This is a genomic window from Lysinibacillus sp. GJ-1, assembly GCF_021166035.1.
GTDB lineage: Bacteria > Bacillota > Bacilli > Bacillales_A > Planococcaceae > Lysinibacillus > Lysinibacillus sphaericus.
In genome coordinates this window covers 461371-576713 of the sequence record NZ_CP088912.1, presented here as the reverse complement: position 1 = coordinate 576713, position 115343 = coordinate 461371, and the positions used below count along the sequence as shown (strand labels likewise).

The following is a 115343-nucleotide window of genomic DNA, read 5'->3' as shown; positions in this document are numbered from 1 at the left end:
ATCTAAAGCTGGTATTCCTGTGACATTCTTCATCCCAGGTTCTGCTAATGGCGTGAAATCTCCAGTAACAGTTGAAGCTGTAACAGATGAAAACGGTATTGCTTCTTACACTTACACTCGTTACGTCGCAACAAACGACACTGTAACTGTATACGCAACTGGTGATCGTTCTAAATTCTCAACTGGTTATGTATTCTGGGCAGTTGATCAAACATTAACGATTACTGAAGTAACAACTGGTAATACAATCAACAACGGCGCTAACAAAACTTATAAAGTCACTTACAAACACCCAGAAACTGGTAGACCAGTATCAGGTAAAGTATTAAACGTTTCTGTACTTGAAAACATTGATGTAACAGTTGATAAATTACAAAACGTTACGGTGAATGGTGTTGCGGTAGTTCAAACGAGTGAAAATAACATGAGAGCTGCACAAATCACAACTGATACTAAAGGTGAAGCTACATTCACAATTTCAGGTTCTAACGCTACAGTTACTCCTGTAGTATTTGAAGCTGCTTCAACTAATGTTGCAAACACTTACTCTCCAAAATATACAGCAGATACACTACAAGCTGTTGCGGCTAAAGTAACATTTGGTGCTATTCAAGCTGCTTACACAATTGAAGTAACTCGTGATGGTGGAGAAACTGCTGCTACTGGAGTTTTAAACGGACGTAAATACAATGTAGTTGTTAAAGATAAAGATGGTAAAGTAGCTGCTAACGAAATTGTTAACGTGGCATTTAACGAAGATATTGATGGCGTAATTTCTACAGTGACTTCTGCTCAATTCGTAAAAATCGAAAACGGTAGACAGGTTGGATACGAAGGTAAAAAAATCACTGTTAGAACAAACGCTAAAGGTGAAGCAAGCTTCGTCATCGGCAGTGATACTATAAATTCTTACGCTACACCAATCGTTTGGATCGATATTAACAACCAAAGCGGTAAAGATGCAAACTTAGACAAAGGTGAGCCTTCAGCAGTTGCACCAATTTCATACTTCCAAGCTCCATATTTAGATGGTTCTAAATTAGTATCTTACAAAGGTACAACTGAAACTGACAAATTTGTTAGTGGAGAAACTGCAACATTTAAAGTACAACTTACGAACCAAAGTGGTAAAGTCGTACCAAATTCTGGTTATACAACAAAGGATGTTACGTACACTGTTTACAACACTGGTGCAAATAATGTAAAAGTAGGCGAAGTTGAAATTGCTCCAAACCGTGTGCATACATTAGTTTCTCAAAGCGGTGAAATCAATGTAACTGCTGTAGATGGGAAATCTTCTTCCGTAAAAGTGCTTGCTACTGGTGTAGCTAAAGACGGTAATAAAGAATTTGCATTTACTTCAAAAGAAGCAACTGCAACATTCACTTCTACTTCAGAAATACCTAACCTATTTACTGGTGATATTCATTCATTCGATACAGACAAAGAAACTGTCGTATTTACTGATGGTTCCGTTCTAAAAAATGCAGTGAAATATGCTGGTGAAACGGGCAAAACATATGTATATAGAAATGTAAATGGTGCACCACTTTCTAAAGACCAGTTCGTAAATATTCTTAAAGGTGCCACTTCAGGGGTAAAAGTAACATATGAAGTTAAAGATAATACTGTTACATTCTATGTTGTTTCTGTTAACGCTGGGGGAACTAAGCCTGTTGATATTATTGGAGATAAAGCATCTGACGCTACTGCTGTTACAACTGCAAAAGCTAAAGTTACAGTAACACCTAATATTGGACTACTTTCAACTGATACGGCAGAAAATAAACGTTTAGCTGTACAATCAAATGTTGTAACTGAAATTAACGATTCTTCAGTAACTGTAAGTGTAGTAGAAACTTCGACAGCAGGAACTTATACTGTTACGTTAACTAAAGGTGCAAGCACTGCTACAGTAAACGTTACACCAAAATTCGGTCAAAAAGTAACTGCTGAATCTATTACTTCTTCACTTGCAGTGAATGCAAATGGAAAAGATTTAACCCTTAATATTGGCTCTGCTCTTGCAGGTTTTACAATCGCGAATGTAAATCCAGATGCTGATAATGCATTAGACATTATGACTTCTGTTAATAATAATGTGATTACTATATCTAAAGCACCTTCTGCTTCTACTGAAGCTGTACAATTAATCGAGAAGACTTTAAAAATTTATTTCGACGCTCAAGCTACTGGTTATGTTAAAGAAAGCTTTGTAGCAACTATTACAATTGATGATGTAACGAACCGTACTTTAGCTATTACAGTAAAGCCTACTCCATAACACAAAACATTACTTTTATAAGCATATAAATTTAGTAAAAATAAGTAGAAATGAAAACCCATGTCTTGTTTATCGCAATACATTGGGTTTTCTTTCTAACTAACATTACCAAATAGAGGATATAAATCCTTTTATTGAAATTATCCAATATAGTGCAATTTGAATTAGTGACCAACTCATCTTCTGTTCCTTCGCAATATATTGCATAGTTCCAACATTAATTTTACTAGTCCTTTTATAAAGAATGCACTAATGGAAGATAGTTTAGAAAGGGGCGTGAGAAAATGAAGAACAAAGATGGACAAGCCATTGCTTTAGGAAATCGACTAAAAATGCTACGCCACAAACATCATCTAACGCTTGCTGCATTGGCAGATTTATTAGGTATTTCGCACAGTTATGTAGGCTTTATAGAAAAAGGGACGAGGAAAGCATCTGAAAAAGTATTGCAAAAGTATGCAGATTTTTTTGATGTGTCTTTTGCAGAATTAGTTGACTTACAGTTGCAAACTATTCCTACCATTCATAGTCCATCTAGCGAAACGCCTCCCCCTTTAACAAATGAAATAATGGAGTTAAACAATTTATTACTGAAATTAAATGAAGATATACGTTGTTCAATAATTGAAGACTTTAAGGAGCAAATTCAACAAACGCTTTATCATTTGTTGACACCCTATGAGCTTTCAGATATAAAACGAAGTATTACGAAAATAAAAAATGCTTGGTTTTCAGAAAGTGAAGAAGTTGATCAAGATAAAAGCTACAAGGGCTATATCAACCTATCAAATGAGCCAATCTATTTTCAATTACAAGTAGAGCATCATATATTGCATCTTCAGTTACTTCATGCTGATAGAAGACAACGCACACTTTTTGAAAGTTGGCTAGGGGATTGTTCCCTTTATTATCAAACGGAGGAATATTTACAGCATATTCGTGAACCACAGAAAATCGTTAATATTTTATGGTTAAGTCCTAATATGTCCTATCGCCAACAACATGACTACCTCGTACAAAAAGCGTTACTTTCATTGGCGTTAAACTATTGTGATACGAAATTAAGTTGGTTTGTTCATAATTACGAGCAGCACAATACAATGCAAGATATTCAAGAACACATTAGCTAACGAGAAGGAGCTGATATCTCTTTGCTTATCCATTCTGACTTTGATTTGCCTAAGTACTCTAAAAAATTTCTTCAACATTTAAAAAGAAAGTACTATTCACAAGAAACCATTATTGGCTATGAAAATGATATAAAAAAGTTCTCGTCCTTTATTTATCAATTATACGATGGTCATATTTTAACAGAGGAAATATCGAAGGATGATATTCTAGAATATCTAGATTTTTTAGGCAATCAGGATTATAAACCAAATTCGATTAGTAGATATTTTTACGGTGTGAAGGCATTTTTCAAATATCTTGTGATAGAGTTGAACTTTAAAGTCGATCCAACGATTGGTATATCTACTCGAAATGTGTATGTACCGTTACCCGAAATTCTGGATATGGAAGAAATGGCATTAGTGTTGGCTACGGCGAAAAAGTTCTCCGAATTTTACTATGTATTAATTAGCTTGCTCTATTATACGGGTTCCAGAATTACAGCTGCTCGAACGTTATTAAAGGAAAATGTTGATATAAAAAATAATAAAATATACTTTCCACGGATTAAAGGTGGCAGAGATCTTCATTTACCCCTACATCCAAAACTACAAAAAATATTAGCGGAATATTTACAGAAAACAAAAGACAACGGATCAGATTATTTATTTCCCTCTCCCGTAAGCCGTAATATGCCCATTAGCGGCGTAGAAATCCGAATCAAATTAAAAAAAATTGGCGCCCAATGCAATATTACAAAACGATTAACCCCCCATGTGATTCGTCACTGTACCGCAACACACTTAACACTACTCGGTGTAGACCAACATTATATTGCAACTCTATTAGGTCATACCGATTCCCGTTCCACTGCACGCTACCAACATTTGAAAGTAGATGATTTAAGGTCGGCAATGAAGAAATTGAAATGAGAATAGAATACCTTTTAATTAAAACGAACGAATATTTATTCAAATATAATAATAAATATTACCAATTTAAAAGCTCATCATTAAAAACCCACCAGTAAAACTGGTGGGTTTCTCTACGCGTGAAACGCTAGCTTACTCCTCATGTCTTACGACATTGAATGGGTCCGCCAACCGTACTCTTTTTTCTACAAACCGCCAAAGCGGATGACTTTTTTCTTCTTCCAGTTAATTTATTCACAATTTAAAGGGTCAATGATTTCATTTATTGACATTTGATCATAGCGTAAATCTTCTTGTAATTGTTTTTTGATATACTTGTGAATCACTTTTTGATTTCTACTAACTGTATCCACTAGGTATCCACGACACCAAAATTGGCGATTTCCCAATTGGTACTTTAAACTATCATGCTGATTGACAATCATTACACTACTTTTCCCCTTTAAATAACCCATAAAAGCAGATACACTTAGTTTCGGAGGAATCTTCACCAACATATAAATATGATCCGTACACGCTGCTGCTTCTACAATTTCTACACCTTTTCTTTCACATAACTGCCGTAGTATTCTTCCTATTTCCGCTTTGATTTGACGATAAATGACTTGTCTTCTATATTTCGGTACAAAAACGATATGATACTTACAATTCCATGTTGTATGTGCTAGACTTTTAGTATCCATTTGGAGCTCCTTTCGTACAAAGTCGGTTGACTAGACCTGATTTTATTTTACGATTGGAGTTTTTTTATTGTCCATAGATAAAAACATTCTAAACCACCCGCAAGCAGGGAGTTTTCAATGCATACAAAAAGGAATAATTATAGTACTGTGATTATTCCTTAAAATCACTGATTAAAGATACAATCTTTTCAGGAAATAAGTTTCTTATTGAACTACTACTGACCTGACTGAGTATCTTCGCTCCGGATAGCTTTACCTTTCTCATATGTTACCTCACAAGTCCAAACGGCTAGCAATCCACACTACTATGTACATCTGTATAAGCCCGCTCAAACTAGGATGAAGCTGAATTGAAACGAGCACGTATACATCAAACGCACTCTTCAGTTCTTGTCTGAAGGGGGCGTCTTGTGTAATCTTCTTAAGTTCTCTCTATAAGTATATTAATAAGGAAAGAAGTAATATCACAAGTTTATTCTGCATATCACTTTCAGTTAAATTGTTTTTCATTGACAGGTCTAACGGAATCTAAATAGAAAAAGCCCTGTAGGAGATTTTTCTCCCACAGGACCATTATCTAATATTTCAATTAGAATTATTTAGAAATAACAGTAGATGTTTTTACAGTGTTACCACCAGCATCTTTAAGGTCAACGCCTTTAAATTTGATAGATGTTAGGGCTTTATCTACTACTACTGCTGCATTATATACATGTTTTACAGTAATAACTTTTTTATCTGTGCTAACTGTTGCTACAGTACCAGTAACTGGTTTACCGTCAATAGTTAAATCTAATGTGTCATTAACAGCTAATGCTTCTACAGCTTCAGAGAACGTTAATGTTAATTCTCCATCAACTGCTGGCGTTGCTGCTACGTAACCGCCTGCTGTTTTACCAGTAGCAGCCGTTACTACAGTAGTACCAGCTGTTGGAGTTGCTGTAACAACTTTATCAGCAGTAGGTAATGCATCAATCGCTGCTTTTACATCATCTTGTGTTGCTGTAGCTTTAATTGTAACTGTTACTACTTTAGTAGTTGCATTATATGCAGCTTCAGCTTCAGCTGTTGGATTACCGTTTACAAGTGTAACTGTAATACCATCTCCGTTACCACCTGCAGCAGCAGTTGCAGTAAATGTAACACCTGAAACTTCAACGCTACCTTTAGTAGTAGGAGTACCTACTTGTGCTACAGCTTCTTTTGCTTCAGTAGTGATTTTCGCTGAGTTTAATGTACTTTCAGCTGCTGTTGCTTTAATAGTATAAGTTGCTTTTGTTTTGCCATCTGCTGCAGTTACTTCTACTGTCCAAGTAGCAACTTGACCAGCAGTAGCTGTTACTGTTCCTACTTTTGCACCAGAGTTTGTAGCAGTTACTGCTACATCTTCTACTTTTAAAGCAGCTAAATCTGTACCAGCTGGGAATACAGCATTATAAGTAGTGCCTGTTGCAGTTGCTGCAACATTTTTCACTTTAACAGAAGATAATGAAGTATCTACTGATCCAACTTTAACTGTATCAATTGGAGCTGTACCCCCAACTGATGCAAGATAGAATGTAGTTTCGTCACCTTTAACCTCGTAAGTAACTTCTACACCAGTAGTAGCATTTTGTAATGCTTTTTCGAAGTTTTCAAGTGATACTGGACGGTTTTGTTGATCGCGATAAACAAATGTTTTACCTGTTACATCAGCATATTTAACTGGATTTTTACCAGAAATAGTGAATGTTTGTTTATCTGTATTGAATGATTCAATAATACCTTTTTCTAAGTTACCTACTTCTTTTGTACCTGTGAATGTTGCTTTAGCTTCAGAAGTTGTAGAGATTGTGAATGGTTTTAATCCATTTGCAGCTAAATCTTTAACGATTGCATTAGCTGTTACTTTAACTGCTGCTGATTTCTCTGAATTTGCTGGTTTAACTGTAATTACTGGTGCAGCTGAATCTTTAACTGTTACAGTATAATCACGGTTTGGTGATACTGTTTTTACTTCAGTTTTACCATCTGTATGAACAGCTGTTACTTCTACATCATTATCACCAGTGTTTGTTACTGTGTATGTTGCAGCAATTACATCATAATCAGTTTCATTGATTGGCATTTTCTTACCAGATTGGTTTGTTAATTGGAATTTGAAGTCAGCACTTTCGTTACCTTTGAATTTCTCTTTGTCATCGCCTGAAACTGAATCAACAGAAGCTAATTTACCACCTGTTAATTTAGCGTCTTCGAAGTAAGAAATTTGTCCAACTTTAGTTGGTTCACCTTCGTCAAGTTGACCATCTTTAGCGTTTGAACTATTAATATCAATCCATGCTATCGGTGTTGCATAGTCATTTGTATTTCCTTTTTCGCTACTAATTACGAATGTTGCTTCACCATTAGCATCAGTTTTCACAGTAATTTTATCTTGCGTATTACCGTTATCTGGAGTTTTAGTGTAGAAATCAACTTGTTTTCCATCAGAATTTACTTTAACAAACTTAGATTTAGTGTTTGTGCTAATTACACGGTCTAAATCTTCGTTGAATCCGATATTTACGATTTCATTTTTAGCAACTTTGCCGTCTTTATCTTTAACTACAACTTTGTATTTACGACCATTTTGGTAACCAAATGCAGCATTTTCGCCACCATCACGAACTAAATCGATAGTATATGCAGCTTGTAATGCGCCGAATTTAACTTTTGGAGCATTTACTTGTAATAAGTCAGCTTCATAGAAAGATGCGTACTCTTTACCATTTGATTTATCAGTATTTAATTCGAATACTACTGGTGTAACTTCAGTGTTTGCACCTGATACTGTGAATGTAGCTTCACCTTTTGAATCAGTTGTAATAACAGCAGTTTTTGGATCTGTATTGTTTGTTAATTGTTTTACAGCTACGCCGTTTACTGTAGCGTTTTTAGCTTCATTTGGAGCAACATTGATGTTTTCAAGGAATGAAACGTTTAATTCTTTATTCGCTACTAATTTACCAGTTTCAGGGTGTTTGTAAGTAACTTTATAAGTTTTGTTAGAATTGTTGTTGATAGTAGCACCAGTAGTTACTTCTTCAACTTTAAGGATTGAATCAACACCCCAGAATACGAAACCAGTTGAGAATTTAGAACGATCACCAGTTGCGTATACAGTTAATGTGTCAGTTGTTGCAGCATAACGAGTATAAGTGTGAGTTGCTACACCATTTTCGTCAGTAAGTGCTTCAACAGTAACTGGAGCTTTAATTCCGTCAGCTGAACCTGGTACGAATAATGTTACTGGAATACCAGCTTTAGAAGCACCTTCAGCAACTGTTACTTGTGCTTTAACAGTTACTTGTTGACCAAGTTTACCTTGAACTGATTTTTCTACTAAATCTACTTTAGTAGGAACTACAGCTGCGATACCTTTGAATGTACCGATTTTTTCTTCGCCAAGAGATACAGTGTACTCTTTGTCAGCTGTTTGCGCAGCAGTTGTTAATACAACAACTTTTTTGTTTGTTTGTTTAACAGCCGCGTTTTTCACTTCAAGATCAGAGATTAAGAAGTTAAGAGCTTGTACGTTGTCTACTTCTTCGTCGAATGTTACTTCAACAGTTGTGCTGTTGATTGCTTTTACTGCTGCAACACCAGCTTCTGGGTTGTTTACAACGTTTTCGATTGTGCGGTATAAGAATGAAGCGAATTGTCCGCGTGTTACGCTGTTACCTGGGTTGAAGTGAGCAACATTTGTAATACCCGCATATTCTAAAGCAACGATCGCTGTGCGTTGTTCTGCAGAGTAAGCTTTGTCTAAGTCACCAATTTCTGTTACGAAGTTCGCTTTTTTGTACTCAGCTACTAAGTCTACGCCAGCGATTTCTTTAATAGCACGTACTAAAACTACTGCCATTTGTTGACGTTGCATTGTTTGTGAAGCGTTTAGGTTGCCATTTGAACCGTTGAATACGCCTGCATCTTTTGCAAGTGCAGCATATTTAACTAATTCTTCTTCAGCTGTTACTGGTAGATCGTTGAAGCGTTGTTTTGAATTCCAGTCAGCTGGAATTTCTTCTTGTGCTTCTAAATAACGACCTAATAATTTAACCACTTGACCGCGGTTAATTGTTTGGTTTGGTTTGAATGAGCCGTCAGCGTATCCATTGATGATACCTGCATCAGCAAGTGCGTTGATTGCTACTTCGTGGTCGTTACCTGCTACATCTGAGAATCCTGCTGCAGAAGCCACTGGTACGATAGCAGAAGCTACTAAAGTAGCCGTTGCAGCCGTAGCTACGAATTTTTTGTATTTCTTTGGTTGGTTAGCCATAGAAAAATTTCCTCCTCTAAGTTCAAAAATTATGTCTCTACTACATAGTTATGTAGTAAATAAACAACTACACATAAAAGTATAGTTGTATCCCTAAAAGTTGTCAATCATATTTTGGGAAAATTACTAATTGGTTTCCGGAAAATAGTGGACATCGAACTCTCTTTTACCATTGTCGTTTATCCAACAGTTTTTTTCAAGTGAAAATATGCAACTTTACCAACAAAATCTAATTTTCTATCATTCCTTGTTCATATTTTCTAGAATCTTATAAAATAATGGATAATTAAGTTAAATCAAGGAACGAAAAAAGCTCAAGCATTTATATGCTTGAGCTTTTTTCGCTTGGGCTACCAACCGTTGTTTCCTTGCAGGGAATTCTATTTATTTCATAGAGGAAATTCCTATACACCTACAGTCTAACACTTTCAAATTAAAACGACAATACCATTTTTTAAAAATTATTGGCGTTTTTGCCTAGCCACTTCCAATAAGAAAAGTGGTAAAGCGATTTGACGCTTGATACGCTTAGGTTCTTTCATTAATCGGTAAAACCATTCAAGACCAAATTTTTGGAAAATTTCTGGTGCGCGTTTTACTGTACCTGCCAACACATCGAATGATCCACCGACACCTTGATAAATCGTTGGGTGCAATCGGTCGCGATTAGCATTAATCCAATTTTCCTGTTTTGGACTACCCATTGCTACAAATAGTAAATCCGGTTGTGCTTCATTAATACGATCAATGACCTTCTGTTCGTCTTTTTCATAGCCGTCCTGTGTGCCGACTATTTTAATAGAAGGAAATAGTGATTTTAGCTTTGCTTGTGCTGCATCAGCTACCCCAGGTTTACCTCCATACAGGAAAATAGGCTTGCCTCGTTTTGCCGCTTCTTCACAAAGCTTCATCATCATATCAACGCCTGTAACACGTTCACGAATTTGCCCTTTTTGAATTTTAGAAGCAAGAATAACACCAATCCCATCTGGAATTTGAAATTCTGCTTCATTTAATAGCTTTTTTAGTGCAGGGTCTTCTTTTGCTTTAATAATTTTTTCTGGATTAATGGCAACGACGAGCGCTTTTTGTTTCTTTTCAATGCGCTCGAATGCCATATCCATTAATTCATCGTAACCTTCTGTATTGACGTTAATGCCAAGTACTGTTTCTTTCATCGGTTTTTCGCATCCCCTAGTAAGTGGAACTGGAAGCCAGCTTCTTGCCATTTATCACGGTTTAAGCAGTTTTTCGTATCGAAGACGATTTTTGTTTTCACTGTGATAGCTGCTGCATCCATTGCTTTGAACTCATTGTGGTCTGTTAGTACAACGATGATGTCTGCGTCTTTTGTAGCTTCTTCTAAGCTTTGTGTTTGTGTAGCATGTTTGTTTTCTTTAATGTGCGGATCGTAAGAAATCACTTCTAAGCCTAGGTTTTGTAGCTCATCAATGACGATTGTTGATGGACTTTCACGCATATCATCAACGTTTCCTTTGAAGGCTAGTCCAAGCACTGCTACTTTACCACCTGCGATTTTGTTTTCGTTTAAAATGGCTTGTGTTCTTTGTGCCGTATAGCTTGGCATGCTGTCATTTGTATTACGAGACAAATGAATAATTTGTGCTTGTTCGCCACCTAGCTCTACAAGGAACCATGGGTCAACAGCGATACAGTGACCACCTACACCAGGACCTGGGAAGTGAACATTTACACGTGGGTGGTAGTTAGCAAATTTAATGGCTTCCCAAATGTTCACGTCTAATTTTTCAGCCATTTTTGCTAATTCATTGGCAAACGCGATATTGACATCACGGTATGTGTTTTCCATTACTTTTACTAATTCAGCCGTTGTAGCATCTGTTAGATGAATTGTGCCATTTACAAATGTTTGGTAAAGCTCTTTTGTCATTTTTGCAGATACTGGATCAATCCCACCAACGATACGGTCGTTGTTCACTAATTCTTCAAAAATACGACCTGGAATTACGCGCTCTGGTGAATGCGCTACAAATAAATCAACGCCGAACTCTAGGTTTGCTTTAATTAGCTCTGGTAGCATAATGTGTTCTACTGTTTTCGGTGGAACTGTGGATTCAAGAATTACTAAGTTCCCTTTTCTTACATAAGGCACAATGGATGCCGTTGCTTGACGTACATATTCTAAATTCGCTGTATTGTCAGGATTGATTGGTGATGGAACAGCTACAATGAAAACATCTGCTTCTTGTGGTGTTGTTGATGCTGTTAAGAATCCTTCATCTACTGCTTTGTTTAGGCGTTCTTGTAAACCGTTTTCTTCAATATGAAGCTTTTTCTCTTGAATACTTTTTACTGCTGCTGGGTTTACGTCCACCCCATGTACTTTTATGCCGTGGTTGGCAAACATTACAGCCGTTGGTAATCCGATATAGCCAAGTCCAACGACACAAATTGATTTCGTCATTCTCTATTCTTCCTTCCGTTTCAAAAACGAGTAGTAAATTTTTATATGGTCTATAAATGCTGAATTGCATTTTTGTTCTGCATTATAGTATACATCTTTCAAGGGAAAGTGTGAATCAATTTGTTATTTTACAGTATTTTCTGTGTGCGATTTTGGATAATGGTGGGTTTAAAGTAGCTTTCTGGTGGCGATTTGTTTTGGTTTTGTGGCGCCTTTTTTAGTTTTGTGGCGTTTTCTGTACGCTTTGTGGCGATATCTAAAATTTTAATGGCGTTTCCAATAAACTCGACAAATCGTACTTCGTAAGTTTGCCTGAATTACAACATGTTCGTAATGTTTTTTGCAAGAATCGTTTTGTGACATGTTTACACTCAAGCATTAAACCGCACAACATTCCCTGTTCGTTATCGTATGTCCAACAAGCATGTAATAATCTTTCAATGCTTGTATATGTGCATACGTACATTGATGCTGATATCTTCGGCAAAACCACGTTCTTTTTAATTTTTCCATGCCAAAGTAACCACAATTTTCGCAATAAACAGCTCTTTGCAAAGCGGTAACCTCAAGTTGATAATAGCGGCAAAGCGGCAATGGGTTTCTGTGCTGTAATTGTGACAAAATAATGTTTGTTATTTCGTTCATCGCCATCCCCATATTTTTCTCGATGATTTTGTACAGATATATCAGAAGTTCTCTGCCCATGACGATTGGTAGTCCGTCATTCTCACGATGGATTGCTACATTATTAAAAGGAAAAACAATAGCTCCATAAATTGGTACCGCCATATTATGGTCGTTAAGAAAATGGTGCATTGCCCGGATATACTGCCCCAATTGAATTTCAGGATGCGTAAATGCTTGAACTTCGCCTTTATCATTAGTACGACGTAGATTATTTTTAAAATGGACGGTTCCCCGTATATTTTTTATTTCTAATATGACGATGCCGCTAGCTGTAATAATTAATCTATCCATTTGCATGGGGAGGATCGTAGGAAGTATAACATCGTGGAAAAGGTGACAGTCACTAAGCTGCGGTAACTTTTGTAGCTCTTTCAAAATATATTGTTCTGCAAAATCGCCCGCTTCCTTATTTTTAAGCTCCTGTTGGAACGTTATGTATTGCGGATGTGAAGAGGGCAATCGTCGAACAAGCGCTTGCAATCCCAATGTCCAAGACGACGGTGCGAAAGGCTTTATATTCAATCACTTCACTCCTTATCTATTTACTATAACAGCAAAAAAAGGAATCTCCATTAGTATCGGGGATTCCTCATTGTTCCGCTTTCTAGTAACTTTAAAATAGATTGTGCCTGCTGCATATGCAATGCTAGAACATATTGACTTGCTTGAAGCAATATTTGCGACTTCACCATGTTCATCATTTCCTTCGCAATGTCAGCATCGCGAATTCGTGATTCCGCTGCGGTTAAGTTTTCCGCTGTATTGACGTTTGCATTATAGGCATGCTCTAGGCGATTTTGATAAGCGCCCAAACGAGAACGCTCCGATGATACCCGTTTTAATGCCTCATCCATCGAGGAAATCGCATTATTGGCATTATCTCGTGTTGCTATTGAAGTCGTGGCGTCCAACCCAAGCGCCCCTGCCCCCATATCATTAATAAACAACTCGATCGTTTGACCAGCATTTGCACCCGCTTGAATCTTGAGACCATTCGTTGAATAATCGCCATTTAATAATGTCCTCGTATTAAATTCAGTATCTTTAGAAAGACGTTGAATTTCTTTTTTTAGCTCCTGAAATTCCAAATCCAGCTGTTGTCGATCACTATCAGTTAATGTGTCATTGGATGCTTGTACTGCTAGCTCCCGCATTCGTTGAATCATGGCATGTGTTTCGTTTAGTGCACCCTCTGCTGTTTGCACAAGTGAAATACCGTCCTGTATATTTTTCGACGCCATATTCAACCCGCGAATTTGAGCACGCATTTTCTCGGATATCGCAAGACCTGCCGGATCATCAGCCGCACTATTAATCCGATAACCAGTAGAAATTCGCAACATTGACTTGCTCATAGCATTATAATGCCTATTCATGTTACTTAATATAGATAACCCTGAAGCAGACCACTTACCAAGCATTCCCCCACCCCCATGCTAAAAGTATTATTAGTTATATCGGTTTGTGACAACTTCTTTAAAGTTGCATTGGTAAATAATCCAAATAATTGAAGTGTTCTATCTATAAAAGAGTTAAAGCACCCGCTTCTCTTTCTTGAAAAGTGGGTGCTTATTTGATGTACCGAGTATTCAATTTCCGAAACCTCCGAAATGCGTGCTCTTTTGATGTAGTAGCTCAAAAAAGAGTGCTTCATTGTAATCTGCTAATGCTTGGTCTATTAAATAATCAATGTTTTTTTGTTCAATTTCAGCAATCAGCTGATCAATCTCACCTACAGTTGCTGAAGAGACAAGGGGTAACTGTGGCAATTTTGGTGTAGCGCTTTCAAGAATTGGCGTTAAATGTTCATGCACATTGGTAATGAGTAATAGCTGATAGAGTGGTAATCGGATAAAACGATTGCCCTTTTGGAAAACAAATACCTCAGATAAATTTTCGATTTGTTGTGTATGCAAGTTAATAATCATCTCTTTCCCTTCAATTGGAATGAAATGAAAAATCTCATTCTCTTTTAAAATTGAGAAATATTGATAAGCAAATACGAGACGCAATTTATCTCCAGAGATTTTCGTGTAAAACGGCTTCATATACTGAACTTGCATCATCCTTCATCCCTCCTTATTATCTGATTATTCAGATTTTAACACAAATTACGCATCTTGTTAACCATCTTATCCTCAAATTTTTTCTTTCTCATCATTCAGCTTATCATGTCTGCATTTTAATCGTATAATGGAAAGACAGTCTTTTTTTTCTTCCCACGAAAGATGACATTCAATCATCTAAATAAAGCTAAAGTCATTGGTCAATGCAATTGAGAGGAGTGAGGTTATGGCTTTGTCTATTTCGCAACTAGCTAAGGAACATCAACCATTTATACTTGCTAAATTAAAAGAAGCTGAGCAGGATTTACATCCGTCCTCTAGCGAAGACGAGGAACTGGTGCGTCGTGCTGTATTTTCTGTACGAAACAAATCCATCGTATTTGAACGTTTTAATGGAGCAAGTTCTATATTATATGCAAGTGTACAGGATGTGAGACCTGCAACTGTAGAAATTGATTTTGCTCATGGGACTCTAAGCTGTAACTGTCCCCAACTAAAATGGTGTCGTCATCAAGTTGGCGCATTACTTGCTCTCTATCAGTATTTTGATTCTGTACAAAACTGGTCAGGTGCATGGCGTGCTCAAAAATCTGTGCAGTTAAAATCATTAGCGGATGAGCGTAGTCCTGAAAGCTGGCAGCTAATGGTCGACGAAGTAATGAAACGTCTGTTACCATCTGGTCGCATTTTAGAAGGCTATGGACTTTCAGCAATCCGTTCTGATGCATTGGAACGACTGCGCAAGCATATGCCATTTGAACGTGAATGGCAGCCACTGTATAAGCTATTTATCGAACTTTCGATTTTTAATGCAATTTGGCGGCATTTAAATAATACGCAAGGTCATTCATTAGACTCACCTTATATGAAATACTTTATCGATCAAAGTGTGCAGTCATTTGAAAGTATATTAACTGAATTAACGAATCGTTCTCGACTTTTTGCAACTGATCCATTTTATAATGCCCTTCAAGAAATTGTCCGTAAATTTTTACTAGAGCGTGAAGGGCTGTTTGCTAGTCGATTACAAATCTATATGCTGCTGTGGGCAGTGCTTTTTTATGAGAAGCCTCGACGTGAACAGGAGCTAACGCTGATTAACAATCTTGAAGAAGTTTCCCCCGAGATTTCTTTACAGTCATTAAAACTGTTATTTTACGTGTTATTACAAAAAGAACAGTTATTACAGGAAAGCATTGCGCATATTTCCTTACCACAAATGCAAGATTTGTTTGAGTTAGCCACTTTTGCTAAGCGTGCTGGCGAGTCACATTCACAGGCATTCATTTTACGTGCGATGCTCCCATTTGCTGAAGCTTTTTTACAGGAAACTGTGCCCGTCGTACAGCGAGCTCAATACGTACGGCAATTTCAATTGTTATATGAAGATATACAATTAACAGAAGAAGAAGAAACAACACTCTATAGCGCATTTGGTGTGTATGGACTACAGCCCTATTCGTTTTTCCTTATACGAAAAGAGCGCTATCGCGAATGGGCAGCATTGCATCAATTAAATCTTTCCTCTTTTTCTTATTTAGAAATGTGTGGATTAAAAGATGTTCTACACCTAGCTCCAGCAGTTGTTTTACCTTTGTATCACGTCTATGCAATGGCAGAGATTACGCAAAAATCTCGTATGAATTATAAGCAAGCTGTACGTATTTGGAAAAGTATGCGGAGTGCCGCAAAAAGAGCAGGGAAAGTTGCTTATTTTGAAAATTACATGCAAACAATCCGTGCAGAATATAAACGACTTCGTGCACTTCAGGAAGAAATTGAGAAAGGAAACTTAGTATGATGACATTACATGCTCCCTCTCCGTTTACGAAAAAACAACAGTTACGTATTGAATCAGCTCAAAACGGCAATTATACGATGCGGGGTTTTACTACAAGTGGTGCAGCAATCGATGTTGACACACTGATTTCTTCATTATTTTTTAACTATGAAGCAAATACTTATGGTTTAATGACCAGTCGTACAGACATTTCCATCGATATTTCTAGTGCAGAACTACTCGATATCTTTTCTCCACGCTATCAGCACCCGTTTATTAGTTGGCAAGGGATTGACGCTGACAGTAGTGCATTGATTGAACACGCACAAATGTTACAGCAATATTGGCAAGAACCTAGCCTTTGGTCGTACGCCGTTATTGCAGATGATTTTTCCTCCTTGTCATTTAATATAGACGGGGTAGATACGGCATTACTGGAAGTAGCTGTGCAGCAAAAACTTGCACACGCTGGGTTATTGGTGTCTGATGTTCCGAAGCTCCTTCCATTTTTCAGTCGCGGAGGATGGTCATTAGAGCAAGACCGTCAAGCTGGCACCGTTACTGTTTCTCTACGTTTAAGTGAGCCTGAGGAAGATTCGGAAGTTTGGCTTTTGGAAACGGTGCTTAGTACAGTGACAACGAAAAATTACTGGACACCGGCTGTTCGAAAAAAATCACTACCGCTAGTCGATGCGCTACCAACAAAATGGCAACCATTTGCACTAGATATTGAACAACAACAAACGCAGATTGTCGAACTCCTTTCCATTGAAAATTTACAGTCTGATATTTTCATTCATGCTACCCTTGACGATTTGGAGGTTCGCACATTTTTACGTGAAGACCTAGCCCGTTTACAGGCACTTGGTTTTGATGTTGTGCTACCAGCTTGGCTAAAAGATTTAAAGCAATCCAAAATGCGTGTACGTGTTAGCACAGGTAATTTATCAACGAAAAAAGTTGCTGGACTCGATGATATTTTAACGTTTAAATGGCAATTTTCTATGAACGGTGAATCAATTTCTGCTGAGCAGTTTAAAAAGCTTGTCGATGAAAAACGTGAATTTATTCGTATTGGTACGGAATGGTTCCGAGTGGATGCCAACTGGATGCAAGAAATGCGTGCTTTAATGCAACAGGCTGAAGATGAAAGTTGGACTGTTCGTGAACTATTGTTCCGCGAGTTACCTGAAGATCTTTCTCCGCTAGAAGAGGAAGATGCTGATGATGCATTGCGCGATGATCCAATTTTTGCATTTGAACTCCAGCAATCTTTAAAATCGTATATGGAACAGCTTCAGGAGAAAAAAGGTCTTCCAGCAGTTCCAGTCCCTCTTTCATTAAATGCTAGCTTACGTCCTTATCAGCAAGAAGGGTTTGAATGGCTAGTCTTTATGCGTGAGCAAGGTTTTGGCGCCTGTCTCGCTGATGATATGGGACTCGGCAAAACTGTTCAGCTTATTTCTTACTTGCTGCATATCTATGACACAACGGATGCCAAAGAACCATCCATTATTATTTGCCCAACTTCGGTCCTTGGTAACTGGCAAAAAGAGCTTGACCGTTTTGCTCCATCTTTAACTGTGCATACGCATTATCAAGCAAATCGAATGAAAGAGGATGCATTTGTTCGGTTTATTGAACAAGAAAAACCGCATGTTATTTTATCTACCTATGGAACTGTGTCACAGGATGCTGAATTTTTACAAGCAATTGATTGGGCAACTGTTGTATTAGATGAGGCACAAAATATTAAAAATATGCAGACTTTACAATCTCGTTCGATTCGCAAATTACATGGTAGTCATCATATTGCTTTAACAGGAACGCCTGTTGAAAATCGATTATCAGAACTTTGGGCGATTTTCGACTTTATTCATAAAGGGTATTTAGGTAGCTTTGGTCGCTTTAATGAACAATTTATTTTGCCTATTGAGCGCGATGAATCCGAACCACATAAACAAAAGCTACGGGCAAAAATTCAACCGTTTTTACTTCGTCGTACAAAGCGAGATCCAAATTTACAGCTTAATTTACCTGATAAGCAAGAGTCCCATGCGTACTGCGCCTTAACGGCAGAGCAAGCTTCACTGTACGAGGGCTATATTTTAGAAACGTTGGATCAGCTAGAACAACTAACGGGCTTCCAGAAAAAAGGACGCGTCTTAAAGATGCTAAGTAAATTGAAGCAATTATGTAATCACCCTGCTCTTTATTTAAAGGAACCTTTTGAGGATGCTGCAACGATGCTGACACGCTCGGTCAAATTAGAGCGTATTGTTCAAATGGCAGCAGAAATCGTCGATAATGGTGAACAGTGTCTTATTTTTACGCAATATATTGGAATGGGCCAATTACTTCAGCATTGTTTCAGTGAAATTTATAATGTCGATGCACCGTTTTTAACGGGCGCCATGCCTAAACAGCAGCGTGATCGATTGGTGGAGGCTTTTCAGGCAGGAGAATTCCCTATTTTTATTCTCTCATTAAAGGCTGGAGGAACAGGGTTAAATTTAACTGCTGCAAACCACGTACTACATGCCGATCGTTGGTGGAATCCTGCTGTTGAAAACCAAGCAACAGACCGTGCTTATCGAATTGGGCAAACGCAATTTGTGCAAGTGCATAAGTTTGTCACGATTGGGACGATTGAAGAAAAAATTGATAAGATGCTGGCGCAGAAATCTGCATTATCAGAAGAACTCATTCAATCAAGCCAGTGGTTAACGGAGCTAGATGATGATGAGCTTCGAGATTTGATTTCACTCGATTATAACTTGTCTTAAAGATGCGCCAAGAGCTTCAACGTTCTTGGCGCTCTTTTACTTTGCAACATATTCGTGAACAATGTTTACTTCTTTCCTGCTTACTTCATATTCTTATTTAGTTGTGTGAAATAATCATTGCTGTGCGGTCTTCAGCAACGATAGATGATAGGATAGTCCACAACACCCCTTTTCAACTAAAATGATTACGGTGCAAAGCATTCTATAGGAGAATGGCGAATTGCGTAAATCTTTGGCTTTGCTCCGTATGTATTGCGATAGTCGGTTATACTACTGGTAATTGCAATTCTTTCTTAGGTAACACAAAATCTTTCATAATCTCCTGCTCGACCGATGACGATGAAGGTAATGTGCTTCCATCATTATCTGGCTGTTTTAGCCTATAGAAGCGAACATCTTCTACAACCACTTCTGTCATATAAATCTTGGTGCTGTGCTCATTCGTAAATGATCTAGATTGAATACGGCCGTTTATGCCAATTAATGAACCTTTACCGCAAAACTTCACAATATGCTCTGCCAGTTTTCCCCATACTGTACAAAGAATAAAGTAAGTCTCTACTTCTCCACGACTGTTTTTGTAATTGCGATTTATGGCAAGGGAAAAATGAGATTGGACCCGATTTCTAGATAGTTGTCGCAACACAGGATCTTTTGTTAATCTTCCAACCAGTCCGACTTGGTTCATTGATTCACCTCCTTTGTGTTTAATTGCCCTCATCTTACAAGAGGCTATTCACTTTTGGCAAAACTCGATTTTTGTTTTTTAGCTCATTTTTAAATAAGAAAATAATTTTTTTAGCTGTTATTTATTTGTTTGTTAAGTTTTTTTATTGTGTGGAGGTCAGACGGCAGTAAGTGTTAACCCCATTTTTAAAAAGATAAATTTAGCATCTTTTCATATTTTAAGAAGACAGTCTTAGCTGTAATTGATTATGTTATACTAAAAGGAATGACCGACTTAGGAGGATACATAATGAAAACATTTAAAATGCTTTCTTTTGACCTTGTCACTCAAGATGGCATGCAAGCATTTCCTTTAGTCGATGGCATTATTATTAACCAGGAAAACAGCCATCAATCTTGGATTCTTGAATTGTTTATCGATCGGCAATATCGTCCGATTTTTGATGAGTTATTAGCGAATGCTACAGTAGTTGATGTTCGTGCAGTTATTTCATTTCCTGATAATGAACCAGCTCCATTTCGGGTAGTTGTGCATACTGTCCAAGAAATTGGCGAGCATGTTTCTGTGCTTTTAAAAGGGACGTTAAAAATTAAGCGTTCTAAATACGCTGAACAATTACTCGCTGATCTTTTAACAGAAGGTGTTTCACAAGTAGAATTACTAGACCGCTTCTCAAAAGGAATGAAAGAGCGGCCAAAACTTAAAAATGATGAATGAGCAGCGATACGTTTAAGGACGTATCGTTTTTTTGTACTGGACAGTTTGAGATTTTTGGATAAAATATGGTGTAAAAAACATAGGGGTGAACGTCAATGAATTTAGTCATTCGTGAGAAGCCGTTAAAGTTGTTATGGTATGAGGCTTTACTACGACGCTTATGTGATGGAGATCGAGATGCTACCTATTATAGCGAGCAATTTCGAAGGCTTGATGCTGGCTTTGCTGGTGAAAAACGAGTAGACCGAGAATGGCATGAATTAGTATGTCCAAATACTTTTGCTGTATTGCATAATGTTGTACTTGTCAATGCAGCACAGCATTTTCACCAAGTTGATACACTCTTTATTTGTAAGCATTTTATGTTCGTTGTGGAAATTAAAAATATACACGGTCGTTTGGATTTTGATGCTACGACACATCAATGCACACGCACAAAATCTGATGGCACAGTGGAAGGTTTTGCAAATCCCATTACGCAAATTCAACGTCATATACAATACATTAAAATTATATCTAAAAATTATTCTCTCCCCATTGAAGGTGCAGTTATTTTGTCTAATCCGTCAGCTATAATTGCAAACCATCCAAAATCCGTCCCTATTTTTCATGTGTCAGGGCTACAAAGTCATATCCAAACTCTTTTTGAAAAGTATCCAACACCTATTTTAACGAATGAGCAATTAACCCGTTTTGTACAACTAATTAGAGCGCAGCATCAACCACAAGAAATACTCCCTCGTATAGATACTTCGAGATTCCGACATGGCGTACTTTGCCCAAAATGCCGATACAAAAATCAAATGCACTTTTACAGAGGCGGTTGGAAGTGTCTAGCATGTCACTATACAAGCACCGAAATTTTTGCAGAAGCCTTGCAAGATTATCGCTTGCTCGTAAGTCGTACAATCACCAATAGTCAATTACGTGCGTTTTTCGGTATTACTTCTAGTGATGCTGCTAATCGTTTATTACGAAAATTTCAATTTCCTAGCACTGGTACTTATAAAAATCGAATCTACTATCTTCCTGATAATTTAATAGAATATATGAAACCGTTTTTTTAATGCTACTTTGGGGGAGATTGGGGTAGTTGAATGTTTGAAGTTATGTTTATGGGAGGTTTATCTTTGTTTCGCGGGTAAACAAGTTGTTTTCGCGGGTATCTCCATGCGTTCCGCGGGTAAACGTTTTGCTTTCGCGGGTATTCTCCTGCGTTTCGCGGGTAAACGTTCTACTTTCGCGGGTATTTCCATGCGTTTCGCGGATAAACGTTCTACTTTCGCGGGTATTTCCATGCGTTTCGCGGATAAACGTTCTACTTTCGCGGGTATTCTCCTGCGTTTCGCGGGTAAACGTTCTACTTTCGCGGGTATTTCCATGCTTTCCGCTGGTAAACGTTCTACTTCCGCGGGTAATCAAATCATCCCCGCATATACCTTCATTCCATAATCATAAAGAAAAAAGTGATTCCGGTTGAACGGAATCACTTTGTTTTTACGGGTTAGTCATTGTGTTGCGGTCTTCTCTCATAGTGCCGTTGTTTCGTTCAACACCATTTACACCATTGGCATTTGGTACGTTGTCATAGCCATTTGTGCCATTGACATCCGCATTCGAACCTGGTGTTGTTGCTTCTGGCATAACAGTATTTTCTCTTACTGTGCCATCATTTACAGTACCATTGTTGACGTTACGATCGTAGACATTGTGATTCTTATCTGGATCGACAACATCTTCTACATCGTTAACACCTCGTTTAACGTCGTTTTTCACGTTCTCCATTGGGGTTTCAGCTGCATTATTACCCCAGTTACAACCTCCAAGGAATACTGTAGCAAGGATAATGGCTAAAAATGACATTTTCCACATATAAAAAACCTCCTTTCTTGAGTACTATGTCATCAAATACAACATGTGCATTTGTGATCCTACATAGATTGCCCGAGAAAGGAGGGAACTATCCGATTTTTTGTGCAAAAACTATTTTTGTTTATCTTTCAGTAATTGCTCAATGTATGCAGCTTCTGCTTTACAATTATAGGTATAGTTTGTACCTAATTCTTTTTGTAAAGCTTCGATTGTTTCGACTTGTTTAGCGGTTGGTTCTTCATTTAAAATTTTTGCAATTACTTCATCGATTTTTTGTGCCATCTCTTCATGGAATTCAGTACTCATCAAAACATCGGCTGGGATTTTTTCGATCCAAGCGGCATTTTCCTGAAAATAAGACTGCCAGCTAGCAATGAAGTCTTCCATAGAAAAGCGCTCTTCTTCCCAACCAATACTTGCTAAGTATGATTCAAAAGATGTTGAAATCGAACGCGTAATGCTAATTTTAACACCTGAAGACAATTCCTTATACATCTATATAATCCTCCTACTTTTTAAAAAACCTAAAATTACATGTATTTCAATTCACAATACTATCTATGCCATCGCATTAAAAAAACTAAACTAAATTCTGTCAAAAAAAATTGACAATAAGAACACTATTCGACAAGATTATTTTATAACTTTTAGCCTATAATTGCAAATTAAGGCTGTTTTGGTTGTTCAGGCTCTATTGCAAATAAAATATCTGCCTCACAAACTAGCTCGCCATCAACGGTAGCTACAGCATGTCCTTTGCCCATTACACCGCGCAGTTTAACGAATTCTACTTCTAATCGTAGCTGATCTCCCGGTACTACTTGGCGCTTAAAACGAGCGTTATCGATTCCTGTTAAAAATACTAAACGTCCTTGGTACTGTTCTGATTTTAATAAAGCGACGCCACCTACTTGCGCCAATGCCTCTACAATTAAAACACCTGGCATAACAGGATATCCTGGAAAATGTCCATTAAAGAAATCTTCGTTAATCGATACATTTTTGATACCTACTGCACGCTTGCCTACTTCTAATTCCACAATACGGTCTACAAATAAAAATGGATAACGGTGTGGTAAAATTTCTTGAATTTGCTCTGCTGTTAACATTTCTTTTCCCCCTCTAAGTATGTATATATACCTTACGTCCAAAAGAGGATGTAGGTTTCAACGTATAATCGCTTTTAAATTTAAAATACTCGATTTTTTATGTGAAACACAAAGTATGGTAAAGAATATTATTATTCTTTACCATTCATAATGTCAAATATATGTTGCCATGTTTCTAATTTAAAGACATCCATTGCTTTTCCTTGACCAATTACACTGTAGCCGACCATTGTACCTAAAATAGCGGCAACAACGATTAAAACAAGAACAAGTACAACTCGTAACCAAATCGGAATCAGCCGTATTTGCACCCATCGAACCTCGCGTTGCTCTCCGTTTGAGCGACGTCCCTTTTCTTCTGGTGGCGTTTCGGTTTCTTGTGTCGGCACAGAACGTCGACGTGAATCGTTTGTCATAGATATTGTACCCCTTCATTTCTTACTCAATAATGCACTTATCTAACACCATTAATAAGCCCTAGCATTTGGTCAGCTAGTGTTACAGCTCTTGCATTAAATTGATAAGCACGTTGCGTTTCGATTAAATCTGTCATTTCCTTCGACAAGCTCACATTCGATAATTCGAGTGCTTCATTTTGCATGCCGATTTGTTGACGATTTGCTCCTTGTAACTCTGTTACAACTTCTGCTTGTGTATATCCTAGCTCTGCTAAGTTATCTGGTAAGCCTACATATGTACCAGAAATATGCTCCATTAGTTGCGGCTTTTGGAATTCCGTTACTGCTAAATCCGTACGAATAACATCACCATTCGGATATGTAGCTTCTAACATGCCTCCATTGCGAACAATAAAACCTTTTGCATTATCAGGTAATGTAATAGGCTGTCCATTTGCATCTGCCACTGGATAACCATCTGTATTGACAAGCATCACCGTTCCATTATTTAAAGGTGATAAATAAAAGTCACCTTGACGAGTATACACTGTTTTTGTTCCATTTTCACCATCTGGCATTAAAATGTTGAAATATTGCTTTGGTTTTGTAAAAGCGAGATCCAAATCGCGATCTGTTGTTTGAAGCGAACCTTGCTTATGATTTGTTTGAATTTGTCCAAGCTGTGCTCCAGAGCCATAACGGATGCCTACTGGTGATTGACGCACAGTTGGGTCCTGTTTATCATTATTAAATTGCTGATACATAAGTTCATTGAACGTTGCTTGACGTGTTTTATAGCCATGCGTTCCACTGTTAGCAATATTATTACTAATTGTATCTAATTTATTTTGCAATTGCCCCATTGTATTTGTTGCCGTAATCATTGTTCGTAGCATGTGAAAACGCCTCCTGTTCGCTTAATTATATTTTACCGATTTCATTTACAGCCTTTTCCATACTTCGATCATACGCTTGCAACACTTTTTGGTTTGCTTCAAAAGCTCGGTATGCTGTCATTAAATCTGTCATTGTGCGTCCAGAGTCTACGTTTGAGCGCTCTAAAAATTTTTGTCCTAATGTAAACGATACACCATTTGCACCGTAAGCAGTCGGCAAGGCTTCTCCATTTTCTGTACGAATTAAGCCATTATCTTGTTTACGTAGCATGTTCGGATTGGCCGCAAAAGATACACCTACGCGCGCTACTTGCTGGTTATTCACATAAATTCCACCGTCCTGATCAAGACGGAAATCATCATTTGGTAGCTGGATGCGTTGTCCATTATCAGATAACACGTAGAGACCTTGACCATTTACTAAATAGCCTTGACCATCTAATGTGAAATTCCCGTTACGTGTATAGGCTTCTCCACCGTCTGGATGTGCTAAACGGAAGAAAATTGAACCAGAAACACCATCTTCATTTTGAGGTAAGTTTCCATCGATAAGGGCCATATCTGTCGTTAAATCCGTGCTATAGATTTGACCTTGTATGTAATTTGGCAATGTTTCTTGCATATATATCCCTGTATTGAGTGCACCAACTTGACTCATATACTGTGAGCCAGCTTGCTGATTAGCGGGAGCATTTGTTTTTCCTACGCTGGACATTAGCATATCTGGAAACGAACGGATGGTAGATTGATCTGCCTTAAATCCAGGTGTACTTGCATTTGATAAGTTGTTTGTCAGTAATTCTGTTCGTCTTTGTTGTGCTATCATACCTGTTGCTACTGTATAAAACCCTTTAAACAAAGGAATCACCTCATTGTATTTTTATAGTGATGCTGGAACACGATCAATATTTTCTAACATAATGCCAGTGCCAATTGCAACACAATCCATTGGATGTTCAGCAATAAAGACTGGAACTTTTAACTCTTCGATTAACAGTTGGTCCATTCCGTGTAATAATGCGCCACCACCAGTAATAATGACACCTCGGTCAATAATATCTGCTGAAAGCTCAGGCGGTGTTTTTTCTAACACGTTTTTCGCCGATTGTACGATCATGGCTACTGATTCATGTAATGCACGTTCAATTTCCTCTGAATGAATTGTAATTGTACGAGGTAAGCCTGTTACCATATCACGACCGCGAATATCCATTGAGTCGTTACGTCCACCTTTGAAGACTGTGCCAATCGTGATTTTGATTGCTTCGGCTGTACGCTCACCAATTAACAATTTATATTCTTTTTTAATATATTGTAAAATATCATTATCAAAAACGTCGCCCGCAACCTTAATAGACTCACTTGTTACAATGTCACCCATAGAAAGAACTGCGATATCTGTAGTACCACCACCGATATCCACTACCATATTGCCACTTGGTTGGAAAATATCCATCCCAGCTCCGATTGCCGCAACTTTTGGTTCTTCCTCTAAATATACTTTTTTACCACCAGATTTTTCAGCAGCTTCGCGAATCGCTTTTTGCTCTACACTTGTAATATTTGTTGGACAGCAAATCAATATACGTGGCTTTGTTAAAAATCCTTTTAGATTTAATTTATTGATGAAATGTCTAAGCATCGCTTCGGTAACATCAAAGTCTGCAATTACTCCATCGCGTAATGGCCGAATTGCTGTTATATTACCGGGCGTGCGACCCACCATTTGACGAGCTTCTTCACCTACTGCTAATACCTTATTCGTCTTTTTATCTATTGCTACCACAGATGGTTCGTTTAGGACGATTCCTTTGCCTTTAACGTGGATTAATACGTTCGCAGTTCCTAAGTCAATGCCTATATCCTTCGAAAACATTTTTTAAATTCTCCTTCCCGCCAGTTCCAACTACATAACGTTCCTATTGTCTATTTATCTAGAATATTTTATCACACCCCATTGGTAATTTCACCTAAATTTAGTTATTCCGCTTGTTTTCCTTCAATTATATGTACACAAATAGAAATGTACAAAAAAAGAACGAATCATTCTTGACTCGCTCTTTCTTTCCACTTGTTTTTCGTTGCCTCTCCTCCACGAATATGACGTACGGCTTTATGGTAGGCGAGAATTTCTTTCACTTGATCAGCTAATCCTTCATGAATTGTTGGTAATCGCTCAGTTAAATCTTTGTGCACCGTACTTTTAGAGTAACCTGTCATTTTCGCGAGGACACGCACAGTTTCACGCGTCTCAATCAGTAATTCACCGAGGCGTATGCAGCGCTTCCGAATGTGCTCGTGCACGTTCTCGTCCTTTCCACACAATTTCACAAAATGGCTTTGGCATCAGATGCACGTCTGCGCATTTCTTCACCTTATGTGAGGACAAAGCTATTCAGAACACGATTTGCACTTTCTCGTTAAATTGCTGACTTTTTTAAAATCCTAGGAATTTTTTCGGATTAACGTATTTACCGTTTTCTAGAACTTCAAAATGCATGTGAACGCCAGCTGCTTGATTCCACTCATTGTCAGTCGCTTTTCCAAGTGCCTGACCTTGTGCTACTTCATCGCCTTCTTTCACAGCGATATCTTTTACTGAACTATAATGCGTTTGCACACCATTCGCATGCTCTAGGACGATTTTATTGCCTGTAAACGCATCTAGTTTTACTTCTAGTACTTTACCAGTTAACGCAGCAACTACTTCGAATTCCTCTCCATTCATAGAAAGGGAAATGCCTGATGAAGTTGTAAATGTTTGATTGAATACCATTAAGGCATTCTCACGTGACTCTTCTTTTGCTTCTACATCATAAAATTCCTGTGAAACTTGTACTTTACTAAGCTCTGCTTCCTTGAATGGATACTTCATTGTTTCTGTTTTTGCATTTGTTTCAACTACTGGACCTGGGTCTACTTGCGCTACATCTGGTAATGGTGCTTCTTCTTTTGTCACGAGACTATTGTAACCAAATAACATACCTGCTAACATTAATGCACCACCCGCGTATACCGCCGGCCAAAACCAAGGTTTTTTCTGCAATTGTCCTTTTTCATTTTGAGAAGTTTTACTATTTTTATCCTCTCTCATTTTCATCACCTCTAGTTGCAGTGTGAACAACTAGAAGCTATTTTAAACATGCATCTATTTTTTTTATCTCAATTTGTTGATAATAATAGTGTAAAATCTCTGAAGCGCTCTTTCCTTCACGTGCCATCGCATCTGCACCGTACTGGCTCATACCAACGCCATGACCATATCCTTTCGTTGCTACCTGAACCTTACCCGTATTCTTATTATATGAAATCTTAAAATCTGTTGATGGTAATTGTAAGAGTGTTCTAACCTCTCTGCCCGACCATCCATTTTTACCTAATTGCAGGCGTTCTACACGCTCTGAATCATTGAGAAACACTTGCATACGATTGAAATCATTCCCCTGCCATTTAACTGGCCACAGCGCATTCCATTCGGCTAACGTCCATTCTTTTATTGTTGCAAACTTTGGAGAAGCTTGATCGGACATACTTGCAACGCTTTGTAAATACGGTAAGTCATTCCCACTGTAACCGTAAGCACTCTCTGTTTTACCATTGCTCGTTGAATGAAACATCGCCGTAATTAATTCATTATTATATAGAAGAACTTGTCCTTCTGTTTCCATAATGGCTTCGACAATTTTCTTTTCATTTCCCGGGAAATTGCTAGTCCAATTGGCTTTTCTTTGTTCTTTATTGTAGTAGACTTGCCTTGCAACAGTAGGTGCAATGGCTTTTTTACCGTAATTTGTCGTTTTCAGCGCATAGGTTCTGGCAGCAATGGCTTGAGCTTTTAAAGCTTCTTTATTAAAGGACACGGGCATTTCTGCAGCTACTACACCAACTATATACGTTTCTAAAGGAATTTTTTCCTTCTGTCCCTCCACTTCTATGAATATTTCACAGGCGTTTTCCGTCTTTTGTGGGGAGTTGTTAGAATGATCATCGATTCGTCTCTCACTGAATGCTACTGGCATCATATATAATGCACCAATTAAACAAATCACAGCAATTATCATTATCCAATTTTTCATAAGGAATAATATGCGAGCACTACAGAAAATATGAGCGTTCCATGATTACGGGAGTTCGTTTTGCTTTGGTTTGTGAGGGGCACTGTACTTCGCGGGTATTCTGCTTTGTTTCGCGGGTAAATCATTCTGCTTCACGAGTATTTCACTTCATTTCGCGGGTAAATCGCTCTGCTTCGCGGGTATTTCACTTTGTTTCGCGGGTAAATCTCTCTGCTTCGCGAGTATTTCACTTCGTTTCGCGGGTAAATCATCCTGATTCGCGGGTATTTCACTTCATTTGGCGGGTAAACCTCTCTAATCCGCGGGTAATTCACTCTGTTCCACAGGTATCTCTCTTTGCATTAATTAAAAACCTCTTTGCTTATGCTGAGCAAAGAGGTTTTGTTGTTAGTTTGCTGGTAATTCGATTGTTGTTTTTTCTTTCGGTGTAACATCCATTGTTGTTACACGTTCAATATTTGCACCAAGTAATGCTAATTTGCCATGGAAGTCTACGTAACCACGGTCTAAGTGATGGAGTTTTGTCACTCGTGTTATTCCTTCAGACACAAGACCTGCTAAAATTAGGGCTGCCGCAGCTCGTAAATCTGTTGCCATAACCTCAGCTCCCTGTAGGTTTACTGGTCCTTCGATAAACACAGAACGTCCTTCGATTTTAGCACCGGCATTCATGCGACGGAACTCTTCAACGTGCATAAAACGATTTTCAAAGACTGTTTCTGTAATGATACTCGTACCTTCAGCAGTTAACATCAACGCCATCATTTGCGACTGCATATCCGTTGGGAAGCCTGGATGTGGCATTGTTTTAATGTCTACAGCTTTTAATGTTTGCGGTACGTGGACACGTATTCCTTCATCAAGCTCTGTAATTTCTACGCCCATTTCGCGCATTTTTGCGATTAAAGCCGTCATATGTTCAGGCACAGCATTTTCAATCGTTACATCACCCTTTGTAATCGCAGCTGCTACCATAAATGTACCTGCTTCGATACGGTCAGGAATAATATAATGCTCTGCTCCATATAATGTGTCAACACCTTCAATACGAATCGTATTCGTACCTGCGCCGATAACACGGCCACCCATACTATTAATGAAGTTTGCAAGATCTACAATTTCAGGCTCTTTTGCTGCATTTTCAATTACTGTCGTTCCTTTTGCTAAAGATGCAGCCGTCATAATATTTTCTGTTGCACCGACACTTGGGAAATCTAAATATACATTCGCACCTTGTAAACGACCCTCTACCTTCGCTTCCACATAACCGTGCCCAAATGAAATTTTTGCACCCATTGCCTCAAAACCTTTTAAATGTAATTCAATTGGACGTGAACCGATTGCACAGCCACCTGGTAAAGCAACTCGTGCAAAGCCGTTTCGTGCAAGCAAAGAACCCATCACTAAAATGGATGCACGCATTTTACTGACATATTCAAATTGAGCTTCACTTGAAAGTTCTTTTGTTGCGTCTATATATACAGTATTGTCTTCTGGTATATATGTAACATCAGCGTTTAGACTTTTTAGTACTTCATTTATGGTATAAACATCTGCTAAGTTAGGGACTTCTTTAATTACATTTTCTCCTTTTGAAGCAAGTAAAGCTGCCGCCAGGATTGGTAACACTGCATTTTTTGCGCCCTCTACACGAACTTTCCCCTGTAGCTTTTGGCCGCCAGTCACTATAATTTTATCCACCTTACGTCCCTCCGAATTCAATCTCTTAACCTATCGAAAATTTATTTTAAAAAAAGATGTATAATGTCATAATAAGTAAACAAACAACTCTATAGTACAACTTTTCACACGCTCGTTCAAGCGTCCAAATCACTATTTTAAGGCATTTATTGATATTTTGCTATTAATTTATTGTACGCATTATTTTTTTTTTTGTGAATGACCAATAACACGGTAAAATATGTAAATCCCTAAGCCCTTTTTTTCAAAAGTTCGTGGATACTATATTTCCGTTTCCATAGCTTATTAAACCTCTTAAGTACATATTTCAAAGGACCACATAAGTGAACTTATGGAGCCCTTCGAAATATGCACATATGAATTACGCATCCGTTACTTTATAGTTAGTTGTCACTAGCTAACTTTAAAATAAGTAAGGGAGTTTTCCAGACCAACTTGAAACTTGTAGAAAGAAATTAGAGACTGCGGTCCCGATTGCAATGCTCAACAAAATATAAATCAACTGTATTTGAAATACTTTGTTTTTTTTAAACAATTTTTCTAGCATGAAGGCCTGCAAAGCGTAAAAAGTGATAGCAATAAAAAAGAGGTGCGATAGAATGCCCATTAAAGCTTCTTGCCCTACTGCTTCATAAATTCCCACATCGTGTTCCTCCATTTAAAAAACGGGCAGATATTACATCTGCCCGTTAAAAATTGAATTAGATATTACCCTCATGAACGTTGATACGATTCAACGCACGTTTTAATGCTAGGTCAGCACGTTTGAAATCAATGTTATCTTGTTTGCTTTGAATTCGTCCTTCAGCGCGTTTAACGGCTTCTTTAGCACGTTGTACATCGATATTATCAGCAATTTCAGCAGAAGGTGCTAAAATTGAGATCTTTTCTGGACGAACTTCAATGAAACCACCGCTTACAGCAACAATCTCAGTTGAACCATTGTCCTTTTTCAGCTTCACTGCACCGATTGCAAGTGGAGCTACCATTGGAATATGGCCGGCAAGAACACCAATCTCACCTGAAGTTGTTTTCGCGATTACCATTGATACTTCAGAATCGTATACCGGGCCTTCGGGAGTGACAATATTGACTGTAACTGTCTTCATATTTTTTCCTCCTCGTCCCTAGTATTAAACCTCTACGCCCATGCTTTTCGCTTTTTCAACTACTTCTTCAATAGAACCTACTAAACGGAAAGCATCTTCTGGTAGGTGATCGTGTTTACCTTCAAGGATTTCCTTGAATGAACGAACCGTTTCTTTAACAGGAACGTAAGAACCTTTTTGACCAGTGAATTGTTCCGCAACGTGGAAGTTTTGAGATAAGAAGAATTGAATACGACGAGCACGTTCAACTGTTTGTTTATCTTCATCAGATAACTCATCCATACCTAAGATAGCAATGATATCTTGTAATTCACGGTAACGTTGGATTGTACGTTGTACGCCAGTTGCTACTGCGTAGTGCTCAGCGCCTACGATTTCTGGTGATAATGCACGAGAAGTCGAAGCTAATGGGTCAACCGCAGGGTAGATACCCATTTCAGATAATTTACGCTCAAGGTTAGTAGTTGCATCTAAGTGGGCGAAAGTTGTAGCTGGAGCCGGGTCAGTATAGTCATCGGCTGGTACATAGATCGCTTGAATAGAAGTTACAGATCCTTTGTTAGTAGATGTGATACGTTCTTGTAATTTACCCATTTCAGTTGCAAGTGTTGGTTGGTAACCTACCGCAGAAGGCATACGACCTAATAGGGCAGAAACCTCAGAACCTGCTTGTGTGAAACGGAAGATATTGTCGATGAATAAAAGTACGTCTGCACCTTGCTCATCACGGAAGTATTCTGCCATTGTAAGACCAGTTAAAGCTACACGCATACGCGCACCTGGTGGCTCGTTCATTTGACCGAATACCATCGCTGTTTGCTTGATAACGCCTGAATCGCTCATTTCGTAGAATAAGTCGTTCCCTTCACGAGTACGCTCACCTACACCAGCGAATACAGAGATACCTGAGTGCTCTTGTGCGATGTTATTGATTAATTCTTGGATTAATACTGTTTTACCTACACCGGCACCACCGAATAGACCGATTTTACCACCTTTAATGTATGGTGCTAATAAGTCTACTACTTTGATACCTGTTTCAAGGATTTCAACTGAAGTTGAAAGTTGATCGAAAGATGGTGCTTCGCGGTGAATTGAATCACGACGTGCATCAGCTGGAATTTCTTCACCTAAGTCGATTACTTCTCCTAATACGTTGAATACACGACCAAGAGTCACTTCACCAACTGGTACTGAGATAGCTTTTCCTGAATCTGTTACTTCTGCTCCACGTTGTAAGCCATCAGTAGATGACATTGCAATTGTACGAACAGAATCATCACCTAAATGAAGTGCAACTTCTAATGCAAGAGTTGTTGGTTCTTCATTAGGACGTTCAATCTTAACTGTTAATGAGTTATAGATTGCTGGTAATTGGCCATTGTCGAATTTTACGTCAACAACCGGACCCATTACTTGAATAACATGTCCTTTATTCATTACTGTGTACCCTCCTATCGTATTCTTATACGACATTGGTGAGCTGAGCCTATTCTAAGGCTGCAGCCCCACCAACGATTTCTGTAATTTCTTGTGTAATAGCTGCTTGACGTGCACGGTTATATTGCAATGAAAGATCTCCGATAAGATCAGATGCGTTATCAGTTGCATTTTTCATAGCAGTCATACGAGAAGCATGTTCACTTGCTTTTCCATCTAATAATGCGCCGTAAACAAGGCTTTCCGCATATTGTGGAAGTAATACTTCAAGAATTGCCTCACCAGATGGCTCGAATTCATAAGAAGCATTGCTGCTTGCAGGTGCAATATCAGTTAATGGAAGAAGTTTTTTCTCTGTCACTTCGTTAGCGATAGCACTAACAAAGTGATTGTAGTACATATAAAGTTCATCATACGTACCGTCAATGAACATACCAACAGCATTACGAGCGATTTCTTTAATATCAGCGAATGATGGTTGGTCAGGAAGAGCAACAACACTGCTAATAACATTATGATCACGTTTCACAAAGTAATCACGAACAACACGACCTACTGCTAAAATCACGTATTCGTCTTTTGATTTATGACGCTCGTTGATTGTACGTTGTACTTGACGTAGGATACTTGAGTTGTAAGCACCTGCAAGACCACGGTCAGAACCAATGACTAAGTAAGCTGTTCTTTTAACAGGACGAGCAGTTAACATTGGATGTCCACTGTCTTTTGTACCTGATGCGATAGCGCCTACTACGTCTTGAATTTTTTCCATGTAAGGAACGTAAGCTTTAGCATTTTGCTCTGCACGACGTAACTTTGAAGAAGAAACCATCTGCATCGCTTTCGTAATTTGTTTCGTACTCTTTGTAGAATTAATACGACCTTTTATTTCGCGTAAGTTTACCACTGGTATTTCACCACCTTTTGTTTTTTAATCAAGCGACTATTTTTCTTGCTTATTCTGATTTAGCGAAAGTTTTTTTGAAGTCAGTTAAAGCTGCTACGTATTCCGCATCAGGAGCAAGTTCTTTAGTAGTACGAACGTGATCTAAAACGTTTGTGTGGTTTGTATCTAACCAGCTTAAGAATTCACTTTCAAAACGAACGATATCTTGAACTGGAATATCATCTAAGTGACCTTTAGTTAATGCGTAAAGGATTGCAACTTGTTTTTCAACTTTAAGTGGTTTGTTTAGGTCTTGTTTAAGAACTTCAACCGTACGTTTACCACGCTCAAGTTTAGCAAGTGTGATTTTATCTAAATCTGAACCGAATTGAGCGAAAGATTCAAGCTCACGGAATGCAGCTAAGTCAAGACGTAGCGTACCCGCAACTTTTTTCATCGCTTTAATTTGAGCAGATCCACCTACACGTGATACAGAAAGACCGGCGTTAATCGCTGGACGTACACCTGAGTTGAATAAGTCAGATTGTAAGAAAATTTGTCCATCAGTGATTGAGATTACGTTAGTTGGGATGTATGCAGAGATATCCCCAGCTTGTGTCTCAACGAATGGAAGAGCTGTAATTGAACCATTTTGATATGTTTCATTTAACTTCGCAGCACGTTCTAATAAGCGGCTGTGTAAGTAGAAAACGTCACCAGGGTAAGCTTCACGACCTGGAGGACGGCGAAGAAGAAGTGAAAGTTCACGGTAAGCTGATGCTTGTTTAGAAAGATCATCATACACGATTAAAACGTGTTTACCTTGTAACATGAATTCTTCAGCCATAGATACACCAGCGAATGGTGCTAAGAATAATAATGGAGCTGGTTGAGAAGCAGAAGCTGTCACAACGATTGTATAATCTAAAGCGCCATGTTTACGAAGTGTTTCTACTACACCACGTACAGTAGATTCTTTTTGACCAATAGCAACATAGATACAGATCATGTTTTGGTCACCTTGGTTAAGGATTGTATCGATCGCTACAGATGTTTTACCAACTTGGCGGTCACCGATGATTAACTCACGTTGACCACGACCGATTGGTACAAGTGCGTCAATCGCTTTAATACCAGTTTGTAGTGGTTCATGTACTGATTTACGAGCCATTACACCGAAAGCTGGGCTTTCGATTGGACGAGATTTTGTTGTGTTGATTGGACCTTGTCCGTCCACTGGTTGACCTAGTGGATTTACAACACGACCAATTAGTTCTTCACCAACTGGTACTTCCATAATACGACCTGTACGACGAACTTCATCGCCTTCTTTGATGTCTGTGTATGGACCTAAGATTACGATACCAACGTTACCTTCTTCTAGGTTTTGAGCCATACCCATAACACCGTTAGAGAACTCTAAAAGCTCTCCAGCCATGGCGTTGTCGAGTCCATGAGCAAGAGCGATACCGTCACCAATACGGATAACTGTACCAACTTCGCTTACTTTAAGTTCAGATTCATAATTCTCAATCTGTTGTTTAATCAGACTGCTGATTTCTTCAGCCTTGATGCCCATGTATGTCACCTCTCACATTTCTAAATTATTAACCGATTAATTCACGTTTTAGACGCTCTAGCTTGTTCACTACTGAGCTGTCATAAATATGGTTACCGATTTGAACACGAATACCACCTAATAATGATGGATCGATTTCGTTTGTAATGTTTAATGATTGTTTCCCAACAAGTTTAGCGAATGCTGCAGAAATTTTAGCGCTTTCTTCAGCAGAAAGTGCACGAGTTGAGAATACAGTTGCATCTGCAGAACCTTGTGCTTGTGCAGCAAGTTCAGCATACGCATTCGCAATAAGCTTCACTTCGTTTACACGCTTTTTCTCAACAAGTAGTTGAACTGTGTGTAAAACTTCTGGCGTTGCACTTGCAAAGATTTCAGCAACCATTTGTTTCTTGCGTTCGATAGAGAACTTAGGCGCATTTAAAAGTGTTAAAAAATCAGGAGATTCATTTACAACTTTTGTTAACTCGTTTAAGTCTGCCCCAACTTCAGCAAGAATATTTTTTTGTTGCGCAAGTTCAAAAAGAGCTTGAGCGTAACGCTTAGCTACAGTTGAATTACTCATTGAGCTTCCCCTGCCTTCGCAATCGTCTCTTCAATTAGAGCACGGTTGTCTGCCTCAGAAATCTCTTTGCTAAGGACTTTAGATGCTGCAAGTACAGATAATGAAACGACTTCATCACGTACAGCTGCGATCGCTTTTTCTTTTTCAGACTCAATTTCACGTAAAGCCGATTCTTTTAAGCGGTTAGCTTCGTTGCGAGCTGCTGTAAGAATTTCTTCTTTTTGCATTTCGCCTTGCTTCTTAGCACCCTCAACAATCGATTGTGCTTCCGTACGAGCTTCTTTAAGAAGACTTTTTTGTTCTTCTAAAAATTTGTGCGAATCTTTGCGCGCTTTTTCAGCTGCTTCGATTTCACTTGCTACTAATTCTTCACGTTGTTGCATGATGCCCATTAATGGACCCCAAGCGAACTTTTTAAGAAGAAGCATTAATACTAAGAAGATGACTAATGTTGAGACGATATCTCCACCATTGAATCCTCCACCTGCACCAAGTACAAGATTGTCTAAAAACACGATTGTTTCACTCCCTTCAAGAGCTTTAACTTCAACATAATAGTTTGTAATACTTAAAAAACTTACCTATTTTAAAAAGCTATATTTGCACATAGCTTTTATCAGTTCCAAAATGAAGGGCGAAGTTTCATCTGGTGAATCCTGCTTCGCCACTAGTAAAATTCAGTATACAACTGAATTATTTGTTCATTACGATGAATGCTACTACTACTGCGATGATCGGTAAGGCTTCAACTAATGCAACCCCGATGAACATAGTAGTTTGAAGAACGCCACGAGCTTCTGGTTGGCGAGCGATACCTTCAACTGTTTTTGATACGATAAGACCGTTACCAATACCTGCACCAAGTGCACCTAAACCGATTGCGATTGCTGCTGCTAATAAACCTAATGAACCTGTCATTTTTAAATTTCCTCCTTGGAATTGTTTGTTTTTTTGGTTCAAGCATAAAATTTATGCTTTATATTAATGGTCATCGCTCACTTTATGAGCCATGTAAACCATTGTTAACATTGTGAAGATAAAGGCTTGGATAAAGCCGATGAAAATAGAGAAACCTTGCCATGCCATCATAGGAACAATTGCCCCTACGAACCCGATTGGTCCTGATACGGCTAATCCTGCGATTAATGCAAGTAAAATTTCACCTGCATAAATATTACCGTAAAGACGCAGACCTAATGTTAAAGTGTTTGCAAACTCTTCAATGATTTTTAACGGGAACATAAATGACATTGGTTTGAAGAATGTACCAACATAATGGCCTGTACCCTTCATTTTGATACCATAGTATTGCGTTAATACTAAAATCATCGCTGCAAGAGTCATTGTAACCGTTGGGTCAGCTGTTGGCGATTTCCACCAAAGTTGATGGTCATAGATGATAGAGAATGGAAGACCTAATAAGTTAGATACTGCGATAAACATAATAAGTGTGATACCTAGAATGTGGAATCGTCCACCCGTTTTCCAGTCCATGTTGCTTTGAATGATATTCTTTACGAAATCCATAATCCATTCCATAAAGTTTTGCATACCAGTTGGTTTTAACTTTAAGTTTCTAGTTGAAATAACTGCGATTAAAAATACGATAGTAGCTGCAACTAGTAACATCATAACTGTAGATAAGTTAAATGTTAAAAATCCAATGGTTACTAACGGAGCTTCATGATTCATTGTTATTTTTCACCTCTCTTTCTAATAAAGCACATTAGTGGTTCCTTACATGAGATACAATTCTCTCGACAAAGAGAAAAACGTACGGAATCATTAGCCCTATGACCGTGCTAATTAAGTGAAAATAGTTTGGCAACGAAATGGCTATAGCAACTGCCGCTACACCTGATCCAAAACGAAGTGCTGTACCAAGTGAACCTATTTTCTTCCCTTCACTAATGGAACGATCAAACTTCTCCATACGGCGAACTAAAATCCAAAAATTATACGTACCAAAAAATGCACCGATTGCGATGCCCGCAAAAACAGTTTGATAGGACGTAAAGCCCCAGCCTAATGCGCAAAGTGCGAGCAAAAAAAATAACGCTCTCTTCTGCACAGCAAAAATGTGATGCAAATCTAGCATTGGTTTGTAGTCTCCTGAATCATTTTTTCGAGTAAAGAAAACGTTTGCTGACCACTTTGTGAAATCAGAAAAGAGCAGTGAAAAACACTACTCACAGCGGAATAGTAATGGGGACGTCATTTGAAATTACAGGTGTAAATCCCTAATAATGCCTTACACCCCATACTTATTCGGTATAAAACCGAAACGCACAAAACGTTGCAAATCGACAGTGATGGTTTGTACTGTCAATTTAGTAGAAACTTGATATAACAAGTGTTTCAACGTCTATCAACGAATAGAAACCCTTATCATTCTTACCCTTTGTAAGCATACAATAGGTGATATTTGAAGTCAATTAGTAAAGGAGAAAAACTTCACAGCCACTATACTCTTGTCAAATTGTTGACAAATTTGTGTATAAACTTTCATAGATTCCAAAAGTTTTTTCGGAATAATGCAAAAAAAAGCTAATTTACGACATAAATATGCTCGTAAATTAGCGACGCATTTACCATTAGTTCTATTTACTCATTTTTCGAACTCAGAATGGTGTATTACTTGCTTTTTTGTAAAAAATCTAAGAGCGCTTCCACAATACGCTGCGAAGCATGCCCATCTCCATAAGGATTAGAGGCTTTTGCCATAGCTTCGTATGCTTCTTTATCCTCTAGTAATTCTTTTGCTAGAGAATAAATCGTTTCCTCTTCTGTACCTGCTAGTTTCAAAGTTCCAGCAGCAATACCTTCTGGACGCTCTGTTGTATCACGTAGCACTAGAACTGGCTTGCCTAATGATGGTGCTTCCTCTTGTACACCGCCAGAATCCGTTAAAATCATATACGAATTGGCAGCGAAGTTATGGAAATCAAAAACTTCAAGCGGTTCAATTAAATGCACACGTTTATTATCACCTAATATTTCGTTGGCAATTTCTCGAACAGCTGGATTCATATGCACCGGATAAACAACCTGAACATCCTCATGCTCCGCCAGCAGTCGAGTAATTGCTCGGAACATATGGCGCATTGGTTCACCTAGATTTTCACGACGATGTGCTGTTAATAAGATCATGCGGTCATTTGCTATTTTCTCTAATACTGGATGTGTATAATGTTCACTCACCGTTGTAGCTAATGCATCAATAGCTGTATTGCCCGTTACATAAATCGTATTTGGATTTTTATTTTCGTCCAATAGGTTTTTCTTCGATACTTCAGTTGGCGCGAAGTGTAAATCGGCCATGACACCTGTCAACTGACGATTCATTTCCTCTGGATAAGGCGAATATTTATTCCATGTACGTAAACCCGCTTCAACATGACCAATGGCAATTTGATTATAAAATGCTGCTAAACTTGCAATGAATGTTGTAGCCGTATCGCCATGCACTAAGACAATATCAGGTTGCGCTTCTTTCATAACTTTATCTAAGCCTTGTAAAGCATTTGTTGTCACATCAATCAGTGTTTGACGATCCTTCATAATATTTAAATCGTAGTCTGGCGTAATCTTAAATGTTTCTAATACTTGGTCAAGCATTTGGCGATGTTGTGCTGTTACAGTCACAATCGATTCCACTTGCTCGGGATGCTTTTGTAATTCCAATACAAGCGGGGCCATTTTAATCGCCTCTGGTCTTGTACCGAAAATCGTCATCACTTTCCATTTTTTCGTCAAAACGATTTGCACCGTCCTTTGGTTATATTGTACGTTTAAAAAGCATTGCCCCTTCTTCACCTTGAAGTGCCAAGTTCGGGGGATGAATTGCCCAAACATACTATGAAACGTCCTTCAGTACTGAAGGACGCTTTCAAGTGCTATAAAGTTGCTGTTTATAAAACGATATTACTTCGTAAGCAATACACGCAATATTATTTTGTACCGAATAAACGGTCTCCAGCATCACCTAAACCTGGAACAATGTAGCCATGGTCATTTAACTTTTCGTCAAGTGCTGCAATATAGATATCCACATCAGGATGTTCGTCTTGAATCACTTTTACACCTTCAGGCGCAGCAATTAAACACATAAATTTAATGCTTTTCGCACCGCGTTTTTTCAGTGAGTTGATAGCTTCCACTGCTGAACCACCCGTAGCAAGCATTGGGTCTACAATAATGAAGTCACGTTCTTCAACATCTGCAGGCAATTTTGCATAGTACTCAACAGGTTTTAATGTTTCTGGGTCACGATAAAGACCGATATGACCAACTTTAGCAGCTGGAATAAGTTTTAATACACCGTCTACCATGCCGATTCCTGCGCGTAAAATCGGTACGATAGCAAGTTTTTTCCCAGAAAGAACTTTTGTTTTTGCAATGGTTACAGGTGTTTCAATTTCAATTTCTTCTACAGGCATATCTCGCGTAATCTCGAATGCCATTAATGTTGCTACCTCATCAACTAGCTCACGAAATTCTTTAGTTCCTGTATTTTTATCACGAATATAAGTTAACTTGTGTTGGATTAGTGGATGATCAAATACGTATACTTTGCTCAAAGGGGTTCTCTCCTAACCGTTCGGATTGATTTTTATCTCAACTAGTATAACAGAAAATATCAACTGTCTCAAAATTAAATTCGAGATATGCCCTTTTCTAGAGTGTTTGCTACATATACAAGCTAATTATACATCAAGTATAGTATCAAGTTGTGCAATTGACATTGGTTTATAATAGAAGTAACCTTGTCCGACTGTACAACCTAGCGCTCGTAAAATCTCAACCTGTTCCTCATTTTCTATTCCTTCCGCAACAGATGTCATGCCTAAATTTAAAGCTAGCTGAATAATGGAACGTACAATGGCTAATGTTGCCGCATCTTTTATGTCATTAATAAAACTGCGATCAATCTTTAACTCTGTGAACGGTAATCGTTGCAAATAGCTCAGCGAGGAAAAGCCTGTCCCGAAATCATCCACCGATGTTTGAAAGCCATAGCTTTTTAATTCTTTGATAATGGTGAATGCAGTTTGGAAATCGACTAAACCGATATTTTCAGTTACCTCTAAAATAATATTGCTTGGATCAATTTTATATTTTTCAACGAGCTGGCGGATATCCCTTACAAAATGAAGATAGTAAAAATGATCTGGCGAAATATTGACTGCAACTTTCACCAGCTTCTTGCCTAATTGTTGCCGCTCTGCTAGCCATGCAAGTACTATCTCTAACACTTGACTATCAATCTCACGAACCTTACCTGCATTTTCTGCAACTGGTATAAACATAGCCGGCGATACAAAGCCGAGAATAGGTGAATGCCAACGAGCTAAAGCTTCAATACTTTGAATTTCACCCGTTCGTAAATCTACTTTTGGTTGTAGATTTACAGAAATTTCTTTATTTTTAAGTGCTTGTGATAAATGATTTAGAACAGTCATTTGTTGCTCTAGTAAATCGTTGCGTTCTTTTGTGAATATTTCCATATGTGTGCCTGGTTTGTTAGCTGCATAAGATAGTGCATTATCAGCAAATCGGATGGCATCAGCAATTTTTATTGCTTTATCAAAATAAGAAATTCCAGTTTTTAACGTAATATAAATGTGCTTACCATTTATTATAAAGGGCTGGCGTGTTAATTCTTTGATGCGTTGTTCATAGTCACTGAATTCTTCTTTATGTGTAACTTGAGAAATAATAAGACTCGAACTTGTAAATCGAGCAATATATTCATTAATTTCGGTTTTATGTTCTTGGAGGCGTCGAGCAACTTGCCTTAATAACTCGTCGCCCGCTTCTCGACCGTATAATTCAACGACTTGATGGAATTCACTAGGTTGTATTATTTTGATAAAGCCAATATGCCCTCGTTGTTCTTCCTGTTCAATCTTATTTAAAAAACTATGTCGATTCGGCAAACCCGTTGTAATATCCTTATATGCTAAATCCCGTATCCTTCTTTGTGTTTTTGCATACGTAAACGCTAATGCAACAAGTGCACCTATTTTTTCAAACAACTTATTAAACAATGTACTTTCGCTTGAATATTGCGAAAATATCATAAACAAGCCAATCGCTTGTTGCTTCTGATTACGAATAGGGACAAACCATCCAATTTGTTTATTTGTTGTATTGGCAAAACGTTTAAACTCTATTGGAATAGCAATATCTTCTAAGTTATTTGTAATTATCGTCGATCCCTGTTGCATCACCTGTCTATAAAAGTCGTTCATCTCACAAAATTGTGGTACATGGTCACGCATCTTATTAGAAGTAAACACTTGAAGTTGATTGGATTCTGTTTTAATAAGTATTGTACTAAAGACAAATGGAATAAAAAATTCATCTATGCCGCTACAAATAGTGTCCATTTTTTTGTAAAATGGCTCGTCTTTTTCTATCGCTTCGTAGATGGCTCTCTCTAATTGCATTATAAAATCTTCTGTATGATAATACGTTATATCCTTTACAAGTACTAACACAAATAAAGTTTCATTATTATGACTTTGAAAAGGAAGGGTCTGCATCTCGGCTCAAAATGGCGGCTTTTCAAAGCGATGGTGATGCAACTTTGCTGTCACCATTGCTCCACTATGTATTTTCTCTTTTATCATTTCAACTGTTGTCGTTTGTAACTGATTTGAAAGCATCTCAAAATAATCTTTTTTGAGGATCTCTGTATGACTTGCATTTATTAGCATGCAAAAACATTCATTGCATTCTAGTATACAATTTGTTTTAGCATCTAAAATAACGTAGCTTTCTTTTGATTGTTCACCTAAGTTACGAATTGTCGTTAATAATATACTATTGTGTATATCCATAGATTTAGTAACCATCCAACCCCTCCCGTCTCTATCCACCAACTATAACTTCATTATATATTGTACATAAAAATTCAATAAATTGTCACTTTTATAAAAAAATATTATCCTTTTCAGGACATTAGTTGTCCTTAGTGAATACAATATACCCTTTTATTATATATTTATGTAAAAAAACCCATAAATAAGATGATTTTATTTTTTGGGTAGCAAAAAAGTGATTATTGCAGATATATAAACAAAAAGGCCTTGGCTAAAGTGAACTTTACACTTTAGTCACAGCCTTTTCACAATAATGATTATGCGTATAATGGATGTTTGTCAGTTAAAGCTTTTACGCGCTCTTTTGCTTCAGCTTTCACCGCTTCATCTTCAGGGTTTTTAAGTACAGCTGCAATAATAGCGCCGACTTCTTTCATATCTTCTTCTTTAAAGCCACGAGATGTTACAGCAGGTGTACCAATACGGATACCAGAAGTAACAAATGGAGATTCTGTATCGTAAGGGATTGTGTTTTTGTTTGTTGTAATACCTACTTCATCTAGTGCATGCTCTGCTACTTTACCAGTTAAGCCAAGAGATTTTACGTTTAATAGTAATAAGTGATTATCTGTGCCATCCGAAACGATTTCTACACCTTCAGCGATTAGCACGTCTGCTAAAGCGCGTGCATTTGCTTTAATTTGTTTGGCATATTCTTTGAACTCAGGTTGTAAAGCTTCGCCAAATGCTACTGCTTTTGCAGCGATTACGTGCATAAGTGGTCCGCCTTGGATACCTGGGAATACAGATTTATTTAATTTTTGCTCCCATTCTTTAGATGCAAGAATTAAACCACCACGTGGGCCACGTAATGTTTTATGTGTAGTCGATGTAACAAAATCAGCGTAAGGAATTGGTGATTGGTGTTCTCCAGCAGCTACAAGACCTGCGATGTGTGCCATATCAACCATAAAGTAAGCTCCTACTTCATCGGCAATTTCACGGAATTTAGCGAAATCAATTTCGCGTGGATATGCAGATGCACCCGCTACAATTAGTTTTGGTTTATGTGCTAATGCTTTTTGACGAACATCTTCGTAGTCAATTACATGTGTATCTTCTGTTACACCGTATTCAACGAAATTGTAAAGCACGCCTGAGAAGTTTACAGGAGATCCATGTGTTAAGTGACCGCCATGAGATAGGTTCATCCCTAGCACTGTATCGCCTGGTTCTAAAATTGTATGGTATACAGCCATATTCGCTTGTGCACCAGAGTGTGGTTGTACGTTAGCATATTCTGCACCGAAGATTTCTTTCACACGGTCACGTGCAATATCTTCAACTACGTCTACGTGCTCACAGCCACCATAGTAACGTTTTCCCGGATAACCTTCAGCATATTTGTTAGTAAGAACTGAACCTTGTGCTTCCATTACTGCTTCAGATACAAAGTTTTCAGATGCAATTAACTCGATATTCGCTTGTTGACGTTTTTTCTCTGCTAAAATCCCATCTAATACTGCTTTGTCTTGTACTGCTAATTTTTCGTATGCCATGTTTGAAAAAGCCTCCTAAGTATTATCGTTATTTACCTGTACCTCTGACAACAGAAGTAGTGTTATTTATATACAGCACGTTCGCCACCAATTAGCTTTGGACGTGTTGTTGCTACTGTGACAATTGCTTCCCCTACTGTTCGTACGGATGTACGAACTGGAACAGCTACTTCCTTTAAATGCATACCAATTAGCGTTTGTCCTATGTCAATACCTGCATGTGCACGTATCGCCTCTACAACAACTGGGTTTTCCAATTTTGTATACGCATAAGCTGACATTGACCCGCCTGCAGTACGAACAGGTATGACTGCTACTGGTTCATAGCCAAACTGTTCTGCAACTGAAGCTTCCATCGTAATTGCACGATTGATATGCTCACAGCCTTGGAATGCTAGATATAGCTGATGTTTCTTTGCAAATGCTTGCAACGGCTCAAAAATCGCTTGTGCTGTTTCCAACGCACCCGCTGTGCCAATTTTCTGACCAATCACTTCAGACGTAGAGCAGCCTACGACAAAAATAGTCTTTGGTCGCAACACTACTTGCTCTTCGAAATCACTGAGTAACTGAGTCAATTGCGTTTGTATTTGTTGCACAACCATTAAGCTCAGCCCCTTTTATTGATGTCTTTTCCTTACGCTAAGCCGTACAATGGCATAGGGCAAAGTGACAGCATATGCTGCCACTGCCTATTCGCTATTGTGACCACGACTGAAAAAGCGTATTGTTTATTGTTCTAATTCAGCGATTTTTTCTACGCGGCGTGTATGGCGACCGCCTTCAAAATCTGTTTCAAGCCATATTTTAGCGATTTCACGTGCAAGTCCAGGACCAATGACGCGCTCACCCATTGCTAAAATATTTGAATCATTATGGCAACGAGTTGCCTTTGCACTAAATACATCGTGTACTAAAGCACAACGAATACCTTTTACTTTGTTCGCAGCGATGGACATGCCAATCCCTGTTCCACAAATTAAAATGCCTTTATCAAATTCCCCGCTAGCAACACCTTCAGAAACTGGCTTTGCATAATCAGGATAGTCTACTGAATCCGCAGATTGTGGACCAAAATCTTCGTAGCTAATATTTAGCTCATCTAACAGTTGCATAATCTCACGACGTAAATTATTGCCTCCGTGATCAGAAGAAATTGCTATTCTCACTGGGTTCCCTCATTTCGAAATATAGTCAACATTAGTTTACCACTTCTCTCCCTAGAATAACATGATTTTTGTTGCATTTTTATGCTGATTTCTCCTAAAAGACGAACGTTTCTTGTAAGTTGATTAAAAAACGTTCATTTTTAGGTCTTTTTTTTGTGGATAATGTGAATATCCTGTTAATAAATTCGGATAATGGTCTTTTGTTCTAATATTCCCTCTTCTGAAGTTTGTCTGTTTTTTCTATTACGGTGGACAAACTATTTTGATATCTTTTCCAAAAGACCCCATTATCGTCCATGCCAGATAAAATAAAAAACTGTGGGCATGCTTTTTAAGCTTGTCCACAGTCTAATTTTCTATGCTTGTCTATCAAATTGTTGAATCATTTTATGAAGCGCTTCAGATTGCTTTTTTAAATCTTGCGCAAGTTGTTCAACCTGCTCGATTGCATAAGCTTGTTCCTCTGTTGCACTGCTAACTTCCTGAGCACCTGCTGATGTTTCTTGTGCAATTGCTGCTACTTCTTGTGATTGTCGAGCAGTTGTTTCGATATTGTGCATTTGTTTTTCTATTAATGAAGAAATCTCGACAATTGCGTTTGCCATTTCATGCACACTAGAGGACATTCCTTCAACAGCTGTCGTTGTCTCTGATACGCGTGCTGCTTCTTTTGTTGCAAATGCTACCTGTTGATTCATTTGCTTCACGACAATCTCAACATTTTGTTGCATGGATTGGATTAGAGAAGTAATGCCTTGTACTGCTTTTGCACTTTCATCCGCTAAGCCACGAACTTCTTCTGCTACAACCGCAAAGCCTTTTCCGTGTTCTCCTGCACGAGCAGCTTCAATGGATGCATTTAACGCTAGTAAATTAGTTTGTGCAGCAATATCCCCTACTAAACTAATAATCCGTTCAACTTGTCCCGCATTGTCTTCCAATGTACGAATACTTTCTAACGCTTCGTTGTTGCCTGCTGCAATTTGTTGAATGCTGTTGACTAACGTTTCAATCGCTTTTGTTGTATTAGTTAAATTATGTAAAATCTCTTTCGATTGTGTTGCAGACTGTTCAGCTCTCGTATTGACTTCAGTTGCTAATGCTCGCACATCTTCAATTGCTTCTGCCGTATCTTGTACTGCTGTAGCTGACGCTTCGGCGCCTTCGGAAATATGTCTCACTGTCACCGCAATACCGTCTGCTTTCTTTGTAGCAACAGCGGTTTCATCGGAAAGCTTAATAATAGATTGATTTGTTTGTTGGAAGTTTTGATCGATGCTTTCTACCATATGTCGTAAATTTAACACCATTTGTTGGAATGCTATAGCGACTGAACGAATCTCATCATTTGTTTTCGGCATCACTACATCCTGTCCAATTTTACCTTCTGCAACACGTGTAGCAGAATATTCAAGCTGCTGTAATGGCTTGATTAAAATAACGCTGAAAATTGCAGCTAAAATACCTGACCAAGTAATCCCTAATAAATAAGTAATCACTTCAAATAGCTTACGATTGGTTTCCGGGAAAACAGTAGGTTGTATAAATTCAATGAAGATAAAGCTTATACTATATGTGATTAGTGCAAGTATACTTACAAATAATACTAGTTTAAGTCGTAAGCCAAACTGTTTTTTCATAGTGCCCCTCAATTCTTCTCAAGTATTTTTACTAATCGCTCAACTAGTTCCTGTAATTCTGCAAAGGTTTCCTCATAAATTGCTTTACTCCCACCGTAAGGATCTACAACATTTTCATAGCTTCCTTCACTCGTATATTCCTTCAATGTAAAAACTTTTTCTTCCGTATGTGGATAGTTAGCAATGATGGTATCTTTATGTGCTGTGGTCATCGTTAAAACGAGATCGGCCCACTCCACTTCTGCTATGGATAGTTGTGTAGCTAAATGCTGATGAGCTATATTCGCCTCATGTAAAACTTGCTGTGCATGTGCAGACATTTCTGCGTTCGGCATTGCATAAATTCCAGCTGAACGAACATTAACATCGGCGAGTTGTTTCTGTTTTAAAATATCTGCCATCGGACTGCGACAAGTATTCCCAGTACATACAAATAATATATTCACACTTATCACCTTCCTTATTTATTTTTTAATTGCAAGGATACTCATAATGATAAAAATAATGCCTGCAATTATTTGAATTTTATTTCCAAAAAAACCTGACTTCTGCGTGCTAAAACTAAAGACCCATAAGAACAAATAAAAGCACTCAATCCAGCACTAATTATAAAAATTGTTTTTTCTAAGTTAAGCATACCAAAAGAAACACTCACTGAAAAGGTATCTAGGCTAGCAGTCACAGCTAATAAAACGGGTGAAATGGTTATTTTCTCATTTTTGTGAGAAGACAACAGTAAATGGAGGACAATACTAAATAATAAAATACTTGAAATCCATTGTCCCCATTCTAACAAAAAACGCACTAAGTAGCTTCCTAATTCAAAGCCGAGCAGTGGAAAAAGCATATGTAACGTGGCTGTCCACACTGCCAAAAACAAGCGATATCTAACATTTGGAATTAATACAAATAACCCGATGACATCTACAGACGTTAAAATACCTGCAAGAATCCCCTGCAAGAATGCACTCCTTCGCTTTCTAATATTTTATCATTTTATGCTCGAAAATACAGTATTATCAATAATGTCCATATCAAAAAAAGCATCAAGAACGAACTTCCTTGATGCTTTCATATTACGGGTAAACTTGTGGATATCTCTGGTAAATTCTTGCTTGTCGTGATGAAAACTCGGCGCATCGCCACGAAATTCTCACCAATCGCCAGTAGAGTCTCGATGCATTCCAATGTTAACGTGTATACCATTTACCGCCCGCGGCTTTTTCAAGTCTGTTCATAATGGCGGCGCCTACACCTTCTGTGGAGGTTGCCGTTACTAATATAATGGTAGCGTCTGTTTTATCGCAAGCACGCAACGCATGGTATAAGGACGCACCCATTTCTTCTTTGCTACCTGTTTGACCGATTGAAAAATAAAAATCGGTTGGAATATGCTCAAAGCTTGCAGGTGCTAGAAGTGCTACTTTATGCTGCTGTGCCTGAAGTTGTTGTATTGCTTGTTGCACTTTTTGGTCATCACAGTCGATTAAGTAGACAGGTGCATTGGGCGCATAATGCGTGTACTTCATACCTGGCGCTTTCGGTGTTTCTTCCATTGTCTGTTCTATTTTGGACGGTTGAATAACTGGGCCTATTACAGACTCTAACATTTCCTTTGTAATGCCACCTGGACGTAATATAACGGGTGGTTCATGCGTAACATCAAGGACAGTTGATTCAAAGCCAATGCCTGTTGGACCACCATCTAAAATATACGGTATGTACCCTTCTAAATCGTCTTTTACATGTATCGCTTCTGTTGGGCTTGGTTTCCCGCTTCGATTCGCACTTGGTGCAGCTAGCGGTTTTTGTATTTGCTGTAGTAATGCTAACGCAACGGGATGATCAGGCATACGAATGCCCACTGTTTTTAAGCCAGCTGTCACACTTTCTGCTAGCGCATTTGGTTTTACTGGCATCACCAGTGTAAGAGGCCCTGGCCAAAATACATCCATACATTTTTTTGCAAGTTCAGAAATATGTTCTATATAAAGGTGAACTTCCTCTTTCGTTCCTATATGGACTATAAGCGGGTTATCGGATGGTCGACCTTTTGCCTTAAAAATCTTTTTGACTGCTTCATCATTTGTAGCCACTGCCCCTAAACCGTAAACCGTTTCTGTTGGAAATGCCACAACTTCTCCTGCATTTAAGATATCCACAGCTTGTGCATAAGTTGTTTGACTATTCACATTACTGTCCACAATCTTGCAAACGGTTTCCATATGAAAAACCTTCTTTCAATCGTTGTTTTTTTCTGAATTATCCACATTTTGTTTATAACTTATCCATAATTGTGTATAAGTTATCTGAATTTGTGCACAATTACTCAAAAATTCCTTTAATCCATTCCCAAATAAAAAATGTCACTTGTTCTTTTTCTTCTTTCTTTTCTTCCTTTTTTTCCTCTTGTTCAGGTTCACAAATAGATGGGAAAATGCTGCACCACCAGTTATCGCCACGCGCATCACCAATTTTCACTACAATTGAATGATACATATTTTGTGGGTAAAACATCGATTCCTGTCTTTTCGGTGGAAATAAGTTATCCCCAAGTACAACTTGTGTATGCAATTGTGGATAATTTTCTTTTAATTGTGCTTCAATATTCTTTTTTAATGTCGCAATGCTGTCATTATCCACATCTGTAGTAGCACCTACTTGTAATAAATAAGGCTTTAAGTCTTTTACAAGTTGCTCTTTTTCTAGTTGATCATTCGTTGTATTGCTATTTGCTATAACTCTTATACGAAAATCTTTTTCTTGTTGATGATTCATAGCTTGCTGTGCAGAACCTATTAATGATGGAATATATAAAATACATAGTTGTAAAGCTATCGCAATGATTACTAGTCTAGCAAAGGCTAGTACACTATTTTGTTTTGGAAATCTAACAATCTTGTATTCGTTTAACATAAAAATCCCTCCTTGCTCAACATTGTGGTCAAGAAGGATAATCTTTATACATGAATTTCACAAAAAACCATACGAGGTTTTCCATTAATATCTTTTTCCACGGTAATACTAGCCTGTGGAAAACTTTCTTTAAAAAATTCTGCTACTTGCTCTCCCTGTGTATAACCAATTTCCAGTCCAATTAAAGCTGGCTTGTTCATTAGAGCCGGAAGCTGTTGTGCTAGTTTACGATATAACACAAGCCCGTCCTCTTCCGCAAAAAGAGCGCTATGTGGTTCATGCTCCAACACAATGCTAGACATCTCCTTCGCTTCTTCAAAGGCGATATATGGAGGGTTCGATAACACAATATCAAACTTTTCCCCAACTAAAGGTGCTGTTAAATCGCCTAGACGAAAATCAATATCCGCAGCTAGTAATTGTGCATTTTTTTTGGCAGTAGCTAATGCCGCAACAGATACATCTGTTGCTACAACTGTTAATTCTGGACATTCTAGCTTCATAGAAATGGCAATAGCACCGCTACCTGTTCCGATATCTGCTAGCTTTAGCGTTTTGTTTTCAAATAATTGGCCAATTCGATTGGTTGTTGCCAGCACTAATTCTTCGGTTTCAGGTCTCGGAATAAGCACCGACTCATCTACTATAAATGTACGTCCGTAAAATTCTTCGCTACCAATACAATACTGCACAGGTCGGCCACTTGCATGCTCTTCAATCAATTTTTCAAACCGTTCACTTTGCTCAAAGGTTAAGGTGTCTTGTAAGTGTAACATCACAGCCGAATACGTTGTGCCGAGTACATGCTGCATGACAATACGAGCAGCAGTCTCTTCGCGTCCATTATCCACTAAAAAAGAAGAAGCCCAATCAAGGGACTCCATTACATTTTTATAGGTCATCATTAAGTCGCTCTAACTTCGATGCTTGCTCTTCTAAGATTAGCGCATCAATAATTTCGTCTAGTCTACCCTCAACGATTTGATCTAGCTTTTGAATTGTTAAGCCAATGCGATGATCTGTGACACGGTTTTGTGGATAATTGTATGTGCGGATACGCTCTGAACGGTCTCCCGAACCTACTGCTGACTTACGTGTTGCATCAATTTCTTTTTGTGCTTCTTGTAAATACATATCTGCTACACGTGCACGAAGAATTTTCATCGCTTTTTCACGGTTTTTAATTTGTGAACGTTCATCCTGCATGGATACAACAACACCTGTTGGTAAATGGGTCATACGAACAGCTGACATCGTTGTATTTACCGATTGCCCACCTGCGCCTGAAGATGCAAATGTATCGACACGGATATCTTTTTCGTGAATTTCAACATCTACTTCTTCTACTTCCGGTAAGCAAGCCACTGTCGCTGTTGATGTATGAATACGTCCTTGTGATTCAGTTGCTGGTACACGTTGTACACGGTGTGCACCATTTTCAAATTTAAATTTAGAATAAGCGCCTTGCCCGTTAATCATAAAGATTACTTCTTTGTAGCCGCCCATTGGGTTTGGTGTTGCTTCCATAATATCGATTTTCCAGCCTTGTGTTTCAGCATAGCGAGAATACATACGGAATAAGTCACCTGCGAAAATATTTGCCTCATCACCGCCGGCTGCACCACGAATCTCCATAATAACGTTTTTATTGTCATTCGGATCTTTCGGAATTAATAAAACACGAAGACGTTCTTCCAACTCTTCTTGCTGTTCTTTTAATGAGTTGAATTCTTCTTTTACCATCTCGTGCATATCCGGATCTTTTTCATTCTCTAACATTTCTCGTGTATCAACTAGTTGATCTTTAACACTTTTATATTCACGATAAGCATCCACTGTCTCTTGAATATCCGATTGTTCCTTTGAATATTCACGTAATTTTTTACTGTCGTTTACAATATCAGGATCACTTAAAAGCTCATTTAGCCTTTCATAACGATCCTCTACTGCTTGTAGTCTATCAAACATGGGCTTCACCTCTATTTAGTTCATTTATCTATATTCAAGTAGAAGTTCGCCTCTCTTTAAAGTGAATGAGACGAACACTATTTTCCTCTATTTGTTAATTATTCCGGCTACGGATTACGTTAGGCGTAATTATATGCATGGAATATTTCCCTTACTTAGTATAAGGAAAATTCCGCGTGTATGCTACAATTATTCGGTGGATTGCTTAAAATCATGATAGCCATACGATGAAATTAACAATAGTCCACTTCCATGTTAACACAACTTTAAAGCGGTGGATGTGCGTGGCACTTTCGACAAACAGGATAGTAAGAATCGTTACCTCCGATTTTTATTTGATCGCCTGTATACACAGGTTTACCATTATCATCGACACGTAAATTCATCGTTGCTTTTTTATGGCAGAACCAGCAAATCGTTTTCATTTCTTCAATTTTATCTGCATATGTAAGCATATACTGACTACCCTCAAATAATTCATTTTGGAAATCATTCTTTAGGCCAAAGCCCATCACAGGAATATCTAGTTCATCCACAATATTCGCTAATTGTAGCACATGTGCCTTTTTTAAAAATTGCACTTCATCTACAAGCACGCAGTATGGCTTTACTTCATTATTTTTTACAAGTTCAAAAATATTTGTATCCTCATAAATTGGAATAGCCTCTTGTCTTAAGCCTACTCGACTTGAAACAAATCCAACCTCATCACGTGTATCAAGACCTGACGTAAAGATCATGACAGGCTTTTGCTGTTCTTCATAGTTATGGGCAACTTTTAAGATTTCTATTGATTTGCCACTATTCATCGCGCCATGTTTATAGTATAGCTGTGCCATTGTATTTTCTCCCTCCCTGTTGTCATTGGATTTTGAAAGGAATTATTTAAGCAATTAGCTTTAAGCCCGAACGATTATAGCTGTGGGTTGGCTTAAAATTTCAAAATCCGCTCTACTGCTGTTATATATTAAACGCCCGCAACGTTGCGAAAGAAACCTATACTCTAAGACGCAATGATTGCTTGCACTTTTAAATACTGAAAAAAATACCTGCCAAGCACATGCTTGGCAGGTATTAAACTAACATTAGTTTTTAAGACCGTATTTTTTGTTGAAACGATCCACGCGACCATCAGCAGACGCGAATTTTTGACTACCAGTATAGAATGGGTGACATTCGTTGCAGAACTCGACAACGATGTTTTCTTTTACTGAACCAGTTTTGAAAGTGTTACCACAAGAGCAAGTTACTGTTGCTTCTTTGTAGTCTGGATGAATTCCTTGTTTCATATTCGTTTTCTCCTCTCGCCCTGAACCATCTGGAACAGAGTAATTCGAACTGTACCTTACATAGCCCGAATATGTCGGCTACATATGTACACGTTGCATACTTTTGAAGTATAACATAGTTATTTTATTGTTTTCAAGCAAAAAATATTGAAAACTATTTTCATGTCATTACCCACGAACTTCGCAAAATAGCTTGGCACTATTTAACGCTAAAAGCCATCTGCAAATGCACCCGCAATTAATCTTACTTTACTAGAATGCAATAAAATCTAATGTTCTGTGCTCTTTTAAAAGCTCTACTTCAAGTAGTATTCACTTCGTAGCCAAAAGAAATACGTTCTTCTTAAACACTTATTGATAATGATTATCATTTTAGCTATACTTTTATTGAAGCCGTAAAAAAACACCAGTAACGACAATCGTTACTGGTGTTTCCGAGTGTAGATAAATTGTTTGAGAATTGTTTGAGTGACTGGCACCTTAAAGTAGGCCTATACCTTTAGTGGCTTTTTTCATATCTTCATTTAACTTTTCGAAAAATTCTTCGTTTGATTTTGTTGTGCGTAGCTTTTTCAAGAAACGCTCTGCAAAATCTGGCGCATCTGAAAATGTTTTTCGGATTGCCCATAGTTTTTCAAGTTGTTCTGGCTCAAGAAGCAATTCTTCCTTACGTGTACCTGAACGACGAATATCAAGCGCAGGGAAAATACGACGCTCTGCTAATTGACGATCTAAGTGCAACTCTAAGTTACCCGTCCCTTTAAACTCTTCATAAATAACTTCGTCCATACGTGAACCTGTATCTACTAAAGCTGTAGCTAAAATTGTTAAGCTACCACCTTCTTCAATATTACGAGCAGAACCGAAGAATCGTTTTGGTCTATGGAAGGCCGCAGGATCGATACCACCTGACAGCGTACGACCACTTGGCGGAATAACTAAGTTGTATGCACGAGCAAGACGTGTAATGGAGTCCATTAAAATAATCACATCACGTTTATGCTCTACTAAGCGGCGTGCACGTTCTAACACAATTTCTGCTACCTTCACATGATTTTCCGGAACTTCATCGAAAGTAGAACTTACGACATCCGCATTTACAGAACGCTCAATATCCGTTACTTCCTCAGGACGTTCATCAATCAGTAATACGATTAACTCTGCCTCTGGATGATTTGTTGTAATAGCGTTAGCAATTTCTTTTAATAATGATGTTTTACCAGCCTTGGGTGGCGCAACGATTAATCCACGTTGACCAAATCCTACTGGTGCTACTAAATCCATAATTCGAGTCGATAGATTGCGCTGTGTAGTTTCAAGCTTGATTTGGCGATCAGGATATAACGGCGTCAATGCTGGGAAGTGAACACGTTCTTTTGCTACTTCAGGATCTTCTCCATTTACAGCATCCACCTGTAGTAATCCATAGTACCGTTCATTTTCTTTAGGGGGACGCACTTTACCAGACACTTTATCCCCATTACGAAGATCAAAACGACGTATTTGAGAAGCAGAAATATAAATATCCTCTTTACTTGGTGAGTAATTGATTGGTCGAAGGAAGCCAAAGCCCTCTTGCGATACAATCTCAAGTACCCCTTCCATAAAGAAATAACCCTCTTGCTCTGAACGCGTTTTCAAAATAGCAAAAATTAATTCCTTTTTCGTTAGTTTGCTATAATACGAAATTTTGTATTGGCGTGCGAGGGCGTAAAGCTCCTTTAACGTCATGTTTTCTAATTGAGCGATTGTCAATGTAGACATATGCACAACTCCAGTCTTTTTCAAAATATAATGCATGTATTGGGGTAAACATAGAAGTTTTAAAGTAAAACTATGGGATGGTTTAAATGAAGAAGAAGGTACCTAGTGCAAATAGTTGCACTAGGTATATTTTAGAAGAAAATATTATTAATAGCTAGGTTTTTTATCAAGAGCGTGACGACCTTCTACAAAACGCACAGTACCTGACTTCGCTCGCATAACGACTGAATGCGTTAAAGCATAAGCACCTTTGTACTGCACACCTTTTAATAGCTCACAATCTGTAACAGCGGTTGCTGCAAAAATTGCATCGTCACCTTTTACTAAATCATCTAAGTAAAGAACTTTATCTACATCTACGCCCATTTGTTTACAGCGTTCTAACTGTTCTTCATCTTCTGGCACTAATTTAGCCTGGAAGTCTCCGCCAAGGCATTTTAATGCAACAGCCGATATAACACCCTCAGGTGCACCGCCCATACCAAACATAATGTCGATGCCTGTTTCATCAAAGGCAGTGTTAATCGCTGCTCCCACATCACCATCTTGAATAAATTTAATACGAGCTCCCGCTTCACGAATCTCATCTACTATCGCTTGATGGCGTGGGCGATCTAATAGAGTAGCTACTACATCTGAAATATCTTTATTTTTTGCTTTTGCTACTTGTAATAAATTATAAGTAACAGAGGCGTTAATATCAACTTTTCCTGCCGCTTCTGGTCCTACAGCAATTTTCTCCATGTACATATCTGGTGCATTTAATAGATTACCTTTATCAGCAATTGCTAATACAGTCATAGCACCGTTTGTACCTTTTGCCACTATATTAGTACCTTCTAAAGGATCGACTGCTATATCTACTTTGGGACCGCCATTACGAAGACCAAGCTCCTCACCAATATAAAGCATTGGTGCTTCGTCCATTTCGCCTTCCCCAATTACTACTGTAGCATGCATTGGAATCGTATCGAACATTGAGCGCATTGCTGTCGTTGCTGCATCATCTGCCTCAATTTTCAAACCGCGACCCATCCATTTCCCGGATGCGATTGCTGCTGCCTCTGTTACTCGTACTACTTCCATCGATAAACTGCGTTCCATTGTTGTTTTGCCTCCCGTTATCGGCATGTTTTATTTTACCGAAACATTCAAATTACCTTTATTGTAACATAATTGGCTCAAAACTTTTACCTTACATTACTCCTTTGCCTCTGCAACGCTAACCATAATTGTTTCACGTCGAATATCTGCGCCTAAGTCACGTAATTTTTCAATAAGTGAGCTATAGCCACGTTCAATATGATAGATATCATGAATTTCAGTTTCACCTTCAGCTAATAAGCCAGCTAGAACTAATGCTGCACCTGCGCGAAGGTCTGTCGCAGTGACACTTGAGCCATGTAATTTACTTGGACCAGTAATTATCGCTGTATTTCCTTCTACACGTGCGTTGGCATTCATACGACGTAGTTCATCAATATGCTTAAAACGAGCCGTATAAATGGTATCTGTGATCTTTGAAGAGCCAAGAGCTTGCGTCATTAACACAGAAAGTGGTTGCTGAATATCCGTAGGGAACCCAGGATAAACTATCGTTTTGACGTCAACCGCTTGCAATGTAGATAGGTCTGTTTTAGGAACAAAAATACTTTCCTCGTCTATGTCAATCTTGACGCCCATTTCACGAAGCTTTGCTGTAATTGCCTCTAAATGCAATGGAATGACATTATCTATCGTAATGCCGTCGCCAACTGCTGCTGCCATTATCATAAATGTAGCGGCTTCAATACGGTCTGGAATAATTGTATGTTCCGTTCCATGCAGTTCCTCAACACCTTCAATGCGAATAACACTTGTACCCGCACCTTTAATATTGGCACCCATATTCGTCAGGAGTGTGGCTACGTCAATTATTTCAGGTTCTTTTGCGGCATTTTCAATAACCGTACGTCCCTTTGCACGTACCGCAGCAAGCATAATATTGATTGTTGCGCCAACGCTTGCGACGTCTAAATAAATTTTAGCGCCGATTAATTCTTCAGCACGCAAATAAATCGCACCATGCTCGTTAGTAATTTTAGCGCCAAGGGCTTCAAACCCTTTAATGTGTTGATCGATTGGACGCGGCCCTAAGAAACAGCCACCCGGCAAACCGATGACAGCCTTTTTAAAGCGACCAAGCATGGCACCCATTAAATAATAAGAGGCGCGGAGTTTTTTTACATTACCATTTGGCAACGGTAGTGCAACCATATCGGATGGATCAATAATCATTTTGCCATCCTCAAATTGCACTTCTCCACCAATCTCTTCTAACAAGGCTTTTAAAGTCCAAGCATCTGAAATTTCGGGAATCCCTCCAATTGTCACTGGAGAGTTCGCCAAAATTGATGCTGGAATTAAGGCGACTGCACTATTTTTTGCACCACTAACTTTAATTGTACCCTTTAGACGATTTTCGCCTGTAATTTTATAAACATCCATTTCGCGTTCTCCCTCATGATTGGAAAGTAATTTTTGCATTTGACTCACTTTATAATCTTATTATTCACCTTTTCGCTTATTCCAATCCGCTAAAAATCCTTCAATTCCTTTTTCCGTTAATGGATGGTGGAAAAGTTGTTTTAACACTTTGAAAGGAGTTGTTGAAATATGTGCGCCAGCAAGAGCTGCTGCCGTTACATGTTGCGGGTGACGAATAGAAGCAGCAATAATTTGTGTTTCGATATTATGGATTGTGAAAATATCTGAAATTGTTTCGATAAGTTCAACACCATTTTGACCAATATCATCTAAACGGCCTATAAATGGTGATACATATGTAGCACCTGCACGCGCAGCCATTAATGCTTGGTTGGCACTGAAAATAAGTGTTACGTTTGTTTTAATGCCTTTGTTTGCAAAGAAGCGACACGCTTCTAAACCAGCGGGTGTCATTGGTAATTTCACTGTAATATTCGGTGCAATAGCCGCTAATTCTAAACCTTCTTTAATCATACCTTCAGCATCTAATGCAATAACTTCTCCACTTACTGAGCCATCAACTAGCTCGGCAATTTCACGTAGACGATCATGGAAAGATACGTTCTCCTCTTTTGCCACTAATGATGGGTTTGTTGTAACGCCTGATAAAATGCCCCATGCGTGTGCTTCTTTAATTTCATCAAAGTTTGCTGTATCAATAAAAAATTTCATAATATTTCCTCCCTAACCCTATTTATTTATATTATTAATTTTTTTCAAAAAAGTTATGATTTCAAAAACAAGAGAAGGTCGATTGCTAGCATCAACACTTCTCTTATTATGTGTATTCATCTATGCTTTTGTACCATATGTGAAGCAAAAATTATGCTTTTTGTGCACTACCAAATTCACGGATTTTACCGATAACTGTTGTTTTAATTGCTTCACGTGCTGGTGCTAGGAATTTACGTGGATCGTAAACAACTTTATCGTTGTCAAGGATTTCACGAATCACTTTAGTCGCAGCGATTTGATTTTCAGTATTCACGTTAATTTTAGCGGTACCTAATGAAATGGAACGTTGAATATCTTTTGTTGGAATACCTGTACCACCATGTAATACTAAAGGAAGATCTGCTAATTTAGAGATTTCTTCCATTTCTTTGAAACCTAAGTTTGGTTCACCTTTGTATGGACCATGAACAGAGCCGAGCGCTGGTGCTAAGCAATCGATATCTGTTAATTCAACCATTTTACGGCACTCTTCTGGATCAGCGTACATAATACCACCAATTACGCCATCTTCGTCGCCGCCAACTGTTCCAAGCTCAGCTTCTACAGAAACGCCTTTCGCATGTGCATATTCAACTACTTTTGAAGTAATTGCAATATTTTCTTCGAAAGGATGATGTGATGCATCAATCATAACAGAAGTAAATCCTGCATCAATCGCTTCTTTACATTTTTCAAAGCTTGAACCATGGTCAAGGTGAATAGCTACTGGCACTGTCGTACCATAAGATTCCATTAAACCTTTTACCATGTGTACAACTGAAATAAATCCGCCCATATATTTACCTGCGCCCTCAGATACGCCAAGGATAACCGGTGATTTTTCTTCTTCTGCTGCTTGTAAAATTGCTTGCGTCCATTCAAGGTTGTTGATGTTGAATTGACCAACTGCATAACCTTCTGCCTTTGCTTTAATTAACATCTCTTTCATAGATACTAACGCCATACTAAAAATCCTCCTTTTAGGACTATTCTTTATACATAATTGTGCTATTCAATCATAGCAAAAATATAAGCCCCTGAAAAGAAATTTCAGGGGCTTATATTTTTGCCCCGATAGCGAAGTGCAACGTAGCGACAGGGGCACTTTTTTCTATAAGCCCCTGAAAAGAAATTTCAGGGGCTACTATTTTTGCACCGATAGCGAAGTGCAACGCAGCGACAGGGGCACTTTTTTCTATAAGCCCCTGAAAAGAAATTTCAGGGGCTACTATTTTTGCACCGATAGCGAAGTGCAACGCAGCGACAGGGGCACTTTTTTCTATAAGCCCCTGAAAAGAAATTTCAGGGGCTACTATTTTTGCACCGATAGCGAAGTGCAACGCAGCGACAGGGGCACTTTTTTTCTATAAGCCACCGAAAGTGGAGAGTAACGTAGCAGTTAGTCTGAGTTGATGGTAGCGGAGACGTCGACTCCTGCGGGAACGCACACAACGTAAGACGCGGGCATTCTGCGCGTTAGCGAGTGTTGCGGCTTACGTGTGTGCCCGCGGAAAGCGTCCGTTGTAGCACACATCAACAGCACTAGCATGCGCAACAAATAACACCTATGTATAAAAAAACAGGCGGTGTTTGCCACTGCCTGCTTAACTATGTTTTTAACGTTTTATTTACTTCGTCACGCACTTCAAAAATATCAAATGGCTTCGTAAAATATCGAATTGCCCCTAATTCCAACGCCTCCTGAACAACATCTAATTCACCGTATGCTGTCATCATAAAGACAGGTAATTCAGCCCATTTCTCTTTTAAACGCTTTAAAATTTCTATGCCATCCATGCCAGGAATCTTCATGTCTAGCAATACACAGTCTATCGATTCTTCCTCTGCATAACGTAGTGCCTCAGCGCCATTCGCTGCTAAATATGTAACGTAACCTTCTTTTTTTAATACTTCATTTAATAGCAAACGAATTCCCTGCTGATCATCAACAATTAGTAATCGTTTCACATTGCATTCCGCCCTTTTTGAATTATTATTCTTGCACAAAAAGATCTATATATGTAATATTCTCCTTTTACAGCTTAATACCTTCTAGTATTATAAATTATCTACTCTTTTGCTTTATGCTTCACACATCCATATAATATTGATTGAGGTGGAATCATGTCAAAAATTCTAACAACACAGTTGAGCGGATTATTACAAAGAATAACACAAAATGAAGAAGAAGCTATTGAAGAAACAGCACGATTACTTGCACAAGCTGCGATAGGCGAAGGCAATGTCTATTTTGCTTGCTTTGGTGAAATGCAAGTTGTCGAATTAAATGCACTTCAAGGTGTTGAGCGTTTTTCTAAGCTACTCCCTTGGACCGAGCATACAGTCGTTAGCGAAGCAGATCGCATCTGTATTTTTACACGCAGTGCACATGATCAGGAAGCATTAGCCTTAGCACAAAAATTGAGTGCTCAATTTATACCATTTGCAGCAGTGGCGAGTGAAGTAGCAAATAACGAAAATCCATTAGCCGATTTAGCGTATACATATATCTCTACTCGTATGCGCGGTGGTTTAATGCCTAATGATTTAGGTGAGCGTATTGTTGTACCGCATGCAATAGCTGCACTGTTCATTTATGAAGCTGTAAAAGTAATTTATGATGAAATACTTGGCTTGGATGAGGAACTATAATTGTTTCTTAATATGCACACAAAAAAGCTATAAACAAAAGGATGTCTCGTCATAACGAGACATCCTTTTTAGTATTATTTAAATGTTGCACCAATGAAATCACGGAATAATGGTTGTGGACGGTTTGGACGTGACACGAACTCTGGGTGGAATTGGCATGCTACAAAGAAATTGTTTTCTGGTAGTTCAATGATTTCCACTAATTTTCCATCTGGGCTTGTTCCTGAGAACACAAGACCTTCTGCTTCCATTGCTTCACGGTATTCATTGTTAAATTCATAACGATGACGGTGACGTTCATAGACAAGCTCTTTGCCATAAGCATCACTTGCTTTTGAGCCTTCTTTTAACTTACATGGATATAAACCTAAACGTAATGTTCCACCAATATCTACGCTATCGTTTTGATCTGGTAGGAAATCAATAATAGGATACTGTGTTTCTGCATCAAGCTCTGTAGAATGTGCTCCTTTTAAGCCTAGTACGTTACGAGCAAATTCAATTGTTGCTAATTGCATACCTAAGCAAATCCCTAAGAATGGTACATTATTCTCACGAGCATATTGCGTAGCTAAAATTTTGCCCTCAACCCCGCGATCACCAAAGCCACCAGGAACTAAAATAGCATCTGCACCTTTAAGTAACGATACAACATTATCAGCATCTACATGCTCTGCATTAATCCAATCAATATCAATATCAGAGTTAAACGCATAACCTGCATGTTTTAACGCTTCTACTACTGAAATATAAGCATCTTGTAGCTCAACATATTTCCCTACTAATGCCACTCTGCGTTTATTTGGTAAGCTCTTCACTTTTGCCACAAGGTCACGCCATTCTTCCATATCTGCCTCTGGCGCTTTAATGCCGAAATGATCAAGCACGATATCATCGAAATCTTGTGCATGGAGATTTAAAGGTACTTCATATAAGTGCTCTGCATCACGAGATTCAATAATTTCATGAGGTTGTACGTCACAGAACAATGCTAGTTTTTCTTTCATATCTTGTGGTACTTCTTGTTCTGTACGCACAACGATAATATTTGGTTGAATCCCTAAAGAACGTAATTCTTTAACAGAATGTTGCGTTGGTTTTGTTTTTAATTCACCAGCAGCTTTAATGTAAGGAATTAGTGTACAGTGTACATACATGACATTGTTATGACCTAAGTTTGTTTTCATTTGACGAATGGCTTCTAGGAATGGTAGTGATTCAATATCGCCTACAGTTCCCCCAACCTCTGTAATAACAACATCTGCGTTTGTTTCACGTCCAGCGCGTTGGATACGATCTTTAATTTCATTTGTAATATGAGGAATTACTTGGACTGTTCCACCGTTGTAATCACCACGACGTTCTTTTTGTAAAACAGATTGATAAACGCGACCAGATGTCACAGTTGAATGTTTTCCTAGGTTAATGTCAATGAAGCGTTCATAGTGACCTAAGTCTAAGTCAGCCTCTGCACCATCATCTGTTACAAATACCTCACCATGTTGATAAGGACTCATTGTACCTGGGTCGATATTGATATATGGGTCAAATTTTTGAATTGTAACTTCTAACCCACGGTTTTTTAATAAACGTCCTAGAGATGCTGCAACAATCCCTTTTCCAAGTGATGACACTACCCCACCTGTTACAAAAATATACTTTGTCATGAAAAATTCCTCCTTATGTTGTTCTAGATCTTGTTAGTAAAAAAAGTATATTGCGTCCATCCAATATGTCACTTATGTTTACCGATTCGCCTAATTGCAGGAAGGTAATGTAAACGTTCAACACCGTTGTATGGACCTGAATAAGAAACATCTATGCTTTCCTATCCCTAAAATAAGAAAAGCCGAGAATGCCTACATAAGATGCAGTCAATTCGAAGCTGTAATCGTTTCTATCTCTTTTTTACTTTCCTTTTCTACATTGTCCTTCATCGTAAAGTGATTTTGCATTCCTCTCTTGTGAGCAATTTCATTATCCCTCCACTAGAAGCACTAACATATTCTCAGTCACCGATTTACTTTACATAAAGAATAGTTCTGCAACATATAGCTTGCTATCCTTATCTATACGTATGGGAGTGCTTGACTGAATATTGATTAATTACCCTCTCGGCGTATGCGTTCAGATTTATTCAAACCTGCTAAAAAAGCGGATTTTAAAACTGTACCTTCTGCCAAGCCTTTAACTTAATTTAGCTTCCCAAAGTAAGTTAAAAACAAAAAAAACGCCCCTCCTGCATAGGTTTGCAGGGGGAGCGTATTATATACACGGTCTTTCTCCTTTTTTTAAGGAGCCCAAGTAAAAGATTAAACGTAACCGTGATAGAAGTCAAGAATTTTTACTACATGTAAAAAAGTAAGAAAATTCAAAGCAAGTTAGTCTTACACTTCTTCCTCTTCTTCTTCTTCAAATTCTTCATCATCTTCAATGAAATCTTCATCTATTTCTTCATCAATATCTTCTATATCTTCTTCATCAAAGTCGATATCTTCTTTTTCTTCATCGATTTCTTCTTCAACAAATTCTTCATAGTCTTCATCGAAGTCAATTTCTTCTTCGTCTAAATCTTCCTCTATATCATCTTCATCATCAAGAGCAGCTTTAGATTTTTTCTTATGTGTTTTCACAGAAGGAGCTGTTTCTTCTTCGATTTGTTCAACTTTAAACCATTCACGTAAGCCCCAACCAGTTTCTTGATTGAATAAGAAACGTCCATCAATGTTCATATCTGTGTAAAATTGTAGTAAGCGTGATTTTATTTCTTCATCGCTATAGCCAACAAGCTCTTTAATAATTGTAAGCAGGTCATTAAATGACACTGAAGCACGTTTTTCTGTTAAAATTGCATAAGCTAAGTTAATTAACGATTCTTCCGCTAATTGTTCCTTTGTCATTTCACGAAAATTCAATTCGTGCACTTCCTTCCTCTCATCACAATGGACGTTTTAAAATTAAATAGTGCTTTATTTTCGGAGCGCAGCTAAAAAAGACCGCACAAAAGTAACTTTCCATACCATAAGCATAATACCCATTATATACAATGTTTTAGTCTCTTTGCTACCTTCAATTACTGTTTTTTATATTACACATTTTTTTTATCCCTAGAAAAAACAAATATATCGATAATAAAAGTAAAGGAATAGCGCCAATTTGCTTATTATACAGGAAAATGACTCCTAATACTAAAGCTAAAACAATAATGTAGTGAATTATTGATTTCATCCTCCGCTGCGCCCCCCTCTTTTTTACATTTCTATTATAACGAAAATAAAAAGAAGTGCCTAATCGTATGACTAGACACTAAAAAATTAGCAGTTTTTCGGATAGACTAGCATTGCCGTTCCTCATTAAGCAAATTCACAGTCTTTTGTTTTACATATTGCGACGGAATTGTCCTCCGACTTCATATAAAGCCTTTGTAATTTGTCCTAGACTCGCTACTTTTACAGTTTCCATTAGCTCTTCGAAAATATTGCCATTGTTTACAGCTACCTCTTGTAAGCGGGCTATCGCTGCTTCTGTTGCCCCCTCATGCTGTTGCCAGAATAACTGTAAATTGCGAATTTGTGTTTCTTTTTCTTCTGATGACGCACGAGCAATTTCCATATTATCAATCGCATCATCTGTAGGCGGATTCGGGTTTAAGTATGTGTTAACACCGATGATTGGTAATTCACCTGAATGCTTTAACATTTCATAATGCATCGATTCTTCTTGAATTTTACCGCGTTGATATTGGGTTTCCATCGCACCCAGTACACCGCCACGATCATTAATACGATCAAACTCTTCTAACACAGCTTCCTCTACTAAATCCGTCAATTCCTCTACGATAAATGCACCTTGTAATGGATTTTCATTTTTCGCTAAGCCATGTTCTTTTGTAATAATCATTTGTATTGCCATTGCCCGTCTTACTGATTCCTCTGTTGGCGTAGTAATGGCTTCATCATATGCATTTGTATGCAAAGAGTTACAATTATCTTGCAATGCCATAAGTGCCTGTAATGTTGTTCGAATATCATTAAAATCTATTTCTTGAGCATGCAAACTTCGCCCAGAAGTTTGGATATGATATTTAAGCTTTTGTGCACGGTCATTTGCACCGTATTTATCACGCATGACAACTGCCCAAATACGACGTGCTACACGGCCAATTACTGTATACTCCGGATCTAAACCGTTTGAGAAGAAGAATGATAAATTTGGTGCGAAATCATCAATATTCATACCTCGGCTTAAATAATATTCAACATACGTAAAGCCGTTTGCAAGTGTAAATGCTAGCTGTGAAATTGGGTTCGCTCCTGCTTCTGCAATATGATAGCCCGAAATAGAGACAGAATAGTAGTTACGCACTTTTTTGTCGATAAAATATTGTTGAATATCGCCCATCATGCGAAGCGCAAATTCCGTAGAGAAAATACATGTATTTTGCCCTTGATCTTCTTTTAAAATATCAGCCTGTACTGTACCACGCACAACCTGCAATGTTTTCTCACGCGTCTCTGTAAATTCTTCAACTGTTAATGGTCTTCCTAGTTCTTTTTCTCGTAATTGAACTTGTTGATCAATAGCTGTATTCATAAACATCGCCAAAATAATTGGCGCTGGTCCATTAATTGTCATAGATACAGAGGTTGAAGGTGCACAAAGGTCAAAGCCTGCATAGAGCTTTTTCATATCCTCAAGCGTACAAATAGAGACGCCTGATTCACCAACTTTACCGTAAATATCTGGACGGTAATCAGGATCCTCGCCATAGAGCGTTACCGAGTCAAACGCGGTTGATAAACGTTTAGCATCATCATCTTTCGATAAATAGTGGAAGCGTTTATTTGTACGTTCTGGTGTACCCTCGCCAGCAAATTGTCGTTTCGGATCTTCTCCTTCACGCTTGAACTGGAATACACCTGCTGTATAAGGGAATTCTCCTGGTACATTTTCACGATATACCCAACGTAAAATTTCACCGTAGTCCACAAACTTCGGCAGTACAACTTTCGGTATTTTTGTGCCTGAAAGACTCGTTGTCGTTAAAATTGTACGAATTTCCTTATCGCGCACTTTGGTTACAAACTCATCCCCAGCATAAGCTTCTTTCAATGCTTGCCAATTATCTAAAATACGCTTTGATTCTGCTGTTAATTCATCTCGTACACCTTCCGCTAAAGAAGTAAGTGATGCAACAAGGGCATCATCTGGCGCCTTTTCCATTACTGCTGCGATGGCACCTTCTAATTGGAATAAGCGACGAGCAAATGCAACCTGCTGCTCTGTTTTTTTATGATAGCCACGCACTGTATCAGTTATTTCACGAAGATAATAGCGACGATCATTCGGAATAATAACATCCTGCTTTTGCGTTTTGGCAAATTGTTCGTAACCTGTTTCCCAATTGCTTCCTGTTTTTTGGTTAATAATCTGAACCAATGCAGCAAATAACGCATTCGTTCCTTTATCATTAAATTGACTGGCAATCGTGCCGTAAACAGGCATTTTATCGATTGGTTCATCCCAAAGCTCTCGAGAACGTTGGTATTGCTTCTGTACTTGACGTAGTGCGTCTTCTGAGCCTTTTCGTTCAAATTTATTGATGGCAATGACATCAGCAAAATCAATCATATCGATTTTCTCAAGCTGTGTCGGTGCTCCAAATTCGCTCGTCATTACATACATGGATAAATCAGTGAATTTTGTAATTTCTGCATCGCCTTGACCAATACCACTCGTTTCAACGATGATTAAATCATAGCCTGCCACACGTACAACATCCAATACATCGCCAATAGAAGCCGAAAGCTCCGTACGAGAACCACGTGTTGCTAAACTTCGCATATAGACACGATTATTGAAAATAGCATTCATACGAATACGATCTCCAAGTAAAGCGCCACCTGTTTTTTGCTTTGTTGGATCCACCGATAAAATTGCTACACGCTTTTCTGGGAATTCTTTTAAAAAACGACGGATAAGCTCATCCGTTAAAGAGGATTTACCAGCACCACCTGTACCTGTAATCCCTAAAATCGGTGTTCCTTTTGAGCGCTTACGTGCTTCCTCTAGCATTCTTTTCGTTTCTTCATCGTTATTCGATTCAGCTGCGGTTATTAAATTTGCTAAAATTTCTGGTGTTTCAGTTGTTAAAGCATCTAGCTTTTCTAAATAGTCACCAGTTGCAGTTGGAAAATCTGTACCTTTAATTTGCTCATTAATCATACCTTGCAGCCCTAATACACGACCATCTTCTGGTGAGAAAATACCTGCAACGCCGTAAGCATGTAATTCTTTAATTTCACGAGGCAAGATCACACCGCCACCGCCGCCGTATATTTTAATATGCGGTGCACCTTTCTCACGCAGTAAATCATACATATATTTAAAGTATTCCATATGGCCGCCTTGATAAGAAGATACAGCAATGCCTTGTGCATCCTCTTGAATCGCAGCATTGACGACTTCTTCTACAGAGCGATTATGTCCCAAATGAATGACTTCCACACCGCTCGATTGTAAAATCCGTCGCATAATATTGACCGAAGCATCATGACCATCAAAAAGACTTGATGCTGTAACAAAACGTACGTGATTTTTTGGACGATACACTTCTACCTTTGTCATATGAAACCCCTACTTTCTCCCCTTAGTAAATCTTTTCATCAATGTTTGCATTGATTTCATCATTTAAAAAGTACAAACACAGAACCATTTTGCTTCGTACCGATGCTTTGCTAGCAAGCAGTGAATCACTGTTAAATGCCAGCTTCCGACTCGTTCAAATGAAAAATCGACACATTGTATGGGCTTCTTGAGCCTAGTGAAATACCATCAGCTCTGCGCCATACGCCATTATGAAAAAAATCGGTAATTGCAATGTCGCATTATGCAATTACCGACAAACCCCTTTGGAACTTATTAAAACCCCTTAATGCCTGAAATGAACAATGTTGTTTGCATTTCAATATACTCGTCAAGCGTATGTTGACGGTGAAGCGCCCATTTGCGGAACGCCCAGCTTTGACCTTGAACAACTAAATTATTTGCTGCTAAATGAATTTGCTGATCAGTCATTGTTAGTTCCCCTGACTGTACGCACCGTTTTAACAATCGTTCAAAAGTGGCAACCATCTCAAACTCTTTACTAAAAACATAACGCTGTGCTTCTTTGGATAATGATTTCGTTTCCTGATACATGATTGTTAATTCATCTACCATGCTATCGATTTGTAAAAAATACTCACGAATCATTTCTTTTAACTCTTCTATCGTTCCTGCCTTTATCTCATAGCTTGATAGACGTTCCATCGCATGGTGGTAGATGCTATCACAAACGAGGTATAGTACATCTTCTTTTGTACGAATATATTCATATAATGTACCGATACTAAAACCTGCTGCTTTAGCAATTTCTCTTGTAGTAGCACGATGGAATCCTTTTTCTTTAAATAATTTAATAGCACCTTGAATCATTTGTTCTCGGCGGATGGCAATGAGATTTTCGTCTTTCACGGTTGACTGGACTTGGGGTCTTTTGTTCTTTTCTGTCATAAATTATTTCGTCAACATACGCGAGATAACAAGACGTTGAATCTCTTGTGTACCTTCGTAAATTTGAGTAATTTTCGCATCACGCATAAAGCGTTCTACTGGATAATCTTTCGTGTAACCATAACCACCAAAGACTTGAACTGCCTCAGTTGTGACGCTCATTGCTGTATCACCAGCCATTAACTTTGCCATTGCCGATGCCTTACCGTAAGGAAGATTGTTTGTCTCTAACCAAGCAGCTTGGTATGTAAGCAGACGAGATGCTTCAATTTGCGTTGCCATATCCGCTAATTTAAAGGACACACCTTGGTTTGCAGTAATTGGCTTACCGAATTGTACACGCTCTTTGGCATATTCAACCGCAGCATCTAAAGCACCTTGCGCAATTCCTACTGCTTGAGCTGCAATGCCGTTACGTCCACCATCAAGTGTTGTCATTGCAATTTTAAAGCCGTCTCCTTCAGCCCCAAGTAAGTTTTCTTTTGGTACACGGCAGTTATCGAAAATAATTTCTGTTGTCGGTGATGAACGAATCCCTAGTTTTTTCTCCTTTTTACCGACTGAAAAACCTGCAAAACCTGCTTCAACGATAAAAGCGGACGTGCCGTTTTTCGCTTCTGGGTCTGTTACTGCAAATACGATATATGTATCTGCTACGCCACCGTTTGTAATAAAAATCTTTGAACCATTTAGAATATAATCATCGCCATCGCGTTTTGCATACGTTCTCATACCACCAGCATCCGAACCAGAACCTGGCTCTGTTAAACCATAAGCACCGATATGTTTGCCTTCTGCCATTGGTCGCAGGTACTTTTGTTTTTGTTCTTCAGTACCAAATTTATATAGCGGTCAACCTGCTAAAGAAGTATGAGCAGATAATGTTACCCCTGTCGAAGCACATACACGAGATAATTCTTCAACAGCAATGACATAGGCAAGGTAGTCAAAGCCTGCACCACCATATTCTTCTGGCCACGGAATACCTGTTAAGCCTAATTCAGCCATCTTATCAAAAATGGCACGATCAAATTCTTCATTTTCATCGCGTTCTGCGGCTGTTGGTGCTACCTCATTTAAAGCAAAGTCGCGAATCATTTCACGTAATTGTTCATGTTCTTCTGTTAATTGAAAGTTCATTGTCCATTTCCCCTTTAATTTTAATGAAGTTCGCCTGTTCCTTTATTGAATTGCCTATAAATACGTGTGCATAAACTAAATTCTTTTACGAATGTTGGCACTCTATTAAATTAAATATTTACTAATCACTAGTTTTTGAATTTCACTTGTACCTTCGTAAATTTCTGTCACTTTAGCATCACGGAAATAACGTTCTACTGGATAATCCTCGGTGTAACCGTAGCCACCAAAAATTTGTACGGCTTCAATCGCTGTTTGTACAGCTGTTCGAGAAGCAAAGAGTTTTGCCATTGATGCCTCTGCTCCACATGGTAAACCTTTCGCACGTAAATCAGCTGCACGATACACAAGCAATTTTGCCGCTTCTACAGCCGTTGCCATATCGGCTAGCTTAAAGCCAACTCCTTGCTGTACGGCGATTGGTTTGCCAAATTGCACACGCTCTTTGGCGTATGCAGTCGCTGCTTCAAGAGCTGCTTCAGCGATTCCTAAAGCTTGTGCCGCGATTCCTATGCGCCCCACATCCAAATTTGCCATTGCGATTTTGAAGCCCTCTCCTTCTTCCCCTAGAAGGTTAGCGACCGGAATTCGACAGTTATCAAATGTTAATTGGACCGTACGTGAACCATGTAGCCCCATTTTGTGCTCATCCTTGCCTATAATTAGGCCCGGCGTACCCTTTTCAACAATAAATGCTGAAATGCCACGTGTTTTTGCAGCTTGATTAGTGGAGGCAAAAACGATATAAACATCTGCTTCGCCTCCGTTTGTAATAAATACTTTTGAGCCGTTAATGACATATTCATCACCATCACGTACTGCTTTTGACTGTAAAGAGCCTGCATCCGAACCCGCACTTGGCTCTGTTAAACAAAATGCCCCTAAATATTCACCTGCTGCTAGCTTCGGAACATAACGTTGTTTTTGCTCATCGTTACCAAAATAAATAATTGGGTTTGTACCTACAGACGTATGTACTGATAATATAACACCCATCACTGCGCTCACTTTTGATAATTCATTGATTGCGATAATATACGAAGTAAAATCCATCGCAGAGCCACCTAGTTCTTCTGGGGTTGTGATGCCCATTAAACCTAATTCACCCATTTGTGTAAGCAGTTCACGCGGAAACTCACCAGCCTCCATTCGTTCTACCCACGGTGCGATTTTCTCCTGTGAGAAATCGCGCACCATATCACGCATCATTAATTGCTCATCCGTAAATTGTAAATGCATCTATAATGTCACCCCTCTATGCTGTCACGTAGCATTACACATTAACATACTTTTAGCAAAAGCCCTCTAAATGTAACGCCTAGCTAAAGTAAGTTAAGACCTCGATGGCTAGCACAAATTTTATTGAGCCTGCACTCCAAAATCTGAACACCATTACGCCTAGGTGTAATTATTCTGAATATCCCATCCCCATAGGACTATTCGTAAACGTAAAAGCCTCTTCCTGATTTTTTACCTAGCCAACCTGCTGCTACATATTTGCGTAATAAAGGACAAGGTCTGTACTTACTATCACCTAGGCCCTCATGTAAAATTTCCATAATAGATAAACATGTATCTAAGCCGATAAAGTCTGCTAATGTTAATGGCCCCATCGGATGATTCATGCCCAGCTTCATCACATCATCGATCGCTTCTTTCGATGCGACTCCCTCATATAATGCATAAATTGCTTCATTAATCATCGGCAGTAAAATGCGGTTTGCAATAAAGCCTGGGAAGTCATTTACTTCCACTGGTGTTTTTGCTAACTTTACAGTCATTTCTTCCACAGCTTTGTAAACCTCGTCAGCCGTCGCTAAACCTCTAATAATTTCGACAAGCTTCATAACAGGTACTGGGTTCATAAAGTGCATCCCGATTACTTGCTCTGGCCGGTTTGTGACTGCTGCAATTTCTGTAATCGGCAGAGATGATGTATTTGTCGCCAGTATGGCGTGAGCAGGTGCAATTGTATCTAATTGCTTGAAAATGGATTGCTTCACTTCCATATTTTCAACTGCTGCCTCGATAATAATATCAACATCACTAGCATCCTTTAAATCTAGTGACATCTGAATGCGACTTAGAATAGCCATTTTTTCATCTGCTGTTTTACGACCCTTTTCAACATCACGTGTTAAGTTTTTTGTGATAACGCTTAATCCACGCTCAAAAAAGGATTGCTGTATATCATTCAATAACACGTCATAGCCAGCTTGTGCACAAACTTGCGCAATCCCTGAACCCATTTGCCCTGCACCAATTACCATTACTTTTTGAATTCCCATTATTCATGTCCCCTTTGTTTTGGTACTTCAATCATTATGGCATCGCCTTGCCCGCCACCTGAACAAATTGCCGCAATCCCGATTCCACCACCACGGCGTTTTAATTCATGTGCTAGTGTTAAGATAATGCGTGCACCGGATGCGCCAATCGGATGACCTAGCGCTACTGCACCACCGTTGACATTTACTTTTTCTGCATCAAGATCTGCCAACTGGTTGCTAATAAGCGCTACTGCTGCAAAGGCTTCGTTGATTTCAATTAAATCGATGTCTGCTAATGATTTCCCCGTCTTTTTTAGTAGGCTGTTAATCACAAGACCTGGTGTTTGCGGGAAATTTTCTGGTTCAATTGCCAGTTCTGCATGACCGATAATGACAGCGAGTGGCTCTCTACCTTCCCGTATTGCGCGGTCTTCATTCATGATGACAAGAGCACATGCGCCATCATTGACACCTGGTGCATTGCCTGCTGTTATGGAACCATCCTTTTCAAAGGCTGGCTTGAGCTTAGAGAGCACTTCCTGCGTAGTGCCAGGTCTTGGTGCTTCGTCGGTATTGACTACAAGCGGATCACCCTTACGTTGTGCGATTTGTACAGGCACAATCTCCTCGGCAAAATAACCTTGTTCAATGGATGCAATCGCACGTTCATGACTGCGGACAGCCCATGCATCTTGTTCTTGACGACTTAAGGAAAATTCACCTGCTGCCTTATTACCGTAGCTCCCCATAGGTGGTCTTGCCTGATGAAAGGCACAAGTTAAACCGTCATAAAGCATGCCGTCTACCATTGTTGAATCGCCCATTCGTAAACCTGTGCGACCATTTTGAAGATAATACGGTGCATTTGACATCGATTCCATACCACCAGCAATAATTACTTCTTCGTCCCCTAAACGAATTAACTGATCGGCTAATGTTACTGCGCGCATCCCCGACGCACAAACTTTATTAATCGTTTCAGTTTTGACTGCTACTGGTAATTCTGCCTTCAGTGAAGCCTGTCTTGATGGTATTTGCCCTTGCCCACCTTGTAAAACTGACCCTAAAATTACTTCACCTACTGCATCTGGAGCGATATTTGCCTTTTCCAATGCGCCTTTAATGGCGATAGCACCTAAGTCACTGGCGCTAAGAGTGGAAAGTGAACCACCAAATTTACCAAATGCCGTTCTTGCTCCTGCTAATATTACAGCTCTATTCAAGTAAAACACCCCTTTTGTTTTACGTTACTCGAAGAAGTATCAAAGCGATCATTGTTGACTGAACGCTCGCTCGACTCTTCTCGATAAAAAATGGGAGTTTTTTAATAACTCCCATTTCCAATTAATCTTATTCTACAAAACAATTAATTATTGTGCAATTTATATTTTTCAGATAAAGAAAATATTTCTACAATAATTATCATTTCTCTGCGTTTAGCTCTTCATTCTTGTCTTGCTCTTGTGAGTCAACAGATGCTACCACTTCTTCTAGCATTTCTTCTGTTAGTTCATCAACATTGTCTGCAACAGTTTTCACTTTTTCCCCAAATACAGAGCGTTCTAGTAATTCTGCTACATCGAATGTGCTGATAGTATCTTCAACCTCTTTTGCCTTTGTACCGTCCTCTAACATCGTTAAACAGTATGGGCATCCTGAAGAAATAACTGAAGCATTCGTTGCTAACGCCTGCTCTGTTCGTGCTACATTAATGCGATTGCCAACATGCTCTTCCATCCACATTAAGCCACCACCTGCGCCACAGCACATGGCTGTTTCACGATTGCGTTCCATTTCCACCAGCTTCACACCTGGAATACCTCGTAAAATTTCACGTGGCGCATCGTAGACATCATTGTAACGACCTAAATAACAAGAGTCGTGGAAGACAATTGTTTCCTCTACTTCATAGTTCAGTACTAAACGATTTTCTTCAATCAATTGATTTAGTAATTCCGTATGGTGATAGACTTCGCCTTTCCAACCAAAATCTTGATATTCATTTTTAAAGATATTATATGCGTGCGGATCAATTGTGACGATTTTCTTTACATCATTTTTCTCAAACTCATCAATATTGGCTGTTGCCAACTCTTGGAATAAAAATTCATTTCCTAAACGACGTGGTGTATCCCCTGAGTTTTTCTCTTTATTTCCTAGAATTGCAAACTTCACGCCCGCTTCGTTCATTAGACGGCAGAAAGCTAAAGCAATTTTTTGAGAGCGATTATCAAAAGCACCCATAGAGCCTACCCACAACAAGTACTCCATTTCTTCGCCTGATTTTTTCAGTTCCTTCACGGTTGGAATATGGATTGTTGGGTCTAAATCACGCCAGTTTTCTTTTTCTTTTCGATTTAGTCCCCAAGGATTTCCTTGGCGTTCAATGTTTGTCATTGCACGCTGTGCATCTGAGTTTACTTTTCCTTCCGTCATCGTTAAGTAGCGACGTAAGTCAATGATTTTATCGACATGCTCGTTCATAACAGGACATTGATCTTCACAGTTACGGCAAGTTGTACATGCCCAAATCTCTTCCTCTGTAATTACATCCCCGATTAAAGATGGACTATAAATATCCTCAATTACTGCCCCTTCAGCACCTGCTGCCATTGCAAGCTGATTGCCCTTTGTATTTGCAAAAAATTGATAAGGCACCCACGGTTTTTGCTTTGTTACAACCGCACCCGTAAATGTTAAATGATCCCGAAGCTTAACGATTAAATCCATTGGTGAAAGCATTTTGCCAGTTCCTGTTGCTGGGCACATATTTGTACAACGGCCACATTCTACACAAGAATATAAATCTAGCATTTGTTTTTGCGTAAAGTCTTGAATACGTCCTACCCCGATAGATGGGATATCGTCTTCACTTTCAGCATTTTCACCAGCTTCCTCAAGCGCCTCGAAGTCGATTGGCGTTAACGTACCTGTGCGATCTAAGCGGTTCATATACACATTGATAGGGCTGATAATCAAGTGGAAATGCTTCGATTGCGGTACATAAATTAAAAACGTTAATAATATTAATAAATGAGCCCACCATGCTATATAGAAAACAGTTGCTGCTGCAGACGTTGGTAAAAAACTAAAAATTGCTGCAATGCTAGAAGCAACAGGCTCTGTGTACGTTAAACCTTCGCCATGCCAGATAAGACCCATACCGTTTGCCAGCAATGTTGAAAGCATTAAGCCACCAATAAAAATCAATACAAGACCATTTTTCCAGCCTCGTTTTAGACGTACTAGTTTTTCCACATAGCGACGATAAAATGCCCAGACAACCGCCACTAAAATCATTAATACTACTAGCTCTTGGAAGAATGTGAATACACCATAGAACATGCCAAGTGGTAAATGAGAGCCTGGTACTAACCCCTTCCAAATTAAATCGATAGCCCCTAACTGAACCATTAAGAAACCATAAAAGAACATCACGTGAATTAAACCACTTTTAGGATCCTTTAACAGCTTATTTTGACCAAACACATTCACCATTAAATAACGAATGCGTTCTTGGACACTTTCATCAAACTCAACCTTTTTCCCCAATTGCACAAATTTATAGCGTGTTTTTAACAGATAGATAAATAACCCTACTGCATAAAGCACAACCACGACTGTTAGAACAATGTTTGCAATTACTAATGGACTCATGGTTGGTCCCCCCTTTAGTTTGTCGTAAATTTTCTCTCTTTGTGTTAATATTTCTAGCTCAAACGTAAATGTATGACATTTCACCACTATATCCACATTCTAATAAATGAGTGAGCATTCAGTCAACATAAAACGAAAAAATTTCTGATAATTTTATATTCTTACATTTTATAAGCAAAAAAGCTACCCTGATTTTTACTTTCGGAGTAGCTTTTTGGCATTTGAATTTATCGTTTTATCTTACAATTACTTGTATTCATCGTCATAAATTCCGCTTAAAATATTTATTTTAAAAATGGTTCTTTTTTTGCATCGTTAGGCTCAAATCTTTTGTTTATTTGCTGTTATGCGTTGCTGCCTTCTTCTCTACTTAAGTTATTTTTTAAAGACATTGCCACTACGAATATATTCAATATCAGGTAAGTTTAAACGTGCATTCACAACACGTGCTGCGGCAAATAAATAATCTGATAAACGATTTAAATATTTTTGTACAATAGTCGGTACATCTTCAATTTCTTTCATTAGCGTTACCATTTGGCGCTCTGCTCGGCGTGCAACTGTACGTGCGATGTGTAATGTTGCAGCGGCCGGCGCTCCACCAGGTAAGATAAATTTCTCTAATGGTGGCGCTTCGTCTGACAATGCATCTATTCGCGCCTCTAGTACTTCAATCGGTGCTTCCGTTAACTTATAATGACGTTCCTTCATAACATTTGCTAAATCACCGCCTGCATCAAAAAGCTCATGTTGAATCGTTTCTAAATCCACTAAAATATCTTTAAATAACGCGCGATCTAATTCACTAACAGCCTTGCCGATAAATGAATTTAATTCATCAATTGCCCCGTATGTTTCCACACGTAGACTATCTTTGTCGACACGCCCACCAATTAAGCTTGTTTTCCCTGTATCGCCTGTTTTTGTGTAAAGTTTCATCTTGTTCCACTCCTATGCTTTATTTTTATAATTTTGAATTGCTTGCACCGTCGTCTCATAAACACCTTTACCAATAATCTTACCAACAGCCGTAATCGGTCCACCATAGCGCATTTCCTCACCCTTTTGCGTTGCCGCAATAAGCAAACTATCGGTCGCAGTACCAGTCGCAATCGTATCAGTTAAATGATCCCGAATGTTTTCTGATTGTAAAGCCTTTGTTTTAGCTTCATTTGCAGTCATCAATGCTTGAAAAAATGCCTCTTCCGATAAACAGCCATTGATGACAACCCACGTATTGATAGTACCAATATATGGCGTATCCTGCCGTTCGTGTGTACGAGAGACATCTACAGCATTGCCAACACCTGCTGTTACCACAACAAACACACTCCCAAAGGCAGTGCTATATTCATTAAGTGCAAACAGTTGTGTAGGAACAGCCGTTAACATAACAACTGTGCTTGTCGGTGAAAAATGCTCCCTTTGTAAAAAGTCCGCAACCTCTTGTTTAACATCACTAATAACATAATCTCCTGGCACTGAACGATTTAATAGACAGTCATACCATCCTATACCAGGATTATGAACAGCCGAAGAAACGGTTTTTAAAGGAATGGTTGATTTTAGTTGAATATAATCTGGCGTTACTCGAAAGTCTTCTTTTACGATGTCAGCGCGTTGCTGATATTCATTGGTTGATGGCATAATTGTAATTTGCGGTTTCGGTATTTCAGGGTGGGCATAGGTTGTTACCCGTGCCTGATATACATCCTCAATTTGTGAAGCTATTAACACCTTATGTGGTACACCTAAAGCACGCACAGAGCCACTCTCCATTAACAATAATTCATCACAATAAAGAGAGGCTAAATTCATGTCATGTAGCACCATAATAACTGTTAAACCGCACTCGATTGCTTCCTTACGCACCATATCCAAAAGTTGACGTTGATGGGCAATATCTAAGTGATTGGTCGGCTCATCTAGCAATAATACTTCTGCTGTTTGCGCCAAAGCTTGCGCTACAAAAACCCGTTGTTGCTCGCCGCCCGATAGAAATTCCATCGATGTATGCTCATAGCGTGCTACGCCTGTTTGATCCATGGCATATTGAACAGCTCGTTCATCCTGCTCTGACCAATTGGAAAAAAAACCAGTTTGATGCGGATAACGACCGAGCGATACCGCTTCCCGCACGGTATTTGAAAATGCATTGGCATGTAATTGTGGTAAGACGGCCATCTTTTTCGCCAGCGCGCGTGGACTATAGTGTTTAATATTTTTGCCATCTAAAAAAACCGTTCCTGCTGTTGCAGGCAATAGACCACTAATGACTTTCAATAATGTCGATTTTCCACTACCATTAGGTCCTAAAATGCCAAGGATTTTCCCCTTTTCAACGGTAAAACTAACATCTTTGACGATAGGTACGTCCTCATAGCCACCCGATAGGTGTTCAACGATAATCATACACGTACCCCCTTGCTTCGACGTTGCTTATAGAAAATATAAGAAAAGACAGGAGCACCGATAAATGCAGTAATAACGCCTATTGGTAATTCCCGAGGGATAATGATCGTTCGCGCCACTAAATCACAAATAATTAGCAATGTTGCGCCATTGATAAATGATAACGGCAATAGATGACGGTGATCCGAACCCCAAATCATGCGTGTCATATGTGGCACAACTAAACCGACAAAACCGATTGTGCCAGAAACAGCAACAGCCGCACCAGTCAGCATGGAGCCCCCTACTAAAATTAAATATTTACTACGCTTTACATTGACACCTAAATGCTTTGCACGTTCTTCTCCGTATAATAGAACATTGAGCTCTCGTCTTTGCGTCCACAGAATAGCAGAGCCTATGACAACAAATGGTGTAATCATCTGCACATACGGCCAGCCCCGCATCGAAACTGAACCAAGCAACCAGCCTATCACTTGGCGGAGCTCTTCTCCTGATAATGCAATCATTAAGGATATAAGAGATCCTAAAAAAGAACTAAAAATAACGCCTGTTAAAATAAGTGTTTCCATTTTCAGTGCACGGTCGACTATTCTGGCAAAGCTCATGACAGCTACCATTGTTAGTACCGCACCCACCATACTAAGCGTTGGTAATGCATACAACCCGACAACCGGTATCGAGATACCAAAAAATAATGTCACCACAGCACCTACTGACGCTCCCGAAGATACACCTAGCGTATAAGGGTCTGCCAATGGATTCTTTAACAACCCTTGGAAGGCTGCCCCTGCAATCGCCAACGATGCGCCAACAAGTCCTGCCAGCAATACGCGTGGCAACCTAATTTTCCATAAAATATTAGCGGCTGTTTCATCTGCCGCCCTATTCCAAAATACTTCAAATGGAATATGAACCGAGCCTATTGATACGCCACACCAGATGCTAACAAGAAGTAACGTAATGGCTGTAATATAGGCTAATAATGCTCTACTCACTCGAAAGCCTCTGGATAGATGGCTTTCGCTAACTCTTCAAGCCCATCTGCTAAACGCGGGCCTTGACGACTTGTTAAATTTTCATCTACTTGTACAATTGCTTTATTTTTTACAGCTGTAATAGTATCAAAGCCTGCACGTTGTGGAATTTTCGTTAAAATATTTGGCACATAATCGTATGTGACAACGATGACATCTGGATTTTTTGTAATAATTTGCTCCGCATCAATTTTGAACCAACCAGTTGTATCGGCTGCAATATTTTCAGCATGAATCATATTTAGCATTTCCTGCATAAATGTATCCTTACCAGGTGTGTAGATTTCAGGCTCATCTGACGTTTCGACAAAGACTTTCTTTGGTTCCACATCCTGCAATTTCGCTTGGATTTCTTCCACTTTGGCTTTCATATTAGCAATAATTTTTTGTGCCTCCGGTAACTTACCAGTTGCGCGTCCTAATTGCTCAATCGTCGTATAAGTTTCATTAAAATCGCTTGCATTCGCCACTACAAATACCTTTACACCTGCTGCCTCAAGCTGCTCCATCGCTCCATCTAAAGAAGCCATTCCTGATTCATGAGCAAACACAATATCTGGCTGTAAGGCGATAATTTGTTCAATATTGAACTCCATACTGCCGACTTTTTCTTTTTTAGCTGCCTCCGGTGGATAATCATCATAATCATTGACGCCGACAATTTCGTCATCTAGGTCAAGCCCAAATAATATTTCTGTATTACTCGGAATAAGAGAAACAATTTTTTCAGGCGGTGCTTCTAGCACGATATCTTTGCCAGTAGCATCTTTTATTGTCACTGGAAATGTTGCTTCTTCTTGTTTGGTTACTTGTTGCTCCTGCTGCTCTGATGCAGATTGCTCGTTTTTCGGTTGTGCTCCACATGCTGCAAGTAAACCCATTGCCAAAAATGCTGATAATCCTATCTTCCAATACTTTTTCATTGTGAATCCTCCTTAGATTGTATGTGCATTTTTTAGCTCTGTTAACTTGATTGATCGATAGTATAGGGATTGTCATTATTAAATATGGGGATTGCTCACCTTTATTTTCAATGGTTATCGATAGTCGCCTTACAAAACATAAAAAAAGCCCTCGTCCATTTAACGAGAGGCGGGCTTGCACAAAAAAACCACCATCCTATCCTCGTAGGCTGAAATGTAATGTTCTATAAAGGCAGGTCTCCTGGCTCGTGCTCCAAATGCTTTTTCATGCCTTCCCAAAATAGCTTTCAGTGGCATCCATTGAAAAAACTCACACTTACAGTGGCGGGACCGCATCGGAATTACACCGATTTCCCTTTTCACTTTACTTAAGTAAAGAACCTTTATAATATTCAGTTGATTTTATTATACATGAAAATAGAAATAGGGAACGATAAAAAAAGTGACACCATTCTAGGTGCTTCAAAAATTGTGTGCGTGCCTGACACCCTAAAGACGGTAGATAAACTCACAAAAATTTGAGTTTATCTACCGTCTGAAAACTTTTTAAAAAGGCTTATTTCCTTACATAATATCTGAAAAATACTGGACCGTTTTCATGGGTGCGCCAATTTCGCGTAATGCCCATGTATTTTCTAAATATATATCTGCTAGCTTTTCGTATTTGCCACCAAATTTAGCTGCCCATTCGACTGCTACTACACTTTCATAGAGATGAGCCATTTTTTCGGCTACTCCCTTTGCTTCGTATGATTTAGTAGCTTCATCCAGACGACTAAATGTTTGTAATGTACATTCTAATTTCGCTAGTTGCTCTTCCACAATTTGCACTAATGAGCCATTTGCTAATTTAGTCAACCGCTCATGCATTACTCGTACAAATAATTCATGGGCAAAATATTTATCGACTAAGCGAATAAGCTCTAATGCTAAAATATTCGCTGTACCTTCCCACACCGTAAGTACTTGCGCATCTCTAAGCAAACGAGGCGTAACAAAATCTTCAATATAGCCATTTCCCCCATGTAATTCAATCGCTTCGCTTGCATAATGTACCGCTTGTTCAGCCGTTTCTTTCTTCATAATGGCGATATTCAAGCGATTAAGAATCATATCCTGCTCATCGCCCTGACCACTCGTTACCTTGTCATACAATTGAATAAGATCGAAAACAGTAGCCACTTCTACATGGACCTTCGCCGCATATTTCCCTAATGTATCTTGAATCATAGGATATTGAATTAAAGGTTGCCCAAATGCATTCCGATTAGTCACATAATGCTTCGCCTCTAAAAATCCGCGACGCATAATACCGATAGAAGCCACTGCATTACAAATTCTAGATAAATTAAGCGCCTCTAGCATATAATAGATTCCTTTATTTGGTTCTCCAACGACATATGCTAACGAACCATCAAACTCTACCTCACCTGATGGCACTGCTCTCACACCGAGCTTATCTTTTAAACGACGAATGCGAAGGTTGTTTATCTTACCATTGTCTAGACGCCAAGGGACCGCAAATAATGTTAAACCTTTCGAACCTGTAGATGCGCCCTCAATGCGTGCTAAAACCATTGCCACACCACACATTCCTACATTTGATGCAAAATATTTTTCTCCGTACATAAGATAATGCTGTCCATCTTGTCTAGCCTTTACAATATTTGCGCCAACATCTGAACCACCTTGCCGCTCTGTTAAAAATGTTGCTCCCTCATATAGCTCTGTATCTCCTGTTGCACAAACATGTGGTAAAAATCGTTGCTTCAACTCTTCACTTGCATAATGATCCAGCAAATAGGCTGTTGCCATCGTTAACGTGACGGGGCAATAGAAGCCTGGCTCCGCATGAGATAGTAAATAGCCTTGCGCAAAGCTATAGACATAATTCCCCTTCCTACCTAACTGCGGAATGTTCTTATGCACATAGCCTACAATTCCCGTGTTGTATGTTTCTTCAATGGTTTTTTTGTAGCCTTCATTGACCCAAACTTCCGAAACTTCCTCACCATATGCATTATAGCGTTGCAATCGAGGTTCGCCCTCTCGATCAGTATGCTTCGCCCTTACGTCAATAGCACCTGCACAAAGCTCACCAAAATCCGTTAATTCTCGCTTAGCATAGACGAATAACTCTTTATCTAGCATCATGTCTAATAGTTGATGGAGCGTCTCATCCTCTGTGAAAAAATTAGTGGTCTGTCTTGCATCCTGCTGTAGCACTTTCATAGCTATCTCACCCCTTGTTCCTTCAATGATTGTTTAAGTATTTTCCCGGAAGCATTTCTCGGAAGCGCTTCCACGCGTTCAAATAGACGTGGAATTTTATATTTTGCTAGATGCTCCTCTAAATACGCCTTAAGTGCGCTCTCATCAATCTCTATCTTTGTAGCATACACAGCCTTTACGGTTTCGCCCCACTGCGGATGTGGAACTCCGATAACAGCCACCTCAAATATGCCGTCATAGCTTAAAAGCAAATCTTCAATCTCTTTCGGATATATATTGACACCGCCTGAAATAATCACATCTTTTTTTCGATCAACAATCCAAATAAAGCCGTCTTCATCTTTCCGCGCTAAATCTCCCGTTTTCAACCAACCATCTACAAACGCTGCCTTTGTAGCAATTTCATCTTTGTAATAGCCCATCATGTTGCCTTCACCGAATAACACAATCTCCCCGACCTCATTCACACCAACTTCTTCCCCACTATCGTTAATAATGCGTAGCTCCGTACCGAGTGGTGCACGTTGACCAATACTCCCTGCTTTCGCTATATGCTCTTGCCCGAACATTAAAGAACCACTTGGCCCAGCCTCTGTTAAACCATAAACACATGTTAGATTTTCTGTTCGAAAAGCTTTTTGTATATGACGAATTTCATTTTGTGATAATGGCGCCCCTCCGTAAACCCACCATTTCATTGAAGATAAATCTGCCGTTTGCAGTCTCTTTGTTTGAGCAGTTAATAAGTAAGCGACTGGTGCCCCGAAAAAATGCGTCGTCTTTTCTTGTTCTACCATGTCTAGTAACAAATCTGGTGTAAAGGTTGGCGTTAATACATTTGTGGAGCCAACAAGGACGCCTGCCATTAAAAATAAATGTAATGGGGCTGAATGCGTTAACGGCATCATTAGAAGAATACGGCTTGCAGGCTTTACTTCCATTTCGACGGCAATCATCTGTGCTACTGTTAATATATTACGATAACTAAATAGCACACCCTTTGGTTTTCCTGTTGTGCCTGAAGTATATAAAATCGTTGAGGCATCCTCTTCATTTAGCTGGCAATCTATTGTTTGTGTACTTGCATGTTGTATTAACGTCTCATAATGAAGCCACCCTGCCTCCATATGACCCGTCTTAATCTTTAAAGGCACGACGTTGATATGCTCGACAGTAGCAAATATAGCTTCATGTACTAAAATGGCTTTAGCCTCAGCATGCTGTGCAACATACTCAACCTCCTGCAATGTAAATTTGGCATTTACAGGAACGACAATAGCGCCTATACGCTGAATCGCAAAATAACTAACAACAAACTCTACAACATTAGGCATAAAAATAATCACTTTATCATTTTGGCGAACACCCTGTTCCATCAAAGCATGACCAAGTCGCGTCACTTGCTCATCTAATTCGCGGTAAGTCACGCTTTTCCCATGACAAACAACAGCTTCTTTCATAGGGTACTTTCGGGCATTTCGCGCTAACAAATTTGAACTATTCATCGTGCATCTCTCCCTTTAAAGTCAATAATTTTTCACTAAACATGCCATGTAATTGCTGTAATTCATTTTTCATTTGTGTAAGCTCAGCTATTTTACTCTCAATTTCTTGTATTTTTTGATTTCCGTATGCCACAGTCCGTTCCAATTGTTGAATCCCTGAACGATCAAAATCAAAGAGCAACACCATCTCCTTGATTTCTTCCAATGAGAAACCATAACGCTTTCCTCTAAAAATAAGCTTGAGCTTCGCCATTTCCTTTTTGGAAAAGGTTCGTTGATTCGTAGAAGATCGATGTGGACTTAGTAGCCCCAACTCCTCGTAATAACGAATCGTACGTGTAGAAACATTAAATTGCTTCGCGACTTCCTGAATCGTTTTCAAAACCAACTCCCCCTTCACAATTTTTCATCAGTATATCATTAACGTTAACGTCAACTTCAACAGAAAATTAGAAATAAACAGAAAAATACACACACAAAACACAAAAAAACGGTGCCAGTCACTCAAACAATTCTCAAACAATTTTGTTCGTAAAAACAGAAAAAACCCCGACACGCAATTGTGTCGGGGTGATAATCATGTACATTACATTTTTTCTGGTGCAGATACGCCAATTAGACGTAGTGCGTTGGCAATCGTTGTACGAACAGCTGTAATCAGTGCTAAACGCGCTTCTGTTAGCTCTTTATTCGATGCATCTAACACTTTTTCAGCGTTATAGAAGCTATGGAATGCAGCTGCTGTTTCTTGAATATAGTTAGCGATACGGTGTGGTGTACGGTGTTTTGCAGCATCCGCCACTACTTTCGGGAAATCACCAATTTTTTTCAATAAATCAATCTCTTTTTCAGCAGTTAACAGGCTTAAATTTGCTGTTGAAGTAGCGAAGCCTTGTTCTGTCGCTGAACGTAAAATAGAAGAAATACGCGCATGTGCATATTGTGCATAGTACACTGGGTTTTCATTTGATTGTGAAACCGCTAAGTCAAGGTCAAAATCCATATGTGAATCACCAGCTGTTTTCACAAAGAAGTAACGCACAGCATCTAGACCAACCTCTTCCACAAGCTCACGCATCGTTACAGCATTCCCTGTACGTTTGGACATTTTGAATTTCTCGCCGTTTTTGTATAACTGCACCATTTGGATAATTTCCACTTCAAGTGTGTCACGGTCATAGCCAAGTGCTTGAATAGCCGCTTTCATACGTGGAATATAGCCGTGGTGGTCTGCTCCCCAAATGTTAATTAGTTTATCGAATCCACGAACAATTTTATCCTCATGGTAAGCGATATCTGGTGTCAGATATGTGAAAGAGCCATCGTTTTTAATTAGGACACGGTCTTTATCGTCACCGAATGTTGTAGAACGGAACCAAGTCGCACCGTCCTCTTCAAATACATGACCATTCGCTTTTAATTTATCTAATGCTACTTCGATTTTGCCGTTGTCATATAATGATGTTTCAGAATACCACACATCAAAATTCACGCGGAAGTTCGCTAAGTCTGTTTTTAATTTATCTAATTCTAAAGCAAGACCATGTTGACGGAAAAATGCAAAACGTTCTTCATCCGGTTTTGATAAAATCGAATCGCCATGCTCGCTCGCTAATTTACCTGCAATGTCGATAATATCTTGACCATGATAGCCATCTTCAGGCATATCAGCAGCAAGGCCTAATGCTTGCTTATAGCGCGCTTCCAGAGAATAAGCCAAGTTATTAATTTGATTACCAGCATCGTTAATATAGTACTCACGAGATACAGCATAACCAGCCATATCTAAAACATTACACAATGAATCCCCTACAGATGCTCCACGTGCATGACCTAAGTGTAGGTCGCCAGTTGGATTTGCTGAAACAAATTCAACTTGCACTTTTTCACCAGCTCCTGCGATAGAGCGACCATAATCAGCACCTTGTTCAAGGATAGCTGTTACAACTTCTGTTAAGAAATCTTTACGAACCGTTATATTCATAAAACCAGGACCTGCGATGTCGATTTTTTCGATATCAGTTCCTGCTGTTTCAAGGTTTTCTAAAATTGCCTCTGCAATTGCACGCGGTGGCTTTTTCGCTAATTTCGTTAATTGCATGGCAACATTTGTTGCATAATCACCGTTTGCTTTGTCTTTTGGTGTTTCAAGGTGAATCGTTAACTCTGTGCCAGCTTCGACTAAGCCTGCTTTGTCAACAGCCTGCGCAATTGCCGTTTTAATGGCTTGTTGTACTTGTTCTACTGCGTTCATCATTGTACCTCCGTAAATGTAATGTCTAATGTATAATTGCCAACGCTTTGTCCACCCATTAATAAATCGTATTGCACATGAAAATCTCCGCACATTTCATGTCTAGTAAATAGCATGTTTTTTGTTTGTGTTACGAGTGGCATCGAACCTAATTCACTTTCATAATGGTCAATTTGTTGTTCAAAAATATTGAGTGGTAAGCGCATTTTGACTGCTCCAGCGCGCATAATAAGTGCCCGTTCCGTGTCTAACTTCATCGTCGTGCGGATTGTTTTATCATCCTGCATCTCTTCATATTTTAAATATAGGGAATCTGCTTTATTGATTAGCTGCCCATCCAACCACTTTTCCAAGATTTCGGACTCCCCATCAATCGGACGAATCGTCGAAATGAGCTTAATGTTCACCTGCGATTTTACTTCGTTCACCTTCATGGACGCTCCCTTTTAATCTTTTTACTATAACCTTTTTATTATAGGATAAATGTCCGCTTTTTTTCAAGATACAAGTGCGTATTGTTTTCAAGCATTGGCAGAGAAAGTGAAAAGATTTACTATTATCTATATATGTTCGAGAAAGGAACTACTATTAATAGATGTTACTTCATATTTATGTCAGCTTTTGTATTACCTTTACTTTAATTATTTTAACGTATTGGCCATTTACTCATCCGACTCGAAGAAAATCATTTATCAAAGATTTTAAACCAATTTTAGTCGGCATTATTTTTGGTATGACAGGCCTAGTATTAAGTGCTATATCGTTACGTTTTTTACAAGGGACGCTTATAAACATTCATATTGTACCGCTACTATACAGTGGGCTGATTGGTGGTCCGTGGTCAATTATTATAAGCGGTGCAATTATGGGGGTAGGGAGTCTACATATCATTCCTACACAATCTTTATTGTCCATATCAAGTTTATCAAACATTAATTTAATCGTTCTTTCGATTATCCTTGCCTTTGTCGCTTGTAAAAAGCCTATTACACTTCACACTTTAACAACTTATTTTTTTAGTGTCATGGCAGAAATTATTGTAATGCTTGTACTAGCAATCTGCATGCCACCTATACTGAAAATAGAGACCATTTTAGGATTCATTGCCTATGCCCTTTTTACATTTTTTACAATTTTCACAGTTATTACACGTTTACAAGCAACTAGTGAAAAAGTACAGCTCATTTATCGACTTAAGGAAAAAGACTATTTAACACAACTACCAAATAATTTGGCGATACGATCATTTGCACAAGAAATGGTACTAGAAACGGACAATTTTTCTGTACTCCATTTTGATGTCGACAATATGAAAGATATAAATATTAAGTATGGCCATTTAGCTGGTGATGGGATTATTAAGCAACTCGCTACCATTATTCATCATTATATTGAAACGAAAAACGGAATGGCTGCACGTGTTGCTGGTGAGGAGTTTTATATTATTTTAAAAGATGCCCCACCTGCTATCGCCCTCTATCATGCTGAAAAACTAAGACATGTAATTGCACATCACTCTTTTAAAATTAATGACAGGCAAACTACGCCATTGACGGTTTCTATTGGTATTAGTTCAAGTCCCGATAACGCTGTAGACTTTGATGAACTTGCCATTATCGCCACACAGGTTACTACAGAAGTGAAAGCTTTAGGTGGCAACCAAGTAGTACATGCCAACAATAGTGAATTTCATAAAGGATGCTAATGTTAGGTCCTCTATACCAGAAACTGCGAAACTTTTGCGATATTTGCAAACGTCTTGCAGTTTCTTTTTATGTGCCGTGCTAGCAAACATTGACAGATATTAACTCTAATACTACATTTATATTATTATTTCTGAATTTTCAAATTGTTAAAAGAAATGAGGTATACTTTATGCTATCGCTTGAAAAAATCCAAGCTGCCAAACTGAAAGTCGCACCTTATATTTATGAAACACCTGTTATTCGCTTGCAAGGACTCGATAATTTATTACATTGCAACGTTTCGATAAAAGCCGAAAATATGCAAAAAACAAACTCTTTTAAATTGCGTGGGGCTCTTAACAAACTGCTGTCGATGCCAGTTGAACAATTACAACATGGCGTTGTGGCAGCTTCCTCCGGTAATCATGGCAAAGGTGTGGCTTTCGCGGCTCAACTATTAAATATTCCAGCAACCATCGTTTTACCCGATTCAGCGCCATCTGTTAAAGTCGAAGGAATACGAGCCCTTGGTGCACGCATTGTCCAATGTACGCTTGCCGAAAGACATCAAGTGACTGAAGCCCTAAGCTTAGAACATGGTTATGCCATTGTGCATCCTTATGATGATTACGATATTATGGCGGGGCAAGGGACAGTAGGATTGGAAATTTTAGAACAGTTCTCTCAGGTCAGTGCAATTGTTGTTCCTATTGGTGGTGGTGGTCTGCTAAGTGGTGTCGCAACTGCGGTAAAATCTTTAGCACCACATATTAAAATCATTGGTGTTGAACCAGCCGTCGTTCCTCGCTATTCAGAAAGTATTCAAGTTGGTAAAAGATTACTATTAGCTGAACAACAATCGTTAGCGGATGCTCTATTAACTTTACAACCTGGGGAGCGAAACTTCCCGATTGTTGAAAAATTAGTTGATGACATTGTGCGTGTAGACGAAGCTTCCATACTTAACGGGATAAAAACATTGCTACTAGAAGGCAAAATATTAGCTGAACCCTCCTCTGCCATCGGGATAGGAGCAGCTCTTCGAGGCAATTTACCGATTACGAAAAACGACCATGTTTGCTTCCTTATTTCAGGTGGCAATATTGGGCTAAATCAATTACAACGTTTATAAGGAGGAACTTATTATGAAGAAAGTTTTGATAGAACAAGAGCCAATCGGGCATTATACACCAGGCATGATTAGTAACGGGAATTTATATATTTCGGGGCAAACTTCAGTCGATCCAGCTACAGGCAAACCTGCAACTGGTGGCATTCACGCTGAAACATTCATGGCTCTTCAAAAGATGGAAGTCGTGCTTCAAGCAAGCGGTCTTACGAAGGAGGCTGTTGTTATGTGTCGCGTCTATATAACATCTGCTGATTTATGGGCGGACGTAAATGAAACTTATGCACAATTTTTCGGTATTCATAAGCCTGCCCGCGCCATTATCCCAATTAAAGAATTAAGCCATGGCTGCTTAATTGAATTAGAGGCAATTGCAGAACTTGAAGGTTAGTGCTATGTAATTAATAAGAAAAAGCAATCAAAAATTGTTTGAGTGCCAGGCACTCAAACAATTATACAATCCCCATTTCTTTTCCTATTTTCTTAATTTTACTAATGACCATATCGAGCTGCTCTATTGTATGTGTAGCCATTACTGTTATACGCAACCGACTTGACCCTTTCGGCACTGTTGGTGGTCGAATCGCTGGAATAAAGACACCTTCATCCAGTAGTTTCGCAGAAAACTGCATGGCTTCATGAGAACCACCAATAATAAGAGAAATAATAGGTGTTTCCCCTTCTTTCATTACAAAACCAGATTCCTCTAATTTCAATCGTAAGTACTGCGCATTTTTCAGCAATTGCTTTCTCCGCTCGGGCTCATTCTGTATGATGGAAATTCCTTCTCGCGCTGCTTCAATCGCACTTGGCGATAAAGCTGTTTGGAAAATAAAAGATCGGGCGTTATTTAACAAATAGTTCTTAGCAATGGATGACGTCGATACAAATCCACCCTCTGCACCAATCGCTTTACTCAACGTGCCTACTGTAAAATCAATCTCATCTTTCAAACCAAAATAATCAGCGGTACCACAACCATCATTGCCAAGAACACCTGTTGCATGCGCATCATCAATCATTATGTACGCTTTGTATTCCTTGGCTAACTCTACTATTTTTGGAAGTGGCGCAATATCACCATCCATACTAAAAACGCCATCCGTTACGATGAACTTCATTCCATCCCCATGTGATTGCCTTAATTTCCGCTCTAAATCCACCATATCCGCATGTTCATAAACAATCGTTTTGGCTTTACTTAATCGACAACCGTCTATAATACTCGCGTGATTCCAAGCATCAGAAAAGATAGTATCTCCTGCCTTCATCACACTCGAAATCACACCAACGTTCGCTAAATACCCACTGCTGAATACAATGGCCGTTTCAGTCTTTTTAAAATCTGCAATTTCAGATTCTAGCTGTTCATGAATGTCGAAGTTTCCAGTTGTAAGTCGAGAACCGCCAGCCCCTGTACCGTATTTACTAATGCCTTCAGTTGCTTTCTTTTTCAAACGACTATCTGTTGCAAGGCCTATGTAGTTATTCGATGAAAATAGCAAAAATTTCTTACCATTCATCACTACCTCACTTTCATTTCCAGTTGAAAACAAACGTAACTTCCTTGTCAATCCTTGCTCTTCTATTACTTGCAGTTCCCTTCGAAAGCGATCATTCATTTTTAATGCCCCCTAATGAGAATAGGTTCTCTTTCTAAATAGTGTATATATGATTCTAGCTCAACTTCATCTGACACAAAAAAAATACGTCCGCCACTTTCACAGCCTTCCCTTTTTAAAGGCGTAATTCTGACATAACCAATCTCATGATTGCTTACATAGCCAGTAACGTATTCTGGATCATCTGACCAACATAATTCTGCGATGGTATACGGAGAATTTGCCACTTTCGTTGCCAGAGCTAGCGCTTCACGAACACGCTCATTGTAACCTACATCAGCGTCTTGCCAATCGATTCGTGATACACGAACGCCTTTCAGTCCGCGATTGTCAAGTCGCAAGCCAGTTTGACTATGAAGGAGGATAGCCCCACGAAGATTTTGGTTACTAGCAAGTAGATGAAAAGCAACATTTTGTGCCTGCTTGGAAACACCTACTGAGGTTAATATACTCCTAGCTTCTTTATGTGCCCTTTCAATTGAACTCTCATCAATTGTCGTTATTTCTAACGGTGGCATATACAGTATCTGATCACCTGTAAGTTTTTCAACGGTAATTTGAATAAAGTCAGCATCTCCGCGCGAATGATTCCTTGCTTTGTTCAATAACTGTTTTACAATTGGCTCTATTTGAAAATCACTCCCTATCCGTTCCCCACCAGATATATGCTTTTCTCCTCCTTCGAGATTTTTTTCAGCTGCACGCATTCGAATGCTATAACACGTTTCTAACATGATGATCACCTGCTACTTTCTTATTAATTGCATATAACATTTTCGTTATTGGATAAACACTGACAGCCGTAATGACCATCCCTGGAATCGCCAAAACGAATAGTGGCAAAAACGGGGTCCCTAACGTAAAAGCCAATCCAAGTCTAGCAACCATTGTTCCAATCGGTCCTGCCACAACTAGTACCGGAATTGAAGTTCCTAATAAAACAATGATTAGACCAACAGTCAATCGGAAAATTATTGAAATTTCAACATTTAAGATGGAGTGTATACCTAGTAAAAATAAGATTAGACTTGCAATGATTCCCGCAAGAAAATATCGCTTAAATCCAAATACTGCTGCAATCGCAACGGCAATCGGTGCAGATAATTGAAACTCAGATCCAGGAATACCTGTTGGAATCTTAAACATGCCTGTAACGATAATAAGACAAGCTAGTAATGAAATCTGAGCAAGATCATATGTAGAAAACTTTCGCATTCTCCTATTCCTCCCATTCTAAATTCTTCGATTTGAGTTAACCTTAATAATAATTAAGTTAACACATTTATAGATAGGAAGGTAGATTAAAATTGATTTTTTTCATAAAGGACTATATCTTTAACGGCTGTGGCGATGCAGTCATGAGATTGGCAACATGCGCATTTAAACATAGAAAAAGGGGTTAGCTCATCGCTAACCCCATTCAAACCGCTTTCTAACAACCTATACAAAGCCTGTATTATTTTACCCAGCCTAAAATCATTTCTCTTAATAATTTACTTGCCGTATTGGCTGTCATTTCTGATGTGTCATAGATTGGTGCTACTTCAACTAAATCAAAGCCTACTACATTGACGTCACTTGCAGCAATTGCATGAATAGAAGCTAATAATTCTTTCGACGTAATGCCTCCACAATCTACAGTACCAGTACCAGGTGCATGTGCTGGATCTAGTACATCGATATCAATTGTTACGTAGACATTGCGGCCTGCTAATGTTGGTAACACTTCTTTTAACGGCTCTAGTACTTCAAATTTTGAAATATGCATACCGTTTTCTTTCGCCCATTCAAATTCTTCCTTCATACCTGAACGAATGCCAAATGAATAGACATTTTTAGGCCAATATGCTCGGCAATTTTACGAATCGGTGTTGAATGGGAAAGTGGCTCCCCTTCATATTCCACACGTAAATCTGTATGTGCATCGAAATGAATAATGGCTAAGTCATCGTACTTTGCAGCAACTGCCTTCATTACAGGCAAGACACTAAATGCTCGCCGCCCATGCCGACAGGAATTTTACCATCTTCTAATAATTTCACAATGAATTTCTCAATTTCATCTAAAGAACGTTGAGCATTGCCGAATGGTAATGGAATATCCCCTGCATCAAAATACTTTACCTCTTCTAATTCGCGATCTAAATATGGGCTATACTCTTCTAGGCCAATCGACACTTCACGAATACGTTGTGGACCAAAACGTGACCCTGGACGGTAACTTACTGTCCAGTCCATCGGCATGCCATAAATAACTGCCTGTGCATCCTCATATGTAGGATGACTTTTTATAAAAACATTTCCTGAATAAGCTTCATCAAATCTCATATCTAGCCTCCATTAATCTCTGAACTTCCTATGAAATTCAGTTGTTATAGTTATTACGACGAAGGACTTACAGGTTTGTAATGAAACCTCACTCAGCAAATCCTCGTATACATTATTGGAACGTCTAGCAAAATTCATTTAAAATCTACAAAATGCAATGCTGTTGTCGAAAGCTAGCGTTTCATATCAGTACAAAAAAAGTATAGATGTTTTTGAATAAAGTGCAATAGTTTTTGCTTACAATTCCGATTAAAGAATAATATTCAGACACATACTAAACGCAAGTTGTTAGAAATCGAGGTGAAGTCGGATGAAAAGAAAAAGCTATCAACGTAAGCAAAAGCGTATAAAGCGTACACGCAAAACGCTTACACTTTTTGTCGCCTTTGCATCTGCAATAGTAGTAGCATTTATTGCCCTACGCGTCTATGTTCAAGTGGCTGGTGCACCGCCATTAACTGTACCGAAAGCCTCTATTTTCTTAGATGAAAACGAGAACCAAATAGGAGACCATTTTACAAATGAACGTCGCTATTGGGTAAGTCTTGATGAGATGTCACCCTATTTAGTAAAGGCAGCCGTCGCTGTAGAGGATAAAGATTTCTACAAACATAGCGGTTTTGACTTTTCTCGTATTGCCGGTGCGTTATTAGTTGATATTAAAGCTGGTAGTAAGGTGCAAGGTGCAAGTACAATCACCCAACAATATGCTCGAAACTTATATTTATCCCATGAAAAGTCATGGACTCGAAAAGCAAACGAGGCATTGTATGCTTATAGATTAGAAGTTTTTTATAACAAAGACGAAATATTAGAAGGTTATTTAAACACAGTTTACTACGGACATGGTATGTATGGCGTAGAAGCTGCAAGTCGCTACTATTATGGAAAATCAGCAAAAGATTTGACGTTAGCGGAGGCATCCATGCTGGCAGGTGTACCGAAAGGACCAAGTATTTACTCACCCATTGCCAATCTTGAAAAGGCAACAAATCGCCAGCACGTCATTTTAAAACTGATGGCAGATCAAGGCGCAATAACACAAGAAGAGAAAACGCGTGCACAAGAAGAGCAACTTGTTTTGAAGAACGATATGTGGGTTGCCTCTAAATCCGTAGCACCTTATTTCTTGGATGTAGCATGGCAAGAAGCTAGTGAAATTTTAAAAGCAAAAAATCTTGATATTAGCGAAGGCGGTTGGACAATTCAAACAACGCTTAACCTAGGTCATCAAAAAGCAGCAGAAGAAGCTGTAGCTAAAAATATGCCTGCTAATGATTTGCAAACAGGGTTTGTCAGTATGCAATCGAAAACAGGAGCTGTTACAGCGCTTGTTGGAGGGAAAGATTATGCCGCAAGCTCATTTAACCGTGTAACACAAGCTAAACGTCAACCAGGGTCAACGATTAAGCCCGTTTTATATGCAGCAGCGTTAGAAAATGGCTATACGCCTTTAACGTATTTAGATGTCGGACAAACTACGTTCACTATTGATAACGGACGCAGCACTTACTCTCCTAAAAACGTCAACGGTGAATTCGCAGACCATGACATGTCAATGGCTCAGGCAATTGCAATTTCCGATAATATCTATGCAGTTAAAACGTTAGAGGATATTGGATTTAAAGCATTTCATAATATAGCAGACCGTTTTGGTGTAAATATAGGCTCAAAAGACAATCTATCACTTGCTCTTGGAACGATGGAAACAACACTGTACGATATGACAAATGCTTATAATATTTTAGCGTCACAAGGACAAAAAACTGTGCCGACAACGATTATCTCCATTAAAAATGCCAATGGAGAAGTTATTTACGATAATAAAAACGTTGAAAAACAAAATGAAACGGTGCTGTCAAAAGAAAATACCTATATACTAACAGAAATGATGACTGGTATTTTCGATCCTGTATTTAGTGACTACTCACCTGCTACAGGGATTAGTATTCGTTCACGTATGACACATACGTATGCCGCAAAATCTGGTTCTACCAATAGTGATCAGTGGCTTATCGGCTTTACACCAAATTTAACAGCGGGTGTTTGGAACGGCTACGACCAAGGTAAAAACCTTACTTCGAAAGAAGATTCGGCTGCAACAAAGCAAATTTGGATCGACTTTATGGAAAGCGTGAATAAAGGAACTAAAAACGAAGACTTCACAAAACCAAATGGCGTTAAAGGAGTAGTAATTGATATTGAAACAGGAAAGCTTGCAACAGATGCCTGCCCTAAACAACGTCTTGTATATTTAGAAACGAAAGATGTACCTAGTGAAAAATGTACAAACTTTGATATTCTGGATAGCAATACGTGGGGAGAATTTTGGAATATGCTACCGTTTTTCAACAATAAACAATAATGCGCAACCTTTAACGGGGCATCATCGTTTTATTTAATGAAAGCTCTCGACAAAGGCTATAGACATAAAGCGAAAAAGAAAAGCTTTCTCTTCCCCGGAGACGTGTCCGTGGGAACAGAAAGCTTTTCTTATTTTTGGTCCTGGAAAGGATGAGAATCATGGGGCATTTGGCTTGGGTTTGGGTTGTTCAAATGCCGCATAGCACTCATCACATTCTGGGACCAAGTGTCCTAGCTTACTAAAATGTAAGCTCTGAATCAAGTGTACTTTTTTTCATATCTACTTTCAACCTTATATCGAAAGCGATTGCAAAATGTCACAGATTGTTCAATCATTGTAGGTCTATTATACAAATAAGTCTTGACGTAATTGCTCCTCACTGCGCATCCATAGCTCTGGATTCAGCTCCTCTAGGAAAGAAGCTAATACTTTTTTAGACGCTTCATCCATATGGTCTACAATAATTTGTCGTTTCATCGACTTATCCATTTTATTAACGTGATCCGCCAAAATTTTATATCCACGGCGTTTTTCACGATTTACTACCATTTCACAAGCTGTTACACCAGCATAGTACGGTCCATCTGCTTTATGGTCAATCGTTACCCAAACCAACCAGTAAGGCTTCCCACCTTCTGAATCAGCACGATCGGTCGTAAATTTAATGCCCCGTTCTACATCGCTACGTGCATGCATCGCCCCAATTTCAACTGAAGCTTTCCCTTCTTCTATATCAATAATGACTGGTGACACGTTTTCAAGTGAAAGCGAACCAATACCAAATCCTTTATGGCCGTCTGTCGGGTCATTTTTTATAATGGTAAAGCCCATTTTTTGTTTTGGTTTCTCTTCATTTGCCATACTTTAATTCCCTCCATTCTGCTATTATAAAGTAAAGCATATTCTTGCGCTTTTGTGCATAAGTAAGAAGTTTATAATTTCTTATAAACTAACTATACAACATAATTCTAAAAGGAGGCACTATTATGCCATATGTAACAGTAAAAATGATTGAAAGTAGTACCGAGGAACAAAAACGCGCACTAGTAAAAGAAGTAACAGAAGCCGTTTCACGTACAGTAAACGCACCTGTTGAAAACGTAACAGTTTTCATTGAAGAAATGTCCAAAAACCATTATGGTGTGGCAGGCGTCCGCTTCAGCGATAAATAACTATAATTCGGGTAGAGCAACAGTCCGCTCTACCCATTTTTTTAGCCAAAGCATTCACGTTGCTATCCTCGATTCTTTCATATAAGGAGGTGACCTTACAATATGAACAAGCTGAAAATATCAGTACTTATTTGTTTATTGATAATCGGTCTACTACTTATTTTTATTAATCCGATTCAAAATGCAGTTATTGCGCACTTAAGTCAACAATTAAATACAACCGATTACAGTGCCAAAGATATCGAAAAGAACAATCAAGCGACAGCAGATTTTGCATTTGAAGATGTTCAATCCCTGTCCATAGCTGAAGTTTTAAAAGCACAGACACAGTTGGATAACTTACCGGTCATCGGTAGTATTGCCGTACCGACTGTAGAGCTGTCTCTTCCTATAATTAAAGGCGTCGGGAATGCCTCCCTTGCTGTTGGCGCAGGTACGATGAAGGCAAACCAAACGTTTGGGCAAGGAAATTACGCCTTAGCAGGTCATTATTTTGAAAATAAAGATATATTATTTAGTCCATTGTATAATGCAAATATTGGTGATGCGATTTACGTAACGGATTTAACAACTATTTATGAATACAAATTAACAACTAAAAAAGTGATTGCAGCAACAGATGTCTATGTCATTGACGATATCCCAAATCAAACTATTTTAACGCTTATTACATGTGCAGATAATGGCACAAAACGCCTGGCTATCCATGCAGATTTTGTGGAGCAATATCCTTTAAACGATGCACCTGCCAAGCTATCAGAAGCTTTTTAGTATAGGAAACCCCCCAAGACTGAATGGTCATGGGGGGTTATTTTATACATTATTTCATTTCTGCCTTACGACGACGTAAGAAGAACAATGCGCCTAAAACAAGCGCTACACCCGTTAGAGTAAGAGCTGTTTGATTGGCTCCATCTGTTTGAGGCAACTTACCTTGTGCCTGTAATTGCGTTTCTAAACGTTTTGCATCTGCTTTGATTTTATCTACATCAAGTGATTTTGCAATTTCTTCCTGCTCTTCTTTTGATAATTGGTTATAGTTATCAATGAAATCTTTATACGCATCTAGCGTATCTTTATTTGCAGTAGAAGTATTAATTGACGGCAAGTTTTTCCCTTGATCAATAACATCTTGTACAGTTGGTTTAGACGTATCTGTTTTTCCAGGAGCCGTTGGATCTTTTGAATCTGTTGAAGGATTCCCTGGATTACTTGGCTCTTCTGTATTTGTTGATGGATTTTCAGGATTCACCGGTTGTTCTGGATCTGGTGTTGGCTTGTTCGGATCCACCGGTTTACCTGGTTCTGGTGTTGGCTTGTTTGGATCCACCGGTTTACCTGGTTCTGGTGTTGGCTTGTTTGGATCCACTGGTTTACCTGGATCTGGTGTTGGCTTGTTCGGATCCACCGGTTTACCTGGTTCTGGTGTTGGCTTGTTTGGATCCACTGGTTTACCTGGTTCTGGTGGTGTTGAACCACCGCCACCGCCTCCACCGTTATCACCTGGTAATGACGGTTTTACAAGTGCCGAACATGTATCTTTTACAACGAAAGAGCCAATTAAACGACTTCCTTCATATACATTGTACGTTCCTTGTTGAATTGCTTTATCTGGTAAAACAATAGTTCCAGCAACAGACGTTGTTAGCTTGTCGTTACCATTCGCATCTTTAATTGTATTTCCTTTCACATCTTTCACAGTGACTATCGCATTTGCAAGAGGTGTACCAAATGCAGTTTGTACAGTCAATGTAAACGAAGGACATGTAGGTGCTGCTACAATTTCCGCATGACAATTAACGGAATATTGAACTGTAATTTGACCAATAAATAGGTCACCTTGATACACGCTATAGTCCCCTGAAGGAATATCTTGAGATGGCATCGTCACTTGACCTAGTGCGTCTGTTGTTTTGTTTGAAGCAATTGTTGCGCCGTTTTTATCTTTAATCATAATGTTACTTACATTCGGGCGAACATTACCGTTTTCATCTTTCACCGTTAATGTAAAGATTGGACAAGACGGTGCTGGTTGCACTGTTGCTGCACAGTCAACATTCGATTGGAAGCTACCATTTTCTTTGCCATTGACTTCAACTTTATAAATACCTGGTTGCAGATTTGTTAATTCCAGCACACCATTCGTTGTTGTTTTTGTCGCAACAATTTTATCATCTGCATCTTTCACTGTTACAGAAGTACCGTCCGCAACTAAGTTGCCATCAACATCCTTAACAGTTAGTTTAAACGTTTCACATTTTGGTGCTTGTGTAATCGCAGTTTCACAATTCCCTTTGTATGAGATATCAACTGTACTTAAAAATTGATTGCCCTCATATAAATAGTATTCTCCTGCTTTAACACCATTTACATCTTGAATTGACGGCACTGTAAACTTACCGTCTTTATCAGTTGTTACAGTTACAATTTCGCTACCCGTTGAATCTTTCAACGTGACAGTTACTCCTGCACGAGGTACATCAACTCCAGCTTTTTTCTCATTTAATGTAATTGTAAATGCTGGACAAGCTGGTATTGGTGCAATTTCATCTTTACAGCCATCTGTATATTTCACAGTTACATTTCCAATTTTTGTATCATTCGCATCATAAACATCGTATTGTCCTGCTAATACAGTGTTCGGCACTTTTACAACACCATTAGTAGTTGCACCCGTGTATTTCACTGTACCGTTTGCATCTTTCAATGTTACATTTTGGTCTGCTATTGCAGAACCATCTAGATCTTTAATTGTTAATTCAAATTCTTTACACGCATTTGCTGGTGGCGCAATATCTTCAACGTTAACAATTGTATAAGGTTTCTTTGTAACCTCGAAGTTGTTGCTATCATTAAACCTTACTTCAACTGTTGAAACTGCTTTATAGCCTGCAGGTGTTGTTTCTTCTAGTTTATAAATACCGTAGCGTAAATTTTCGAATGAAAGTTCACCATCAACTGTCGACCCTTCTGCTAAGACAATGGATTTGTCACGGTTATATAACTTGAATTCTACGCCATCAAGTGTTTTTGTTGCACCTGTATTCGGATTTACACCTTGTTTCTTAATTTTAAACGTTCCCTTTTTAGCTGAAGCGTTTGTATCAGATGTACTGTACTTAAATAACTTGTTATCTCCACCTGTAGCGGATGTACCTGCGGAAGTAGCACCTGCATAGTTAATGGATGCATTATTCGATACATTTTCACCCGCGTTCGGGTCACCCATAAAGTACGTTTTGTATTTAATAATATAGCCCTTACCATCGACATTTCCTAAATCTAATGTAAAGGTACCATCTGGCTGTACTTGAATATCGCTAGGACTAATCGCAGTTGCTGTACCAACGTTTTGTGATTTTCCTGTGGCATTTAACTTAATTTCTTGCTTTGTAAATGTGTTAGTTAATAGCTTTTGGTTAGCTGAAGGCGTATCCGTTAACGTAATATTACCTAGCTTTGAGTTGGATTCGTTAATCGTGACTGTCCATTCAATCGTATCTGATGTTGGTTGAGGACTAGCTGTCTTAGTAATTAACTTGTTCGCTTTATCTGTAATCGTTGCGATTGCATCATACGAATATTTACCATTATCTGGAGTATCTAAAACGGCACTATTCGTATATTTTCGAGCATCCGTACTTCCATTTCCATAAACATCATCTGAATCTTTTGATTTGTACTCTATTAGGTACGCTTCATTATTTTCTCCAGCCGTTAACCCTGTAAATGTAAGTTCATAACTTGTCACATTGCCTTGGGCATCTTGTGTAACAGATTTCACATCCCATTTAGTAGGATCTAATGGCGCATCTTTTGTTCCTCTTTCATCATTCACACCTAATTTTAAAAGATTTACAGTAATAGCATCTTTTAAACTTTGACCATCTGGAACAATAATATGGTGTCCTGTACCTAATGTATCTATTAGTTTTGCACCTTCGATGTTTTGCTTATTAATGTTAATACCAATTTTCCAAGAAAATTCTTGTTTACTATTATCGACAATTGCATTGTCTTTATAACCATTTTTACCTGTAGGCGATGTTGCGGATGGTTTATAGCTAGCACTTTTTTGCGCTTTATTATTTGTACTTGTTTGACCATCCCACGTAGCATCTGCTACATTGTCATAGCTTTGTGCCACGCCACCGTTTGATTCAATATCAAACTTTGTTTTGTATTCAATTGTTACAGTTCCTGAAGGGATCGATGAGAATGTCATTGTAAATGCTTCGTCTCCGATTTCTCCTCCATTATTAATTGTTGGTGCACTACTATTTGTAACATGGAATACTTTACTCGAACCATCCCACGATGTTAACTTATGCTTCAACGTTTTACCGCTCGCATTTTTCGTTGAAATAGTATCTGCAATGACAAAGTTTGTTAATGGTTTTTCAGCATTAATTGTTAGTTTCCAAGTAATTGTTTTGTTGACATAGTCAATTGCGCCACGTTCTTTGCTAAAGATATTTGATACAATGCTTACAGTATCTGATGACGAACTATCATCATCTAAGCGCTTTACAGTATTGGTGATACTCCCTGCATTTGCATCTGTGACAAATTCTTGATCAAAGTCTGTATTATACTTAATCAAATAGGCTGCACGCGGATTAGCAGCAACATCTTTAGAAAAATCAATAGTAAATCCTTGCGCAGTATCATCACTTAATGCATAATCTGTATCTTTTGTTAACAGTGTTTCTGACGCTGCTGTTTGACCATCATCATTTAACGTTACACGATACACTTGGAAATTAGCATCATATTGTATATTGTGCTTTGCCCCATTATTGTTTGCTGGAATGGTATCAGTTAATGATTGGGAAGATTTTTTGCTAAGATCTTCTCCTAACCAGTTATACTTAATCTCCCAAGATGCTTCGTATTTATTATTCGCTTTAATAGTTTTTAGTAAAGCTGGGCCATACGGGATATTTACTTGTCCTGGACTTGTCTTAGTAACGCCGTTATTTGTGAATTCTGCTGTGTTCTTATACGTCATATTGGAGCTTGTTGGATCTGCTGTAACTTTCGTTTTATACGTTAGTTTGTAGGCAAAACCTCCCGCATCCAAATTGACAGGGAATGCTGTTGAACCACTGTCATAACTTACTGGCGCTCCTGGATTACTTTTGTTAATACCATTTAAGCCGATTGGATATTTCTCAACTACTAAACTACCTGCTATAAATGCATGATTTGCATCTGGCGTATCGTCTACTGTAGCACCTGAAACAATTGGTTTACCTTCTGTGTTGACCCAGACTGTCCAATCAATTTCAGCGCCATCCGCTTCACGTGTAATTGTACCGGAAGATTTAGTGATCGGCTCACCACTACCAGTAGGCTGAAATATAAACGGTAACGTAATATCTGCTTTGCCTAACACAGGCATTACTAATTCTTGATCAAGTTTAGACTCGTCTTGGAAATTACCAAACTTGGCCATAAAATCAAATTCAATCTCTCCATCAACACCGTCTTCGATGTCACTCTCTAATGTTACGAGTATTTTACCAGCAGAATAGCTATACGAATATGTAGCGTATTCCGTAGTTTTCGAACCTGAAAACGAGTTACCTACTTGCTCAATCATATATTGTGGTAAATCAAACGTAAATGTAGAACCTACACCATAGCCCTGCGTAGGCTTCACATCAAATACATAGTTTAAATAAACTGTGTCACCTTTTTTGGTGCAGCGTCGGCTGGAATTTGTGATGAGTTCTCGATTACCTCGCCTGTTGGACCAGTTAGTCGAATACCCGCAGATACAGCACTTACATCACCTTGCATATCACCAGCAGTTAACGCTAATGGTGCTATGTTCATAGGTGCTATTTCCGGTGTCGTTGCGTCAGTCGCCTCTTCACTTGGCTTTGCTTCACCTTCAGCTCCGTCAACTTTGTCAGATTCATCCGGTGGTGTCACGGTTGAATTATCCGTGCCCCCCGTATTAGCATCAGTCCCATCAACTTCCCCTGTATCACCAGGTGTTGGCACTGTTGCATCCGGATTACCTGTGTCACCAGGTGTCGGTACTGTTGCATCTGGATCGCCTGCGTCACCAGGTGTCGGCACTGTTGCATCTAGATTGCCTGTGTCCGGCGAATTAGACGTAGTTTCACCAGTTTCAGCTTCAACTGCTGGAGGTACAGAAGAACCTGTATCTTCTGCAAGTACGGAAATCGGTGACAGTACCGTTTGGAACACTAGCAACAATGTAATGATTGCTAAATTTAATTTTTTCATGTTTCTCTCCCTTTTTAAGTTCAGAGAGATCCCTTAAAGTGTTTGCGGACGACATGTAAGTTTTCACACTATGCGAAAACTTTGCTACAAACATTCGGTTTGCCCCTCTTCCCCTCTAATAACGTGTCGTCTCATTGATACATAAGAACCTTTCATCACTCGGTACACATACCGTTTTTGTATCGAAAACTGGTGTGTGGCGCCTCTGCTGTATAGAATGGCTTCACCCCCTTTTGGTTTTCATTCATTATAAGAAATGATTCTAAACAAATTCTAAACATTGCCATTTTTTTCATTAACAATTCCTATATTAATGACATCTTCACTAATCGAATATGTATTTGTGCACAAGAAAAAGCACTAAACCGTAACTATTTTCTAGTTAGTTTAGTGCTTTTGTATTACTAATATAAAATAAGGCGTTTATATATAACCAAATTAGATAGATTTACACTTGATTTTTAATGTATTTGTAATAACTTTATAATTTGCTGTTTCACTGATGCTTGTGTACTAGAATCCTCTAATATATCAAGTGGAAAATATACTTTATGATCTCGTTTCATGCGTCCTGAAATGGAATCAACGATAATAGATTCGCGTGATAATTCACGTAATTCTCCGTTTTTCATTTCTAAAAAGATAGGGACTCGTACTTCTTCCTCACCTGGTCGATAAAAATCGTAAGGGAGATCTGCCGTTGTATCATGGACAAGGTAGTAGTCTGGATTGATGTCTGCTTGTTTAAATAACGCTTGTAACTTTTGATATTTTTCCAGTTCTACTCCTGGATCTAAATCAATGTATTGGAATAGCTTACGATTCACAAAACGGCGACTTAAATCACTTAATATCGCATCATCCTCTTGCATCCATAATTGAAAATATGTAAACAGAATACTTTCATCTAGGGCAAGGTAATCTTCCAACGTAATCGTATTTTGGAAAAATGCCAAAAAATGTGTAGGCTCATGCTTAAACTTATAGCCTGCATTACTTAATTGCTTCGCTCGCTTTAAAATATTATTCAAAATTACTTCTGCACTTCGCGATACAGGATGGAAATAGATTTGTAAGTACATTTGATAGCGACTCATAATATAATCTTCTACAGCATGCATGCCGGTTGCTTTAATTACTACTTGATTTTTACGTGGACGCATTACGCGTAATATACGTTCCATATCAAAATGACCATAGCTTACACCTGTAAAATAGGCGTCACGTTGTAAGTAATCCATACGATCCGCATCAATTTGGCTTGATATTAAGCTAATAACTTGTTTGTTCGGATACGTTTTTTCAATTACTTGTGATACTTTTTCAGGAAAGTCGGGTGCAACTTTTTTTAGCACCGCATGTACTTCCGTATCCCCAAGCAAAATTTGTCTTGTGTAAAATTCATGATCTAACTCAAACACATTTTCAAATGCATGTGAAAATGGACCATGTCCTAAATCATGTAATAGGGCTGCACAAAGCACTAGCAGTCGCTCGTCTTCATCCCAATCAGGGCGACCTACAAAAACATCATCGATAATGCGACGCACAATTTCATAAACACCAAGTGAATGACTAAAGCGACTATGCTCTGCTCCGTGGAATACTAAAAACGTAGTGCCTAGTTGGCGAATTCTACGCAAACGTTGAAATTCTCTTGTTCCTACTAAATCCCAAATAACTTGATCTCGTACATGTACATAACGATGTACAGGATCTTTAAATACTTTTTCTTCTTGTAATTTTGCCTTTGCATAATGTGTCATTTGTACAGCACCTCCATTTCATCTTTCTTCTATTATATGCAAACATTATAGAACTAGCATAGAGATTACACTGTAATTATAGAGACTATCAACCTAATTAAACGTAATTTCCACTTCATACAGGTTATTATCGTCCTAAAACAAACAAAAACTACCTTCAGCCGTGTGAAGATAGTCTTTTATTACTTATTCTTTAATTTAGCTAAAACTTTTTCCATTAGTTCTTCTTCCGTTAATGCAGCAACAGGGCGACTATTTACAAATGTAAATGTTTTTTTGACCTGTACGCAATAAGAGTGACAGCCAATTTCGATGGTTGCATCAGGATCGATTTCCTTTAATTTTGGAATTAACGTTTTTAAGTTAACTACTTGACATTCATCGCAAACTTTAAATTCGTTTGCCATTTTGTCAACAACCCTTTCTATATAGTATTTTTCAATAAAATTATCTAATGTCCGCATAACCTTCACATATTTAAGTATGTAGCATACGCACAAACCTACAATCGGTATTGTATCGTATTATTCCCCTTGTATTCAAGCATAATTCCTTTCACATAGATGAATAAAAGGTTAAAAGATTGGTCATGCTAGACATAAATAAAGAAATTCCAAATAAAGGTGGGAGGATTTTATAATGAGTAAAGTAAGACAAGATGCTTGGTTAGAAGAAAATGATGAATTGCTAGCAGAGGCAGTAATTCGTCACGTAACGGAAGGTAGTACACAATTAAATGCTTTTGAAGAAGCTGGTGATGCGTTAAATCGTACGGCGGCTGCATGTGGTTTCCGTTGGAATGCAGTTGTCCGTAAAGCTTATGAGGAGCAACTAGCTGAGGCGAAAAAAGAAAGAAAAGAGAGAATGCGAGTGTTGGGTGCACCAGCAAGACGTCGTTCCACAAATATGTTTACAATAAATAATAGTGATACAGATAGCAAGTCAATTCCTCTATCTGCCCTATCACTTGATATTGTCATAGCATATTTACTACGTTTACAACATTCTGGTGAAATAGGTAATGAGTCTTCAAAATGGAGACAACTTGTGCACGTAACATCCGAGAAAAATAAAAAGCTAGAGAAAACAATTGCTCAGCTTGAAGAAGAAAACCGTGCAATTCGTAAAGATTATGAGCAGTTTGTCCAAATTATGAACCGCGCTAGACGCCTTGTAACGCTAGATGAAGAGGAAGAACGTATTGCTCCGGTTTTTAAAATGGAGAAAAACGGAAATCTAGTTATTAGTGGTCCAACCTATCAAAAAGAAAATGGCGATGTGCTTAGTTAGCACCATCGCTTTTTTTGCTAGAAAATATGATTACATTTACTTCAACGCAAGCATTTTGGCATTTCGCTCTAATACCCGTTGTAAATAAAATGCATATAATGGTAATTCTTCATCATGAAATGGCTCTAACCGAACTTCTTCAGCCATTGTATGCAGCATTTGCTGTAAACGAATGACTACGTCTTTGACTGTTAAAGAGGCATCCACTAATTCACTTAACGAAGCCATTACATCTGGTAGTATTTGAGGATACGTAAATTTCGTTACCTCTCCTTGTAAACTTTCAGCGTAAAAATCACGAATTAGTGCCGCACGCTCCGCTCCGCTTCCTTCAATACATAAATAAATTTGCACTGCTACACCTTGTCGTAATCTTCTTTGGGAAATACCTGCAAATTTCTTGCCTTCAATACTTAAATCATAGGAACCTGGGCAATAGGAGCCGACAATTTCATAGGCTTCGATTTTATCAGCAGCTTCAGGAAATAGTGCTTTAATCAGCGCAACCATGACATCATAGCCATCATTAATGCCAATGGCTGTTGTTTGTTCAGATAAAACAACTGATATATTTAGTATCCCTTCATCCAGCACAACGGCAAGACCACCTGAATTGCGAACAATGGGATGATAACCTCGCTTCTCAAGCAACTTCATGCCTTGCTGTACATAAGGTAACCGATGATCTTGAATGCCAAGTACAACTGACGCATTATGTACCCACGTACGGATAGTCGGTGGTGATACGAGCTGTCCTACCAATTGACATAATGTATCATCTGTTGCAAATGATTCAAGGGGGCTGCTATTTATTAAGCTGATAGATTGATCATAAAAACGCCAAATGGGCTGTTGTAAATTACTGTTCATGTATTTTAAAGCTCCTCTATTTCCATCATCTTTTCTCTTTAGCATACATTATCCATAGATGGTGTCAAATTCGTGAAAATCAATCATGAATTTAGGGATTTTGTACAAACTATGATAAACTAAATTAAGAATGATTTTCACTTATAAAGGAGTGCTTTGCATAATGAATGAAGCAGCAATTACATTAGACGGTTGGTACGCTTTACATGATTTCCGCTCAATCGACTGGGCTTCTTGGAAACTTGTATCCGCAGAAGAACGTCAAGCAGCAGTTGAAGAATTTATTGCTTATTTAGAAAAGTTAAATGAAGCAGATGTTGCTAAAACAGGTGCTCATGCTTTCTACGCGATTGTTGGTCAAAAGGCCGACTTTATGATTATGACACTACGCGAAACAATGGATGAATTACAAGAGCTGGAAGCGGAATTTAATAAATTAGCTATTGCTGATTTTACTATTCCTACATATTCTTATGTATCTGTTGTTGAGCTTTCAAACTACTTAGCTGGTGAGTCAAACGAAGACCCATACCAAAATCCACATGTCCGTGCACGACTATACCCTGAACTACCTCGTTCTAAGTATGTTTGCTTCTATCCAATGGACAAACGTCGCCAAGGGAATGATAACTGGTACATGCTATCAATGGACGAGCGTAAGTCATTAATGCGTTCTCACGGTATGATTGGTCGTGGCTATGCTGGTAAAGTAAAACAAATTATCACTGGTTCTGTAGGTTTTGACGACCACGAATGGGGCGTTACACTATTTGCAGATGACGTATTACAGTTCAAAAAACTAGTTTATGAAATGCGTTTTGACGAAGTTTCTGCTCGTTACGGTGAGTTCGGTGAATTTTTCGTCGGCAACCTACTTGATAACGAAAAATTGGTTAATTTCCTATCAGTTAAATAAAAAAACGCGAGTCCATACAGAATGGGCTCGCATTTTTTATATTTCATTTTCCTCACTGTATTCAGATTCTACTATTAAAATAATGGTATGAATAAAAAATCCAATAAGAATCATGAAAAATACTAAATACCAATCATATGGCTGATCATAATACTCAGCAATTCCAACAGCCATAAATGCACTTGCGATAATGGCTACAAACATACCGAAAATACGCATTGTACTACTCCTTTTTATAAAAACAATAATCAGTTTCACTTTAGTATGTCACAATGCATTTTCAATATACTTGCAAATCATAAGTTTTTTCACATTTTTTCGCAAAAAGATAATAAAAATTTTATCGCATTATTCAAGTGGGAAGAACAAATACATCTTCTTGTTAATTGTACTGAGGCTGGGACAAAACTAAAAAAATTTAAGGAGCAGAGGAAAGGGATTCATAAATTTTTGGTATATGGAGACTTAGCTATTCTTGCTTTTGCAATAAATAAAAAATTAGAAGTGTTTACTAGTTGTTGGTAGCGGAGGCGGTGACTCCTGCGGGACAGCACAGAACGTAAGACGCGGGCATTCCGCGCGATAGCGAGGGTTGCGGCTTACTGTGCTGAGCGGAAAGCACCACCGAAGCGGACAACAACGGCGCAGCAAAAAAGTGTTAGATTGACTGCCATCAATTTAACACTTTTTCTCTTTTGTACCAGCCTCTTATGAATGGGACATTACGTAAAGCTTTAAGAGCTTTCATCCTTCACTTTTAAAATAATAATAATCGTATTTATGAAAAAACCTACCAAGATTATTACTATAAAAAGATACCAATGGAGGGGTTGACCATAGATATTCCCAAGCAAAAATGCGAGCACTGCACTTACTAAAATTGCAACCCAAACACCTTTCTCCATCTCTCGTCACCTCACATGTATTCATACACATGCAATTTTCTCTTATAATCCCCTAATGTAATGTTTATTTTATCTTTACCCCATTGAATATAGTAACTATCGTAAAACCACCTTTTATTGACGGACTCCCCCGTTATTACTAATATATGCTTCATCATTTTGATTTGTGAATTTCTTTCTTATCAAAATTGAACATGTCTACAATACCTTCATGCATATACTGTTTGCGAGGAGGTTTGAAAATCGCTGTAATAAAGACGAATGATGCACAAACAGCTTTGCTTGCAAGGCTTATGCGTGCGGAAGCTGAAGGCGAAGGTGAATTAGGCATGCTGATGGTCGGCAATGTTGGCGTCAATCGTGTACGAGCAGATTGTCTAGATTTTGGTGATATTCGAACACTGGAACAAATGGTTTATCAACGACCAGGGGGGTTTGAAGCAACAACAAAAAGTTATTTTTATCAACGGGCACGTGAACAAGATCTTCGATTAGCAAAAAGGGTTATTGAAGGTGAAAGATTTCATCCGGCTACCCGCTCTCTGTGGTTTTTCCGACCTGCGGGTGACTGCCCTGCACAATGGTATGGACAGTGGAATACAGGACGTTTCAAATCGCATTGCTTCTTCTCTCCAACGGAAGAAGATTGCCCTCAAATTTAAATGAAAGAAGGTTGATACTTATGATGCCTTACTATTGGACACCGACAACACAGCAACAAATGACGCCTCCTCCAGTGACGCTTCCAAGCGGACGGCCACCTGGACGTGAGGAATCGTATATTGAAAACATCTTACGTTTGAATCGAGGAAAACCTGGTACTTTCCACTTTTCCTTCGAACATGCTGTTGAGCAAGGGAAAAATACCAAGACTGTACGAGGTGTTGTAGAAGCTGCGGGTCGGGATCACGTTATTTTACGAGAAATCAAATCGAATCATCGTTTTTTATTCCCAATGATTTACTTTGATTTTGCTGAATACGATGAGGAAATGTCTTATTTCAATCAAAATCCATAACTGAAATGAGGTTAGAAAAAAAGAAAAAGTGTTAGATTGACGCAATCAATCTAACACTTTTTTGCCGCGCAGTTGTTATCCGATTCTACAACTACCAGCAACTATTCATTTTCTTCTGATGTTTTTTGTAAATATTGTAAAGTCGCTTTTCCTAATGTTTTTGCTGCAATGAGCATTGCACGTTCATCAAAATCAAAGCGGGCATGATGATGTGGATAGGCTGTTTGCCATTCGGGCTTTTTGGCACCTGTAAAGAAAAACGCACCAGGCACTTGTTCAAGATAATATGCAAAATCCTCCCCAATCATAAACGGCGGACATGTAATGACATTTTCCACCCCTGGAATTTCTGCCGCAAGCTGGGCAACAAATTGGGTTTCATTTGCATGATTATAGACAGGAGGATATCCTCTTGTATAACGATATTCATAACTTGCTCCGAAGGCAAGACAAGTAGCTTTTAAGACTGCTTCAAGCTCTTGTTCCATTTGTGTACGCACCTGCTCCTCAAATGTCCGTACTGTACCAGTTAATGCCACTCGTTCTGCAATAACATTAAATGGATTAATGGCTTCAAAATGCCCAATTGTCAAAACTGCTGATTTTAATGGATCTATTCGTCGAGCGACTAATTGCTGGGCATTGATAACAAATTGAGAGGCTAGTACAACCGCATCGATGGAATGGTGTGGTTCTGCTCCATGGCCACCTTTTCCTTGAATAAGAATTTCTGCTTTATCGGCGGCTGCCATTATAGCTCCTTCTCTTACTAATATATCCCCAAGTGGTGTTGGTGCCCATAAATGTGTCCCAAAGATCACATCTACCCCATCTAGGCAACCATCTTCAATCATCGGCTTTGCCCCGCCTGGTGCAACTTCCTCCGCATGTTGATGAATAAACACAACATTACCTACTAGGTCATCCTTCATTGCATTAAGTGCTTTAGCCAACCCAAGTAAAGTGGCTGTATGTCCATCATGTCCACATGCATGCATTTTACCGTCGATTAATGATTTATAAGGCACATCATTTTCTTCTTGAATAGCTAATGCATCAAAATCAGCACGTAACGCTACTGTTTGTCCTGTCTTTGCACCGCGTAACGTTGCCACAACGCCTCGTCCACCTACTTGTTCCCGTACTTCATGCCCTAACGCTCTATGAAAAGCTGCTATGTATGCAGGTGTTTCCACTTCTTCAAAAGATATTTCCGGATACTGATGTAGATGACGACGAATTGCTACCATCTCCTCATAGCCATCATCCAATAACGTAAATAATTTTTCCATATACCATTAACCTCGCTTTCTACTGTCGTTCCTTTTTTAGTAATACCAGTGTACCCTACAAATCCTTACAAAAACAATAGGAATTAATATAATGAAAATGCTGTTCCTATTGTGGAAAGACGTTCTATTGATAAAAAAATAGTATGCCAGTTTACCTAGCATACTATTTTAAAGTTTAGGGACATACCCTCGTTACATATTTTTTATACAAATAACTGTGAGGAAAAATTCATTTATCATTTTGCATGTTTTAACGCACTAACGATAATTAGCACCCAACCAGCTAAAAATAACACACCACCAATTGGTGTAATTGCCCCTAATACTTTAATGCCACTTACCGCTAACACATATAAACTTCCTGCAAAAAAAACAATACCTAAATTAAAGAAAATACCTGCTAACTTTAATTGTTTTACCTCACCTAGTAATTTAGAGCTCATTAAAAGACCGATGACTAGCAGACCTGTAGCATGGAACATTTGGTATTGCACAGCTGTTTCCCAAATGCTAAGACCGTATTCATCTACAACATCTTTTAATGCATGTGCACCAAATGCACCTAGTGCCACTGCTAAAAAGCCATGAAGTGCACCTGTGACAATAAATTTTTTCATCGTTATTTACCCTACCTTTTTTCTAATACTCAATTTTTTAGTCTAATGTTGCCAGCAATAATTAAAAATCAAAGATTGAATCACCATTTGCACCATCATCATGTTGGATTTTTGCGGTATATAAATTGGATGGCTTTTGTTCAGTAGCTAACATTTGCGGTATAGGTTTTGACTGAACATTGGAAGTTTCAATAGGTAAATCCAGCACTACATCGCATAATGCCCGAATAGCTGTCAGTGCTTCACGCATTTGCTGTTCATTCGTTGCATTTTTTACACTAGCTAATTGTTTTTCAAGCTGCTGTATGACAGCTTCATATGATATCATTGCGCTCTCTCACCTTCTGCTTTTGGCACGAATTTTAGGCAGTTCATACCAGACGATTGTTTAACAACAACTGATGGCATTTGCTTCGTTTTAAAGCCATATGCCACACAAGCACGCGGTGTTTGCGGGTCCCACGTTACTTTGAAATATTGACATTTAAAACAATTTACCTGCATCGCTGTGCCCCTCTTTCTTCTATTATAAACTGTACCATGATTTTTCTAGTGTATAAAGCAAACGATTTGTGCCACTTTATACTAAACACCAATCAATCGGTTGCTCTCCCCACGCCAGTAGTTGTGCATTGACTTGTGAATACGGTTTGCTACCAAAAAAGCCTCTATATGCACTTAATGGACTCGGATGTGGCGCTTCTAAGATGACATGTGGGGTTGCGTACTGATGAATTATTTGCTTTTTACGCTGCGCAGGCTTGCCCCATAGCACAAAGATGATTGGTTTTTGTCGTGCTGCAAGTTTATCAATAACCGTATCCGTAAACTGTTCCCAGCCTTGCTCCTTATGGGAGTGAGCTTGTCCTGCTCTTACTGTCAGCACTGTATTTAAAAGCATTACACCCTGCTCCGCCCATTTCGTCAAGGTGCCATGCTGTGGTATTGGACAACCAATATCATCTTGTAATTCCTGTAGCATATTGCGTAAGCTTGGTGGATGTGGGACATTGGGCTTTACAGAAAAGCTTAGACCATGCGCTTGATTCGGTCCATGGTACGGGTCTTGTCCTAAGATTACCACTTTTACATCATGATAAGCTGTGCAATAAAATGCATTCATAACATCATGCATTGGTGGATAAATGGTCTGTGTCGAATATTCATGGGCCACAAATTGACGTAAACGTTGATAATATGGTTTTTCTAATTCTTCTGCTAGTATTGTTTGCCAATCATTTGGGAATACTTCTTTCATTGAAATGCCCCTTTCTTTTATTTACAACGGTACAAAAAAATAACGTGTTATTCAAGTTTCAATTGATACTGACCATATAAAAATATTGATTTCTGACTATTTTTACAGAATCAGATTAAGACTATACTAAACGGTAGATTAAACTATTCTTTCATGAAGGAGATCTTTCACATGGCTCTTAAAAAAACTTTAACAATCGCAGGTTCAGATACATCTGGCGGCGCAGGCATGCAAGCCGACCTTAAAACTTTCCAAGAACATGGCACATACGGGATGGTGGCATTAACAGTAGTTGTGACAATGGATCCAAATGGATGGACACATAATGTAACGCCATTGCCAACAGAGCTTCTTCAAAAACAAATTGATACAGCATTATCAACAGGCATTGATGCAGTAAAAACAGGTATGCTTTCAACTGAGGAGATTATTCGTATAGCTGGTGAGGCGATCGCCAAGTCTGGTACTTCAAATGTTGTGATTGATCCTGTTATGGTATGCAAAGGGGATGACGAGGTTTTAAACCCTGGCAACACTGACGCTATGATTCAGCACTTGCTACCGCTTGCTGCCGTGACAACACCAAACCTTTTTGAAGCTGGACAATTAGCTGGTACAGGTACACCAAAGTCAATTGATGAGATGAAAACAGCGGCCAAAAAAATTCATGAACTAGGTGCAAAAGCAGTTGTCATTAAAGGCGGAAAAGCATTAGCAACTGAAAAAGCAACAGACTTATTTTTTGATGGTGCAACATTCTACTTATTAGAATCAGAAAAAGTCGCTTCTACGTTTAACCACGGTGCAGGCTGTACATTCGCTGCCTCTGTGACAGCTAATCTTGCCAATGGACTATCTGTCAAAGAAGCTGTAATTGAAGCAAAAGAATTTGTATCGGCTGCCATCGCACATGGTTGGGCGTTAAATGATTATGTAGGACCAGTTATGCATGGTGCTAAGTCTCGATTTGGTGCTCCAGCAGTTACTGTAACTGAAATTTAATAAACCGTAAAAAAGAAAAAGAGGCTAGGGCAAAAGAGAAAAAGTGTTAGATTGATGGCGGTCAATCTAACACTTTTTTGCTGAGCAGGAGTCACCTCCTTCGCTACCAACAACTAGTGAACCCTTTTAATTTTTTATTTATTGCAAAAGCAAGAATAACTAAGTTAGCTATGTTCTCCATATAGCAAAAATTTATGAACACTTTTCCTCTGTTCCTTAAATTTTTCTACTTATGTCCCAGCCACTTTTTTGCGTAAATCGGTAGACGCTTGCCGAAAGGTTTACCAGCGTTTTTTTCTAGCTTATCAGCGATTTATGAGCTTTTACCAGCGTTTTCTCGTCGCTTACCCGCGAAGTACTGGCTTTTACCGGCGTTTCCCCTCTATTTACACTTTACATGTAATTTTCCATCAGTTCGAGCCGATAATCCCATGGATCATTCATGGATATAAAACTAGCTAATGCCTTGCTTTCTTTTTTGCGCTCAGCCCGCACTTTTGCTCTTTCAGAAGCAGTCTCGTGCAATTTTGTTTCCTCAACTGTTTCAGGTATAACGCGTGGTACTGCAGCATACTGATTTTGTTCATCTAGTGCTACAAAGGTTAATAAAGCAGTGGCTGCAACTTTACGTTCACCTGTTTTTAAATTTTCGGAGATGACTTTCACAAACACCTCCATCGAGGAAGTTCCAGTCCATGTTACATATGACTCAAAATAGACAGAATCTGTAGGACGAATCGGATGTAAGAAATCGACCGAATCGGTGGAAGCAGTGACACAATCTCTCCGACTATGCTTAGCAGCGGAAATTGATGCGACCTGATCAATATCGCTCATTAAACGACCACCAAAAAGAGTATTATGATTGTTTACATCATTCGGAAAAACACGACTTGTCCGCATAACCCTTGATTCCTTACAAAACTTATAATCTTTTATCACATCAATTCCCCCTATTACTTTTTTCTACTATAATGCAATATATTTCTAAAAAAAGCAATTAAATTATCTGAATATTACAATACTTTACATTTGCATAATAAAAGCGGACAAGAAACCTTAGCACAACACATGCCATATATTAGCTGTATATGGGAGGGAGACGTATGAAAAAACATAAATCTGAGGAGACAACTGAAGAATCACGCTTGTTAGCTGGAGAAATAACATCTTCTAAAATGGAAGTAATCGCTTCAATTGTATTAACCCTCGGGTATTCACTATCCACCCTCGCAACGATATTAGCGTTACAAGAGGAAGAGGAAGATGCGCAATTACTCGCTTCCAATTCACAAGATCAAAATCAACAATTTAAACAAATGTGTAAACAACTACAAAATGTTAATAATCGTTTAGAATCCATTGAAAAGAAACTTAATCGTTTTTAAAAGAGACATATCTTACTCCCACACGCTCCCCGATTAACCTTAGGAAGCTTTAAGAGCAATCTGATTTTGATGCCCATTATTGCAAAAAAACCACAATTCTCCGTCATAAAAGAGAATTGTGGCTTTTTTACTATACTATGATAATGAGCTTTCATGTCTTCTTTGCACGCTACAGCCCTATACCAGATGGAGAAGGACGTCATCTATTGTACCAAGATAGAAATCGTTTTTGTCTAGCTTATATTCCCCTTCTGCATGGTGAACTGTCACTCTACGTGTGAAGAAGTCAAATATGCAACATCTTTTCGTATTGTGAAACCGCATACAAAATAAAACGAC

At 38.7% G+C, this 115343-nt stretch carries 105 protein-coding genes, 2 pseudogenes and 1 riboswitch (1 of these 108 running past the window's edge); of the genes and pseudogenes, 20 read left to right on the top strand and 87 right to left on the bottom strand.

The window, feature by feature from the left end:
• The 3 genes from LO754_RS02645 to LO754_RS02635 all read left to right on the top strand — a co-directional run.
• Positions 1-2284 carry the 3' portion of a hypothetical protein gene (locus LO754_RS02645; protein ID WP_231785534.1) on the top strand. Its footprint begins 611 nt before the window's first position, so 2284 of the gene's 2895 nt are visible here — the last part of the coding sequence; its start codon lies beyond the left edge, outside the window; the stop codon is at positions 2282-2284.
• Between the two features lie 284 nt (positions 2285-2568).
• Complete coding sequence (locus LO754_RS02640) at positions 2569-3414, top strand: helix-turn-helix domain-containing protein (RefSeq protein WP_231785533.1); 846 nt, start codon at positions 2569-2571, stop codon at positions 3412-3414.
• A 21-nt stretch (positions 3415-3435) separates the two neighbouring features.
• Entirely contained in the window at positions 3436-4326 is an 891-nt protein-coding gene (locus LO754_RS02635) for a tyrosine-type recombinase/integrase (RefSeq protein WP_231785532.1), read from the top strand.
• A 230-nt stretch (positions 4327-4556) separates the two neighbouring features.
• Here LO754_RS02635 and tnpA read toward each other — a convergent pair whose 3' ends face one another.
• The 7 genes from tnpA to LO754_RS02600 all read right to left on the bottom strand — a co-directional run bounded on the left by tnpA (position 4557) and on the right by LO754_RS02600 (position 14511).
• The gene (gene tnpA, locus LO754_RS02630; RefSeq protein ID WP_231785531.1) at positions 4557-5009 is read right to left on the bottom strand and encodes an IS200/IS605 family transposase; all 453 of its coding nucleotides are present in this window, start codon (positions 5007-5009) and stop codon (positions 4557-4559) included.
• Positions 5010-5604: 595 nt separating this feature from the next.
• Positions 5605-9312 carry an S-layer homology domain-containing protein gene (locus LO754_RS02625; protein WP_231785530.1) on the bottom strand — a complete coding sequence of 1236 codons (3708 nt, stop codon included), beginning with the start codon at positions 9310-9312 and terminating at the stop codon, positions 5605-5607.
• Between the two features lie 461 nt (positions 9313-9773).
• Positions 9774-10490, bottom strand: a complete 717-nt coding sequence (locus tag LO754_RS02620; protein WP_024362931.1) for a WecB/TagA/CpsF family glycosyltransferase — start codon at positions 10488-10490, stop codon at positions 9774-9776.
• On the bottom strand, positions 10487-11758 hold the full coding sequence (locus LO754_RS02615) for a nucleotide sugar dehydrogenase (protein WP_231785529.1): 1272 nt from the start codon (positions 11756-11758) through the stop codon (positions 10487-10489). Before LO754_RS02615 ends, LO754_RS02620 begins: the two co-directional genes overlap by 4 nt.
• A 378-nt stretch (positions 11759-12136) precedes the next feature.
• Positions 12137-12967, bottom strand: coding sequence for a nuclease-related domain-containing protein (locus tag LO754_RS02610; protein WP_231785528.1), 831 nt, complete (start codon positions 12965-12967; stop codon positions 12137-12139).
• Between the two features lie 50 nt (positions 12968-13017).
• Positions 13018-13866, bottom strand: a complete 849-nt coding sequence (locus LO754_RS02605; protein WP_231785527.1) for a flagellin N-terminal helical domain-containing protein — start codon at positions 13864-13866, stop codon at positions 13018-13020.
• Positions 13867-14034: 168 nt separating this feature from the next.
• Positions 14035-14511: a hypothetical protein gene (locus LO754_RS02600; RefSeq protein WP_024362926.1), complete on the bottom strand. Its 477-nt coding sequence runs from the start codon at positions 14509-14511 to the stop codon at positions 14035-14037.
• A 226-nt stretch (positions 14512-14737) separates the two neighbouring features.
• Here LO754_RS02600 and LO754_RS02595 point away from each other — a divergent pair, with 226 nt between their 5' ends.
• Together LO754_RS02595 and LO754_RS02590 are read left to right on the top strand one after the other, a co-directional pair.
• Positions 14738-16312, top strand: coding sequence for a hypothetical protein (locus tag LO754_RS02595; RefSeq protein WP_024362925.1), 1575 nt, complete (start codon positions 14738-14740; stop codon positions 16310-16312).
• A complete protein-coding gene (locus LO754_RS02590) occupies positions 16309-19077 on the top strand; it encodes a DEAD/DEAH box helicase (protein ID WP_231785526.1) in 2769 nt (922 codons plus the stop codon). Before LO754_RS02595 ends, LO754_RS02590 begins: the two co-directional genes overlap by 4 nt.
• A 265-nt stretch (positions 19078-19342) precedes the next feature.
• On the opposite strand, the gene LO754_RS02585 is transcribed toward LO754_RS02590, so the two are convergent.
• Complete coding sequence (locus LO754_RS02585; RefSeq protein ID WP_231785525.1) at positions 19343-19765, bottom strand: single-stranded DNA-binding protein; 423 nt, start codon at positions 19763-19765, stop codon at positions 19343-19345.
• Positions 19766-20053: 288 nt separating this feature from the next.
• Between LO754_RS02585 and LO754_RS02580 the strand changes: the two genes are divergently transcribed.
• Both LO754_RS02580 and LO754_RS02575 read left to right on the top strand, forming a co-directional pair.
• Positions 20054-20482: a YwpF family protein gene (locus LO754_RS02580; RefSeq protein ID WP_103977440.1), complete on the top strand. Its 429-nt coding sequence runs from the start codon at positions 20054-20056 to the stop codon at positions 20480-20482.
• 95 nt (positions 20483-20577) lie between these two features.
• Entirely contained in the window at positions 20578-21549 is a 972-nt protein-coding gene (locus LO754_RS02575; RefSeq protein WP_231785524.1) for a nuclease-related domain-containing protein, read from the top strand.
• A 57-nt stretch (positions 21550-21606) separates the two neighbouring features.
• Here the strand turns inward: LO754_RS02575 and LO754_RS02570 are convergent, their stop codons facing one another.
• The 44 genes from LO754_RS02570 to LO754_RS02355 form a co-directional block, all read right to left on the bottom strand.
• On the bottom strand, positions 21607-21864 hold the full coding sequence (locus LO754_RS02570) for a hypothetical protein (protein ID WP_231785523.1): 258 nt from the start codon (positions 21862-21864) through the stop codon (positions 21607-21609).
• Between the two features lie 115 nt (positions 21865-21979).
• Entirely contained in the window at positions 21980-22354 is a 375-nt protein-coding gene (locus tag LO754_RS02565) for a hypothetical protein (RefSeq protein ID WP_231785522.1), read from the bottom strand.
• A gap of 111 nt (positions 22355-22465) precedes the next feature.
• Entirely contained in the window at positions 22466-22849 is a 384-nt protein-coding gene (locus LO754_RS02560) for a hypothetical protein (protein ID WP_024362918.1), read from the bottom strand.
• 170 nt (positions 22850-23019) lie between these two features.
• On the bottom strand, positions 23020-23463 hold the full coding sequence (gene fabZ, locus LO754_RS02555; protein ID WP_231785521.1) for a 3-hydroxyacyl-ACP dehydratase FabZ: 444 nt from the start codon (positions 23461-23463) through the stop codon (positions 23020-23022).
• 131 nt (positions 23464-23594) lie between these two features.
• Positions 23595-23879, bottom strand: a complete 285-nt coding sequence (locus LO754_RS02550; protein ID WP_024362916.1) for a DNA-directed RNA polymerase subunit beta — start codon at positions 23877-23879, stop codon at positions 23595-23597.
• A gap of 38 nt (positions 23880-23917) precedes the next feature.
• Positions 23918-24757 carry a flagellar hook-basal body protein gene (locus LO754_RS02545; RefSeq protein WP_024362915.1) on the bottom strand — a complete coding sequence of 280 codons (840 nt, stop codon included), beginning with the start codon at positions 24755-24757 and terminating at the stop codon, positions 23918-23920.
• A 25-nt stretch (positions 24758-24782) separates the two neighbouring features.
• Entirely contained in the window at positions 24783-25616 is an 834-nt protein-coding gene (locus LO754_RS02540; RefSeq protein ID WP_024362914.1) for a flagellar hook-basal body protein, read from the bottom strand.
• Positions 25617-25637: 21 nt separating this feature from the next.
• Positions 25638-26633 carry a rod shape-determining protein gene (gene mreB / locus LO754_RS02535; RefSeq protein ID WP_024362913.1) on the bottom strand — a complete coding sequence of 332 codons (996 nt, stop codon included), beginning with the start codon at positions 26631-26633 and terminating at the stop codon, positions 25638-25640.
• Between the two features lie 167 nt (positions 26634-26800).
• On the bottom strand, positions 26801-27061 hold the full coding sequence (locus LO754_RS02530; protein WP_004269485.1) for a sporulation transcriptional regulator SpoIIID: 261 nt from the start codon (positions 27059-27061) through the stop codon (positions 26801-26803).
• A 133-nt stretch (positions 27062-27194) separates the two neighbouring features.
• Complete coding sequence (locus LO754_RS02525) at positions 27195-27851, bottom strand: M23 family metallopeptidase (protein ID WP_024362912.1); 657 nt, start codon at positions 27849-27851, stop codon at positions 27195-27197.
• A 37-nt stretch (positions 27852-27888) separates the two neighbouring features.
• Positions 27889-28833 carry a stage II sporulation protein D gene (spoIID, locus tag LO754_RS02520; protein WP_435892047.1) on the bottom strand — a complete coding sequence of 315 codons (945 nt, stop codon included), beginning with the start codon at positions 28831-28833 and terminating at the stop codon, positions 27889-27891.
• A gap of 387 nt (positions 28834-29220) precedes the next feature.
• Entirely contained in the window at positions 29221-30534 is a 1314-nt protein-coding gene (murA, locus tag LO754_RS02515; RefSeq protein WP_231785519.1) for a UDP-N-acetylglucosamine 1-carboxyvinyltransferase, read from the bottom strand.
• A 403-nt stretch (positions 30535-30937) separates the two neighbouring features.
• A complete protein-coding gene (locus tag LO754_RS02510) occupies positions 30938-31177 on the bottom strand; it encodes a DUF1146 family protein (RefSeq protein WP_024362908.1) in 240 nt (79 codons plus the stop codon).
• A 58-nt stretch (positions 31178-31235) separates the two neighbouring features.
• A complete protein-coding gene (locus LO754_RS02505; protein WP_231785518.1) occupies positions 31236-31643 on the bottom strand; it encodes a F0F1 ATP synthase subunit epsilon in 408 nt (135 codons plus the stop codon).
• A gap of 24 nt (positions 31644-31667) precedes the next feature.
• On the bottom strand, positions 31668-33083 hold the full coding sequence (atpD, locus tag LO754_RS02500) for a F0F1 ATP synthase subunit beta (RefSeq protein WP_024362906.1): 1416 nt from the start codon (positions 33081-33083) through the stop codon (positions 31668-31670).
• A 49-nt stretch (positions 33084-33132) separates the two neighbouring features.
• On the bottom strand, positions 33133-33990 hold the full coding sequence (gene atpG / locus LO754_RS02495) for an ATP synthase F1 subunit gamma (RefSeq protein WP_024362905.1): 858 nt from the start codon (positions 33988-33990) through the stop codon (positions 33133-33135).
• Between the two features lie 49 nt (positions 33991-34039).
• Positions 34040-35548, bottom strand: coding sequence for a F0F1 ATP synthase subunit alpha (gene atpA / locus LO754_RS02490; protein ID WP_024362904.1), 1509 nt, complete (start codon positions 35546-35548; stop codon positions 34040-34042).
• Positions 35549-35576: 28 nt separating this feature from the next.
• Positions 35577-36113 carry a F0F1 ATP synthase subunit delta gene (locus tag LO754_RS02485; protein ID WP_024362903.1) on the bottom strand — a complete coding sequence of 179 codons (537 nt, stop codon included), beginning with the start codon at positions 36111-36113 and terminating at the stop codon, positions 35577-35579.
• The gene (gene atpF / locus LO754_RS02480; protein ID WP_024362902.1) at positions 36110-36628 is read right to left on the bottom strand and encodes a F0F1 ATP synthase subunit B; all 519 of its coding nucleotides are present in this window, start codon (positions 36626-36628) and stop codon (positions 36110-36112) included. The genes LO754_RS02485 and atpF overlap by 4 nt, the downstream gene beginning before the upstream one ends.
• A 178-nt stretch (positions 36629-36806) precedes the next feature.
• A complete protein-coding gene (gene atpE / locus LO754_RS02475; RefSeq protein WP_004269474.1) occupies positions 36807-37031 on the bottom strand; it encodes a F0F1 ATP synthase subunit C in 225 nt (74 codons plus the stop codon).
• A 63-nt stretch (positions 37032-37094) separates the two neighbouring features.
• Entirely contained in the window at positions 37095-37805 is a 711-nt protein-coding gene (gene atpB, locus LO754_RS02470) for a F0F1 ATP synthase subunit A (protein WP_024362901.1), read from the bottom strand.
• A gap of 34 nt (positions 37806-37839) precedes the next feature.
• Positions 37840-38211, bottom strand: a complete 372-nt coding sequence (locus tag LO754_RS02465; protein ID WP_024362900.1) for an ATP synthase subunit I — start codon at positions 38209-38211, stop codon at positions 37840-37842.
• A gap of 536 nt (positions 38212-38747) precedes the next feature.
• Positions 38748-39869, bottom strand: coding sequence for a non-hydrolyzing UDP-N-acetylglucosamine 2-epimerase (gene wecB / locus LO754_RS02460; RefSeq protein WP_024362899.1), 1122 nt, complete (start codon positions 39867-39869; stop codon positions 38748-38750).
• Positions 39870-40063: 194 nt separating this feature from the next.
• Entirely contained in the window at positions 40064-40693 is a 630-nt protein-coding gene (gene upp, locus LO754_RS02455) for a uracil phosphoribosyltransferase (protein ID WP_024362898.1), read from the bottom strand.
• A gap of 126 nt (positions 40694-40819) precedes the next feature.
• A complete protein-coding gene (locus tag LO754_RS02450; RefSeq protein WP_231785517.1) occupies positions 40820-42565 on the bottom strand; it encodes a bifunctional diguanylate cyclase/phosphodiesterase in 1746 nt (581 codons plus the stop codon).
• 102 nt (positions 42566-42667) lie between these two features.
• Complete coding sequence (locus tag LO754_RS02445) at positions 42668-42973, bottom strand: hypothetical protein (protein WP_231785516.1); 306 nt, start codon at positions 42971-42973, stop codon at positions 42668-42670.
• A gap of 284 nt (positions 42974-43257) precedes the next feature.
• On the bottom strand, positions 43258-44499 hold the full coding sequence (gene glyA, locus LO754_RS02440) for a serine hydroxymethyltransferase (RefSeq protein WP_231785515.1): 1242 nt from the start codon (positions 44497-44499) through the stop codon (positions 43258-43260).
• Positions 44500-44561: 62 nt separating this feature from the next.
• Positions 44562-45104, bottom strand: coding sequence for a TIGR01440 family protein (locus tag LO754_RS02435; protein WP_024362895.1), 543 nt, complete (start codon positions 45102-45104; stop codon positions 44562-44564).
• A 126-nt stretch (positions 45105-45230) separates the two neighbouring features.
• Entirely contained in the window at positions 45231-45668 is a 438-nt protein-coding gene (gene rpiB / locus LO754_RS02430; RefSeq protein WP_231785514.1) for a ribose 5-phosphate isomerase B, read from the bottom strand.
• Between the two features lie 356 nt (positions 45669-46024).
• Positions 46025-47308: a methyl-accepting chemotaxis protein gene (locus LO754_RS02425; protein ID WP_024362893.1), complete on the bottom strand. Its 1284-nt coding sequence runs from the start codon at positions 47306-47308 to the stop codon at positions 46025-46027.
• 8 nt (positions 47309-47316) lie between these two features.
• Positions 47317-47754 carry a low molecular weight protein arginine phosphatase gene (locus tag LO754_RS02420; RefSeq protein ID WP_231785513.1) on the bottom strand — a complete coding sequence of 146 codons (438 nt, stop codon included), beginning with the start codon at positions 47752-47754 and terminating at the stop codon, positions 47317-47319.
• Positions 47755-47822: 68 nt separating this feature from the next.
• The gene (locus LO754_RS02415; RefSeq protein WP_231785512.1) at positions 47823-48269 is read right to left on the bottom strand and encodes a manganese efflux pump; all 447 of its coding nucleotides are present in this window, start codon (positions 48267-48269) and stop codon (positions 47823-47825) included.
• Positions 48270-48498: 229 nt separating this feature from the next.
• The gene (locus LO754_RS02410) at positions 48499-49533 is read right to left on the bottom strand and encodes an L-threonylcarbamoyladenylate synthase (protein WP_231785511.1); all 1035 of its coding nucleotides are present in this window, start codon (positions 49531-49533) and stop codon (positions 48499-48501) included.
• 100 nt (positions 49534-49633) lie between these two features.
• Positions 49634-50224 (bottom strand): stage II sporulation protein R, encoded by a 591-nt coding sequence (locus tag LO754_RS02405; protein ID WP_025218582.1) that lies wholly within the window; start codon positions 50222-50224, stop codon positions 49634-49636.
• A gap of 44 nt (positions 50225-50268) precedes the next feature.
• The gene (gene prmC / locus LO754_RS02400; protein WP_231785510.1) at positions 50269-51129 is read right to left on the bottom strand and encodes a peptide chain release factor N(5)-glutamine methyltransferase; all 861 of its coding nucleotides are present in this window, start codon (positions 51127-51129) and stop codon (positions 50269-50271) included.
• Positions 51116-52192, bottom strand: coding sequence for a peptide chain release factor 1 (gene prfA / locus LO754_RS02395; RefSeq protein WP_024362887.1), 1077 nt, complete (start codon positions 52190-52192; stop codon positions 51116-51118). Before prfA ends, prmC begins: the two co-directional genes overlap by 14 nt.
• Positions 52193-52458: 266 nt before the next feature.
• Positions 52459-53031, bottom strand: a complete 573-nt coding sequence (locus LO754_RS02390) for a thymidine kinase (RefSeq protein ID WP_024362886.1) — start codon at positions 53029-53031, stop codon at positions 52459-52461.
• A gap of 246 nt (positions 53032-53277) precedes the next feature.
• Positions 53278-53481, bottom strand: coding sequence for a 50S ribosomal protein L31 (gene rpmE, locus LO754_RS02385; protein WP_231785509.1), 204 nt, complete (start codon positions 53479-53481; stop codon positions 53278-53280).
• Positions 53482-53961: 480 nt separating this feature from the next.
• Entirely contained in the window at positions 53962-55245 is a 1284-nt protein-coding gene (gene rho, locus LO754_RS02380) for a transcription termination factor Rho (protein WP_231785508.1), read from the bottom strand.
• 147 nt (positions 55246-55392) lie between these two features.
• Positions 55393-56349, bottom strand: a complete 957-nt coding sequence (gene glpX, locus LO754_RS02375; protein ID WP_024362884.1) for a class II fructose-bisphosphatase — start codon at positions 56347-56349, stop codon at positions 55393-55395.
• Between the two features lie 96 nt (positions 56350-56445).
• The gene (gene murA / locus LO754_RS02370) at positions 56446-57732 is read right to left on the bottom strand and encodes a UDP-N-acetylglucosamine 1-carboxyvinyltransferase (protein ID WP_024362883.1); all 1287 of its coding nucleotides are present in this window, start codon (positions 57730-57732) and stop codon (positions 56446-56448) included.
• Positions 57733-57792: 60 nt separating this feature from the next.
• Entirely contained in the window at positions 57793-58443 is a 651-nt protein-coding gene (fsa, locus tag LO754_RS02365) for a fructose-6-phosphate aldolase (protein ID WP_024362882.1), read from the bottom strand.
• Between the two features lie 151 nt (positions 58444-58594).
• Positions 58595-59449: a class II fructose-bisphosphate aldolase gene (locus LO754_RS02360; RefSeq protein ID WP_024362881.1), complete on the bottom strand. Its 855-nt coding sequence runs from the start codon at positions 59447-59449 to the stop codon at positions 58595-58597.
• A 644-nt stretch (positions 59450-60093) separates the two neighbouring features.
• The gene (locus LO754_RS02355; RefSeq protein WP_231785507.1) at positions 60094-60453 is read right to left on the bottom strand and encodes a response regulator; all 360 of its coding nucleotides are present in this window, start codon (positions 60451-60453) and stop codon (positions 60094-60096) included.
• A gap of 156 nt (positions 60454-60609) precedes the next feature.
• Here LO754_RS02355 and LO754_RS02350 point away from each other — a divergent pair, with 156 nt between their 5' ends.
• The gene (locus tag LO754_RS02350) at positions 60610-61137 is read left to right on the top strand and encodes a DUF2529 family protein (RefSeq protein ID WP_231785506.1); all 528 of its coding nucleotides are present in this window, start codon (positions 60610-60612) and stop codon (positions 61135-61137) included.
• A gap of 74 nt (positions 61138-61211) precedes the next feature.
• Here LO754_RS02350 and pyrG read toward each other — a convergent pair whose 3' ends face one another.
• From pyrG to LO754_RS02260, 18 genes and pseudogenes are all read right to left on the bottom strand, one after another.
• A complete protein-coding gene (pyrG, locus tag LO754_RS02345) occupies positions 61212-62804 on the bottom strand; it encodes a CTP synthase (protein ID WP_024362878.1) in 1593 nt (530 codons plus the stop codon).
• Positions 62805-63524: 720 nt separating this feature from the next.
• Positions 63525-64052, bottom strand: a complete 528-nt coding sequence (gene rpoE / locus LO754_RS02340; RefSeq protein WP_024362877.1) for a DNA-directed RNA polymerase subunit delta — start codon at positions 64050-64052, stop codon at positions 63525-63527.
• Positions 64053-64515: 463 nt separating this feature from the next.
• On the bottom strand, positions 64516-67764 hold the full coding sequence (icmF, locus tag LO754_RS02335) for a fused isobutyryl-CoA mutase/GTPase IcmF (protein WP_231785505.1): 3249 nt from the start codon (positions 67762-67764) through the stop codon (positions 64516-64518).
• A gap of 294 nt (positions 67765-68058) precedes the next feature.
• On the bottom strand, positions 68059-68691 hold the full coding sequence (locus LO754_RS02330; protein ID WP_024362875.1) for a TetR/AcrR family transcriptional regulator: 633 nt from the start codon (positions 68689-68691) through the stop codon (positions 68059-68061).
• Positions 68692-68694: 3 nt separating this feature from the next.
• Positions 68695-69831: pseudogene (locus tag LO754_RS02325) on the bottom strand (acyl-CoA dehydrogenase).
• Between the two features lie 105 nt (positions 69832-69936).
• Complete coding sequence (locus tag LO754_RS02320) at positions 69937-71070, bottom strand: acyl-CoA dehydrogenase (RefSeq protein WP_024362873.1); 1134 nt, start codon at positions 71068-71070, stop codon at positions 69937-69939.
• A gap of 197 nt (positions 71071-71267) precedes the next feature.
• The gene (locus LO754_RS02315) at positions 71268-72119 is read right to left on the bottom strand and encodes a 3-hydroxybutyryl-CoA dehydrogenase (protein WP_024362872.1); all 852 of its coding nucleotides are present in this window, start codon (positions 72117-72119) and stop codon (positions 71268-71270) included.
• Positions 72119-73324, bottom strand: coding sequence for an acetyl-CoA C-acetyltransferase (locus LO754_RS02310; RefSeq protein WP_231785504.1), 1206 nt, complete (start codon positions 73322-73324; stop codon positions 72119-72121). The genes LO754_RS02315 and LO754_RS02310 overlap by 1 nt, the downstream gene beginning before the upstream one ends.
• A 199-nt stretch (positions 73325-73523) precedes the next feature.
• A complete protein-coding gene (locus LO754_RS02305) occupies positions 73524-75758 on the bottom strand; it encodes a heterodisulfide reductase-related iron-sulfur binding cluster (RefSeq protein WP_231785503.1) in 2235 nt (744 codons plus the stop codon).
• Positions 75759-76133: 375 nt separating this feature from the next.
• Positions 76134-76697 (bottom strand): cob(I)yrinic acid a,c-diamide adenosyltransferase, encoded by a 564-nt coding sequence (locus LO754_RS02300; protein WP_024362869.1) that lies wholly within the window; start codon positions 76695-76697, stop codon positions 76134-76136.
• Positions 76698-76709: 12 nt separating this feature from the next.
• Positions 76710-78170, bottom strand: coding sequence for an adenosylcobinamide amidohydrolase (locus LO754_RS02295; RefSeq protein ID WP_024362868.1), 1461 nt, complete (start codon positions 78168-78170; stop codon positions 76710-76712).
• Complete coding sequence (locus LO754_RS02290) at positions 78167-79168, bottom strand: FecCD family ABC transporter permease (RefSeq protein WP_024362867.1); 1002 nt, start codon at positions 79166-79168, stop codon at positions 78167-78169. The genes LO754_RS02295 and LO754_RS02290 overlap by 4 nt, the downstream gene beginning before the upstream one ends.
• Positions 79165-80130 (bottom strand): ABC transporter substrate-binding protein, encoded by a 966-nt coding sequence (locus LO754_RS02285; RefSeq protein ID WP_231785502.1) that lies wholly within the window; start codon positions 80128-80130, stop codon positions 79165-79167. The genes LO754_RS02290 and LO754_RS02285 overlap by 4 nt, the downstream gene beginning before the upstream one ends.
• A gap of 214 nt (positions 80131-80344) precedes the next feature.
• Positions 80345-80530, bottom strand: a riboswitch (cobalamin riboswitch).
• Between the two features lie 164 nt (positions 80531-80694).
• A complete protein-coding gene (locus LO754_RS02280) occupies positions 80695-82362 on the bottom strand; it encodes an acyl-CoA dehydrogenase family protein (RefSeq protein ID WP_231785501.1) in 1668 nt (555 codons plus the stop codon).
• Positions 82363-82364: 2 nt separating this feature from the next.
• Positions 82365-83867, bottom strand: coding sequence for a class I adenylate-forming enzyme family protein (locus LO754_RS02275; RefSeq protein ID WP_024362864.1), 1503 nt, complete (start codon positions 83865-83867; stop codon positions 82365-82367).
• Positions 83860-84249, bottom strand: coding sequence for a MerR family transcriptional regulator (locus tag LO754_RS02270; RefSeq protein WP_025218575.1), 390 nt, complete (start codon positions 84247-84249; stop codon positions 83860-83862). The genes LO754_RS02275 and LO754_RS02270 overlap by 8 nt, the downstream gene beginning before the upstream one ends.
• A gap of 204 nt (positions 84250-84453) precedes the next feature.
• On the bottom strand, positions 84454-86121 hold the full coding sequence (argS, locus tag LO754_RS02265; protein WP_231786275.1) for an arginine--tRNA ligase: 1668 nt from the start codon (positions 86119-86121) through the stop codon (positions 84454-84456).
• Positions 86121-86549 (bottom strand): YwiB family protein, encoded by a 429-nt coding sequence (locus tag LO754_RS02260; RefSeq protein ID WP_231785500.1) that lies wholly within the window; start codon positions 86547-86549, stop codon positions 86121-86123. The genes argS and LO754_RS02260 overlap by 1 nt, the downstream gene beginning before the upstream one ends.
• A gap of 167 nt (positions 86550-86716) precedes the next feature.
• On the opposite strand from LO754_RS02260, the gene LO754_RS02255 reads away from it, so the two are divergent.
• The 3 genes from LO754_RS02255 to LO754_RS02245 all read left to right on the top strand — a co-directional run bounded on the left by LO754_RS02255 (position 86717) and on the right by LO754_RS02245 (position 89326).
• Positions 86717-87826: a diguanylate cyclase gene (locus tag LO754_RS02255; protein ID WP_231785499.1), complete on the top strand. Its 1110-nt coding sequence runs from the start codon at positions 86717-86719 to the stop codon at positions 87824-87826.
• A 170-nt stretch (positions 87827-87996) separates the two neighbouring features.
• Positions 87997-88938, top strand: coding sequence for a threonine/serine dehydratase family protein (locus tag LO754_RS02250; RefSeq protein WP_231785498.1), 942 nt, complete (start codon positions 87997-87999; stop codon positions 88936-88938).
• A 13-nt stretch (positions 88939-88951) separates the two neighbouring features.
• Entirely contained in the window at positions 88952-89326 is a 375-nt protein-coding gene (locus LO754_RS02245; RefSeq protein WP_231785497.1) for a RidA family protein, read from the top strand.
• Between the two features lie 61 nt (positions 89327-89387).
• On the opposite strand, the gene bioF is transcribed toward LO754_RS02245, so the two are convergent.
• The 4 genes and pseudogenes from bioF to speB form a co-directional block, all read right to left on the bottom strand.
• Positions 89388-90557: an 8-amino-7-oxononanoate synthase gene (bioF, locus tag LO754_RS02240; protein ID WP_231785496.1), complete on the bottom strand. Its 1170-nt coding sequence runs from the start codon at positions 90555-90557 to the stop codon at positions 89388-89390.
• A gap of 2 nt (positions 90558-90559) precedes the next feature.
• Entirely contained in the window at positions 90560-91291 is a 732-nt protein-coding gene (gene bioW / locus LO754_RS02235) for a 6-carboxyhexanoate--CoA ligase (RefSeq protein WP_231785495.1), read from the bottom strand.
• A complete protein-coding gene (locus LO754_RS02230; RefSeq protein ID WP_024362855.1) occupies positions 91272-91772 on the bottom strand; it encodes a protein BioX in 501 nt (166 codons plus the stop codon). The genes bioW and LO754_RS02230 overlap by 20 nt, the downstream gene beginning before the upstream one ends.
• A gap of 241 nt (positions 91773-92013) precedes the next feature.
• Positions 92014-92884 (bottom strand): annotated as a pseudogene (gene speB, locus LO754_RS02225) (agmatinase).
• Between the two features lie 310 nt (positions 92885-93194).
• Here speB and LO754_RS02220 point away from each other — a divergent pair.
• Entirely contained in the window at positions 93195-95249 is a 2055-nt protein-coding gene (locus tag LO754_RS02220; RefSeq protein WP_024362850.1) for a transglycosylase domain-containing protein, read from the top strand.
• 345 nt (positions 95250-95594) lie between these two features.
• Here LO754_RS02220 and LO754_RS02215 read toward each other — a convergent pair whose 3' ends face one another.
• Positions 95595-96110, bottom strand: a complete 516-nt coding sequence (locus LO754_RS02215) for a YwhD family protein (RefSeq protein WP_024362849.1) — start codon at positions 96108-96110, stop codon at positions 95595-95597.
• 125 nt (positions 96111-96235) lie between these two features.
• Between LO754_RS02215 and thmT the strand changes: the two genes are divergently transcribed.
• Together thmT and LO754_RS02205 are read left to right on the top strand one after the other, a co-directional pair.
• On the top strand, positions 96236-96421 hold the full coding sequence (gene thmT, locus LO754_RS02210; RefSeq protein ID WP_231785494.1) for a 2-hydroxymuconate tautomerase: 186 nt from the start codon (positions 96236-96238) through the stop codon (positions 96419-96421).
• Positions 96422-96523: 102 nt separating this feature from the next.
• On the top strand, positions 96524-97192 hold the full coding sequence (locus LO754_RS02205; protein WP_024362847.1) for a class A sortase: 669 nt from the start codon (positions 96524-96526) through the stop codon (positions 97190-97192).
• Between the two features lie 49 nt (positions 97193-97241).
• On the opposite strand, the gene LO754_RS02200 is transcribed toward LO754_RS02205, so the two are convergent.
• From LO754_RS02200 to LO754_RS02185, 4 genes are all read right to left on the bottom strand, one after another.
• Complete coding sequence (locus tag LO754_RS02200) at positions 97242-102086, bottom strand: collagen binding domain-containing protein (protein ID WP_231785493.1); 4845 nt, start codon at positions 102084-102086, stop codon at positions 97242-97244.
• A 14-nt stretch (positions 102087-102100) separates the two neighbouring features.
• Positions 102101-102682, bottom strand: a complete 582-nt coding sequence (locus LO754_RS02195) for a hypothetical protein (RefSeq protein ID WP_231785492.1) — start codon at positions 102680-102682, stop codon at positions 102101-102103.
• A gap of 461 nt (positions 102683-103143) precedes the next feature.
• Positions 103144-104448 (bottom strand): HD domain-containing protein, encoded by a 1305-nt coding sequence (locus LO754_RS02190; protein WP_024362845.1) that lies wholly within the window; start codon positions 104446-104448, stop codon positions 103144-103146.
• A 182-nt stretch (positions 104449-104630) separates the two neighbouring features.
• Positions 104631-104855: a YuzB family protein gene (locus LO754_RS02185; RefSeq protein ID WP_231785491.1), complete on the bottom strand. Its 225-nt coding sequence runs from the start codon at positions 104853-104855 to the stop codon at positions 104631-104633.
• A 232-nt stretch (positions 104856-105087) separates the two neighbouring features.
• On the opposite strand from LO754_RS02185, the gene LO754_RS02180 reads away from it, so the two are divergent.
• On the top strand, positions 105088-105738 hold the full coding sequence (locus LO754_RS02180; protein ID WP_024362843.1) for an RsfA family transcriptional regulator: 651 nt from the start codon (positions 105088-105090) through the stop codon (positions 105736-105738).
• A gap of 36 nt (positions 105739-105774) precedes the next feature.
• Here the strand turns inward: LO754_RS02180 and lipL are convergent, their stop codons facing one another.
• A complete protein-coding gene (gene lipL / locus LO754_RS02175) occupies positions 105775-106608 on the bottom strand; it encodes an octanoyl-[GcvH]:protein N-octanoyltransferase (protein WP_024362842.1) in 834 nt (277 codons plus the stop codon).
• A gap of 163 nt (positions 106609-106771) precedes the next feature.
• On the opposite strand from lipL, the gene hemQ reads away from it, so the two are divergent.
• Positions 106772-107524: a hydrogen peroxide-dependent heme synthase gene (gene hemQ / locus LO754_RS02170; RefSeq protein WP_024362841.1), complete on the top strand. Its 753-nt coding sequence runs from the start codon at positions 106772-106774 to the stop codon at positions 107522-107524.
• A 36-nt stretch (positions 107525-107560) separates the two neighbouring features.
• Here hemQ and LO754_RS02165 read toward each other — a convergent pair whose 3' ends face one another.
• The gene (locus LO754_RS02165) at positions 107561-107743 is read right to left on the bottom strand and encodes a hypothetical protein (RefSeq protein ID WP_024362840.1); all 183 of its coding nucleotides are present in this window, start codon (positions 107741-107743) and stop codon (positions 107561-107563) included.
• Positions 107744-108722: 979 nt separating this feature from the next.
• Here LO754_RS02165 and LO754_RS02160 point away from each other — a divergent pair.
• On the top strand, positions 108723-109091 hold the full coding sequence (locus LO754_RS02160; protein WP_370510652.1) for a cell wall hydrolase: 369 nt from the start codon (positions 108723-108725) through the stop codon (positions 109089-109091).
• Positions 109092-109111: 20 nt separating this feature from the next.
• A complete protein-coding gene (gene gerQ / locus LO754_RS02155) occupies positions 109112-109447 on the top strand; it encodes a spore coat protein GerQ (protein WP_024362836.1) in 336 nt (111 codons plus the stop codon).
• 101 nt (positions 109448-109548) lie between these two features.
• Here gerQ and LO754_RS02150 read toward each other — a convergent pair whose 3' ends face one another.
• The 5 genes from LO754_RS02150 to LO754_RS02130 form a co-directional block, all read right to left on the bottom strand.
• Entirely contained in the window at positions 109549-110739 is a 1191-nt protein-coding gene (locus LO754_RS02150) for an amidohydrolase (protein ID WP_024362835.1), read from the bottom strand.
• Between the two features lie 236 nt (positions 110740-110975).
• Positions 110976-111356: a DUF423 domain-containing protein gene (locus LO754_RS02145; protein WP_024362834.1), complete on the bottom strand. Its 381-nt coding sequence runs from the start codon at positions 111354-111356 to the stop codon at positions 110976-110978.
• A 61-nt stretch (positions 111357-111417) separates the two neighbouring features.
• Positions 111418-111684 (bottom strand): YwdI family protein, encoded by a 267-nt coding sequence (locus tag LO754_RS02140; RefSeq protein ID WP_024362833.1) that lies wholly within the window; start codon positions 111682-111684, stop codon positions 111418-111420.
• Positions 111681-111860, bottom strand: a complete 180-nt coding sequence (locus tag LO754_RS02135; RefSeq protein WP_024362832.1) for a hypothetical protein — start codon at positions 111858-111860, stop codon at positions 111681-111683. The genes LO754_RS02140 and LO754_RS02135 overlap by 4 nt, the downstream gene beginning before the upstream one ends.
• A 76-nt stretch (positions 111861-111936) precedes the next feature.
• Entirely contained in the window at positions 111937-112614 is a 678-nt protein-coding gene (locus tag LO754_RS02130; RefSeq protein WP_024362831.1) for a uracil-DNA glycosylase, read from the bottom strand.
• 171 nt (positions 112615-112785) lie between these two features.
• Here LO754_RS02130 and thiD point away from each other — a divergent pair, with 171 nt between their 5' ends.
• On the top strand, positions 112786-113616 hold the full coding sequence (gene thiD, locus LO754_RS02125; protein WP_024362830.1) for a bifunctional hydroxymethylpyrimidine kinase/phosphomethylpyrimidine kinase: 831 nt from the start codon (positions 112786-112788) through the stop codon (positions 113614-113616).
• 393 nt (positions 113617-114009) lie between these two features.
• Here thiD and LO754_RS02120 read toward each other — a convergent pair whose 3' ends face one another.
• Entirely contained in the window at positions 114010-114519 is a 510-nt protein-coding gene (locus tag LO754_RS02120; protein ID WP_231785490.1) for an acyl-CoA thioesterase, read from the bottom strand.
• A gap of 203 nt (positions 114520-114722) precedes the next feature.
• On the opposite strand from LO754_RS02120, the gene LO754_RS02115 reads away from it, so the two are divergent.
• On the top strand, positions 114723-115004 hold the full coding sequence (locus LO754_RS02115) for a hypothetical protein (RefSeq protein WP_024362828.1): 282 nt from the start codon (positions 114723-114725) through the stop codon (positions 115002-115004).
• The last annotated feature ends 339 nt before the right edge of the window (positions 115005-115343 follow it).

Coding starts and splice junctions, on each gene's coding strand:
- LO754_RS02145 (WP_024362834.1), bottom strand. CDS start 111,356: ATGAAAAAATTTATTGTCACAGGTGCACTTCATGGCTTTTTAGCAGTG.
- LO754_RS02580 (WP_103977440.1), top strand. CDS start 20,054: ATGAAAACATTTAAAATGCTTTCTTTTGACCTTGTCACTCAAGATGGC.
- pyrG (WP_024362878.1), bottom strand. CDS start 62,804: ATGACAAAGTATATTTTTGTAACAGGTGGGGTAGTGTCATCACTTGGA.
- LO754_RS02565 (WP_231785522.1), bottom strand. CDS start 22,354: ATGTGGAAAATGTCATTTTTAGCCATTATCCTTGCTACAGTATTCCTT.
- spoIID (WP_435892047.1), bottom strand. CDS start 28,833: ATGAAAAATTGGATAATGATAATTGCTGTGATTTGTTTAATTGGTGCA.
- LO754_RS02330 (WP_024362875.1), bottom strand. CDS start 68,691: ATGACAGAAAAGAACAAAAGACCCCAAGTCCAGTCAACCGTGAAAGAC.
- LO754_RS02315 (WP_024362872.1), bottom strand. CDS start 72,119: ATGGGAATTCAAAAAGTAATGGTAATTGGTGCAGGGCAAATGGGTTCA.
- LO754_RS02350 (WP_231785506.1), top strand. CDS start 60,610: ATGTCAAAAATTCTAACAACACAGTTGAGCGGATTATTACAAAGAATA.
- prmC (WP_231785510.1), bottom strand. CDS start 51,129: ATGATGACCTATAAAAATGTAATGGAGTCCCTTGATTGGGCTTCTTCT.
- LO754_RS02275 (WP_024362864.1), bottom strand. CDS start 83,867: ATGAATAGTTCAAATTTGTTAGCGCGAAATGCCCGAAAGTACCCTATG.
- LO754_RS02445 (WP_231785516.1), bottom strand. CDS start 42,973: ATGGTTACTAAATCTATGGATATACACAATAGTATATTATTAACGACA.
- atpB (WP_024362901.1), bottom strand. CDS start 37,805: ATGAATCATGAAGCTCCGTTAGTAACCATTGGATTTTTAACATTTAAC.
- LO754_RS02165 (WP_024362840.1), bottom strand. CDS start 107,743: ATGCGTATTTTCGGTATGTTTGTAGCCATTATCGCAAGTGCATTTATG.
- glpX (WP_024362884.1), bottom strand. CDS start 56,349: ATGGAACGCAGTTTATCGATGGAAGTAGTACGAGTAACAGAGGCAGCA.
- rpmE (WP_231785509.1), bottom strand. CDS start 53,481: ATGAAACAAGGAATTCATCCAGACTACAAAGAAGCAACAGTAACTTGC.
- LO754_RS02295 (WP_024362868.1), bottom strand. CDS start 78,170: ATGATTATCGTTGAACACCTATCGGGTGGCTATGAGGACGTACCTATC.
- glyA (WP_231785515.1), bottom strand. CDS start 44,499: ATGGCATACGAAAAATTAGCAGTACAAGACAAAGCAGTATTAGATGGG.
- prfA (WP_024362887.1), bottom strand. CDS start 52,192: ATGTTTGATAGACTACAAGCAGTAGAGGATCGTTATGAAAGGCTAAAT.
- LO754_RS02465 (WP_024362900.1), bottom strand. CDS start 38,211: ATGCTAGATTTGCATCACATTTTTGCTGTGCAGAAGAGAGCGTTATTT.
- LO754_RS02135 (WP_024362832.1), bottom strand. CDS start 111,860: ATGCAGGTAAATTGTTTTAAATGTCAATATTTCAAAGTAACGTGGGAC.
- LO754_RS02390 (WP_024362886.1), bottom strand. CDS start 53,031: ATGGCACAGCTATACTATAAACATGGCGCGATGAATAGTGGCAAATCA.
- LO754_RS02560 (WP_024362918.1), bottom strand. CDS start 22,849: ATGTATAAGGAATTGTCTTCAGGTGTTAAAATTAGCATTACGCGTTCG.
- LO754_RS02590 (WP_231785526.1), top strand. CDS start 16,309: ATGATGACATTACATGCTCCCTCTCCGTTTACGAAAAAACAACAGTTA.
- LO754_RS02615 (WP_231785529.1), bottom strand. CDS start 11,758: ATGACGAAATCAATTTGTGTCGTTGGACTTGGCTATATCGGATTACCA.
- LO754_RS02205 (WP_024362847.1), top strand. CDS start 96,524: ATGAACAAGCTGAAAATATCAGTACTTATTTGTTTATTGATAATCGGT.
- LO754_RS02585 (WP_231785525.1), bottom strand. CDS start 19,765: ATGAACCAAGTCGGACTGGTTGGAAGATTAACAAAAGATCCTGTGTTG.
- LO754_RS02195 (WP_231785492.1), bottom strand. CDS start 102,682: ATGAAAAAATTAAATTTAGCAATCATTACATTGTTGCTAGTGTTCCAA.
- thiD (WP_024362830.1), top strand. CDS start 112,786: ATGGCTCTTAAAAAAACTTTAACAATCGCAGGTTCAGATACATCTGGC.
- argS (WP_231786275.1), bottom strand. CDS start 86,121: ATGAACGCAGTAGAACAAGTACAACAAGCCATTAAAACGGCAATTGCG.
- LO754_RS02185 (WP_231785491.1), bottom strand. CDS start 104,855: ATGGCAAACGAATTTAAAGTTTGCGATGAATGTCAAGTAGTTAACTTA.
- LO754_RS02120 (WP_231785490.1), bottom strand. CDS start 114,519: ATGCGGACAAGTCGTGTTTTTCCGAATGATGTAAACAATCATAATACT.
- LO754_RS02620 (WP_024362931.1), bottom strand. CDS start 10,490: ATGAAAGAAACAGTACTTGGCATTAACGTCAATACAGAAGGTTACGAT.
- LO754_RS02605 (WP_231785527.1), bottom strand. CDS start 13,866: ATGCTTGGTAAGTGGTCTGCTTCAGGGTTATCTATATTAAGTAACATG.
- LO754_RS02130 (WP_024362831.1), bottom strand. CDS start 112,614: ATGAAAGAAGTATTCCCAAATGATTGGCAAACAATACTAGCAGAAGAA.
- LO754_RS02255 (WP_231785499.1), top strand. CDS start 86,717: ATGTTACTTCATATTTATGTCAGCTTTTGTATTACCTTTACTTTAATT.
- LO754_RS02140 (WP_024362833.1), bottom strand. CDS start 111,684: ATGATATCATATGAAGCTGTCATACAGCAGCTTGAAAAACAATTAGCT.
- LO754_RS02640 (WP_231785533.1), top strand. CDS start 2,569: ATGAAGAACAAAGATGGACAAGCCATTGCTTTAGGAAATCGACTAAAA.
- LO754_RS02405 (WP_025218582.1), bottom strand. CDS start 50,224: ATGTTAAACGAATACAAGATTGTTAGATTTCCAAAACAAAATAGTGTA.
- atpD (WP_024362906.1), bottom strand. CDS start 33,083: ATGAATAAAGGACATGTTATTCAAGTAATGGGTCCGGTTGTTGACGTA.
- bioF (WP_231785496.1), bottom strand. CDS start 90,557: ATGAATGATCGCTTTCGAAGGGAACTGCAAGTAATAGAAGAGCAAGGA.
- gerQ (WP_024362836.1), top strand. CDS start 109,112: ATGATGCCTTACTATTGGACACCGACAACACAGCAACAAATGACGCCT.
- LO754_RS02435 (WP_024362895.1), bottom strand. CDS start 45,104: ATGGTTGTGCAACAAATACAAACGCAATTGACTCAGTTACTCAGTGAT.
- lipL (WP_024362842.1), bottom strand. CDS start 106,608: ATGAACAGTAATTTACAACAGCCCATTTGGCGTTTTTATGATCAATCT.
- LO754_RS02360 (WP_024362881.1), bottom strand. CDS start 59,449: ATGGCGTTAGTATCTATGAAAGAGATGTTAATTAAAGCAAAGGCAGAA.
- LO754_RS02215 (WP_024362849.1), bottom strand. CDS start 96,110: ATGGCAAATGAAGAGAAACCAAAACAAAAAATGGGCTTTACCATTATA.
- LO754_RS02450 (WP_231785517.1), bottom strand. CDS start 42,565: ATGCAATTAGAGAGAGCCATCTACGAAGCGATAGAAAAAGACGAGCCA.
- LO754_RS02545 (WP_024362915.1), bottom strand. CDS start 24,757: ATGCTACGAACAATGATTACGGCAACAAATACAATGGGGCAATTGCAA.
- hemQ (WP_024362841.1), top strand. CDS start 106,772: ATGAATGAAGCAGCAATTACATTAGACGGTTGGTACGCTTTACATGAT.
- tnpA (WP_231785531.1), bottom strand. CDS start 5,009: ATGGATACTAAAAGTCTAGCACATACAACATGGAATTGTAAGTATCAT.
- LO754_RS02410 (WP_231785511.1), bottom strand. CDS start 49,533: ATGGAAACCGTTTGCAAGATTGTGGACAGTAATGTGAATAGTCAAACA.
- LO754_RS02505 (WP_231785518.1), bottom strand. CDS start 31,643: ATGAAGACAGTTACAGTCAATATTGTCACTCCCGAAGGCCCGGTATAC.
- LO754_RS02285 (WP_231785502.1), bottom strand. CDS start 80,130: ATGAAAAAGTATTGGAAGATAGGATTATCAGCATTTTTGGCAATGGGT.
- LO754_RS02550 (WP_024362916.1), bottom strand. CDS start 23,879: ATGACAAACGATTCACGTCGACGTTCTGTGCCGACACAAGAAACCGAA.
- LO754_RS02600 (WP_024362926.1), bottom strand. CDS start 14,511: ATGATGCAAGTTCAGTATATGAAGCCGTTTTACACGAAAATCTCTGGA.
- mreB (WP_024362913.1), bottom strand. CDS start 26,633: ATGTTTTCGAAGGATATAGGCATTGACTTAGGAACTGCGAACGTATTA.
- LO754_RS02115 (WP_024362828.1), top strand. CDS start 114,723: ATGAAAAAACATAAATCTGAGGAGACAACTGAAGAATCACGCTTGTTA.
- LO754_RS02230 (WP_024362855.1), bottom strand. CDS start 91,772: ATGCGAAAGTTTTCTACATATGATCTTGCTCAGATTTCATTACTAGCT.
- rho (WP_231785508.1), bottom strand. CDS start 55,245: ATGTCTACATTGACAATCGCTCAATTAGAAAACATGACGTTAAAGGAG.
- LO754_RS02320 (WP_024362873.1), bottom strand. CDS start 71,070: ATGCATTTACAATTTACGGATGAGCAATTAATGATGCGTGATATGGTG.
- LO754_RS02425 (WP_024362893.1), bottom strand. CDS start 47,308: ATGAAAAAACAGTTTGGCTTACGACTTAAACTAGTATTATTTGTAAGT.
- LO754_RS02305 (WP_231785503.1), bottom strand. CDS start 75,758: ATGAGTCCATTAGTAATTGCAAACATTGTTCTAACAGTCGTGGTTGTG.
- atpA (WP_024362904.1), bottom strand. CDS start 35,548: ATGGGCATCAAGGCTGAAGAAATCAGCAGTCTGATTAAACAACAGATT.
- fsa (WP_024362882.1), bottom strand. CDS start 58,443: ATGAAATTTTTTATTGATACAGCAAACTTTGATGAAATTAAAGAAGCA.
- atpE (WP_004269474.1), bottom strand. CDS start 37,031: ATGACAGGTTCATTAGGTTTATTAGCAGCAGCAATCGCAATCGGTTTA.
- LO754_RS02300 (WP_024362869.1), bottom strand. CDS start 76,697: ATGAAACTTTACACAAAAACAGGCGATACAGGGAAAACAAGCTTAATT.
- LO754_RS02190 (WP_024362845.1), bottom strand. CDS start 104,448: ATGACACATTATGCAAAGGCAAAATTACAAGAAGAAAAAGTATTTAAA.
- thmT (WP_231785494.1), top strand. CDS start 96,236: ATGCCATATGTAACAGTAAAAATGATTGAAAGTAGTACCGAGGAACAA.
- bioW (WP_231785495.1), bottom strand. CDS start 91,291: ATGTTAGAAACGTGTTATAGCATTCGAATGCGTGCAGCTGAAAAAAAT.
- LO754_RS02595 (WP_024362925.1), top strand. CDS start 14,738: ATGGCTTTGTCTATTTCGCAACTAGCTAAGGAACATCAACCATTTATA.
- LO754_RS02180 (WP_024362843.1), top strand. CDS start 105,088: ATGAGTAAAGTAAGACAAGATGCTTGGTTAGAAGAAAATGATGAATTG.
- LO754_RS02485 (WP_024362903.1), bottom strand. CDS start 36,113: ATGAGTAATTCAACTGTAGCTAAGCGTTACGCTCAAGCTCTTTTTGAA.
- LO754_RS02575 (WP_231785524.1), top strand. CDS start 20,578: ATGAATTTAGTCATTCGTGAGAAGCCGTTAAAGTTGTTATGGTATGAG.
- LO754_RS02525 (WP_024362912.1), bottom strand. CDS start 27,851: ATGAGAGAGGATAAAAATAGTAAAACTTCTCAAAATGAAAAAGGACAA.
- LO754_RS02245 (WP_231785497.1), top strand. CDS start 88,952: ATGAAGAAAGTTTTGATAGAACAAGAGCCAATCGGGCATTATACACCA.
- murA (WP_024362883.1), bottom strand. CDS start 57,732: ATGGATGTTTATAAAATTACAGGCGAAAATCGTCTAAAGGGTACAATT.
- LO754_RS02625 (WP_231785530.1), bottom strand. CDS start 9,312: ATGGCTAACCAACCAAAGAAATACAAAAAATTCGTAGCTACGGCTGCA.
- LO754_RS02160 (WP_370510652.1), top strand. CDS start 108,723: ATGCGTGCGGAAGCTGAAGGCGAAGGTGAATTAGGCATGCTGATGGTC.
- LO754_RS02280 (WP_231785501.1), bottom strand. CDS start 82,362: ATGAAAGTGCTACAGCAGGATGCAAGACAGACCACTAATTTTTTCACA.
- LO754_RS02220 (WP_024362850.1), top strand. CDS start 93,195: ATGAAAAGAAAAAGCTATCAACGTAAGCAAAAGCGTATAAAGCGTACA.
- LO754_RS02570 (WP_231785523.1), bottom strand. CDS start 21,864: ATGGAAATACCCGCGAAAGTAGAACGTTTACCCGCGAAACGCAGGAGA.
- LO754_RS02250 (WP_231785498.1), top strand. CDS start 87,997: ATGCTATCGCTTGAAAAAATCCAAGCTGCCAAACTGAAAGTCGCACCT.
- LO754_RS02150 (WP_024362835.1), bottom strand. CDS start 110,739: ATGGAAAAATTATTTACGTTATTGGATGATGGCTATGAGGAGATGGTA.
- icmF (WP_231785505.1), bottom strand. CDS start 67,764: ATGACAAAGGTAGAAGTGTATCGTCCAAAAAATCACGTACGTTTTGTT.
- fabZ (WP_231785521.1), bottom strand. CDS start 23,463: ATGTTAACAGCAGAGCAAATTCAAGAAATTTTACCACACCGTTATCCA.